We start from the raw sequence: 99,761 nt of genomic DNA, 5'->3' as shown, positions 1-99,761 counted from the left end.
GCTGCGTCAGGCCGTTGTTGCCCTGGCCACTGTAAGGCGATGAAGGGCTAGCACTGTTGTAGTACGGCAGCAGCACCGGGTTTGAATCGACGTCAGCATAGGAGGCTTCGATCAGGTAGTTGATCGACTGACCGGAGGTGGTCGGCGCAGCAAGTGTTAGCGTGGCGGCATCCAGCGCAATGCCTTGCTTCATGATCTGGTGCGTGGTGTCGGCGGACAAACTGGAGAATGCAGTGCCGTCGATATTCTGCAGGCTGTAAATCTCACCCGGCGCGGCATTGACTTGCAGGCTGGCCGGGCTGGTCGGCGTGACGGCAAAGCCGTTGACGACGGTTGCGGTACCCAGCACGGCTGCCGACAACTTGGCCATGCCGATCATGGCGTCCTTGGTCATCTGCAGCAGGGTGGTTTCCGGCAGGATCTGGCCGGGGTAGACGATCTGTCTGTCCATGATGGTCCCAATAAAAAAGGCCCGCCGAAGCGAGCCTGGTTGAGGGTGAATGTGTCAGTTGCTGATGCGGTACCAGACGGTCGTTGCTGCCGGTCTGGTGGCTTCAATCGCCGCGATGATGTCGGCGTCGGAAACCGTTGGTGAAAGCTGGGTGCTCGGCAGCAGTCCGCTGGTGGATGCAAGGCCAAAGGCAAAGGTATTGATGCCAGGCCAGTTGGCCCCGCCATTTGCTGATGGCCGGTACACAGTCACGAAAGCCTGATAGGGCGTCACGACACTGCCCAGCATCGAAACGCCCAAAGCAGCGGTCACCCCAAGACAGCCCACATCGGAAGGCCGAGCCGGTTCTACAATCAACGGCGCGCGCCCGGTCAGGTCGGTCAGCATCCTCTGCATGCCGTACCGGGTGGCGCGCTCACGGAAAATGTTGATCACGATGCGGTTGCGGTAGCTGTCATCGCTCTGGCCGGAGTAGCGCACCAGCCCGTTGCCGAAGAAATCTTGCGCAGCAATGTCCAGCCAGCCGCCAGTAGCGGTTTTTATTCGGGTCTGAGCCTGGGCAAACAGATAGAGCGAGTACAGCCAGGCCAGCGCCTGGGAATACCCCCAAAGCAGCCCGTCCAGCAGAGGCGTACTGTCTGGGAACCAGCCGCGGGGCAGCAGGCTTTTCAGCCTGCTAAACATATCGGTTTGATCACCTGTTGCCATTTACGCCACCGAAATTGTGCCGGGTCGAATGACCTGTTTTTGCGTTGCGGCCAGATCGGCCGTACCGCCATTGAGCGTGACGGCCGTCACGTTGGTGATGGCTGATGTCACCCCGTAGGCAATGCTGATCAGCTTGGAGTAGGACAGCAGCTGGCCCAGCGATAGAGAGGCAATGTAGGACTGGATTGCCGCATTCACATTGGCCACGACTACGCTGTGCGTAACGGTGGAATCCGTGGTGATCACCATGCTGACGTTCGCCGACAGCAGCGCCGGGCCGAACACCCCGTAGCGGCTGCAGAATGGCCGTACCGACTCGATGGCACTTGCTGCGCTAGCTAGGAAAGTGCTGGAAGGGTTGCCGCTGCCATCGTCCACGACGGCATAGAAGTAGCCGTACAGGACGTTTCCGCTGTAGTCCTGATTCTCCACTAACGAGTAGGTGACACCGGTCTGCATGGAGGCCAGGGCATAGCCGATGGCTGCCTTAGTTGCCTTGGACAGCGAGGCGACCCACAGCACAAAGGCTGCGCGAAAGTCCGTGTCGGACTGCTTGTCAGCACCATTGGCAAAGGCCGCGGCGTTGGCCACCGTATCGACAAAGGAAATGCCACCGGTGATCACGGTCACCATGCCGGCCAGCGCATTGCCTGCCGCGCCTGCGATATTGGCCAGTACCGGTACTGTGACGCTGGATACACCGGCCGCGATGACATATCCGCCGAGCGTGGCGCTGTACGCGGCATTCGTTGTATCCAGCGTGACCGTATAGGACTGCGTTCCGTCCGTGGTCGTGACCGTGGAGCCAATTGGGATGACGGCCTGATTGGTCGCCGTGAAGCGCGAGAAAGTGACCTGGCCAGTTGCTTGCACTGCAGAAAGCCGGGTAAAACCGAAATCAGCCATCCAGCTGTCAAGGTCGGTACCGGAGCAGGTGGCTGCCCGCACGGTGACCAGTAGCTGAACGATCAGCTGCTGAATCCACTGTACGACACCGCTATTGGCTTCCACGACCGCCAGCATCAGGCTACCGATGGTCAGGTCCACCAGTCCGGCCGCGCGCGACTGGATGGCGGTGACCTGGTTGCGGACGATGGTGGTGTAATCAAGAATGTTGAGTGCCATGCGTTACCCCGTCACATCAAAGCCAAGCGTTACACTCTGTCCGCTGGGCGCATCGGTATAGGAAATGACCACTGCTGCGCCGCCGTCGATGGCAGAAACGGCAATCTGCGGAGGCGGGTCTTGCGCCACGCACGCCTCCAGCAGCATTTGCCCCTTGATCAGGGCTTGCCATTCGTTCACGTTCAGCAGGTCGCCAACCTTCGCGCCAAGGCCGGCGCCGTAGTCTGGGTGCTGGATGTAGCCGCCGGGATTGGTCAGCAGGCGTCGCAGCACCCGTTGCTTTCCCCGATCTAGGCCGGAAACGGGCAGCAGATCCCCTGTCGGGGAGGCCGTTAGGTCGCTCCCGACATAGTGGTAAAGGTCTTTCATGAGGACTCTCAGTTCGGCGGGTTGGTATTGCTGCCTGTGCCGTTTTCACGGTGGGTATGGCTCTTGCCGCTCTTGCCGGCGGCGATCACATCGGTATCGCCAGTAATCGTGCCGGTGGAATGCATGTCACCGGTCACCTGCATCGCCGCGCCTGTGCCGCCCTGAATGGCCATGCCACCGTTGCCGGCAATCTGCTGGGTCACCTGCAGAGTGTTGTCCATCACGACCGGGCCGACGAAGTGATGCTGAGTGGCTGTGTAAGTGATCGTGGCTGCCGCCGTAACTTCTACCGTGCCATCGTTGTGGAACTTCAGCAGCGAACCCGACTTCTGTATCAGCCAGAACTCGCCGGACGGCGGCCCTGGGCAGCGGTCGGTGTCGTTGTAGAACTGATCACCCCCCAGCCCATTTCCGATCTGGCCAGAATCGAAATCCACTTCAATCTGCGCCCCGATCATCGGCCCGGCAGCCAGCCCCCAGCCATTACCGGCCCAGCATGTCCCCAGCGGAATCCAGCCGGTTTCCTGCCCCTCCGGCATGATCGTGACCTTTACGCTGTAGGTGTCGGGGTCATAGCCGGTGATCAGGCCCTGCCGGGTGCCGGTCATGTTGCCCATGGCACCCTGCGCCCGCGCGGCAAAAGCGTTCAGTAGCTCTTTCATCCGGATACCTGCGTATTGGGGTTGTGGTTCTTGGCGGTGAAGCTCATGCGGTAGCCCTCGTCGACGCTGAGTGAGCGCCGCACCGAGTCGCAGTAGTACAGCTGGTCAAATGGGCTGTTCGTGCCCTCCACCCGGATGATGGTCTGCGGCGTTAGCAGGTTGTCGCCCGGCATGGAGCCGCTGACCTTCATTTCATGCTGGATGATTTGGCGGTAGATCTTTTCCGCCATGTCCATCGCCTGGGCAGGCGTCAGGCCGTTGCGGATGATGCGGTAGGTCTGGGTCTTTGGCGTCGATCCGCCCGGCGTCACGCTTTTGGCGTTCTTCGGGTAGGACGCAATCGTCGGCACCGTCTTCTTGTGCCGGCTGTGCCAGGACAGCACCTGCACGGTGATGCCCTTGGCGATGGTCAGTGCCCGCTCAAACTGCAAGTCATCGGCCACATTGGCCTGCGGGTAGGGCTTGTCGCCGGGGGGAGTCCACTGGATCAGGTACTGATCAGACTGGGCTGGATCTGCTTGTGGCTCAAAATGCAGCTCGTTGCCACTCACATACACCTGCATGCCTTCGAAGCCGGCCAGCGTGGTCAAAATCTCCCATTCCGACTGTTCGCCACTCAGGTGGGTAGAGTCGATCTGGTAGAACTCGCCGAATTTTCCGGTTGTGGCTGTAACAACCGGCGTCAGGCCGTGCCGCTTGGCCAGCATCGAGGCAATCTCACTGCTCGTGTAGTTCTTGAAGCTCTCCCCAGCCGACTTGGCATCGATCAGCCTGCCGGTGAAGTCCCGACCTTCGGCGACAACCTCCATACGGGCTGGGTTGAAGTGCCAGGTATCCACATCGCCCACAATCAGCTGGGCTTTGCTAGTTTGGCCGCTGGCGGTGATTTCGACGTGGATCTCCACCTCGATGCTGGTTTGGTCAGCCCACCACTTCAGCAGGCTGAAGCTGGCTGGCAGCGCAGACACCGCAAAGGTGACGGAAAAGGTGTCTGCTGCGCCGAAACTGTTGTTGTCCACGTCGAACAACACAAACGGCACTTCAGTACCCGCCAAAAGACAACGCCCGACAATTTGCCGGGCGTGTGACGGGAGAATCTGGTTTACGTCCATGGATCAGCTCTTTATCACCGGGATAGTCAGGGTGTGAATGCCGGACAGCTGCGGGTCAGTCAGGCCGTTGGCCGCCGCAATCACCGTCCATTGCGACGGATCGCCGTAATACTCGCTGGCCACCTGGTACAGATTGCCGCCAGACAGGGTTACCGTCTGGACGCCGTTGGCCGTGGTGCCGGAGGTCACGTTCTTGTTCAGCCGGCCCAGCACGTCCTGCAGCTGGTACAGCGCCGGGGTGCGCGTGGCCAGATCTACCTGCGTCAGCACGTTGTTGACGGCCTTCGACACCGGGTTGCCGGGTATCAGGCCGCCCAGGGTCGTGATGGCCGTCGCCGAAGCCTCCAGCTTGCCGATGGTCTGCTGGATCAGCACCTGCGCCGCGATGATGGGCCGGACGATGGTTTGCACGGCATCCACCGTCGCCGTGGCGATATCGGACACCGCCGCCACGGCAGACTGCACGGTGGTCACCGCATCCGTTACCGCCTGCACGTTGATGATGTTGGCCAAGTCCAGCGCTTTACCGATATCGGAATTGATCAGCGCATCCAGTGAAGCAGTCAGTGCGTCAGCGTAGACCGGCGCATCATTCCGCTTCACTACCTCCAGCTTGATGCTGTACGGCCGCTTGTAGGCGAACTCATACACCGGGATGAACTCAGCCAGCACCACGGTGAAGCTGATGTCATCCAGCGTCATCACCACCTGCTGGCCAGCGGCGCGCATGCGTTCCAGCGCCTGGACGCGGGCGGATGTGTTGCTGCCGGTGAAGATGCCGGACCACTGGATGGCGTCCCAGTCTTCGCCCAGCAGGTCGATGGTGCGCTTGCCGCCCACCAGCCGGTGGATGACGGTCTGCTGCCGCGCGCCAAAGGCAATGCGCTCCGGCACCTCAAAGTCCAGAAAGGTGAAGGAGCCCAGCCGCAGGCGCACGGCCGTCGGGTCCAGGCCTTGGGCGAAGCCGGCCAGGGTGTCGAGGAGGCTCATTGACGATCTTTCAGCGGAATAGCGATTTGACGACTTCGGCAGCGGCCAACTTGACCACCTCAAAGGTCAGCGCCAGCCCCTTTTCCTTGGCCACGCGCTGAATGGCGTTCCATGCCGTTTTGCTGCGGATACCATCCAGCAACTCATGGCCTTGCCAGGTCAGCGACTCAATCCGGCAAGTGCGGCCGCCGTTGTTGAGGTATGTCGTGCAGCCACCCGTGGCCAGGCCTGCCTCCACGATCAGTTCGATGTGGTAGTTCACGGCATCGGCTGGCCAGCCTTCAACATCGGCAGTCGAAAGCGGCCCCTCGGACTCCTCTGCGGCCACAAGGATGGCCCGGATCAGATCCCAATCTCTTTTCATGAAAAGTCCTTGGAAAATGGATGACGTTCGCTTATAGGCATATGCTGTTGTCTCTCACAACGAACAGCACCGAAAGGAACGTCATGAAACTGGATAGGGAGTATCAAAAGAAAATTCTGGATTGCTTAGCTAGGGCATTTCCAAATATCCCTTCCCCAATCGAATACGACACCATCCTTGGTGCGGAAAATGATGATGTCTTTGTCGCAAACGCTCTCTATTTGGAGATGCACGGTCTCATTCAACCTGGTGGGATTCGCATATCGCCGGATAGATCGTTCATGATTGACCATGATGCTCTGAAAATTACCCATCGAGGTTTGGACTTCCTTGCCGACGACGGCGGTCTGAGTGCGATTCTCGGGGTAGTCACCATCAAGCTTCACGAAGACACCCTCAAGGAACTGGTGGCGATGAAGATCCAGCAATCAGATCTGCCACCTGCTGATAAGAGCATATGGCTTGATGCTCTGAAGAAGCTGCCTGCCGAAGCCACCAAACACCTTGCAGTGAAACTAATGGATGCGGGGTTGGCTCATGCGCCGGACGCACTTCGGCAGGTAGGTAGCATGCTTGGGCTCCACTGATCAATTTGAATTTGACCCAGCCAGCTGCAGGGGAGAGTGCTACCCAAAACTCCTCCTGCAGCGAGAACCCCTCCAGCAGCAGCCCGTCTTTGTGCCACAGCAGACTGTCCAGATCGATACGAGGACTGTTTTGCATTTTCGTTCCTTACCTGAAAGATAGGCTGGGGGCAGATGGCCCAAGCACAGACATCATGCGGTCAACGGTCGGTGAGCCGGTAGCCGGCGCATTGGCGGCGCGAGCTATCACTTTGACTACGTGGTGCGCCACCTTGTCGTTACCAACATGCACAGGGACTTCTGCGTGCAGAATCACCGGCTGACGAGGTGGAACAGGTACGTGGCCGCGGCCTTCGTTGGAGTAGCTGGCATCGTTGCGATTCCAGTCATCGGCGAAGTGCATTTTCCCGATTTGGTACCCCTTTGGCAGAACGGTGTTCATGCCGCTGATCAGGCTATTAAACAGCCACTGCCACTGATCGAGGAAAAAGCCAACAAACGACTTCATGCCAGACTTTATCCCGCCCCACATCTCTTTGGCCGCGTTGGAAATGTAATCCCATGTGCCTGTAATGTAGGGGCTGATAAATCCCCACACCTCTTTGGCCCTGGCCTTGACAGTATCCCAGTTCCGGTACAAATAGACGCCAATGCCAACAAGCATGAATACCCAGCCGACAACGGGAATTGCTCGCAGGCCAAGCATCAGTAGATTGCCGATGTACGCAACACCCGAAAGCACCGCGCCCGTTACGCCGCCGCCGCCTTTCAGCAGCGTAAACATCAGCCCAAAGCCACGGCCAGCAGCAACAATCATGTTTGCCAATCCGCCCGCCACCAGAAATGTCGATACCCCGGCCAATCCAAGAGCAAATTGCTTCACCCCGTCCTTGTTCTGGTTGATGTAGGTTGCAAACTGCCCAACCAGTGGCGTTACCTTCTCAAGCGCTTTTATTGCCATCGGCAGAATTGAAATGCCAAGGTTTACAAGCAGCCCATTCCACTTGGCTTGAAGGTCAGCAAACTTGCTGTTCGGATCATTCTTATAAACCTCCATGGTTTTATCCGTACCCATGGCATTCTTTGCCAGATTCGAATCGCGCATTAGCTGCAGCACCTGCGTTGACATGATCGAAGCCTGGTTTGATGCGGTCCGGTTCGAGAGAAGGTCGTTTGTAGCCTTGAGGATGCCTGCCTCACTGGTGATTCCTTTTGCAGCCAAAGCCGGCAGGAATGTATTTCTGATCCAAGTTGCTGGGTCGGACTGCAGGAGACTGGAGTCCTTGATGTCGCGCATAACCAGCGACTTCATGGCCTTGCCACCGACAGTAGCGTGAGTCTCCATTGCAAGGTGGCCAAGCCCGAATTCCTGGAGGAGGGCCATTGTCTTCTTCGGAGTGCGGCCCGCTACCAAGTTTTGGTACATCGACATCATCGCTGTACCTGCCTTTGCACCGCCTTGTTCCTGCAGCAGGAGGGACATATTCAAAATGCCCTGGTCGGACAGGCTTCGGAATGAAGTACCGCCCATTTGGGAGAATTGGTCCAGGTCGCGGAACTTAACGAAGCCACCCGACCCAGTGACCATGCGCTGGGCTAGGTCGAGATTTCGCATGAAGGTGGCTTCATCATGTGTACCGCCGCGGCGGTCGATGAATTTCAGCAGCGCCCGAGTAGAGCCCTCATCGATATGGCCGACTTTCCCTTGGAAAATGGCGCTGTTTGCTGCATTCAGAGCGGCAATCTTTGGCGTCAGCTTCTTGGCCAGGTCGAAGTTGCCAAACAGGCCAACTGATTCGGACAGGGACTCCATCAGCTCTTTGGATGACACGCCAAGTACATTGGCGCTGCGGGCAAATGCGTCTGCCTGCTTGTTGATGTTGTCACCCAGATTGATTGTTTTGAATTTGGTGAACGCCAGCTCATAGGCCTTTGCCGCATCAAGAGGGGCCTTGAACATTCCGGCCAGCGCCATGCCGCCGCCAAACATCAAGCCGCCAAGCGCTGCCTGCTTGCCGATGGACTTGAGCTTTTCTTCCAGCCTGGTTGCATCCATATGAGTGGACTGCAGGTTTTTGGAGATGGCCAGCAACCCAGAAGATACGCTATTGACCAGTGATAATTTTATCGCGACGGAGTATGCTTCGGTCATGTTGTTTATCCAATCGTCGTAGCGAGGGCAGGGCGATGAAGCACGGCCGGATTATTGATGCTGAATTCGTGATGATTGACCAGGCTGATCAGCCTGGGCCGACAAGAAAAAAGCCGACCATAGGTCAGCTTTGGTATCTTTTTTGTTATGGATTATTGATGTTGGCTTTTCTTGCTGTTGCGCTTCCATTATTTATTGGAAGTATGTATTTGCTAAGTATATTTTTTAGAACAATTTTTTGAATTAGAGGTGGGTATTTTCATGGCGTTTAATTGTCCTCGCTGCCAAAGCGAAAACACTCAAAAACTATCAATGCTCCATGAGCTTGGGACGTCAATTATTGATACGGCAACAGTTGGTGGTGGTGTTGGTAGTCACGGTTCTCTTGGCGTTGGCGCAGCCAATACTACAGGTACATCACAAACAAAGTTGGCCCAGAAATATGCGCCACCGAAAAAAGAACCGGTTTTGGGTGCATTTTTTGGTTGTGCATTCCTAGGTTTGATTGCAAGTATATTTTTCAGTGGGGTGGCATTTTTAATTGGCGCTGTGCTAGGTGTTTTTGCTGCATATGCTGGCTACAAGAAAAACAAGGAAGAATACCCAGCCAAGTTAAGGCAGTGGCAGTCGCAATTTTTATGCTTGCGTTGTGAAAACCTTTTTGTTCCGCACGAATAAACAAACCCGGCCTTGGCCGGGTTTTCTTGTTATGCGCAAATCGGCCCAAGTTCACCGGCCAGCTTGGCCAGCCCCTTTGCCGTCACCAGTACTTGCTCAACCACCTTCTCGGTTCCGTCTGTCCGCTCCACTGTGGTGATCTTGTGCTGCAGCAATCCTTGCTGGATTTTGTCCTGATAGGCCACCCAAGCTGTGCCGCCAGCCCGGCGATATATCCAGCGGTGCGCAGAGAGCCAGGTGAAAAGCACTTTTGGTTGAACCTGCAGGTTCTTCGCCGCCATCGTGACGTTCATCGTCCCTTCTGCCGCAGTCACGATTCGGTCTACCACCGCTGCTTTCGGGGCCAATTCCGCATTGGCGGCTTCCAGGCTCAGCACCTTTTCAGAGTAGGTGAGAAGAAGGCCGCGCATCATGGCTGGATCTGCCAGAGCAGCCATCGGGTCAATGGCCTTGGCGCGGCGCTCGCACTCAATGAAGTACTGACGGGCTTGCTTGCCTTTCTCGTTGCGTTCCACCATCGCCAGTTCCTTGGCCATGTCGAGGGTGAGGTGGTAATCCTTTCGGTTATGGCCGCCGCCCTTATAAACCGCTCCCCCGTTTTGGGGAGCGGTCACAAAGTCCTGATTTTCAAGGAAACCATACTGTTCGATACGGTCTTTTATCCAGGTGGCAAAATCTTTTCCGACCTCAAGGAAAACGTGAAGCACACGGGCATTGATGGCTTGAACCTGGGAATCGCCGATGGCACGTTGTTCGATCTTGATCAGTTCCATGGTCTTCCCCTTAAGCAGCCAGCTGGGCTGTTGCAAAGTAGGTAATGGTGCGGACGGTGTAGCCGATGAAATCAAGCGTGTCGCGCAGAGCCTGGCGGCACACTGCTACGGCTTCAGCAAAAGTCGGATACACACCCAGGACGATGCTTTCCTGCTGAGCGATGTCATCTTCTTCCGAGTCCATCCATCCCCACTCGGCGAAGACGATGGCTTTGTAACCATTGGTTGAATTTTCAACCTGAGGTTGACTGATTTCTGGTTTTACGCTAGTTTCCATAGCGAATTCTCCTTTGATTACGCGATCGAGGAATTTCTCCGAAGCCCTGACAGTTCCCGCTGCCGGGGCTTCACTCATTTCAGAGGTACTATGCTGCAACAGCTTCATGCTTCTTCTCCTTCAGGCTGCTTTCGATCAGGTGCAAAACTTCATTGTTAAAGCTGCGACGGTTGCTGGATGCTTGGGCCTTGATTGCATCCAGAAGGGTCTCAGGTACGCGCAGGGTTGTTGTGACGATTCGTTCCATTATTTTCTCCATTGCCTTCACTGTGAAGGCTGAATTCACTATAGAGGCACTTGAAATTGCTGTCAACTCTACCGTGAAGGCATGCTAGAATTTTTCTTATGGCACAGCTAAAACCACAAGACGACTACATTAAGACCGCTCTGCGTCTTCCTCGAGACCTGCACGCTCAAATTCAGGCTGCGGCAGCAGTGTCGGGCCGCTCGATGAACGCCGAGATTGTTCATCGCCTTGAGAAGTCATTCGGAGGCACCGGCCGCGTCAAAGAGCGCCGAATCGGTGAGCTTTACGTTGGGTTTCGTGAGTGGTGCAAAAATAATGAAAGAGATCCAACGAGCGCGTATCATGCATTCGCCGCCATCTACAACAAGGATCAGGCGGACGAGACTATGGGCAAAATTGCCGACCTCGACATGATCGCTCCCGAATTCTTGAGCGAACTTCATATGACTTGGGGTATGCAGGTCCCAAACCAACTGCGCGCACAAGGCCTCGACGTCGGCACCAGGCAAGCAGACGACTGGGACAAGTCCAAGATTATTTCCCCGATCGAGGCAATCCAAGAAGCACTTCCACTTGAAGATCCGCAGAGCGCCAGTGCACTGAGACGCGCGACCAGCACCTTGCTTATGCGGCAATTCGAAGCTGCCATCTTCAATGCCATTGCACAGATCAGCGATGAAGAAATTGCAGCTATTAAGCGGGATTCACACCTTTTCGATGCTGAGACCAAAGAGCCAGTCCGCATTCCAAAGCCAACCTTCCCCAAGCCAAAGCGCTGAACTGCACACCAAGCCGCCTCCGGATAGCAATCAGTCCTTGCTTTGCGTGTAGTGTAGCTATACACTTATCACATGATCGTATCGTTCAACCACAAAGGCCTTGAGGCGTTTTTCACCAGTGGTACAAAGAAGGGCATCCGCCCTGACCACGAAAAGAAACTACGCCGGCAGCTTACCCAGCTTGATACCGCTACGTCCCCCGGTGATATGGCGGTTCCGGGGTGGAAGCTTCACTCATTGAGCGGCGATCTGGAAGGCCACTTCGCGATTACTGTCAACGGCAACTGGCGGCTGACTTTCCGCTTTCTTGCCGACGGCAATGTCGAACTGGTCGATTACCAGGACTACCACTAGGAGATCACCATGATGCATAACCCCGCACACCCCGGAGAAGTGCTCCAGGAATGGCTAGAGGGCATCACGATCACCGATGCCGCAGCGGCACTTGGAGTGACCCGGGTAGCGCTATCTCGCATTCTCAATGGCCATGCAGGCATCAGCCCGGAGATGGCTTTGCGTCTGTCAGAAGCGCTTGGAACCAGCCCGGATACCTGGCTGAAAATGCAGATGAATTACGACCTGTGGCAGGCCCTCCAAAAGGGAACGCCCAAGGTGCAGAGAATTCTGCAAGCAGCCTGACCCGAAAGCCGCCTCCGGGCGGCTTTTTGCCACCCTTGGAATCCATTCTGCCAGCGCGACCTGGCCGGACAAAATTGCTCCGCTCAAAACGCAATCTGCTTTCTGTTCCTGCCAAACTGCCGGCTCTCGCTACCACCAGCGGATTGCGTGGATGAAGTACCCAAGCGCCACAAGCGTAATAACTGTCCAGATAGCCCAAAAACGAGCGGTAGGAAGTGTTGCCATCTCTCGTAACTCCATGAGAAGTTTGCTAAAATCGAACAATGTTCTCGTCCTTCCTGCTCAAGGATGTAGAAACAAGAAAGCCCCGACAGCTGGTAACTGTTCGGGGCTTTCGCTTTTGTGGTGTACAAACCGGCTGATACCGAACATGGCATCAGCGTAGTGCTAGTGGGCGAACGGAAACAGGGGGGGATTATGGTGAGTTACCTTGGCCGCCCAGAGAAAACTGCTTTTTGTCTGCATCATCGCCTTGCTACGATGACGCCAATAAATCCACATGGCATGATTGGCCTTTCCCATTCTGGAGCTTTCCATGCGCCTGATCGCACTCGCCATCGTTGCCGCCCTGGTCATTCAGCCAACTTTTGCAAAAACACCACCGAAGCATGACATCACTACACAAGACCAGGTGCAGGACGAGTCCCAACTGGTCGAGCATGGCAGCTACGTGAACAAGGATGGCCGTACAGTGCACAGCCCGGCGCACACCAAGTCAGGTGGTAAACCGGCCGGTGCGACTGCCAAGTGCCGCGATGGCTCATGGAGCTTTAGCAAACATCACCAAGGCACCTGCTCACGTCATGGCGGCGTCGAATCCTGGCAATGAAATAACAAGCTCCGCAGTTGCGGGACGATTGAGCAATCTAGATTATGAACTTCAGCAATCTACTTTCTGAGCTGGCTCCGCTGCGATACCTAGGTGGTTTGTTGTGCCTACTTGTGCCGCTGTGCGCCATTGCTGGTGTCTATGCGATCCGCGCGGCTAGGGAGCAGGGCAAGAATTGCCACGAACAACGCAGGAGTGCGCTTGATGCCTTCGATACGGTCAAGCTCATCGGCGTCGTAATCATTGCAGCTTTGCTCTTCTGGCTGGTTTATCCGGGGTAGGGCACAGGCAACAAAAAGCCGCTCATGAGCGGCTTTTATTGTGGCTGGAACTTGTTAGTTCACAGTAGGCTTATTGGAGATTGGGAAGTGTTCGCGAGCAAGTGTTCTTTTGAAAATAACCTTCCCATTTTTGGGATCAAGCAAGCTTTCACGGTCATCGCTGATCTTGTAGTTGAACGCATTTTGCAATGATGCCGGGAGCTTTTCCATTCCAGGAAAGGTGATATAAAGCATATCACCACTGCGGCTTGCACTGCCCTCGTTAATAAGCGTAGATGATCCTAGCGGGCCGTGCTGTTGGTGGTACACCTTACCTGTCATCGAAATTTCAATAACTGCATCGTAGCCTCGCCCCTTACTGTCGTAGCGATAGCTGCCGGCAACACCCGCAACTGTAAATTGGATGATTGCCCAGCCTACAATAATGATTGCTCCCACCAGACCGATAGTATATGCAATCGAATTCTTAGTTTTCATTTTCAGACTGCTTTCAATCAAATACTGCAAGGTCGCAAGATTTCAAGATGAAGCGCTTGATCACTTCGGCAACCTCCGCGTACTTCCCAGGGACGTCTGCTGCAGTCACAGTGACCACTACAGGATCTTTCCCATCAAATTCAACAACGTACTTACCTGCATCCTTACTGAGAGTCAGGGCAACACCAACTTCAGTTTTCGGGAGAGCGTTTGGTCGCTCTTCCAATGCAGTAACAACCACGAATGACAGGGCGAGGCCTGGGCCTGTTTCAAGTGCTTGTGTCGGTACTTCTGCAGTCAGACCATCCTTCGCTTGGGCAATATAGGTGTAGAGCCGATCCTTGCCATTTGCATCCCGGTAAAAACGATCCGCTAGTTTGAGCGATGCCTCGTATTCAACATGCAGTTGCGCAATTTCCAGTTTCATTTGATACCAAAAATCCCAGCGGCGATCCGAGTACTCTTTAAAGCGGTCACGAATTTCACTGTATTCCATGGCTGGCAATCCAATGTGTTGTGGTGAGAGCATTACTATACCTCTTTGTCATTATCATAACCAAGGCTCGGGTGAATCCGCTCACCACCCACCAGGCCCGACACAGCCGCCTTTCCGATCACCTTCAGGATGAAATCCTTGTTCCGGAACGCTGCCGGCCCCATTACCGGCCGGGGCGGCATCTTGGCCGTGCCAAACTCGTGGTAAACCATCTTCGGGTCTTTTGACCCGATCACCGCTTCAAGCCCATGCACTTCGTGCGTGATGCTTTCCCGCATCTCACCTGACCGTAGCAGCGGCGCATCCACCGGATAGCCGTGAGCGGCCTTGTCCTGCTCGGTCGAGTCGGCCAGCTCCGCCCACTCAGGGAAGGGGCCGACTGCGCTCTGGTAGTGGCCGATCTCCTCCTTGGCAGTCTGTTCGATCTTCCTGGCGCACACTTCAAGACCATGCTGCAGTTCGATGACCTGCTGTGCCGGCAGAGCGGCAAAGTGGAGAGCCAGGTCGCCCAGCGTCTTGAACTCAACCATCTTTGCGCTCCTTGAACTGCATGGCATGCCAGTCGAACTCGTTGCCCTCAAACTCGCTGAAGGTGATCGACATGGCGGTGCGCTCATGCGGCATCAGCGGTCCAACATCAAACACCCGGTCGAATGGAACCCCGTTTCGTACCAGCCAGCAGCGGCTGCGGAAGTCGGGGTTCTGGGCTAGTTTTTTGCGGCGGCCTGCTCAGCGCTTTGCGCTGCCTTGTCGGCTTCTTCCTTCATGGCTTCGAACTTGGCCAGCATGTGCAGGTTGATGGCTGTCATGCCTTCGGTGCCGAGGATTGTCAGCATGCCTTCCAGCTCACGAATGGTGCGGGGCAGGCCGTAGTAATCCTCGTCGATGTATTCGACCATGGCGGCTGGCAGGGCGAAGCCGTTCATGTAGGTGGAGTTGGCGGCCGCGTCGCCACCCACGGCTATGACCAGGCGGCCCTGCTGCAGCGGATCCAGTTGGCGCAGGGTAATCACCCGGCCTTTGCTGTCGGTGACGGTTTCTTTGGCGGGAGCGGCCGGCTTGGCAGCCTCTTGCGGAGTGTCGTGTACTTTCAGAACCATGATGGTGTCCTCTCGTCAGAAGTCGTCAGGTTGGCGTAGCTGGCCGGCGACGAACCCGGCCACGGTGCCCCGCTGCCACGCCGAAGGGGTCAGCCCACTTTCTTGCGGCGGCGGGCAGTGAACTTGAAGGACTGGGTGATGGTTTTTTCGCCCTGCTTGGTACCGGCATTGTCCAGGCGCAATACCACACCTTCATAGCGATACACGGATGTGCTGCCGCCGGTCTCGGTAATAGTCTCGGTGATGGTGATCGTGCCGTTGCTCACCCCGTTGAAGTAGTTGTCTTCCCACTGAGCTTGATAGTTGTCGGCGGTACCATCGGTACGCTCCATGTCCAAGTCGCCTTCCCATCCCTTGGGAGTGAGCAACTCGTCGGTGTTGCCATCCAGCGTGGTGATTTCCTGGTTAGCGAACTTCGGCTTGCTGGAAAACTTGGTGACCTTGGGCAGGCGGAGCGGACCGCTCGCCGTGATGATGTCGATGGCGACATCACGCCCCAGGCTGTAACCCTGATCTGCCATGGCAGTCTCCTAAAATGCAAAGCCCCTCACGGAGAGGGGCTTGCAGGTTCAATTAGCGCGGGGTGGTCGATGCGGTGATGGTCACGGAACCCCCACCTTCGATATTGACGAGGAAGTAGCGGACTTCATTCAGGTACTTCACCTGCACATCCGCCTGCATGTAGCCCAGCGCCACGCGGCTGTCCGGGTTGTTCGTCTTGTCCAGTTGCACGCTGAAGCACGGACCACCGTTCGGGTCGCCGATCATGCCCTGACCTTGCAGGTTGGCAAGGAAAGTCTCGATCGAGCTCTTGGTTTCCCGGCGCAGATCCAGCGTCTGGTTCTGACCAATCACGTAGCCATATGCCGCAGCAATGGTCAGCGAAATGAAGTTGGTCATCCGGGTGTAGGTATCCCGGTTCTGCGTGGGGTTGCTGGAGCAGTTCAGACCGGAGCGGTGGCCAAATTTGGCCCCAGCAGGGATTGGGTTGGTGATGACATCCAGTCGAGCAGTGTTGATTGCTCCAATCTCCGGCTGGCTGTACGGCTGTTCCGCCATCACTCGCTGTGTGCTGACGACCGTGGTCAACTGCTTATTCAGCGGAGAGATGTGTGGCGACAGTGCAGCCAATTCGGCGGCGGAGAAGGTTGCCGGTGCCAACATGCGGTTGATGCCGTTGACCTGGTCATACCAGTACACCCAGTCACCCACCATTACCTTCAGGGCGTAGCCGTCCACGCCAGCAGTGTTCAGCGTGGTGGATACGGTGGCATATGTTGCGCCAGCGGGTCCTTGGGTAACGACATACATGCCTTCCGCCAGGCCGAATGTCAGCATGGCCGGCCACTGGGTGCTATCGGTCAGATCCACTAGATTGACCACCTGTGCACCGCTGCCGCGCAGGGCGTACATGCCCTTGCGGGTGGTGCTGGTGCCATCAGTGCCGACCAGTAGCGCATCAGTAATGGTTGTCGCGCCATCCGTGCCGCCGGTGAGCGAGTACACCGTGCTGACGTTCGGGGTGGTCGTGGAGGTGCCAATCGTGGCAACAACCAATTGCGACGGGCCACGAATGCCAGACAGGCCGTTGTTTACAGCCGACACCATGTTGGTCCACAGCGCAGCGCCGGTACCGGAGATGTTGTCGAACACTTCAGGCGTCAGGCCTGGCATGCTGATGGTCAGCTTGTAGCTGTTCACCGCAGTGCCCGCAGTGACAGCTGCCTGAATGGTGTTACCCAGCGTGCCGGTGTAGAAACCGGTCAAGGTGATACCGGTGACTGTGCCGGCGACATCCTTTACAGCCACACTGGCAGCTACATCAGTGCCATCAGTGATGCGCACAGCGCGGATATTAGCCGCACCCATCTGCAGCGATACGGCCACGGCGGTGGCTAGGTCGTACTTGCGCACTTGCTGACTGCCAATCCGGCGTTGCATGTCGGCCGTGGAGCCGATCAGGAACGGGCTATTAGTCGGGCCCCACGATGCGACACCCACGATGCCGAGGATGTCTGTGGCCACGCCGTTGATCAGGCGGGTTTTCGGTGCGATGACCTGTACATACAGGTCGGGCGCGGTAAGCGCGGCGGTATTCAAACTGCCTGCCTGGTAAACGGGCATGGCGTTCCTCCTGGAATGAAAAAACCCGCCACAGGGGCGGGTTCTATCGTTGAGCGGGTGGCGCTTATTCAGCGGTCGGCGCGATCTTGTTCACGTAGCCGGCGCATTCGCCAGCCAGGATGTCGGCTACAGCCTGGGCATCCTTGATGTGGTCACCGCGCTGATAGTCGGCAAAGGGGTGGATCACCACCAGCTCGACGGCCGGGGCGGCGGGGGCGGACTTGTCTGCCATGGGTTACTCCTGAATGGTTCGAATTGGCTGGCCAGTAGCCTGGCTGGTGATATTGGTGACCGGGGCAATGACTTGCGGCGCGGCTGCCGTTTGCGTGGTGGCAAAATCCACCGTGTAGAACAGGTCGCGACGGTACAGGCGAGATTTTTGCATCTGGTCGCTTTCGAAGCTGTGGCTGTACAGCAGGATGCCGTGCGAGCCATCCGGAAACACAACGTCGCTACTGATCGACAAGGCCACGTCCACCGCGCCAGCAACGGCGGAGCGCATGGCCGGCGTTTGCGCCCAGATGCTGATCTGGAATTGCTTTTCCTGCCTGCGCAGCTCCTGCATGGCAGTGCCTACAGCACCGACCCGCGCCGTCACGCTGTACGCACCCGGGATGGTCAGTGCTGCACCGCTACTGCTGACGGCAGGGAAGTCCGAATAGAGCAGGGCGGCCAGTGCCGTAGCAATGCTTGTCAGCGTGTCGGCGCCCTGCACGGCATAGGCGTAGCCCTTACCATTGACTAGCAGGTATACGTTCTGCGGCGTGGTAACCGTACCCCCCAGCACCACCTGATTGAGCGTCACCGCTGCGGTGATGGTAGGGGAGCCGGGGGCGGTTATCTGCCAGCGCCTGCCAATGTGGCGGCTGGTTTTACGCTCCGTTGGTAGCGAGTACACGCTGACATGGGCAATGCCGGCTGCGAGATCAGTCTCGAGCGCGTTTGGCGCCGGCCAGCCGGGGTAAATCTTGGCCGGAACGCCGGCGGCGCTGGGGTTTCCCGTTCCGCTGGGGTACACAGCCTGTGCCGCGATGGCTGTCAGGACATTCAGGACATCAGAAAGATCAGCCATATCACACCTGCGACTGCATGGCGGTGATCCGCCAGCCCATATCGGTCAATTCGGCGCTGGAAACGGTATAGCGCCGCCCGATGTCATCCGTGATGATGTCGGATGTGCGCAGCACGATACCGGGCCATGCCGGCATCAGGATCGCCCACCATGGCGTCCGGACATCGCCCGGCAGCTTGGCGTCGTTCTGCTCGCCCTTCGTTCCTTGCAGCACGCTGGCCGGCCAGCCGGACATCAGCACCTGCTCGGATGCCACGGTGTCTCCGCCGTACTCCACCTGGCCGACGCTGCTATCCATGCTGACGCGCAGCACGCTGACGGTGCGATTGCACTGGACGCAGTAGATCGGCAGCAGGTCCTGCATGGCTGCAACGAAATACGTCCCCTGACGTCCGACCAAAAAGTCACCCGGCTCAACGTTCGTGCCATCGAAAATACCCAGCCAGGTGGCCTGGCCGTATTTGTTAGGCTGGCTGAAGGTGAAGTTGGTCGTGAAAGAGCAGGGCAGCGATTGCTGTGCGGTCGTGACCAGCGGGCTGTTAGGCGAAGTGGCCCGAAACTGCTGGTAGGAAAAGCCGATCCTCTGCACTGCTTTGCCATAGCCCTTGTAGACCTTAGCGATCAGCTTGCTGCCGTTCATTGCTTACCCCCGCGTCACGCGAATGCCACCGCCCAGCCCAAGACCAGGCCCGGGCGTTGCGCCAATGAACTGGCACATGCGCCGACGCCAGGAATCAAACAGCCGGTCACGGTCGGCCTGTTCAAGAGCGTTGTGAGTCCAGACGGAGGCCTGTGCCGTGTCCAGATTGTCACGAATGCCGATGATGTCCTGTTCCATGTTGTTCAGCGGAGTCAGGTAGGTGTTGATCAGCACCGCTTCTTCACTGGCACTCAGGGTGGTCAGCCGCTGATGAAGCGACATGGTGACCATGCCGAACTGCACATAGACCACATCCTGATCATTCGTGATCGGCATGGTGGTGCCGGCCAAGGCATATCCCATGTAGCGGCGGGTGTCGGCCATTTGTGCGTCGGTCAATGCCATTTTCAGGCCCCTTCGTTGCCGCCTTGGGTGGTGGTGTCGGTTGTGCCATCACCATTGGTGTCGGTAGTCGCCGCCGCAGTCTTTTTGCCCTTGGCTTTCTTGGACGAATCATCCTTGGCCAACTCATCGAACAGCGCATGATCTTCGGTCAGATCGGTTTTGTTGATGACGATGTAACCGAGCGGGTTTTCTGCGGTGACCTCTGCGGCAATCTTTACGGTTTCCAGTTCCATGATGGTCTCCAGACAAGGGGCCGAAGCCCCCTGTGTCGTCGATTAACCCAGCAGCTGGGCGATGTGGTTGGACTTGATGGCTTGGCAGCCCCAAGCCAGACGCACGTGGTAAACCAGTTGCATGAACTGGCGGTACACGGCCACATCGAACACGATGCCACTCACCGGGTCGGTAACCTGGATCACGTCATCGGCCATGTCCATAGCTTGGCCGTCCGGGCCGATCGGCATCTGCGGAGAGCGGGTGATCAGCTGGATGGCGCTGGAGCTGAATGACAGGTTCGGCGTGGCGGCAGCGCCGACGGTGACTGCAGTGGCTGCTGCCGGAATGGCCTGCAGCAAGCCCGGAGCGGCAATGGTTACCGCGCCTGCTGCGGAAATGCCGCCGGTCACAACGTACTTATTGGCATCGCCTGCAAAGGTGATGGTGTTGCCGTTCAGAATGGTGCCAGTACCAGTGATCAGATTGATCGCGGTAGCACCGATGGCGTAGCCAGCAGTATCGGTGGTGTAGCTGGCACCAGTGCCCTTGGCGACCGATTGCACCGCATTAGAGTTGCGGATCATCTGACCTTCCAACTGGCCGATGATGCCGCGACGCAGCAGCTCATCGGTGCCAGATTCATTCACCTTGAACAGCACGTTCTGCTTACCGCGCAGGTTGGCAATGGCGGAGGAGCCCAGCACCAGGTTTAGATCGGTCTGCGGCGCACCGTTGTCATCCAGAATCTTGCGCACCTGGGCGATATCGGACAGATCGCCAGCGGTACCAAAGGGAGCCGTGCCAGGAGTGCCGTAACCGCGGGAAGCGTTCTGGTAGGCAGTGGCGAACAAATCTGCTTCGATCTGGTTCGCCAAGGTGCGGAAAGCCTGGACGAACTGGTTTTTCAGGATGCCTGCATAGGTGCCGGCATTGTTCAGGCCGCGCTGTTCTTCACCGTTCCAACGGATCGGGTAGTGCTTCGACTTGCTGATGGTCATCGACACGTTGCCGATGTTGCTGTCGCCGGTGTTCGGTGCGGTCACGTTCGGGGTGTTATCACCCAATGCGCCCTGAGCGGCAATCGGAATCAGAATTGCTTCGCCCACGGCAGCGCGTTCAGCACTGGAGTTGCGGGCCACGGCTGGGATAAAGCCGATTTGTTCGCGGGACACGATGTCCAGCGATTCATAGATGGTCGGGATCAACCCGGTCAAGGTGTTTGCCATGAGGCATATCTCCAGATAATGGTGATGAGTGAATGAATCCGTGCATCGGGCCATCCAGCCCATTCGCGGCACCCCATCCGGGGTTAGATCCAGAAATGCAGAACCCCACCGATGTGGGGTTCTTTACAGCGAGCAGCCTGTTGTGGCTGCAAAAAATCAGTCAACGAGGGCCAGCTCACCTTTGCTTGCAGCTTGGGCGGTCGAGGCCTGCTCGGTCGGGGACAGGGCATTGAACTGTGCGCGGGTCACAGTGCGCTTGCCGCCTGCGCCGCTTCCACCACCCTGAGCACCGCTACCGGAGGCACCGGAACCCTTCAGGATGTGATCCTTGTGCGGGTAGGCGTCCACCAGCAGTTCCAGCGCTTCATCGAAGCTGGCGAGTTCGCCGGGCGAGGAGCGGCTATACAGCTTGTTGCCAGCGGAGTCCTTGGCAACGATCTTGCCGTCTTCCAGGGAGAAGGCATTGCCGAAGCGTGCCTGTACCAAGTCGGCCGGGATGGCGAACTTCTCGGCGATCAGCTTGGAGCGCGAGAAGGCGCCACCAATACGCTCACCATGCAGTTCGGCTTCCAGCTGACTGGCCTTCTCAACGAAAGGCTGGTACTTGGCTTCGAGCGCCTTGGATACCTCGGCCTTGATCTTGTCGACTTCGCCAGCATCAACCAGCTTCTTGGCGTCCAGATTGGCCACAATGCCCAGGGCCTTGCGGGCAGCGTCGGCATCATCAATGCCCTCGAACAGTTTCAGCCGGCCTTCAGCGCCCTCGGCACGTTCACGGTGTGACTTGGCCTCGCCGTTCAGCCGGGAGATGGTGTTAACAGTGGAAACAGCATCGAACGGCACTTCTTTGCCGTCGTCGTGCACGTATACCGGCTTGCCATCAACGACAACAACGTGGCCTTGGTCATCAAGCTTCAGTTTCATGGTCATCCAACCTATTCAATGGGCTATCCAGCCCAGGGCACCCCATCGCATCCGCGAATTTGGGCAAGAAAAAACCCGCTGGGTGGCGGGTCAGGTAATCAACTCGGATTTGGTGGGCTTGGGCAGGGCGGCTGCCTTCGCTATTTCCTTCGGCACATCCACGTCGGGGCTGAGAATGCCGCGGCGTTTCAGTTCATTCAGCAGGGTTTCCAGCGTCAGAGCGCCACCGGCCTCCATGTTGAACAACAACTCTGCGTGTGCCTCTGCCAGTGTGGCGGCACCAAAATCAGAAAACAGGCTGATGTGGCCGGCATGGGTGATGCCAATCCACTCCGCGGCCACTGCCAGCGCTTGGTCGATGGCGTTTTCCAGATGCTGGGTGATGCGCTGCAGGGCACACATGCCCGGCTCGTTGTCGGCCAGCGTCTGGGCCTCTGTGATGTTGCCCGGCTTGATGACCAGCAACTCCGCACCGATCTGCCGCATCCGGTCTTCCAAATCCAGCAGCGACTTGCGGCCGGCCTCGATAGCGGCACCGCTGTGCTCCACGTAGCGCAGATCGGCATGCTCGGCATCCGAACTCACCAGCGAGCCGGCACCGACCACAATGGCGGTCTGGCCAAGCTGGCGGCCGAACAGCAGCGGCACCCTTGCAACGTGCAGAATGGATTGCTGATCCGACTTGCTCTGCCAGTGCTCAATGTTGGCGTGGGCCAGCTCAAGCATTGGCGGGGTGCTGGTCATGAACCCGGTGCGCTTGCCGTACACCGGCACAAACGGGATGCCGGAGTAGGTGGTGATGCCTTCCTGATGGACGAACCATTCCTCACCATCAGCAGACTGGCGCTTGCGCCATGCCTGCCACGCGCCGGGTGTGTAAACCTTGATCTGCTCGACCAGCTTCTCACCAAACTCGCCGTCTTCCTCGAGGCATTGCTCCAGCAAGCGCAGCTGAGTCAGCTTCCATTCCCCGCCATCAATCTGAGCCTTCCAGCCCAGGATGTTGCCCGGATGAATTTGTACGAAATAGGGACGGATGCCGCGCATCTTCTCGTCGGCCCTGGTGCGCACTCCTTCGGCAACGGGCACATCCACCAGAATGCCGGCCATGCCGTAGGCCATCGCCTCTGCGGCGACATCGGCGGCAAACACGTCCAGATTGCGGCCCTGCAGGTCGATGTTTTCGAACAGTGCCTGTAGCTCGGTCGGCACGTCCTTGTCCACCGTGATCGGCTTTGAGAACGGCTTGGCCGAGAGTACTTCGACGGTGCGCTGGTAAGCCGGAAATAGGGTGGCCGTGGCCAACCTGGCGGCGTAGCTGGGCCCGTCCTCTGCCGGCCACTTGGGCAGGTAGGTTGGCCCGGCCACGCGCATGGCTTTCGTGCCACCCATCAACGCAGCCACGAGCTGCCAGTCATTCTGCATGGCTGCCACGGCTGCCGAAGGCTTGCGTACGGCATCGTTTTTGACTTGCATGCGGTTTCCTGAATGATTTGGCCCTGTAGCGTGGCTACAGGCGCAATGGTGTTTGTGTGGTGGTGCGCTTTACGATTGGCCACAGCCGCACGATGGGGTAGGTGCCAGCATCATTGACGTGGTCGACGCCAGATTTCTTGTCCGGCTCGCCGTTCTTGTCGTATGCCTGCTGCTCCAGCCCCTCGGTGAACTTGGGGCAATTACGGGTGTTGACCTTCATGCGGCGCACGCCATCGCCGTTCAGCAGCATGGCATTAGTGGCCAGCACACGATCCTTCACGGCCGGGTTTGCCCCGGTCACGTGGATAGTGAAACCAGCCTGCTTGAGAATGCTGATGTCCGACTCGGATGCCGACTTGCTGCTGGTGTTCTGGCCGCTAGCATCGGGATAGATCGTGATGGCATGGCCTTTTGCCTTGAACCGCTCACTGATCAGTCGTGCCATATCAGGTGTGTCACGGACATCAGTCAGCTCTGCCACTGCATGCGGGAAACCATCGCGGATCACATAGACCACTGCAGCCATCTTCAGCACGTTGAAGTCCATCCCGATGTGCAGCGCATCGCCGGGGCGGATTTCCTCGTCAGTGTGATTCAGCTTACGGTCAAAGCACACGTAGACCGTGCCGCTCACCAGGTTGCAGAACAGGCCGTTCAGATAGGCCTTGATCAGCTGCGGCGGGTAGCTGGCGAGCAGTGACGGGATGTAGTCCGCCGGTAGGTTCAGCTCATTGTCGTAGGTGGAAGCCTGAATCAGCCCATAGAGCGCTTTCAACTCAGGTTTTTCTGCCACCATTTTTACGAACTGTTCGTAGACGAACTTGAATCCTTCCGGTGTGGTGGTAACATCCACGCCGTTTTTCAGGCCGTCCACCTTGTACCGCATCCGGGCAATGATCTTGCGCCAGGCATGCTTGGCCTTCTCGGTCTTCATCACGTCCAGTTCGTCGCACAGCGCTTTGCCTATCTTGAAGCCGATGATGGTTTCAGGCTTTTCCATGGACCGACAAATGATGGTGCCGCGTGACTTCCTGCCCTCGAAAACGTGAACTTCCTTGTTGGACTCGTTGATTTTTACCGTCAGCCCCCAGTCGAATGCCACTTCCTCAATGGTGGGGTAGAAGATGTCGCGAATCTGGGGGTAGGTGGGGGCGAAGTAACCGGCATTGATCCTGGGGAACTCCCAGAAATGCTGCATCAGGCCGCCGCAGCCTACCCAAGTCTTACCGGAGCCAAACCCAGCCACGTAGCCGCGGAATTTATGGGGTAGGGCAAGGAACTGCGATTGAGGTACGTTAAGGCTGGGCATCGTCGTACCTTCTAGCATCCTTCACTTCGACTACCACCCGGACCGGCGTCGGCGATGCCTCGTCCGGGTTTTCCAACTCTTTGGCGGTCTTGGTTATTTCCAAGCGCTTCAGCTCAACATCAACCTGGTGCATCTCACCGTCACGGGCATTCTTGCCGAGCTTCAGATCGGTATCTGCCTGGATGGCCAGGATCTGAACCCGGCGCAGCTCCAGCGACTCGATACGCCCGGTCAGGCGGTCGATCAGGGTGGCGTAGTCCTTCACCTGGCGCTTTTCTTCGTCGCCTGCGGCCATTGGCCCACCACCAGAGCGCTCGACCGTCTCCACCAGCTCCAGCGTATCGCCGCGCTCTTGCTCAAGCTGCAGGGCGCGCATCAGCCGGATGCGGGTAAGCCGTAGCTCTTCGTCCACGCTGCCCAGCTCAAGGCAGGCTGCGATCTTGCGCTCCTCAGCCGTCAGGAACTGGCTGTACAGGCTGCCGGGCTTGGCGGCGTTCTTGTTGCCGCGCTGGTTCTTCGGCCCTGTGCTTTTACCGCCATGCAAGGCACACCGGCGCTTGCCCGGTAATGCCTCGCGCTGGCACTTCCCGCCTTTGCGGGTTGTCGCCCCGCACTTCGGCATGGTCGTACCTCATTCAAGGGAGTTATTGCACCAGGGCTTTCGCCTCCTCGGCGGTGTATGCTATGTAGATTGCAAGGAGGTTCTATGCTAGGAATTGATGTCAGCGGTGTCGTTGCCGAGATCTATGCAGTCGGGTTGATTCTTCAGATTGCTATCGCGCTTTGCATCATGTCTGTTTGCGTGGCTTACATTCGGTCTGCTTTACAGGGCAACGATTCAGCCAAAATCAAAAAAGACGTAAGAGAGACGCTTTCAACAGCCTGGATAGGTGGCTACCTGTTTGTCGCTGTAGCGATGACGGTAATTCTCCCCCGGCTCATCACACCCTGACCATCTCCGGTACGCGATGGCGGGGCAGCACAACATAATCGTCAGGCTTGCCCGGCTCAAGGTAGGCGAAGCGGATCGTGGTCTGGCTGATCTCAGCCACACGGGCAGCACGTCCGCTAGCCATCAACACATGCTGGTCCTGCTTCAGGTGGCAGGCGTCTAACACAGCCTTGGCGTGTTCGAGGTGCATGGTGATGGCTCCGGACATGAAAAAAGCCCCGCAAATATGCGGAGCTTGATGTTGGGTAATGCTCAAGATGTCGGCGGGCAGGCATAGCTCAACCACCACGACGTCAAGATAGCACACTGTTGTCTTTACTAGTCGCCGCGAAAGAGGCTCGCATATATGCCAGATTAGTCAACGATTTTAGTAATCGTGCCGCCGCTAGCAGTTGTCGTTGCATCACTTTCACTACCAATCGGGTACTCGGTGAAGCTGGATTTGATAGTGATGGCATTGCCACAGTCACAATTAAATTCGACCAAAGCTTCATAATACAGTGCAGCACCCATCTGACGGTCATCTCCCGAAACTTGTTCGTATTCAACTTCTGAACCCTGGACAGTGTGGGGCTCGTGACATTTTTCACATTTTAATTCGATACTTTTCATGACTTCTCCGTTCTTGTGTGATTTAAAATATGTGCGAAATGCACACCTGCAAGTGTGATCCTATTATGTGTATTCTAAAATGAATACGAGAAGTATATTTTTTAGTCATAAAGCTTAACTGGCATCATTTCGTAAGCATTTACAAGTTTCTTCCCAGGCCCTCCTCGCTCCCGAGGTGTGGCTATCACCTTTTCTGCCCGTCGAAGCTTTACAAGCACACTCATGATCTCCGCTGGTTGGTACTCAAAATCTAGTGCAGCTTCGATCTCACAAAGAAACATGGGGCGTGGTGCTACAGCCAACACATCAGCCAATTTTCGGGACAAGCCATTTCCTCTAGGCCGCTTCATGCCACCCTCCGATTGCTATCCAGCCAACTGCGGCCAAAGCGAACTGTTGCCGCACACAGAATTGTGTCGAATGCCCTCGCTGACATGGCCAGCCGGCGCGCCACTTGATCGTCTGCCAGGTGCGGGTAGTGAACGTGTCTTGCACGCAGCACCAGCTTTTCTTGATCAGGGAGCGTATTCACAAGTGCTTCAACACGCTCACCGGTACGCTGGTCGTACTTGAAGCGAAAGCGCTTCTCCTGATCGTCAGAGAAGCAGTACCGGGATGGGTCTCTGACCCAGTTTTTTTCAATCCCCGCGCAGGTTCGACGCCAGTTTCCGGTGTCTACCGCCCAAAGACCCCAGTGTTTCAGTGCTGCTGCAGGTTCCATCATTCCCCCTTGTTGCTCTGTGTTTCTGTCTGGCTGCGAACAGCCCTTGTTGCGCCCGTTCCGGTACCAGCTGCGTGATGGTCACCACCACCCGCGCATCGCCGTCAGGTTCCATGCGTTCGCCAAACAATTTTCTGACCCACTTGTCGTCGTGGAAGACCAGCCCCTTCAGCGAGTCCAGCAGCACCTTGTTGGCGTTATCAAGATCAATACACTGCACGTCATCGTCCCAGCATTCGGGATCTTTCTTTGCCCGGCGCGCCCAGTCCTGGGGGCGGTGCGGGTACAGGGCAATATCAACTGCCACACGGCCGTCGAACGGCTTACGGACGCCGGCGCGGTGGATGATGCCGGCCACCAGTTTCTTGTACGCTTTGGCCTCGGCAGACAGGGTGGTGACCGGGGCTTTGAAGCCCTTGGGCATGTAGGTGCGCCAGTAGCGGTTGGCCGATATCGGGTAGGGCAGCACCAGGGTGATGGACTTCATACTTTGGCCTTTCTCTCGTCGTGCCAGCCCCAGCCTTCCCAACCGATATCCAGCAGCTGGCCGCACGCTTCGCATTCGACAAATCTGTTTTCCACCGGCACACGGAAATCGCCGCTGTCGTCCTCGGCAAGCTCAATGCCCTGATCCTGTGAGTGTTCGCACATCGGGCAAACGAACTCGATGCAACGGGGCAGCAGTCGAGCCGGAATGAAATCAAATTCCCCGCTCATGCCGCCTTCCCTTTCTGATCCAGATCCCATTCCACCCTCACTCGCGCCTTGAGCGCCTCCACGTCCTGGCCACGCTCGGCAGCACGGTGGTATGCCGCCAGCCGCTGCGGTTTGATCGTGCGGGCCAGCATTCGGGCTTCACAGGCCGGGCAGCCCATCTGGTACACGTTGGCGCCACGGTTGGCGCAGCAGTCGCAGCTCATGCCGCCTCCATGGGGTTGGTTTCCTCATCCCGGTACTTGGCCGGCAGGTGCTTCAACATCTCCGGGCCAAGCTTGTAGCCGTGCTTGAACAGCACCTCAGCCGCCATGGTCTGGCAGAAGCTGGCCGCTTTCGGATAAACACCGCGCTCGGTTTCGTCGGCGATGGCCTTCCAGCAATCAAGTTTCAAGCGGCCTTCACCGTGGTTGAATCCCTTCACCGCACCACCCAGTTCAGCCATGCGGCGCTTGGCGGTTTCGCTGTCCATCTTCGGGGCCGGCAAGGCGCGGTCAGGGGCCACGTCAGGGATCGGAGCCATGTTGCTGCGGTTGGCGTCCAGCGCCGCTTTCCAGCGGCCAGCAACGTGTCGGTACTCGCTGGTCAGGATGTCACCGCCCATGGCGACAGCGGCCCAGTACAGCGCAGGGGACGGCCAGCTCTGAGGCAGATGCGCCCGGCGCTTGCCCATCTCTGTGGCGGCACGGTAGTACAGGGCTTCCGCGTCCGGTGCGCTCTCACCGCCACGGCAGGCCTTCAGGAACTTCGGCAGGCTAGGAGGCATGTCGTGTTCACGGCGGCAAACCTTGATGCCAGTAGCGGCCATCAGCGGGGTAATGCCTTCCTCGACGAAGGCTTCCAGCCAGGATGCACGCCAGTTGGCAATGGCGGATTCGCCTTTGAAATTCGCCCGCCACAGGTTCGGGTACATGCCGTCCATCTGGTTGTACAGGTGGTCGATCAGTGCCAGCCCGTCGAGCTGGTTGCGCGGTTCAGTCCACGCGGCTGCATTGGCCATCGATGGCGTCAGACTGTCCATTGCCGGTGCTCCTGCGGTTGCGGTTTACGAATTCGGTGGGGTCAAACTGGGCTTTGCTGCCAGAGGCTTGGCGCTGCTGGTCTTTGCCGCTACCGAACTGGCGGGCAGTGCGCAGCCATTTGCTGAATGCAGCATTCCAGTCGGCGTAGGTGCTGCCCTCGGCGCGGTGGTGGTCCAGGAACTTGGCCAGCTCGGCGTGAACGTCCAGGTTGAGGTTTCCAGCCAGGGCGACGTGGGTTCGTGCTGGCTGCATGTCGGCAGGGGCTGTGGTGCGAGAGCTGTCTTGCGCGGAACTCTCACCTACCGAACGTAGTGAGGTAGGTGTTTCTTCTCTTATCTTATCTAGCGTGACATTGCGTGACTCGGCGTGACATTGGCTGTTTTCGCGGGTCTCTTTTTCACGCTGGCGCTGCTCTCTTTTGCGCTGAGCGGCTGATTTGGTGCCGGTTTCAGGGTTTCCGTCATCCTCACGCTTTACTTGGCGGGATTCCCAGCCAGACAGCTTGGAGCCCTCAAGGACGCGGCCTTGCATAGCGGCAAGAACGGAAGAAATGGCATCCTCTGTCACATCGAGTGCACTCGCCAAATCTTCCGGCGTGACATCGACGTGACCACGCGTGACATTGCGTGACGCATCAACAAGCAGGTGCACATACAGGGAAATGACCAGCGTGATGGGCTGCCCGGAAATGCGGCTGATCGTCCGCCATTTCGGGTCGTTCGGCATGTCATGCCAGAGCCTCAGCCATTGATTGCTCATGCTGTCATCCCTTGGAACTATCAGTCCCAGCGCGTCCCAGAACGTCCTTGGCTTCAATCTCTGCTACGCGGGGGTGCAGGACGCCATAAGCGCTTCGAAGGGCGTGATAGCCCAGGAATTCGGGGGTAGTGAGCCCTTTTGCCGCAGCTTTCGAGGTCAGATCGGCAGCTTCAGGGGCGGGGAGGTGAATATCGAGGCGGACATCCTGTGTTTCGTTGGTCATGCTGCGGCCCTTTTCGTCCCAGCCTGGGCCGGCTCGTCACTGATATTCACCAGCAGGTCGGGAATACTGCCGACAACACCAAGCAGCGCCTGATCGGCGATGCGGGCGAGGGCGGCGGAATCGCTGTCGATACCGAACAGCAGCTTGTACTTCTGCAAGGCGAGATAGGTCGGGTCACGCAGGCGAGATTTAACCTCGTTCCGGAACTCAGCGCGTTTGCGTGCCATATCGAATCCTTTCGAATGGGGTGGGTTAGGCGGCCATCTCACCGGCCTGTTGTTCCAGCTGGCGGATGACTTCAAGGTTTTCGAGTACAACGCCGGCAGGAATGCCACGACGTTTCCAGTTGTTCACGCGCTGAGTCGTGCCTTTTTTGGCAGTGTCCAGGCCGAGTAAGCGTGCAAAAGCTGCGTCGCCGCCGGCGGCCTCGATGATCTGCTCGCTTCGCTTGGGTTCCATTTACACCTCATGTGTACATATCACAGATAGGATTAAACACCATGTTTACACAACATGCAACAGTACGTGAAACAACAGGCTGTTTACTTGGTGTAGTCTCGGTAGCTATGAAATCTGATTACGAACGCCTGCTTGATGCGGCCAGGGAGAAATTTCAGGGTGTGGTTGAAACCCCGTCTGACCTTGGGCGATTGATTGATGAGTCTTCCCAGACGCTGACCAACTGGAAGAGTCGGGGGCTGCCGTCTTCGAAAATTACGAAATTGGCAAAAATCGTTGGCGTCTATCCGGCGTGGCTGGAAGATGGAACCGGCGATAAGTGGCTGCCAGAAAATGCAGCCGGGAAAATTCCAGAGCCGGTCATCCCGGCCGGTGCCTCTGTAGTCGCCTACGACAACCCCGACGAGCTGGACCCTGACCGCTACGTCTGGATCGACCGGTACGACATCAACCTGTCGGCCGGCTGTGGCAACATCCAGTGGGTGGTGAACCAGAAAGACCCGATCTGCTTCCGTGCGGCCTGGTTCAAGTTCAAGGGCCTGCCGCCTGAGGATTGCAAAGCGTTGTATGTGCGAGGCCGCTCAATGGAGCCGGTGCTGCAGGACTACGACACGGTGCTGATCGATACCAGCAAGAAGGACATCGTAGACGGCGACGTGTACGCGGTTTGCCTGGCGGATGAGTTCTACATCAAAGCCGTGCACCGCAAGCCCGGTGCGGTCGTGCTCCGCTCTTACAACAAGGACTTCGAAGACATCGAGGTAGTGGGCGAGCAGATGAATCAGCTGTGCATCATCGGCAAGATGGTCTGGCGGGGCGGGTAAGTCAGCGTTTACATACGCGACGATCTGATTACAAGTCAGGTGATCTACGGCAGGAACCCGCGATGGCGGGTTTTATTGCAAAGACTGCTACCAATGACGTTGGCAAGGAGTGCGAAATGTCCGGAAAAATTCCGAAAATCGTTTGGCTGTATGTGGCTGGATTCTTGGCTGCTTTGATCCTGCTCTACCTGGATCACGAGCAAGACCGGTCAACTCACCTCAGTCCGAACCGCATCGAGCGGGTGCCGTGTTCTAGTTGGTGGTGTGGCGTAACGAAAGCATTGTGATGAGCAGGAAGTTTACGAAAGTTACGTGGATGTGCATAGCCGGGGCTTTGGTGTCCCTGACGCTGCAGTACGTCGATCACGCGCAGGATCAGGCCAGCCACTACCACTCAAGCCGCCTGGTGAGGCTGCTGGCGAAGGTGTTGTAGTGGGTATAGTCGGCAAGATGGTGTGGCGGGGTGGGTGAGTAAGAGTGTTGATTTGGTTTTTTTATTTGCGGCAATAGCATGAAAAAAATGCGATAAAGAATTAAATAGGAATGTACGAATTGAAAGTAAGATTAGATTATCTAGATGCTTTACGAGGTTGGGCGATACTGATAGTAATCGCTTTTCACGTCAGCTTTCCTGCTGGAGGTAATTTTCCACACTTATTAGAAGATGGCGCACGTGGTGTTGAACTTTTTTACATGCTGAGTGCATTCACACTTTTCCGTACAATGACATACAAGCACGGGGCGGAAGAGTGCTGGATTCGAAATTTCTTTATACGTCGAATATTTCGTATTGCGCCAATGTTTTATCTTTCCATTCCTATTTATTTATGCTTGTATTCTAACTGGAATTTAAAAGAACTGTATTCGCATGGTGTGGATTTAAAGCAAATTATTTCCCTTGTTTTGTTCATTAATGGATTTTTTCCACAATACATTAATTCTTTAATGCATGTGGAATGGTCCGTTGCTATTGAGATGATGTTCTATGCTTTAGTACCATTCCTATTTGCTAGAATAAAGAGCACAGAAGCGGCACTCTACCTAGCACTTGGTGGGCTTGCTGTAGGTTTTCAGCTTACTAACTACTTCTCTCAACACCCACTAGTCCATGATCCAAAGGTTTGGAGTGACTTCATGTACATGTGGTTACCTAATCATTTTGGCGCTTTCTCTTTTGGTGTGTTGGCACATTTTCTGTGTGTAAAGCAACTAGACAGAAAATTCTCCACGCCTCTATTTTTGGCAAGTATTTTCTTTATTTTCTCTTTATGGAAAGGTGGGGATATTTATGGAGTACAGCACCACACGCTTTATGTATTCCCGCTACTTTTAATGCTCATCAGCCTGAATGCCAAGTCGAATCCTTTCGTTGTAAATCGATTTACTATCTTTTTGGGAAAAATCAGCTTTAGTTGCTACCTTCTCCATTCTGCTGTTTGGCCAATTATCTATAACTTTATAATAGATCCGCAATGGCCAGCGGCAGTAAAGTTCAGCATCCTCTTCCCCGGAACGCTTGCGGCGACTATGATTATTTCAACATTAACCTATCGAATAGTTGAGTTGAGAGGGGTTGATTTCGGTAATCGACTCATACGTCGACTAAATTCCAACCGGCCACCGGCCTCCTGCCAGTCATCCTAAGCACTAACCCGCTTCGGCGGGTTTTTTCTTGCCCGCCAGCCGCCCAGGCCGCACACTTGACCCCCGCCGGTATCCTTCCCTCGGATAAAAACCAACCAGCCAGCTGAGCCCCGCCACGTGCGGGGCTTTGTCTTTTCTGCAACAAAAATTCTTCATTGGCTGTAAACATATTGTTGCCTTTTTGGTTACACAGCCACGTCTGTTGTGTACACATGTTGTTGACTGTTGTGTAAACGTAGTGTTTAATTAATCCCATCAGCCCAGCACACAGGGCACCGCTCCTTACACAACCCAGCAGCAGTAACGGCACACCGCCCACCGGGACGGCCTGGCAGCAACCAGGCGCGAAGAGGGCGGCATAGCACCGGCACACGAACCAATGCGACCAGCGGCATCAGGCGGGGGAGAGAAACCTTGCAGGGTGAGCGGGAGGCGGCAGGGCCGCAAGAAGCAGAGGCGGGGAGTGGAGTCGGGTGAAGTGGATCTACTGGTGACCACGGCCAGGCGACCGAGCAAAGGAAGCGAACAGGTGGAGTTGAGTCGTAGCCCAAAGAAAGCGCAGGACAGGCAGCTACCGCACACCAATAAGTATTGGCCTGATGGCAAAGGCGGCGTGGTGCATGCAGACGGTCACAAGCCAAGTGACGCTGGACGACGTAACCAGCTGGCTGGCCTTCTCCGGAGGGCCGGCACCAAAGCGGTTTGGGTGGTGTTGAAAACGCCACTTTTAACGACAAAACCTAATAACCACGCGGGTTATAGGTGGGGGGGCAACAGGGCGTTTTGGTGTTTAACGATCACAAGGAGAGCGACATGAAAATCCGCATCGGCCACCCGGCATACACCGGTACTAACGCCATGAAATGGCACGAAAGCTACGCCGCCGCTTTGGCAGACCTCTTGCATCGCGGCATCAAGATGACCGAGGCGCAGCGTGCACTGTCCTTAGCAAAGAAAAACGTCGGCGCTATTGCTACTGCTGACATTGAGTTTCGTGGAACACGCATGTTTGGCTGCGAGGCCATGTTCTGGAACTGAGCACCCTGCCATTCGCAAGAGTGGCAACACATGAGCCAGTCGCAGCTGGTTGATGTGTTTAACGAGGAGGTGGGTATGGGATTGGATATTTCCGCGTACAGCGGACTGCAAAAACTGGACTGTGTTTTTAACAAAGACGGAGACCCGATCGACGCGCAGACTCGCGAGTACATCGACTACGACATGCATGCATATGTAAATCGGGACTTTCCAGGCCGAGCTGATGACCTGGAAGATGGGGCCTATTACACGGCAAAGGACAGCCTCGGATTCAGAGCTGGCGGATATTGCGGCTACAACCATTGGCGAGATCAGTTGGCCGAGCTTTCTGGGTGGGCACAAGGGACGTATACGCAGTATGGCCGGGAATATCCCAGCTTTTCGGCGAGTGCTTGGAAAGCAAGTAGCGGCCCATTTTGGGAGCTGATCAACTTCAGCGACTGCGATGGAACGATTGGCGCTACGGTTTCCGCAAAGCTGCATGCAGACTTTGAAGCCTTTCAAGAGAAGGCGTCACAGCATGCCGATGAAAGATTTGTCGAGATTTACGGCAATTTCAAGGCGGCCTTTGCCCTTGCATCCGAAGGCGGCGCCGTACGGTTTCACTGAGCACCAAGGCGAGCGGCGGCCTCAACAGCTGATGCGTCGGGAATGTGCTGGAAAGTTCGACGATAAGCCACAGCAGCGCTGACACCCCCGGAAAGACGGGGGCCAACACATAAGCGGAGGCGTGGAAGCTGTGCCAAATCATCGGCACTGGAACACGCGGGAAGGGCGGGAACAAGCGCCCATAATGAGGCCGAAAGGCTTGAGGTTCCGGGCAGAGCCACAATTAGCGCGGATGCGCCGTCATCGAGAAGTGCAGTTCTGCCGCAGCCCGTGTCGCGACTGGCCCGCTTATGTGTTGGATGTGGAAACGAGCCTTGGGCCGGTGAAAGCCGGCCACTTTTTCACCCCCAGATTTATACCGGCCGCCTTGTGCGGCTTCTTTTTTGGAGCCGCACAAATGGAAATCGAATACGGACAACTTGAAGGCGAGACATGCAAGCGCATGGGCTGCCAAGGCGTGATTGAAGAGCATCCCCGCGAAAACTGCAGCTGCCACATTTCCCCGCCGTGCCATTACTGCACTACGCCACGGGAATACTGCCCAGATTGCGGGTGGGAGGCAAAGGACGACATGGTGATTAATGACTGTGTGGTCAACGTCAATAAGGAAACGGGAACGTACCGGACGTGGACGCCACGGCCATTGGATGAAACCAAAATTGACTGGCACAGCAAATCACATAGCAGTTGCTCAATGATCAAAGAAGGCTGCTACCCGCTAGGAACGACCATCGAAGAAGTGCGGAAGGTAGTTGACGGTACGTTTGGCGGCAGCTTCGAAAGCTTTGGCGGTGGCAAGTTCAAGTTCATTGCCTACACAGATTAACCGCATCTCCTCAGCAGTCCCTTTGCCCGCGACCCCGCGGGCTTTTTTTATTCCATGGAGGCCAGCAATGGACCTGAAACACCTGATCAAGCAAGCGGCCACCCGCATCGGCGTGGCCATCGCCAATCGCCGTATCGAAGCCGGCTACCGCAAGCAGGCCCGGTTGCTGGCCACTCACCAAGCAGAGATCGCCCGGCTGCAGTCCGAGCAGCAGCGTGAAATGCAGCAGCTGGCCGGCATCATCAGCCGCCGCGAGGCAGCCAAGATCCAGCTGAACTACCGCAGCCAGGTGCTGGAAGACGTGGGCAGGCTGATATGAGCCTGTCCCAGCTATCCGCCGCTGTCATCCAGCTGATGCGGCAGGCCGAACTGGTGCGTGGCTACCAGCGCGGCGAGGTCACGCTGGAGTTTGATGGTTTCGACCTGGTGGTGCGCGGCACCTACACCAAGCCTGAGCGCCCGGCGGCATTCCACCCCGGCCAGCCGGCCGGCTTCGAAGTAACCGAAGTGTTTCTGGCAGACAGCGCGACCGACGCGGCCGAGCTGTTCGACTGTGCCGCGCTCAGCGTGGCCGTGCTGGAGCATCTGAATTCACAGGAGAAAGCAGCATGAACGCACCATTCACCATGAAACCGTCCGTGACGGTACGCGCCAGCTCGCTGGCAGAACTCTTCGACTGCCCGGCGCGCTGGGAGGCCAAGCACCTGCTGCGCATGCGTATGCCGTCGTCTGGCGCCGCCCGCCTGGGCACTGCCATTCACGCCGGTACCGCGCTGTTTGACCAAGCCAAGCTGGATGGCAACCCGCTGACTCCTTCTGAGACCGCAGGCGCGCTGATCGACGCGCTGTATGCCAAGGATGATGAGCAGGGCAATGGCGAAGTGGAGTGGGGCGATACCAAGCCTCAGGACGCTGAAACGATCGGCCTGACCCTGCATTCCCGCTACTGCCACGAAATCGCACCCAAGCAGGATTACGTGGGCGTGGAAGTGCCGTGCGAGGCGCTGGAAATCACCGACCTTGGCCTGGTGCTGACCGGTACCACTGACCGGATCTATCGCAACGTGGATGGCGAATTGGGTATCGCCGACTTGAAGTCTGGCGCCCGCGCCGTGGGCAGTGATGGCATCGCAGTCACCAGCGGCCATGGCCCGCAGATGGGTGTGTATGAGCTGATCGCCGAGTTTGCCGTCGGCCAGGCGCTGACCGCACCGGCCCAGATTATCGGCCTTAACACCGGCAAGACTGCTGCCAGCCAGAAGGTGGGCGTAGGCCTGATTGCCAATGCCCGTGAGGCGCTGATCGGCGACGAAGACAGCCCCGGCCTGCTGCAGCACGCCAGCCACATCATTCATAGCGGCCAGTTCTACGGCAACCCGAAGTCGGTGCTGTGCTCCGCCAAGTATTGCCCGCGTCACTCTACCTGCAAGTTCAAAGGATAAGCACCATGACTGCTGCACAAACTACCAACCTGCAGGCGCTGCGCCAGCCTGCCGCGCAAGCGAGTAACGTCCCGGCCGTGCATGCCGGCTTCTTCGACCTGCAGAGCTTCGAGCTGATGCAGCGTGTATCTAAGGCCTTTGCATCTTCCGACCTGGTGCCCCAGCAGTATCGCGGTGCCGACAAGATCGCCAACTGCATGATCGCCATGGATATGGCCCAGCGCATCGGCGCAAACCCGCTGATGGTGATGCAGAACCTGTACATCGTGCACGGGACGCCCAGCTGGTCCAGCAAGTTCCTGATTGCCACCATCAATGCCTGCGGTCGCTTCTCGTCGCTGCGCTACGAATGGAAGGGCGAGCCGGGCGGCAAGGACTATGGCTGCCGCGCCTGGGCAATTGAGAAGGCCACCGGCGAGCGGCTGGACGGTATCTGGGTCACCTGGGAAATGGTGCAAGCCGAAGGCTGGGCCAGCAAGAACGGCAGCAAGTGGAAAACGATGCCCGACCAGATGTTTGTCTACCGTGCAGCGGCCTTCTGGCAGCGCGCCTATGCGCCGGAACTGGGCATGGGCTTACAGACTGCGGAAGAGGTCGGCGACGTTTTCGACGCTGCCCCGGATGCCAGTGGCAACTACGTCGTCACCAGCGAGGATCTGCGCCAGCAGGGTGCCCCGGCGGAAAAGACCGTGGTCAGCGACGAGCCGCCCTTTGATGTTGACACCACCACCGGTGAAGTCCTGACCCAGCAATCCGTTGCCCAGGGCTTGCGCCAGCAGCGTGAAGCCGAGCCGGTGCAGCAGCACCAGCAGGAAGAGCAGGGCAGCCAGCAGCAATCCGCCATGTTCGGTCTGGACGATGCACTGGAAGCCGTCCGCCGCGGTGCTTTCGATGAAGCCCGCGATATCGCCCGCAGCCTGAGCGAGAAGGACGGCGACATCGTTGAGCAGACCATTGCCAACCAGCAGAAGGCCGGCGCCACCCGCACCCGCCGCCAGCGCGACGTGGAGTAAGCCATGTCCTTGTTCAACTTCCAAGGCAAAGCCGAGATCAAGCACTTCAACGCTCGCAAGGAAGGTCCGGACGAGGACAAAACCCTCGCTCTGGACCTCAAATTGACGGCGAAAACCGGAAGTGCCGCCTTGGTGTTCTTCGATGAGCACCTGGAAGGCTTTCTGTACCTGGACGGTACTGGTGCCGTCCGTAACCAGATGATGGAGCCGCTGAAGTACAAGCACGAGGTACAGGACTGCGAACTGGACATTGCCGGCTGCCGCTTCCGTGGCGTGCGTGTCAGCAAGTTCATGATTGAGCCGCAGGACGGTTACCAGCTCTGGCTGACCTGGCAATGCAGCTTCCAGCCGACCAAGGACGAGTGCGCGATTCTGGCCGAACTGCTGCAAGAAGAAGTGGACGTGATCATTGCTGCCCAGCCGGATCTCTTCGGCGGTGAGCAGGCCACTCCCAGCGTGACCTTCTCGCAAGCGCTGACTGAAGACAGTGGCCAGGATGACCCGCTCTTTCAAGACGCCTGCCAGGCAGTGATGCAGACCGGCCGCGCTTCGATCTCCTCGGTGCAGCGTCACCTGCGCATCGGCTACAACCGCGCAGCCCGGCTGATCGAGGGGATGGAGCAGGTTGGCATCGTCTCTCCCATGCAAAGTAATGGCAGCCGTGAAGTGCTGACCACCCGATAAGGATCGCCACCATGAAACCCAACATCATCGACGTGCTGCTGATTGCAGTGATCGAAGCCGCCCTGACCAAGCTGGAGCAGGAGAACGTCAAGCTGCGCGAGCAGGCTGCCGGCTATGACCGCCTGAAGGCTGAGAACGGCCGCCTCAAGGGCCGCGAGGCCAGCCTGGAGAATCGCATTGCCAGCACCGACGAAAGCGCCCGCAGCTACTGGACCATGTTCCAAAACAGCGAGTCCGAAGTGCGCCATCTTAAAGAGCAGGTGCTGGAGCTGGGCCGCAAGAACATCGCCCTGGCCGCCGAGGCCGAAAGCGCCCAGCAGCTTGAGCAGCAGCTGGCCACCGCCGACCAGCGTATCCGCGAACTGGAAAGCGCGCTGGCCGTTGCCAGCCTGCCGGCCGCCAGTCGCGCCAATGTCATCGCCCTGATTCAGGAGCAAGCAGCATGAAAATCCAATCCATCAAGATCGCCAACTTCGAAGGCCTGCGTACCGCTGACATGCAGCTGCATGCCCCGATCACCATGGTTTCCGGCAAGAACGGTACCGGCAAATCCAGCCTCCGCGATGCGGTGGTGATGGCCCTGTCTGGCCAGCCCACCCGCGTCAGCTTGAAGAAGGACTACGGCCAGCTGGTGGCTGAAGGCTCCAAGGCCGGCCACATCGAGCTGAATCTGGCCGATGGCCGCAAGTCGGTGGTCACCCTTCCGGACGGTGGCGTGGCCATGACCGGCAAGATCATCGAAGACCCGGACAAGGCTCGCGCTGGCCTGCCGTTCGTGCTGACCCCGGCATCCTTTGCCGCAGCACCGGCCGACGGCCGCCGCTCCGCGCTGTACGCGCTGACCGGCTGCGCTGGCGGTACCGATGAAGCGCAGAAGCGCTTGCTAGAGCGCGGTGCCGACCAGGGCAAGATCGACGCCGTGCTGCCGCTGGTGCTCGTTGGCTTTCCCGAGGCTGAGAAGCATGCCAAGCAGCGCGCTACTGAGGCCAAGGGCGCATGGCGCGCGGTGACCGGTGAAACCTACGGCGACAAGAAGGCCGAGGGCTGGAAATCCGGCAAGCCTCCCGTTGACCTGGAAGCTGCCCAGCAGTGCGAGCAGGATCTGGCCGCCTTGGATACCCAGATCGCCCAGGCACAGCAGGACATGGGCACGCTGCGCGCCCGTCATCAGGCCAGCACCGGCCGGGCAGGGCAGATCGCCCAGCTGACCGAGCTGGCAGGGAAGAAGGAGAGCATCGGCAAGAAGCTGGCAGTTGATGAGGCTGACTTGGCCAATGTCCGCGACCGCGTCGCCGAGATCAGCGCCGGCCCGGCCGAGCGCAAGGGGCTGCTGCACGATCTGGCCAAGGCGATGAATGCCCTGGTGGTGGAAGAGCAGCCGCTGGGTACCGACCGCCCCAGCTACCTGACGGCCTGCGATGTGCTGGACCAGTACGAGGCCCAGCATGGTCCGGTGGAAGAAGAGGGCGCGCAGGCCAGTGCCGCTGATATCGCCAGCCTGCCGGAGCTGCAAAAGTCCCTGGCCATGATGGAACGCACCGTTGCCAACGACCAGCGCGACCTGAAGCTTGCCCAAGACGCTGAAGCGCAACTCAAGGTGTTGCAGGAGCAGGATGGTGGCGAGGCCGTCACCGAGGCGCAGCTGTCCGCCGCCAGCGACCGCATCAACACCCTGATGGCCAGCCGCAAGAAGATGGCCACGGATCTGGAAGCGATGCGTGCCAACCAGCGCGTAGCCGCCGAGGCCGACAAGAAGACCAAGGACGCCGGTAAGCACCACGCAGACGTGCAGGGCTGGACCCTGATTGCTGATGCCCTGGCCCCAGACGGTATCCCCGGTGAAATCTTGGCCGACTCCCTGCGCCCGGTGAATGACTTGCTGCACGGCCTTTCCCAAGAAGCTGGCTGGGCCCGCGTCCAGATCAGCCGCGACATGGACATCACCGCCGACGGCCGCGCTTATGGCCTGCTGTCCGAGTCTGAGCAGTGGCGCACTGACACCCTGCTGGCGCTGATGATTGCCCAGCTGTCCGGCCTCAAGCTGGTGGTGCTGGATCGCTTCGACGTGCTGGACCTTGTCGGCCGCTCCCAGCTGCTGGACCTGCTGTGCGACCTGGCCGAGGACGGTGCGCTGGAATCGGCTGTCGTGTGCGGGACCATGAAGAAGGCCATGCCGAGTGACGAGCTCATCGGTTCCTTCTGGATCGAGAACGGGGAGGTGCTGGCTGTGGCCGGCGCTCAAGATGAAAGGATGGCAGCGTAATGGAACTACGTGACGAATTCGCCCTGACCGTGATGAAGGCGCTGGCGGCTGCAATCGCTCCGGTGTCCTACCAGCAAGAGCATGGCGAGATTATCGGGGCAATCTCCTACGGGGTTGCCGACGCCATGATGCGGGCGCGTACACCGAAAGCTGCTGAGGTGCGGATCGGGCTTGAAGAGCTGGATTTGTCGGTACGCACCAGTAACTGCCTGCGGGCCGAGGGGATTTTCTTTGTTGGCGATCTGCTCAAGCTGACTCGCTCTCAGGTGGTCAGGATTCCAGGGCTGGGCAAACGCTCAAGGGATGAGGTTTTCAATGCACTGGCCACGCGAGGCCTTTCGCTGGGGGCGATGCCATGACCGCCCATCTCTACCAAGCCTACGGCGAGGACCATCACATCGTACCGCGCACGGAGCCAGTGACTGATGAGACCCCGCCGGAGCCTGACAACGCAGCACTGAACGAAGCCCACGCAAGTGGGCTTCTCTCTTTTGAAGGGGAGTGATATGGACAAGATGCGCGAGGAGTTTGAACTGGCATTCAGAGAAAGATTTCCGGGTGCCCCGCTTGATCGCCACCCAGCTGATGAAAACCAATATGACGGCGTTGCTGCTGCGTGGACATGGTGGGCATGGCAAGCCGCCCGCTCGGCCCTGGTATGCCAGACCTGCAACGGCCACGGTGTAGTTGGCGGCCATATTGGGCAGACGCCGGAGTCATTCGACTACGTTTCTGAGCCGTGCCCGGATTGCTCGGCCCCGGCTGTGAGTGGGGAGGCGGTGGCTTTAACCGTCGAAAACGCGCCTGTCGGAACAAATGCACCGGCATCAAGGGCGGCCTCGCCTACAGCACTGACAATGTATATGGGCTGCCCATGCAGAAAGACCCAAGCGAAATTACCCACTTGAAACAGGCATATTCGCCGGAAGTGCGTGATTCGGAATTTGGCGGATACGACTACATGGAGGAGGACGAAATTGCCTACTTCCTTGCCGACTCGTGCCCCCACTGCCTGCATGCTCATGAGCTGATCCAGTTGCGCAAGAAAGCGCGACGACGGCTTGGCAATGCAAAGGCGGCAATATCACGCCGCGCCAAGGAACTGCTTGATAAGCACAACACAGCCGCCGACAAGGCGGCTTAGTTTTTGGGAGATGGATATGGACGATACTGTACTGACCCCTGCAGAACTGCAGGAGCTAAGCGGCTACAAGAAAGCCTACCGTATACGTAGCTGGCTGGACTCCAACTGCATCAAATACATTTGCAATGGCCGAGGCTGGCCCTTGGTATCGAAAGCGGTAATGCGCCTGGCTCTGGGCGAAACCACCATGGAAGCACCGCCCAGGGTAGAGCGGTCAATCAATCTGCAAAATCTGAACAAGGCTGCAAGCTCAAGGAGATAGACATGGGGCGCCCGAGAACAAAAAACAGGGACTTGCCACCCCGGATGTACTGGAAAAATGGGGCGTACTTCTACGTAACAAACCAAAACAAATGGATTCGGCTTTCTGCCGATATCGATGAGGCGAAAAGGCGCTGGGTGGAGCTGGAAGCGCCATGCCGGTTGCCTTCTCAGGGGATGTCTGCCGTATTCAATCGGTATGCGGTTGAGGTGCTGCCTAAGAAGGCAAAGAAAACCAGAGAGGAGCAGACGCGGCAAATGAAACTGCTGGAGGCGGCCTTTGCTGATTTTCGGCCTGATGAGGTGAAGCCGGTGCACGTTGCACAGTATCTTGATGCTCGGGCTGACCAGGGCGCCGCAGTGGCGGGGAATCGGGAAAAGTCGCTGCTCAGCCATGTCTTCACAATGGCGATGCGCTGGGGAATTGTTGAGGTCAACCCATGCAAGGGGGTTTCGCGGAACAAAGAGAAGCCGCGAGATCGCTATGTCAGCGACGATGAGTTTGAACGATTCATAGCGTTCTGCCGCGGGCTGAAACACGGGATGTTGGCCGTTCGTAAAGACGGCGTACCAGCACCCACGAAGAACAAAGCCTATCAGGAGCCATTGCTCTCGGGCCAGATCGTGGCCACGGCCATGGAGATTGCCTATCTGGCCGCGCAGCGCCGCCAAGACATCTTGCAGTTGACCATGGACAACATCCACCCAGAAGGACTTCTTGTGTCCCAGCTCAAAGGCAAGGACAGGAAGCCTGTAAAGGTGATGGTGTCGTGGGCACCGCGTCTTGCGGAGGCCATAGGAAGAGCCCAGTCACTATGGCGCCCAAAGAACAGTCGCCATCTGTTTGTCAGTGGGCGCACAGGCAAGCCTTATACAGATAGCGGATTCAATGCGCTGGTGCAGAAAATTCAACGGGCCTGGGAGGGGGCAGGGAATCCACGCTTCCATTTTCATGACCTGCGCGCCAAAGGCACAACCGATCTACTCGACCAGGGCGAGGACGCCAAGAACACAACAGGCCATGCAAATGATGCGATCGTCCATGCCGTGTACGACCGGAGAGCGATCCGAAAAGGGAAGGCCGTAAAGTAAAATGAGCGTGGTAGAACTGTCTAATAAGTCGTTTTAGACAGGGCTGAAAGCCTTGCCCAGCAAGGCCCGTATTTATGCGGAATGCACTTTTATTAGATGCTCTACCTTCGCAGATGCCCGGCAGGCAAAGATTCTGGCGTGATCGACTCCCTATCTTGTAATCAGGGGGTCGCGAGTTCGATTCCTGCCGCCGGCACCATATTCCACGGGCCTTGTAGAAATACAAGGCCCGTTTTGCATTTGCGTTTTTGGCAAAATATTTTAGATAAAATCACCGGCCATGCCGCTTTGCTGCGCGTCCTGTCGTACCAATTCGACTGCGACGCGTACGTTGCGGAAGAGTGCAATGCACCGCTAGGTGGGTCGTTTCGTGCGATACTGCCGCCTCGCTTGCCCCGGCCAGGGCGGCTAGTAGCCTGTCCATGGCTGCGGGCCCGATGCGGCTCGCTCAAGTGAAATTCACCTCGCCCTCATGAATGCGCAACTGACTCAATGATTATCTTAAAGAACGTGGCCTTGCGTCGCGGTAGTAAAGTTTTGCTCGACAACGCCTCGGTTACGCTTAATCCGGGCGAGAAAGTAGGCCTGGTTGGCCGCAATGGCGCGGGCAAGTCCTCCTTGTTTGCAGTGCTCAATGGCAGCCTGCATGAAGATGGCGGCGATGTGTCAATCCCGGCGCAATGGCGCATGGCGCAGGTGGCGCAGGACATGCCGGAGACCGAGCAGAGTGCCACCGACTTCGTAGTCGAGGGCGATACCACCTTGCTGGCGGCGCGGCTGGAAGTGGCCGAGGCCGAGGCGGGCGAAGATTATATGCGCATGGCGCATGCCTATACGGCATTGAATGATGCGGGCGAGCACGACGCGCCGGCGCGCGCGCAGTCGCTGATTCTAGGTCTGGGTTTTAGCGTGGCCGAGCTAAGTCAGCCGGTAAACAGTTTTTCCGGTGGCTGGCGCATGCGCCTGCAACTGGCACGTGCACTGATGTGTCCGTCCGATCTGCTGCTGCTGGACGAGCCGACCAACCACCTGGATCTGGACGCACTGGTCTGGCTGGAAGCGTGGCTGAAAAACTATGGTGGCACCATGGTGGTGATCAGTCATGACCGCGAATTTCTTGATGCAGTCACCAACGTCACCTTGCATGTCGACAACGCCAAGCTGGTGCGCTACGGCGGCAATTACAGCAAGTTTGAAGACATGCGCGCCGAGCAGATGATTCTGCAGCAGGCGGCGCAGGCCAAGCAGCAGGAGAAGATTGCCCATCTGCAAAGCTTCATCACTCGCTTCAAGGCCAAGGCCAGCAAGGCCAAGCAGGCGCAAAGCCGGGTCAAGGCGCTGGAACGGATGGAGAAGATTGCTCCGGTGCTGGCCGAGGCAGATTTCCAGTTTGAATTCAAGGAACCGCAAAGCCTGCCCAATCCCATGCTGACCATGTCGCAGGCCGAGTTTGGCTATCCGGCAGCCGAGGGTGCACCGGAGGGGACGCCGCCCACAGTTATCGTGCGCGGGGTTAATCGCTCGGTACTGGCCGGGCAGCGTATTGGTATTCTGGGGGCAAACGGGCAGGGCAAGTCGACCCTGGTCAAGACCGTGGCCGAGGCCTTGCAGGCAACCGGTGGCGAGATCATTCGCGGCAAGGGGCTGAATATCGGTTACTTCTCGCAGCAGGAGCTGGATGTACTGCGCCCGCAGGATAATCCACTCGAGCACATGTTCCGCCTGGCGCGTGACATTCCGGCGGCCATCCGTCCGCCAGCCAATGATTGCCGCGAGCAGGGGCTGCGTAACTTCCTCGGCACCTTCAACTTCAGCGGAGACATGGTCAAGCAGCAGGTCGGCAGCATGAGCGGCGGCGAAAAGGCGCGGCTGGTGCTGTGCATGATCGTGTGGCAGCGCCCCAATCTGCTGCTGCTGGATGAGCCGACCAACCACCTGGACCTGGCTACCCGTGAGGCCTTGAGCGTGGCGCTGAATGAGTTCGAAGGCTCGGTGATGCTGGTGAGTCACGACCGCGCCTTGCTGCGTGCGGTGTGCGATGAGTTCTGGCTGGTTTCGCGCGGCGGGGTGAAGGATTTCGATGGCGACCTGGACGATTACCAGGTCTACCTGCTGGAAGAGGCGCGTCGTCGGCGCGAAGAAGCAGCCGGCAAGCGCTGATTGGCGACTGCAGTACCGATCAAGGGGTCGCCATGGGCGGCCCTTTGTCATGACTGCTCCCGCTTGGGTGCGGCGGTTTCGCAGACTATTTCCCTTGCCGGTGATGCTAAGTACCTGACACAGCAGGGCGGCGACCTGCTGACCGTCATTGCAGCGGTTCATCAAGCGACAAGGCATGCGTAGACGGGGTGGATGTGCTAGAATCTAGGCTATTTTTGATTCCTGAAAAGATAGCCATTTACCCATGACAGATCAGCTTTTCGCCAAGGAAACGATCCCAATCAGCCTCGAAGAGGAAATGCGCCGCTCCTACCTCGATTACGCCATGAGCGTGATCGTGGGCCGCGCGCTTCCCGATGTGCGTGATGGCCTCAAACCGGTACATCGTCGCGTGCTGTTTGCCATGCACGAACTTTCCAACGACTGGAACCGCGCCTACAAGAAATCGGCGCGTATCGTAGGCGATGTCATCGGTAAATATCACCCGCACGGTGACTCGGCTGTTTACGATACCATCGTGCGCATGGCGCAGGACTTCAGCCTGCGCTACCCGCTGGTGGACGGCCAGGGCAACTTCGGCTCGGTGGATGGCGATAGCGCTGCCGCCATGCGTTATACCGAAATCCGCATGGCGCGCATTGCGCACGAACTGCTGGCCGACATCGACAAGGAAACCGTGGACTTCGGGCCGAACTATGATGGTTCGGAACACGAGCCGCTGATTCTGCCAGCCAAGATCCCCAATCTGCTGATCAATGGTTCCTCCGGCATCGCCGTGGGCATGGCCACCAATATTCCGCCGCACAACCTGACGGAAGTGGTGGATGCCTGTCTGGCGCTGCTGGCCAATCCGGAACTGACCATCGATGATCTGATCGACATCATTCCGGCACCTGATTTCCCCACCGCCGGCATCATCTATGGCACGGCCGGGGTCAAGGAAGGCTACCGCACGGGTCGTGGCCGCGTCATCATGCGCGCCCGTACCCATTTCGAAGACATCGGCAAGGGCGACCGCCAGGCCATCATCGTCGACGAAATTCCTTACCAGGTGAACAAGTCGCGCCTGCTGGAACGCATTGCCGAACTGGTGCGCGACAAGCAGATTGAAGGTATTTCCGATCTGCGCGACGAGTCGGACAAGTCCGGCATGCGCATCGTGATCGAGCTCAAGCGCGGCGAAATGCCGGAAGTGGTGCTCAATCATCTGTTCAAGCTGACCCAGCTGCAGGACAGCTTCGGCATCAATATGGTGGCCCTGGTTGATGGCCAGCCGCGCCTGTTGAACCTGAAGCAGATCATCGACGAATTCCTGCGGCACCGTCGCGAAGTCGTTACCCGCCGCACCATCTTCGAACTGCGCAAAGCGCGTGAACGTGGCCACATCCTGGAAGGCCTGGCCGTGGCGCTGTCCAATGTGGACGACATCATTGCCCTGATCAAGGCTTCGGAAACCCCGCCGGCTGCCAAGATCGCGCTGATGGCGCGCCCATGGCGTTCCGAACTGGTGGAAGAAATGCTGTCGCGCGTGGACCAGAGCAAGGCCCGCCCGGATGGCCTGGACGTCGAGTTCGGTCTGCATGCTGATGGCTACCGCCTGTCCGATGCGCAAGCCCAGGCCATCCTGGAAATGCGTCTGCAACGCCTGACCGGCCTGGAGCAGGACAAGATCGTCGGCGAATACCGCGACATCATGGCCATCATCCTGGATTTGATCGACATCCTGGAACGCCCGGAACGCATCAACCAGATCATTGGCGACGAACTGCTGGCCATCAAGACCCAGTTTGGCGATGGCCGCCGCTCTGAAATCGAGCCGTTTGGTGGCGACATCAATATCGAGGACCTGATCACCCCGCAAGACATGGTGGTGACCATTTCCCATACCGGCTACATCAAGACCCAGCCGATCGACGACTACCGCTCGCAACGCCGTGGCGGTCGTGGCAAGCAGGCTGCAGCCACCAAGGATGACGATTTCATCGACACGCTGTTTGTGGCCAATACCCACGACTACGTGCTGTGCTTCTCCAGCAAGGGGCGTTGCTACTGGATCAAGGTCTACAATCTGCCGCAAGGCGGCCGCAACAGCCGTGGCAAGCCGATGGTGAACGTGCTGCCGCTGGCCGATGGCGAAAAAATCAACGCACTGCTGCCAATCAAGGCCTTTACTGACGCCGAGACCGAGGACGAGATCGAGGACGACGAAGATGCCGCCCTCAAGGCCAAGGGTCCGTTCATCTTCATGTGTACCGCCAACGGTACGGTGAAGAAAACTCCGCTGGAAGCCTTCTCCCGTCCGCGCGCCGCCGGCATTATCGCCGTACGTCTGGACGAGGGTGACAACCTGATCGGCGTGGCACTGACCTCCGGCAACGAGCAGATCATGCTGTTCTCCGACGGTGGCAAGGCTGTGCGTTTCAGCGAAACCAATGTGCGCCCGATGGGCCGTACTGCCGCCGGCGTGCGTGGCATGATGCTGGCCGAAGGTCAGCACGTGATTTCGCTGCTGGTGACCAACTCGGAAGAGCAGCAAGTGCTGACCGCCAGCGATGGCGGTTATGGCAAGCGCACCCGTACCGGCGAGTTCCGTCATACCAGCCGTGGCACCCAGGGCGTGATCGCCATGGACCTGACCGACAAGACCGGCCTCAAGCTGGTGGCGGCCAGCCTGGTGGAAGACAGCGACGACGTAATGCTGATCACTACTGGTGGTGTGCTGATTCGCACCAAGGTGTCGGAAGTACGCGAAACTGGCCGCTCGGCACAAGGCGTACGCCTGATCAACCTGGACGAGGGCGAGAAGCTGATCGGCCTGGAAAAGGTTGCCGAAGGCGAGTCTGACGACGAGGTGGAAGTGGTCGACGGTGACGTGGCTGATGGCGCGGATGCTGCCGCACCGGCAGCTGACGCAGCCAGCGCAGGGGACGCCGAGGCATGACGGCAACGCCTGCCAATGCGCAGGTGCTGGAGACGATGAGCGCGCTCTTCGTCTCCTTGCCGCACTGCGCCACCCTCGGTTTCCAGTATCTGGGCACCGAGGGCCGCAAACCCACCCTTAAAGTGGATTGGCGTGAAGATCTGGTTGGCAATCCGGCCAGCGGCACCATCCACGGCGGGGTGATCACCTCGCTGGTGGATACCACCAGTGCCGTGTCAGTGACGGCCTGCCTGCCAGACTTTGAAACCATCGCCACGCTGGATCTGCGCATCGATTATCTCAAGGCCGCCACGCCAGGCAAGGCCATCTACTGCCGGGCGGAATGTTACCGCCTGGCCAGCCAGATCGCCTTCACCCGCGCGGTGTGCTACCACGACGATCCGGCCGACCCCATTGCCCATGGCGTAGCCACCTTCATGCGTGAATCCAGCCGCGCCTCCATGCTGAAAGAGGGGGCATGATGAGTGAATTCATGCAGCAACTGGCCGCGCTCCGCGATGACAATAATGTTGCCGCCCTGTGCGAGGCCATTCCCTATGCCCGGCTGATGGGCGTGGAAGTGAGCACGGGTGACGATGGCGAACTGCTGTTCCAGTTGCCGTTTTATCCGCGCAATGTCGGCAATACCGCTTTGCCGGCGCTGCACGGCGGACTGATTGGCGGCTTTCTGGAAAATGCCGCACTCTTGCACCTGATCTGGCATCGCGAATCACTGGAAGCCCCCAAGATTGTCGATTTTTCGCTGGATTACCTGCGTTCAGGCCGGCCGCAAACCCTGTTTGCCCGCTGCGAAATCACCAAGCAGGGCAAGCGTGTAGCCCATGTATTGATAGAAGCCTGGCAGGAAGACCGCCGCAAGCCGGTGGCTGTTGCCCGGGCCCATTTCCTGCTCACGCAGTGACACACACCGGCATGGCCTGCCGGGTCATGCCGCAACATTGAAGCAATGACTGAGGACAGACATGGCCAAGGTGTATAACTTTTCTGCCGGACCGGCGGTATTGCCCCACGAAGTACTGGCTCAAGCCCAGAGCGAAATGCTGGACTGGCACGGCTCCGGCATGTCGGTAATGGAAATGAGCCATCGCGGCAAGGAATTCATGGAAATCATCCATGATGCCGAACACGATCTGCGTGAGCTGATGCACGTTCCAGCCGGTTACAAGGTGCTATTCCTGCAGGGTGGCGCCTCCATGCAGTTTTCCATGGTGCCGCTCAATCTGCTGGGTGACAAACAGTCGGTGGACATCGTCAATACCGGCCACTGGTCCAAGCTGGCAGTCAAGGAAGCGCGCCGTTATTGCCATGTCAATGTGGTGGCCAGCAGCGAAGACCGTAATTTTGCCTATGTACCGGCAGAAGACACCTGGCAGCGTGACCCCAATGCCGCTTATCTGCACTACACCTCCAACGAAACCATCGGCGGCCTGCAGTTCCCCTTTGTGCCTGCGGATCAAGGCGTGCCGCTGGTTTGTGACATGTCGTCCGACTTTCTGTCGCGTGAAGTGGATGTCAGCAAGTTCGGCCTGATCTATGCCGGCGCGCAGAAGAATATCGGCCCGTCCGGCCTGGTGGTCTTGCTGGTGCGCGAGGATCTGCTGGGCCGCGCCCGTGCCGACCTGCCCACCATGCTGAATTATCAAACCCACGCCGCTGCCGACTCCATGTACAACACCCCGGCGACCTATCCCATCTATATTGCCGGCCTGGTATTCAAGTGGCTGAAGCAATTGGGCGGGGTCAAGGGCATGGAAAGCCGCAATGCAGAGAAGGCCGGCCTGCTGTATCACGCCATCGAGGCCAGCGAAGGCTTCTACCATACCCATATCGATGCACCGTTCCGTTCGCGCATGAATGTGGTGTTCCGCCTGAAGGACGACGCGCTGGAAGAGAGCTTCCTGATGGAAGCGCGCAAAAACGGCCTGATCCAGCTCAAGGGTCATCGCGTGGTTGGTGGCATGCGTGCTTCCATCTACAACGCCATGCCGATTGAAGGCGTCAAGGCTCTGGCCAACTTCATGCAGGATTTCGCCCGCCAGCACGGCTGAGCGTGATTGTTCTGCTGTGGCGACAGTGTGTGCAAAAACCCGTATTGAACACGGGTTTTTTCTTGTGCGCTGCAGTCTTATGATGGATGACCATAACAATATCGGAAATCATTCCATGGACCGCTCCATTCAACGCTTGCTGCTTGCGGGCGGCCTCATCGTTTCACTGGCCATGGGTATTCGCCATGGCTTCGGTTTCTTCATGCCCCCCATGACTTCAGCCTTTGGCTGGACGCGCGAGAGCTTTGCCTTTGCACTGGGCATGCAGAATCTGGTGTGGGGCCTGGCCCAGCCCTTTGCCGGCGCATTGGCCGACCGCCACGGCCCGGGTAAGGTATTGCTGGGCGGTGGTCTGCTGTATGCCTTGGGCTTGCTGCTGATGACGGTGTCGGCCAGCCCGGTGATATTCTCCCTTTCCGCCGGCGTGCTGTTGGGATTGGCGCTGTCCGGTACCACCTATAGCGTGATATTCGGTGTGCTGGGCCGCACCGTACCGGCTGCCTATCGTTCGCGCGCCATGGGTCTTACCGCCGCCGCAGGGTCTTTTGGCCAGTTCGCCATGGTGCCGATCGAACGCTCGCTGATCGATGGCCTGGGCTGGCTGCCGGCCTTGCTGGTGCTGGGGGCTTGCGCCTTGTTGATGTTGCCGCTGGGACGCTCGCTAACCCGCCAGGCCGCCGCGCTGCCGCAAACTGCACAGCCGCACAGCCATCCACACTTGCTGCAAGGCATGCTGCATACCTTTAGCCGCGCCTGGACCGAGCCAGGTTTCCGCCTGTTGATGGCCGGTTATTTCGTCTGTGGTTTCCAGGTGGTGTTTATCGGCGTGCATCTGCCAGCCTATCTGCGTGACCACGGCATGGGTGGCAATGTCGCCAGCATGGCCTTGGCACTGATCGGCCTGTTCAATATCTTTGGCACCTTCCTGTTTGGCGAAGCCGGCAGCCGCTTTGCCAAGCCGCCCTTGCTGGCCGGCATTTATCTGGCGCGCAGCATTGCCATTGGCCTGTTCCTGCTGCTGCCGCTGTCCGTGCCATCGGTGCTGATTTTCGCTTCTGTGATGGGTTTCCTGTGGCTATCCACCGTGCCGCTGACCAATGGCGTGATTGCCAGCCAGTTTGGCGTACAGCATCTGGGCATGTTGTCCGGCGCGGTGTTTTTCTCGCATCAGGTAGGCAGCTTTCTTGGGGTGTGGCTGGGCGGCAAGCTGTACGACCTGAACGGCAATTACAACATCGTGTGGGGCATTGCCATCGTACTGGGAGTTATGGCTGCGCTCGCCAACCTGCCGATACGCGAGCGCGCTTCCGCCGCCTTTGCCGAACGGGCAGCCACATGAAAAGCGCCGGCTGGCTGCTATTGGCTGCCATCATTCTGCCAGCGCTGCTGGCCATGTATCAGCAGCCACGCTTTGTCCTGTCTTTTGCGGACCTGATTACCGCCTGTTTCTGACCACAAGAGGGAAAACTTATGCTGACAAGCCAGGTACTCACCAGACTGCAAGCCATCTGGGAGCAGGGCGAGCGCCATGACGCCGCCACCAGTGAGCGGGCACAGAAAAACCTGTTCATCACGCCGGATACCGGGCGTTTTCTCTATCAGCTGCTGCGTCATGCCAATCCGCGGCAGGTGCTGGAAATTGGCACATCCAATGGTTATTCCACCCTGTGGCTGGCGCTGGCCTTGCGCGACCGCGCCGGCAGCATCACCAGCCTGGATATTCTGCCCGCCAAACAGCAGCAGGCCGCAGCGCATCTGCAAGACTTTGCCCTGAGCGCCAAGGTGACACTGCGCTGCGAAGATGCCGGCGCTTATTTGTCTGCCCAGACAGACAGTAGCGTAGATATGGTGTTTCTCGATGCCGACCGCAGCTGTTACGCCGCTTACTGGCCGGCTTTATGCCGGGTTTTGCGCCCGGGCGGGCTGATCGTGGTGGACAATGTTTTGTCGCATGCTGCGGAATGTGCCGATTTCATACGACTGGTGCTTGCGACGGAAGGCTATCTCGCGGAAACTTACCAGATCGGAAAAGGCCAGTTTGTCATAGTGAAAGATTGATTACGTGTCAGAAGAACTGCTGAAGCAACACCGCGACGCCATCGACGCCATCGATGTGGAAATTCTCAATCTGCTGAATAGCCGCGCCAATCACGCCCGCGAAATCGGCGAGATCAAAGGTGGCGGCATCATCTACCGCCCGGAGCGCGAAGCGCAAGTCTTGCGCCGCATCCAGCAGCTCAACCCCGGCCCGCTGCCGAATGAAAGCGTGGCGCGATTGTTCCGCGAGGTGATGTCGGAATGCCTGGCCCTGGAAAAGCCGCTGTCCATTGCCTATCTCGGCCCGGAGGGTACGTTTACCCAGTTGGCAGCCACCAAACATTTCGGCCATGCCGCGCATACCGTGGCTTGCGCCTCGGTAGACGAGGCTTTCCGCCTGGTAGAATCGCGCGCGCTGGATTATGTGGTTGCCCCGGTGGAAAACAGCACTGAAGGCGCGGTAGGGCGCACGCTGGATTTGATGGTCAGCAGCCCCTTGCGCATCTGTGGTGAAGTGGTGCTGCGCATTCATCACCATCTGCTACGCAAGCAAGAGGGCGTGGCCGGCATCACCCGCGTCTATGCCCATGCCCAGGCTTTGGCGCAGTGTCACGAATGGCTGAACAAGAACCTGCCGGACAGCGTGGAGCGCGTGTCGGTGGCGAGCAATGCCGAAGCCGCCCGTCTGGCCAGTGAAGATGGTCAGGCCGCAGCCATCGCCGGTCAGGCCGCAGCCGAGCGCTATGGCCTGGTCAAGCTGGCGGAAAACATCGAAGACGAACCCAACAACACCACGCGCTTCCTGGTGCTGGGTCACCAGCAGGTGGGGGCAACCGGTCAGGACAAGACGTCGATTGTGGTGGCCGCCCCCAATCGCCCGGGTGCCGTGCACCAGTTGCTGGCACCGGTTGCGGACAATGGCGTCTCCATGACCAAGTTCGAATCGCGGCCGTCGCGTGCTGGCCTGTGGGACTATGTGTTCTTCATCGACATGGAAGGTCATCACGACGACGCCAATGTCGCTACTGCGCTGGCCGGGTTGGCAGAACGCACTTCCTTCGTCAAGGTATTGGGTTCCTACCCGCAAGCCGTTTTGTAAGTTTATCGTCATGCAATACGCAGCCGGGCTGGAGCACTCCACCCGGCTGCGGCTTTTTGGGAGAGTGTAAGCATGAAGTCTGTTTGTCTGTTTTGTGGCTCCAACAAGGGCCAGCGCCCAGAATACATCACCGCCGCCGCCGATTTTGGCCGCACGCTGGCCGAGCAGGGCATCACCCTGGTCTATGGCGCGGGCAAGGTGGGCTTGATGGGTGTGGCGGCTGATGCAGCGCTAGCCGCTGGCGGCAAGGTGATTGGTGTGATTCCGGAATTTCTCAAGGCCAAGGAAGTGGCCCATCTGGGCCTGACCGAGCTACACGTCACCGACACCATGCACCAGCGCAAGGCGCTGATGGCCGAACTGGCGGATGGCTTTGTCGCACTGCCCGGTGGCTTTGGCACGTTTGACGAACTGTTTGAAATCCTCACCTGGGCGCAGCTCGCCGTGCACGACAAGCCGGTGGGGCTGCTGGATGTGGCCGGCTTTTATCAACCGCTGCTGGCGCTGACCCGGCATGCCGTGGCCGAAGGTTTTGTGCCGGCCAGTAATATGGAATTGTTCAGCCATTCGCCCGACATCCTGACACTACTGGACACCATGCGTAATTATCAGCCGCGCCACACCGCCAAGTGGCTTGATCTGGCCCATACCTGACCCCACCTGTAAGCCATCGTCTTTCATAAAGCCCGCCATGTGCGACAGCCGCAGTAAAACCATTACCTGGCGCATCAAGCGCATCGTGAGCGGCCCGCTGGTGCTGCTGGCAGCACTACTAATCGCCTTCGAGGAATTTGCCTGGGACGAATTGGCGGCGATACTGGCCAGGCTTGGCCGATTGCCGCTATTGCGCCAGATCGAGCGCTGGATTGCCAGCCGCCCACCGGCCATTGCGCTCAGCCTGTTTTTGCTGCCGGTGCTGGGCCTGCTACCGGTAAAACTGATGGCCGTATTGCTGATCGGCCGTGGCCATGCCTTGTTTGGTCTGCTGGTGATTGTGCTGGCCAAGCTGCTGGGCACTGCCGTCGCTGCGCGCCTGTTCGAGCTGACTCGCAATCAGCTGCTGCAGGTGGCCTGGTTTGCGCGTAGCTATCAGGCTTTCCTGCGCCTGAAGGCATATGTCTTTGACCGGTTGGCCGCCTCGCGCTACTGGCAGGCTGCGCAGGCCTTGTTGCGCCAGCTGCGTACACGCCGGCGACCGGTGGTGTGGATGCGGCTGGGCCGTCGCCTGTCACGACAATGGCAGCATTTGCGCAAATAGCCAGCCGTCGGCTATCTGGTGTGATCTGGTAGAATCGCGCAGTCGAACCGTTAGCTCCGTCCGCGTCTGCAGAGGCAGGCTGGACCTTTCCCTAGCAGGAAATCAGCATGATTATTGTGATGAAGCACCACGCCCCGGATGAATATATCCAGGCGGTAGTAGACAAGATTCGCGCCGCCGGATTGAGCGAGCATGTTTCGCGCGGTACCGAGCGCACCATCATCGGTGCGGTGGGGGACGAACGGGTGTTCAGTCCGGATGCTTTCGAGCTGATGCCGGGCGTGGAACGGGCCATGCGAGTGGTAAAGGATTACCGCATCGTTTCGCGTGAAGTACACCCGGCAGACAGCGTGGTGCAAGTGCGCGGCCAGGCCTTTGGCGGCAAGGCCATCCAGATCATCGCCGGACCGGCCGCGGTGGAAACCGCCGAGCAGATGGCCCAGTGCGCTGAGCTGGTCAAAGCCGGAGGTTGCCGCTTGCTGCGTGGTGGCGCCTTCAAACCGCGCACCAGCCCCTATGCGTTTCCCGGAATCGGCGTGGCCGGACTGGAACAATTGCGCCAGGAATCCCGCCGGCATGGCTTGCCCATGGTGAGCGAGCTACTGGACGTGCGCATGCTGGAGACATTCCTGGGGCTGGATGTCGACATGATCGAAATCGGCGCACGCAATATGCAGAATGTCGGTTTGCTCAAAGAGGTAGGGCGGATCAACAAGCCGGTCATTCTCAAGCGCGGCCCATCGGCCACACTTACCGAGTGGCTGATGGCAGCTGAACACATTGCAGCAGGTGGCAACCACAACATTATTTTCTGCGAACGCGGCGTGCGCAGCTTCGAGCCGAGTTATCGCAATATGCTGGATTTGTCATCCATCCCGGTATTGAAGCGGGAAACCCATCTGCCAGTCATCGTCGACCCCAGCCATGCCGGCGGCAAGGCCTGGATGGTGCCGTCCCTGGCCAAGGCCGCCATCGCAGCAGGTGCGGATGGGCTGATGCTGGACATTCACCCGGATCCTGCCAATGCCTGGTGTGATGGCGAACAGGCGCTCAATCCGCAGGACTTCCGGCAACTGCTGGGTGAGCTGGCTGCACTGGCCTTGGCGCTTGGCCGTACACTGGCCTGAGCTGCTGGCAGTCATGCAAAAACCGGCCAGAGGCCGGTTTTTCTATTGCCATGCTGAATTGGGTCAGGTCCAACCTAACAGATAAGGTGCGACCCATGCCCCCAGCAACATGCTGAGCAGAGGCGACAGCAGGGTACTGGTCAGCAGCACCGCCCAGGAGAGCCGATTGTCAGCATTGCGCCGCAGCAGGATGGCAAACAGTCGGTATAGCAGATAGCTGATCACCACGATCACCGGCGGCAGCATCACATAGGCCGCCATGGGGCGCCAGTCCAGCAGCGGTGACAGCAGCAGGGTGCCCAGGCTCAGCGTCAGCTGCGAGCTAAGCAGGGCGCTGATCAGGGGTGGCTCGCCGGGAAAGCTGAGTCCGCGCCGTGACACTTTGGCGGTAGCCAGTAGCCAGATGGCGGCGGAGAAAGCCAGCCAGACATAGCAGTAAATGAAAGGTAGCCAGATCGGCCGCAGCAATGGATAGGGCTCAGCGTGACGGAACAGCGCTGCCAGCATGAAGTAGCCGGCCACGAAAGCGGTAATGGCCACCGGGCTGCGCGCAGCAATCTGCCGCCAGAGAATGTGCAAGTAGTAACTTACCAGCAGGAGAATCAGGATCCAGCCGCCCAACGTTGCTGTCATGCCTGGCCCAGTACACGCAGCAATGCTGCAGAAATGATCTCGCCCATTTGGGCCAGGTAATGGGTATGCATGTCGAAGGTAAAGCGTTGGGCATCATCACTGGCCAGCACCAGCAAGCCAAAAACTGCCCCGCTGGCATCGGTCAGCGGAATCTGGCTGAATGACTGCAGCACCGGCGTGGCGGGGAACCAGCCTAGCACCTCGTCATTGACGTAAGGTCCGCAGTAGGGGGCGGACAGATTGCGCGCCAATGCCTGCACTTCGTGGCGGGCATTGAACAGCGGCGAGGCCTCGGCTGCCGGGTGCCACAGACGCAAGGCCATGCGCTCCAGGGCAAAATCCTGCTGAAAGCAGCTGGCCAGCCCGTCGGCTACCTGCTGCAGGGTAAGGCAGCGTTGCAGCGCCAAGGACAGACGGTGTGCGCTGTGGATGATCTGGTCATTGGCTTCGCCATGGCGGATGAGTTGATGCAGGCGCGCTTCCAGCTGGCGGTTGCGGTCTTTCAGCTCCAGCATCTGGCGGTCGGCCAGCGACACCACTACCCGGTCTTGCTGGGCAGCTGCAGCGCGCAGGCCGAAACGGTCGGCATGGTGCTGCAGAAAGTCCGGATGATTCTCCAGGTAAGCCAATACCTCGTCGCTATGCATCAATCACATCCTTTTCATGGAGGGTAGGTCCGGTCGTTCAGACTTCGATTTCACCCTGGAAAACGGTCATGGCCGGGCCGGTCATGCGTACGGCCTGGCCTTCGCCATGCCATTCGATCTGCAGATCGCCACCGCGGGTATGCACCAGCACCTTGGCATCCAGCAGGCCACGGCGAATGCCGGATACCACCGCAGCGCAGGCACCGGTACCGCAGGCCAGGGTTTCGCCCGCGCCACGTTCAAACACGCGCAAGCGGATTTCATGCCGCGAAACAATCTGCATGAAGCCAGCGTTAACCTTTTCCGGGAAGCGGTGGTGGGTTTCAATCAGGGTGCCCAGTTGCTGTACCGGTGCAGTATCGACACTATCGACCACCTGAACGGCGTGTGGGTTCCCCATCGACACCACACTGATGTCGCAACTGTAGTCGGCGATATCCAGCGGATAGGTGATGGCTTCGCCTTCGGCGACAAAGGGAATGTCTACCGGGCGGAAGCGTGGCACACCCATGTCGACCACCGACTGGTTCTGGCCAAGGTATTCCGGAATGATCACGCCCTTGGCGGTCTCCACCCGGATGGCCTTTTTATTGGTCAGTTTCTGGTCGCAGACGAACTTGGCAAAACAGCGTGCGCCATTGCCGCATTGTTCTACTTCGCTGCCATCGTTATTGAAAATACGGTAACGGAAATCGTTGTTTTCTGCGTGGGGGGATTCCACCAGCAGGAGCTGGTCGAAGCCGATGCCGAAGTGGCGGTTGCCGAGCTGGCGGATTCTGTCGGTATCCAGTGAAACGGTCTGTCTGACGCCGTCTATCACCATAAAATCATTGCCCAGGCCATGCATCTTGCTGAATTTGAGTCGCATCGGAAAAGGTCCGGTCTCAGGGTTGGCCAAATGCCTTCCATCATAACTGATACGCTAAGCCTGTCCAGCTTTCAGGGGTATTGGATTGACACCTTACTAACCAGTAAGTAGAGTTTCCGCATGAAACCTGCCGCCGATGCCAAAAACGATACCAGCAAACGCATTCTCGATATTGCCGAGCAGCTATTGCTGACGCGCGGCTTCAATGCTTTCAGCTACCAGCACATCAGTTCGGAGCTGGGGGTGCGCAATGCCGCCATCCACTATCACTACCCCAAGAAGACCGATCTGGGCGTAGCGCTGATCCAGCGTTATCGCCGCCGTTTCCAGCGCTTTGTCGATGCTCAGCACACGCTGGCCCCGCAGCAGCAACTGGAGCGCTACTTCACGCTGACCGATGCTTATTTCGAGCATGACCAGCAAATCTGCCCTAGTGGCATCCTGACGACCGAATACCAGACCTTGCCACCCGAGATGCAGGCAGAAGCCAATGCCTTCGTCGACGAGATGCGTGACTGGGCGGTACGTATCGCCGAAGCAGGGCGTGCTGATGGCAGCATGCATTATGGCGGCACCCCGCAGGCGATGGGCTTGCTGATGCTGGCCGCCTTGCAGGGCGGCTTGCAACTTGCCCGCACCGATCAAACAGTATTGCCGGCACTGAAGATTCAAATCCGGGCCTTGCTGGGCCTGGCCACTCCACTTCCATGACATAACAAAGAGGGCTAACACGCATGGATTATCAGAAAAACAGCATGAGCCGCATCGCCGACAAGGTGGGGAAACTACCGGTTGGCCTGCGCAGCAGGGTACTTTCCCTGTTGTTTGGCCGCTTGGTGCCATTTCTTGCCACATCCGGACTGCGCTTCGAGCAGGTTGATCACACGAAGCTGACCGTATCTATCCGCAACCAGCGCAAGGTGCAGAACCATATCAAGGGTGTGCACGCTGCAGCCATGGCCTTGCTGGCCGAAACAGCCAGCGGCTTCGTGGTGGGCATGAATGTGCCGGATGACAAGCTGATGCTGCTCAAGTCGATGAAGGTGAATTACACCAAGCGTTCCCAAGGCGATATGCGGGCCGTGGCCACCTTGAGCGATGCACAGATTCGCGACCTGTACCATATTGATAAAGGTGAAACCCTGGTTGAAGTCACGGTAACTGACGAGTCTGGTGAGTCGCCCATCCAGTGCGAGATGGTGTGGGTGTGGATTCCCAAGAAGCGGCCGCAATAAGGAGCAGACGATGCAATGGCAGACCTTTAGCGTCGAACAGCAGGACAAAGTGGCGCTGGTGCGCTTCAACCGCGCCGACAAGGCCAATGCGCTGAATCAGGCCATGTGGCTGGAACTACAGGCGGTGATGGAGTGGGCAGACGCCGAGCCGACCGTGCGTGCGGTGGTGCTGGCCGGGCAGGGCCGGCATTTTTGCTCCGGCATTGATTTGGCCATGCTGATGGGTATCCAGTCGGAGATTGCGGATGACTGCGAAGGACGCAAGCGCGAAAAGCTGCGGCGACTCATCTTGCAGCTGCAGGACACCGTTTCTAGTCTGGAGCATTGTCGCAAACCCGTTGTGGCGGCCATTCATGGTGCCTGTCTGGGTGGTGGGCTGGATATTGCACTGGCGGCTGATTTCCGCTTTGCCGCAGCCGATGCCGTATTTGGCGTGCGCGAAGTGGATATCGGCATGGTGGCCGATGTGGGTACGCTGCAGCGTTTGCCTGGCGTGGTCGGGCAGGGCATGGCACGGGAAATGGCGCTGACCGGACGCGATGTGGGTGCCGAAGAGGCGCTAGCCATCCGTCTGGTGAATAGGCTGCTGCCGGATGCCGACAGCGTACTGGCCGCAGCACTGGAAACCGCACGACTGATGGCGGGCAAGTCGCCGCTGGCAGTGCGTGGCAGCAAGGAAATGCTTAATTACGCGCGTGACCACAGCGTGGCAGACAGCCTGAATCACGTAGCTACCTGGAATGCCGCCATGCTGCTGTCAGAAGACATCCAGCAGGCCGGCATGGCCATGATGACGCGCCAAACCGCAACCTTCCGCGACTGAGCTGGTGCGCTACATGAAAAACGGCAGCTTATGGCTGCCGTTTTTCTTTGGCGATCACGCAAATGCTTATTGCGCTGCGCTGGCTGCTGCTGCGGCCGGCTTGGCCACCGATTCCCACTTGCCGTTCTTGAGCTGATACAGGGAAACCGTACCATTCATGATATTGCCCTTGGGGTCGAAGGCGATTTCACCGGTCACGCCTTGCAGCTTGGTCTTGGCCACTTCCGGCAGGTACTTGGCCGGATCAGCCGAGCCGGCACGCTTCATGGCTTCGATCATCACGCGGGTGGCATCGTAGGTGTACGGTGCGTAAGCCTGGATTTCGGCATTGAAGCGCTTTTTGAACTTGTCGTTGAAAGCAGCAAAGCCCGGCATGTTTTCCTTGGGTGCGCCAGCGCTGGAAGCGTAGCTGCCATCGGCATCCTTGCCACCCAGCTTGCCGAATTCGGCGGTATTCACGCCATCGGCACCCATGAAGTCAGCGGTAATGCCCAGTTTGCGCATCTGCTTCACCATCGGGCCAGCCTGGGCATCCATGCCGCCGTAGAACACCAGATCCGGCTTTTCACCCTTGATGGAGGTGAGAATGGCCATGAAGTCAGTGGCGCTATTGGTGGTGAATTCACGTTTGACGACCTTGCCGCCGGCGGCTTCCACCGATTTGGCGAAGTCATCAGCCAAGCCTTGGCCGTAGGTGGTGCGGTCATCGATGATGGCAATGCGCGCGCGCTTCAGGTCGCCCACCGCAAATTTGGCCAGCGCCTGTCCCTGCTGCTGGTCATTGGCAATGATGCGGAAGGTGTTCTTGAAGCCTTGTTCGGTGAACTTGGGGCTGGTTACCGAACCGGCAATCATCGGAATGCCTGCGTCGGAGTAGATTTTGGAGGCCGGAATCGCTGCGCCAGAAGTCAGGTGACCAATTACACCGGCAACCTTGTTGTCGACAAAGCGCTGCGCCACCTGAGTGGCAGTTTTCGGGTCTGCCTGGTCATCTTCGGACACCACTTCAAACTTTACCGGCTTGCCGTCCAGCTTGAGGTTTTCTGCGCTAGCTTCTTCGGCAGCCAGCTTCACGCCATTGTCGGCATCGCGGCCCCAGTGGGCGAACGGGCCGGTCAGCGGATTGGCAGAGCCGATCTTGACGATGACTGCATCGCTGGCGGCAGCGCCGGCAGATGCGTTTTGTTGCGGAGCGGCTGCGTCTTGCTTGCTGCAGGCAGCCAGTGCCAGCACGGCGGCGGTGATAAGGGTAATACGCGGGAGATACATGGAAATGCCCTGGTCTAATTAGAATTGGATGAGGGTCATTCGCCACGAAAGCTTTTGGCATTTCATGTCAGCACACCCCGGGGGTGGTGGGGTCTGTTGATGGCACGGACTGGATACAATCTACGCCACTGACCCGGACATTTTTGTTGTTCCGCAGCATTTCGTCAACCTTTGTGGCTGATCCAGATCAGTCTGCCGTGAAAATAGCCGCCTCCACTCAATGCCAGACATAAAAAAAGCGCAGCCGAAGCTGCGCTTTTCTGGTGATGCGAGAGGGGATTACTGAGCTGCGCTGGCGGCAGCAGGTGCGCCGCCGACAGTGGATACCACTTCCCACTTGCCGCCCTTGACCTGATACACGGTAACGGCACCATTTTTGATGTCGCCCTTGTCGTCAAAGGTGATCTTGCCGGTTACGCCGGTGTAGTCGGTCTTGCCCACTTCCGGCAGGTATACCTTAGGATCGGTGGACTTGGCACGCTTCATCGAGTCAACCAGTACACGTACGGCATCGTATTCATACGGAGCGTAGATTTGTACTTCGGTGTTGAACTTGGCCTTGAACTTGTCGTTGAAGGCAGCAAAACCCGGCATCTTGTCGCGCGGAACACCGCAGCTGGAGGAGAACTGACCTTCGGAAGCATCACCAGCCAGCTTGATGAATTCCGGAGTTTGCCAGCCATCGCCACCCATCAGCTTGGCCTTGATACCCAGACGGCTCATCTGCTTGGCCAGCGGGCCGGCTTGAGCGTCCATGCCGCCGTAGAAGATGACGTCCGGCTTGGTAGCCTTGATGGAGGTCAGAATGGCATTGAAGTCAGTAGCAGTGTTGGTGGTGAACTCGCGTTTAACCACATCCACGCCCTTGGCCTTGACGGCTTTTTCAAACTCGTCGGCCAGGCCTTGGCCGTAAGCGGTACGGTCGTCGATGATGGCGACCTTCTTGGCTTTCAGGCCGTCAGCGGCGAACTGACCCAGCGCCGTGCCTTGCTGCACGTCGTTAGCGATTACGCGGAAGGTGGTCTTGAAGCCTTGCTTGGTGTAGTCCGGGTTGGTAGCCGACGGGGAAATTTGCGGCAGGCCTGCGTCAGAATAGATCTTGGAAGCCGGGATGGTGGTGCCGGAGTTCAGGTGACCTACCACGCCGACTACGCCAGCATCAACCAGGCGCTGAGCAACCTGGGTGCCGATTTTCGGATCGCCCTGGTCATCTTCGGAAACCAGTTCGAACTTGACTTTCTTGCCGCCGATCTCAACGCCTTCAGCGTTCAGGTCTTCGATGGCCAGCTTGGCGCCAAATTCGTTGTCTTTGCCCAGATGCGAGATCGGGCCGGACATCGGGGATACCTGACCGATCTTCACGGTCACGTCGCCACCAGTGCTAGCCGCAGCAGCGGGAGCGGAGGCGTCGGTAGCGGCCGGTTGCTCTTGTTTGCCGCAAGCAGCCAGGGTCATGGCAGCAGCAGCGATGAGGCTCAGACGAGCATACTTATTCATATTTTATTTCCCCTGATCTTATCTATGTAGACTTGGCGATCTCTGCGGGCAGCCTGATTAAAATTCAGACCTTACCCATTACTGATTCAGGCCATTCTTTTGGAATGGCTACCAGCTGCGCTGATTATGGGGAGCAGTTTGCGCGAGTGTCAACGGGGTTTATTCGGGCGTTTAAAATTTATTTTTTCGAAGGTCAGCTCTTGGCCCCAAGCGACTGCGCGCGCTGCTGGCGCTTGGCGGTATCTTGTTCTATAACTTCCTGCCATCCTTGAAGATTTTTCCCCACAATGCCTGCCAGCGCAGCAATCCATTGCGGGCTGTCATTCAGGCAAGAGATGTAGCGAAATTCGCCGCCACCACTGCTCTGGAAGCTGTGTTTTCCTTCCATGGCGATTTCTTCCAGTGTTTCCAGACAGTCGGAGACAAAGCCAGGGCAAATCACATCCAGACTTTTGGTGCAGGCCTTGCCCAATTGCTCCAGCGTGGCGCTGGTATAGGGCTGCAGCCATTCGGCACGTCCAAAGCGGCTCTGGAAACTCACCACGTATTGTTCCTTGTTCAAGCCCAGTCGTTCGGCCAGCAAGCGCCCGGTCTTCAGGCATTCGCAGTGATAGGGGTCGCCCTTATCCAGTGTGAAACGTGGCACGCCATGAAAGCTCATCAGTAATTTTTCTGCCCGGCCATTCTGCTGCCAGTGCGCCTGCACTTGTTGCGCCAGTGCGTCGATATAGCCTGGATCGTCATGAAAGTGACGTACCGTGCGCAGCTCGGGCATGTTGCGCAGCTTCATCAGTACGCGGAATACATCATCCAGGGCGGTAGCACTGGATGAACCAGCGTATTGCGGATACAGGGGTAGTACCAGCAGCTTGTCCACGCCCTGGGCGCGCATGTTCTGAATGACGCTTTCAACCGATGGCTGGCCGTAGCGCATGGCGTAGTCGACCACAATATTGCGCACACCCTGTTCGCCCAGCAGGCCCTTGAGCAGGCTGGTCTGCTTGCGGGTGTTCACCAACAGCGGCGAGCCGTCCTTGCTCCAGATGCTGGCGTATTTTTCGGCAGATTTTTTCGGCCGCACATTGAGGATGATGCCATTCAGAATCAACCACCAGACGGCTTTGGGAATTTCGATAACCCGGGTGTCGGAGAGGAATTGCTTGAGATATGGGCGCACAGCCTGGCCGGTGGGGGCCGTTGGCGTACCCAGGTTAATCAGCAAAATGCCGGTCTTGGCGGAGGAGTCGTGACTGAAGGGAGGTTCTGGAAGGTATCCGGACATGGGTTTCTCGCTACCGATGCTGGGTTGCGCCACCGGCAGGATAGCCGGTGGCCGAGTTGTCTTGCTGCATGGCTGGCGCTGCCGGTTTAGTCCTCGCGTGCCGGCGCCAATACCGTGCGATTGCCATTGGTTTCCATGGCGGAAACCAGGCCTGCGCTTTCCATTTGTTCGATCAGCCGCGCTGCGCGGTTATAGCCTATGCGCAAATGCCGCTGCACCGAAGAAATGGAAGCCTTGCGGGTTTTGACCACGATGGCAACAGCTTCGTCGTACAAGGGGTCGGATTCGCCGCTGCCATCGACATCGCCGCCACTGGCGGCGGCACCCTCGTCAGCCTCGCTCTGGCCGCTGAGTATGCCTTCAATGTAGTCGGGCTCGCCGGTGGTCTTGAGGAATTCCACCACGTGATGCACTTCGTCATCGGCAACAAAAGCACCGTGTACCCGGTTGGGGTAGCCGGAGCCTGGCGGAAGATAAAGCATGTCACCTTGCCCCAGCAAGGCCTCAGCGCCCATCTGGTCGAGAATAGTGCGACTGTCGATCTTGCTGGACACCTGAAAGGCAATCCGTGTCGGAATATTGGCCTTGATCAGGCCGGTAATCACGTCTACCGACGGGCGCTGGGTCGCCAGGATCAAGTGGATACCGGCGGCACGCGCTTTCTGGGCCAAGCGGGCGATCAGTTCTTCAATTTTCTTGCCGGCCACCATCATCAGGTCGGCCAGTTCGTCGATCACCACCACGATCAGCGGCAGGGAGTCGAGCGGCTCGGGGGTTTCCGGGGTCAGGCTGAAAGGATTGGGGAGTTTCTCGCCGGCCTTGTCGGCATCCTTGATCTTCTGGTTGTAACCGGCCAGGTTGCGCACGCCCAGCTTGGACATCAAGCGGTAGCGCCGTTCCATTTCGCCCACGCACCAGTTAAGCGCGTTGGCGGCCTGTTTCATGTCGGTGACCACGGGAGCCAGCAGGTGCGGAATACCTTCATAGACCGACAATTCCAGCATTTTCGGGTCGACCATGATCAGGCGTACTTCACGTGCCGTGGACTTGTACAGCAGCGACAAAATCATGGCGTTGATAGCCACCGATTTGCCCGAGCCAGTGGTGCCGGCCACCAGTACGTGCGGCATCTTGGCCAGGTCCACCGTAACGGGCTGACCAGCAATGTCCTTGCCGACGGCAATGGCCAGGCGAGAGCTCATGTTCTGGTAGCCATCGGAGCCGATGATTTCCGACAGGCGCACGATCTGCCGCTTCGGATTGGGCAGTTCCAGGCCCATATACGTCTTGCCAGGGATGGTTTCCACTACCCGTACCGATACCAATGACAGTGCGCGCGCCAGATCCTTCATCAGATTGACGATTTGCGCGCCTTTGACACCGACCGCCGGTTCGATCTCGTAGCGAGTGATCACCGGGCCGGGATAGGCAGCGATCACTTTCACATCCACGCCGAAGTCGGCCAGCTTGCGTTCAATCAGGCGCGAGGTGTACTCCACGGTCTCGGCGGACACCGGCTCATGCTGATCCTTGGGTGCCTCCAGCAGGCTCAGGCCGGGCAGCTCGCCACGGTCGGGATCGGCAAACAGCGATTGCTGAACCGGCTTTTGCACCTTGGGCGATAGCGGTACTTCGGCAAAGGTGGCTTCGATGCGTACTGGGGTCTTGTCTTCCTGCTTTTTCTTTTCGGTGCTGACCTTGGCTTCGCGCTGCTGAGCGGTTTCACGACCGATTTCCCGGTCCTTGCGCGCCTGCCAGCCATGCCACAGCTTGAGCGCGCCATCTTCCAGCGTGCCGCCGATTTTCTCCATGATGTCCAGCCAGGACAGGCCTGTGAACAAGGAGAAACCGATGGCTCCCGTTACCGATAACAGCAGGTAAGCACCGGGCAGTCCGAGTCCATGCGACAAGGCTTTGCCCAGCCAGTGTCCCAGCATGCCGCCGGCAGTCAGCGGCAAGTTCAGCTGCTTGCTGGCCAGGACGATGCCCTCCACGCTGGAGCTGGACAGCAACAGCAGGAAAAAACCGCCCATGGCGGCCAGCGTCATCGGATTGAGGCGAAAACCCAGTGTTTCCATACGACGGTAGCCCCAGGCGATGGCCACCAGGCAGAACACCACCAGCCACCAGGCGGACAGGCCGAATACATAGAGCAGCATGTCGGACAGCCAGGCACCGAAAGCGCCGCCGTAGTTGCGCACGGTAGGATCGGAGGAGCTATGTGACCAGGAAGGGTCTTGTGCGGAATAGCTGGCCAGCACCAGCACCAGGTAGACCGCAGCAACGGCCATCAGCAACCACCAGGCTTCGCGCAGCAGGCTGGCAAGCTTGGGGGGCAATGGCGTTTGACTGTTCTTGACGACGGCCTTTCTTTTGAAAAGTCGCATTTTTCTCGTTATGGGCTATGACAGTGGCTGATTATAGCCTGACAAGGCCACTCAGAGTGGCTGGCGTTGTCAGGCGACCGGGCGGTGCTCCGGCTCAGCGTGGATAGAGAGCACCGAGCACCCGCAGTCCGCTGGCGCCGGTAACGTCCGGCAGATTGGCGGACTGCCGCTGACAAAAACACCAGGCCAGCCAGGCGAAGGCGGCGGCTTCTACCTGATGTACCGGCAAACCCAGTTCGGCGGTGCTGCTGATGAGCAGCTCTGGCAGCTGCTGCTGCAGGGCCTGCATTAGCGCGCCATTAAGTGCACCACCGCCACAAACATAGACGCTGCGGGTATCCGGGCAGTGACGGCTAATGGCGTCGGCAATGCTGTGGGCGGTCAGTTGCAACAGGGTCTGCTGCACATCGACCGCTGGAATGTCTGGTTGCCGGACCAGCTGCGCTTCCAGCCAAGCCAGATCGAACAGGTCACGCCCGGTACTTTTGGGCGGTGGCAAGCGGAAAAATGGTTCACTCAGCATCTGCTGCAATAGCGGCGCATGCAGCTGGCCGCTGGCGGCCCAGTCGCCATTGGCATCAAAACCGGCACCGGTGCGACGTTGGCACCAGGCGTCCAGCAGCATATTACCCGGACCGCAATCGAAGCCGATAACAGCTGCACCACTGGCCAGACGGGTCAGATTGCTGATGCCGCCAATATTCAGGATGACGCGATTTTCTGTCTCACTGGCAAAAACATGCTGATGGAAGGCCGGCACCAGCGGTGCACCATGGCCACCGGCTGCCACATCGCGGCTGCGGAAATCACCGATGACGTCGATGCCGGACAGCTCGGCCAGTAGCGCATGATTGCCGATCTGCAGCGTATAGCCTGCATGCGGGGCGTGGCGGATGGTCTGGCCGTGACAGCCTATGGCCGTAATGGCCGAGGGCGGGAGCCGCTGTTCGGCCAGTAGTTGCGCAACCACTTCGGCATATAGCCGGGCCAGCTCATTTCCTAGCCGTGCGGCACGATCCAGTTCGTTTGGCCCGACCGGTTGTAATTGAAGCACCTGCTGGCGGATTTCCAGCGGGAAGGCCAGAAAGCTGTCGGCTTCGACACGAGGACGGCCTTGTGCATCCATGCTCAGCAAAACTGCGTCCACGCCATCAAGGCTGGTGCCGGACATCAGTCCGATATAGCGTTCCGTCATCTGCTTCGGTCTTTCCATCAATCCAGTTGTGCGATCGTTCCCGGCGTGTCGCGCAATAGCGCCAGCTTGTCGGTCAGCTGGCTGCTGAGCTTGGCAAAGGCCTGGCGCTGTCCGGCAGCCAGGCCGGGGGCGGGCAGGGCGGCGGTGGCGGGGTCGACTGCCTGGCCATTGAGTTTCACCTCAAAGTGCAGATGCGGCCCGGTAACGCGCCCGGTGCTGCCAACATAGCCCAGCAGATCGCCGGCCTTGACCGGCTTGCCCGCCTTCACGCCGGGGGCAAAACGCTGCATGTGCGCATACAGCGTGCTCAACTTGGCATTATGTCTCAGGGTGATGACTTTGCCATAGCCATTCTGCGTTTCTGCGGCACTGATCACACCATCGGCCGGCGCAACAATGGGCGTACCCGGTGCGGCGGCATAATCCACCCCCTGATGCATGCGCAAGGAATGCAATACCGGATGATAGCGGGTGCCAAAGCCCGAGCTGATACGGTAATGGGCTACCGGCTGCTGGCTGAAGCCTTTTTTGACCGGTCGCCCAGCTGTATCGTAATAGGCGCCGCTTTCACTATCATGGGCAAAGTAAAAGGCGCGATGCCACTGACCGCCACGACTGATTTCTGCTGCCAGGATATTGCCATTGGCAATGGGGCTGCCGTTGTAGATCAGGCTTTCGAAGACCAGTTGAATGCTGTCGCCGGGCTGCAAGCTGTCCAGTGAGAACTGGTCGGCAAAAATGTCCGCCAGTTGTGCCATCACCTCACGCGGCACACCCGCCGCTTGCAACTCGCGCGCAGCACTGCGGCGGACGGTGATGGAGCGCAGGCTGTCCATGCTCTCGGTTGTCAGCGGGTCGGCGCTGGCCTGCCACTGATCGCCCTGCTTGGCGATGGCTACCAGCACTTTTTCGCCGTTTTCGTCATCATTGAGAAAACGCAGGGCGTACAGCTCACCCTCATCACTGGTTTCTACGGCGAGGGTGGCACCGGTGTTCAGCTTGAGCAGGTCGCGCGACAGCGGGCTGGAATAAAGAAAGCGCCGCGCTTCGCTATCGCGCACGCCCAGCCGGTTCAGTACGCGGGCAATGGTGTCGCCACGATTCACTGTTTCATTGCGCCAGTAGCGCGCCCCATTGCTTGGCGGAGTAAAGGCCGGCAAGGCCAGCTTTTCGGTCACCATGCGCTGGCGCACTTCGGCGGCAGCCGTCTGCGGGTCACCCGGCGCCACGGCAAAGGCGGTGACCATGCCGAACAAGGGCAGGCTGGCAGCCAGCCCCAGCCAGCTCAGGTGGTGATTGATCAGACGACGAGTACAATTTTGCGGGAACTGCAGCAGTTTGCGATAATTCATCTTTTGGTGGACGCCATGCGTGCTTCCGGGAAAATACAAGGTTTGTGAAAAGTGGCATTGCGCCCGACCCACTTGGGTGAGGCTGGTTGTCATAAGTTCCGAAAACCATCCATTCAATGAAGGACTTGGCCTCGCTGCCGAGTGCTGTGCGGACAAGAAACTTGCCCGCCACCTGCCCGTACCTCAATCAATGAAGCTGACACTGCTGATGCCCGGCCTGAGCTGGCTGGATGCCCATGACGGGGCCGAAGTTTGCCGTGGACTGGCGCTGCCTGCCCTGTCCACCCTGCTGGGGCGGGGAAGCCGGCAAACCGTACCAAGCACCTTGAGCCAGCTCTATCAGCAGCCACTTGGCACGCCCGCCGAAAGCATTGCCTGCCAGCTGGCACGCCGTGCCGGACTGGCTGCCGGCCACTGGCTGCTGGCTGATCCGGTGCATGTGCGTATCGACCGTGACCGCGCTTTGCTGGCCGACGTCGGGGTGATGACCCTCGCCCAGCACGAGGCCGATGCACTGCTGCTCAGCCTGAATCAGCACTTTGCCGAGGACGGCCTGCAATTTCATGCGCCACAACCGGGGCGCTGGTTGCTGCAACTGCCGGATGCCAGCCGCGCCACATTTACCCCGCTACCAGACGCCGTGGGTGAAAACGTCAACGAGCATCTGCCTGCCGGCGAGCGTGGCCTGCACTGGAGCCGCCTGCTCAACGAAATGCAGATGCTGCTGTATATCCACCCGCTGAATGATGAACGCGAAGCGCGCGGCGAGTTGCCAGTGAATAGCGTCTGGCTGTGGGGCGATGCCGTCGAGGCAGGACCGGGTAGCGCAGTGGAGCGGCCGGATCTTGTTCTGGCCGATGATGAGCTGCTGCAACTGCAGGCGACGGCAGCCGGGTTGCCCTGTGACGCAGCCCCTTATGCTTGTGATGGCCTGCTGGCAGCTGCTGGCAAGAGTGAACATGTGCTGCTGGTACAAGATGCCTTGCTGGCCGCAGCACAGTACCGCGACGCCTGGGGCTGGCGCGAACAACTGCAGCGCATGGAACAGGACTGGTTTGCTCCCTTGCTGCAGCTATTGAAACAGGGGCAGCTGCAGCAGCTACGCTTGCTGTGCCATGGCCCGGCTGGTTTCGAACTAACCATTTCCCGCCACGCGCTGTGGAAATTCTGGCAGCGGCCACAAGCGCTGGCCGCCGTGTACTGAGAACACTATGTCGCACATTGTTACCCGCAGTGTCTCCGCAGACTCGCATTCCACCCTGGTTGCCCAGGGGCTGAGTCCGCTGATGGCCCGTCTGTATGCCGCCCGTGGCATTGCCGGCTGCGAGGAGCTGGACTACGCCCTCAAGGCCTTGCTGCCTTATCAGCAGATGAAGAACATCCAGGCCATGGCTCAGCGCCTGGCCGATGCCATCTCAAGTGGCCAGCGCATGCTGGTGGTGGCCGATTACGATGCCGATGGCGCAACCGCCTGCTCGGTTGCGGTAAAGGGCTTGTCCATGCTGGGCGGCAAGGTGGACTTTATCGTCCCCAACCGCTTTGAATACGGCTATGGCCTGACGCCGGAAATTGTCGAGCTGGCAGCGCAAAGCCAGCCGGACATCATTATTACCGTGGACAACGGCATTGCCAGCGTGGCCGGGGTAGAGCGGGCACGCGAGCTGGGCATCGAAGTATTGATTACCGACCATCACCTGCCGGGCGACACTTTGCCGCAGGCGCTGATCGTCAACCCCAATCAGCCCGGCTGCGATTTTCCGTCCAAGAATCTGGCCGGGGTGGGGGTGATGTTTTATGTGCTGATGGCCTTGCGTGCCGAGCAACGCCAGCGCGGGGTATATGCCGGCAAGACCGAGCCGAATCTGGGCGAATTGCTGGACTATGTGGCACTGGGCACGGTGGCCGATGTGGTCAGGCTGGATCAGAACAACCGCATCCTGGTGGAGAACGGCCTGCGCCGCATGCGCGCCGGACGCATGGCACCGGGCATTGCTGCACTGTTTCGCATTGCCGGCCGGGCCCACTACAAGGCCAATACCTTTGATTTGGGCTTTACCCTTGGGCCACGGCTGAATGCCGCGGGGCGGCTGGATGATATGAGCCTGGGCATTGCCTGCCTGCTGTCTGGCAATGAAAGCCAAGCCATGACGCTGGCGCAGGAGCTGGACCGGCTCAATCGCGAGCGCCGGGTGATTGAGCACGGCATGCAGGACGAGGCGCTGGCGGTGCTGGCCAGCTTTGATCCGGCTGACCGCTACACGCTCACCCTATACCGCGACGACTGGCATCAAGGGGTGGTCGGCATTGTGGCCTCACGGCTGAAAGAGCGTTTTCATCGACCATCCATCGTATTCGCCCCCGGCGACGAAGGGGAAATCAAGGGCTCCGGCCGCTCCATTCCCGGTTTTCATTTGCGCGATGCGCTGGATCTGGTCTACAAACGCCATCCGGGCCTGATCCTGAAATTCGGTGGCCATGCCATGGCGGCGGGCATGACGCTGGCCGAGGCGCGCTTTGGCGAATTCCAGCAGGCTTTCGAACAGGTGGCACGCGAGCTGCTGGATGAAAACCAGCTGACCCGCACCATCGAGACCGATGGCGGGCTGGATGCGCGTGAATTGCACCTGCCCTTTGCCGAAGAACTGGCAGCCGAAGTATGGGGGCAGGGCTTTCCGGTCCCGTATTTTTACGACCGCTTTGCCGTGATGAGCCAGCGCGTGGTGGGCGACAAGCATCTGAAGTTGCGCATTGCCAAGCAGGGCCAGGAATTCGACGCCATGCTGTTCAATCAGGTGGACTGGTTGCCGGACAATATCAATGCCGTCTATCAGCTGGTGGCCAATGAATGGCAGGGTCGCAAAGAGTTGCAGATCTACCTGCAGCACTGGGCGGCGGCAGAATAAACCGGCATCACTATTGGTAGAGCGGCTGGCCGATGGCCAACTGGTCGTGATCGCGATAGCGGCTGCCCGGGCCCAGCGACCAGGCCCAGCCAGCCAGGCTGCCATCCGGCAAGGTGTAGAGCCGGATAGTGCCACGCCCGATGCCCGCTTGCTGGCTGCCATCCTCGCGGTAGCGTGTATCGCCTTTCCAGTGGGCGCCAGACGAATCGATTACCTCCACCGCCCACTGCAGGGTGCCTTCGATTTGTGGTTTTTGTGACGGGTTCAATGGCTGCGGCATAGCGTTGATGATCATCACATGCCCGGTGTCTTTTTCATTCTGATACTTGGCGGCAAAGATATCGCCAGGCCGCACTTGCGCTATCACCTCGCGCCGGACAAATCCCTCGCCACTGGAAATTGCCTCGAAGTAGTTTTCCGCCTTGGGGTAGCCCTTCCAGTGGCCATGCTGCACGGCTGTCAGTGCCTGGCTATTGACGCGCTCGAACAGGGCGTCGATCAGGCCGCTACAGTCTGTCTTGACTTCCGGCTCAGTAACGCTGCCAAACAATCCAAAGTCACCCTTCCAGCGCACCCAGCCATTGTGCTGATAACTATTGCGCGCCGGACTGACTTCCTCCAGCAGTTGGCGCGCCAGTTGCAGGTGAGGCGGGATGTCATCGGCAACAGCCAATGGCGTATACAGGACAGGCAGAGTCAGCAGCAAAAGCAGGGAACGCATGGCATAAATTGGACAGGGATCATGACAGTGCATTATCACTGCAGGCCAGATCTGCGGCCAGCGGCATATGGCCACCGACCGCCCGGTGCTACAGCACGCCTTGCGCCAGCATGGCATCCGCCACTTTGACAAAACCGGCGATATTGGCACCGCGCACATAGCTGTGGCGACCATCCGGCCCACGACCATGAATCAGGCAAGCCTGATGAATGCCCTGCATGATGGAGTGCAGGCGTGCGTCCACTTCGCCATGGCTCCAATTCAGCCGAGCGGCATTCTGGCTCATTTCCAGGCCAGATGTGGCCACACCGCCCGCATTGCTGGCCTTGCCCGGGGCATACAGTACGTCGGCTTCCTCGAACAGGCGCACCGCCTCCAGTGTGGAAGGCATATTCGCTCCCTCGGCCACGCAGCACACGCCATTGGCAATCAGTTGGCGCGCATCGTTTTCGTGCAGCTCATTCTGGGTAGCGCAGGGCAGCGCTACATCCACCGGCACCCCCCAGGGGCGAATACCCACGTGAAACGGCAGCCCCAACCGGGCCGCATAATCGCTGACGCGGCCATATAAATGGTTTTTCACTTCCATCAGCTCGGCCAGCTTTTCCGGGGTAAAGCCAGCTTCATCAATCACCGTGCCACTGGAGTCGGAAACCGTCAGCACCTTGGCGCCCAGCTCCATGGCTTTGAGCACGGCGTATTGCGCCACATTGCCAGAGCCGGACACGCTGATACGCAAACCCTCCAGCGACAGGCCACGCGTTTGCAGCATTTCCTGTGCGAAATAGACGGTGCCAAACCCGGTGGCTTCCGGCCGCATCAGCGAACCGCCATAACTCAGTCCCTTGCCGGTAAACACGCAGTCGGCGCGATTATTCAGTTTCTTCACCATGCCCGCCATATAACCGATTTCGCGGCCACCGACACCAATATCGCCGGCCGGCACATCGGTATCGGCACCGATATGGCGTTGCAGTTCGCTGGCAAATGCCTGGCAGAAGCGCATCACTTCGCCTGGGCTCTTGCCCTTTGGGTCGAAGTCGGCACCCCCTTTCGCACCACCCATTGGCAGGGTGGTTAGCGCATTTTTCAGGGTTTGCTCAAACACCAGAAACTTCAGTACCGAGAGATTGACCGAGGGGTGAAAACGGATGCCACCCTTGTAAGGCCCAATGGCCATGCTGTGCTGGACACGATAGCCGCGATTGATCTGCACCCGGCCGTGGTCGTCGGTCCAACAGACGCGGAACATTACGATGCGCTCGGGCTCGATCAGCCGCTCCAGCAGGGATTGCTCGGTATAGCGTGGATGCTGCTGCAAAAACGGTTCCAGGCTGGCAATGACCTCGCTTACCGCTTGCAAGTATTCTGGTTGATCTGGATTGACTGCCTGGATGTGCTGCAAAAGTGGCTGAAGACTGGACATGTGAGGACCTTGCGGGCTGAAGGGAATCAAAAAGCAGGGGCGGCTTAGCCGCGTTGCCGGCGCGGAAGGTATTGTGTGCCAAAGCACTGACCTTGTTGGCTGACCGGGTTACAGGTCAGGAAGTTTCCATGGTCATAAATGAATGCGGAAGAAGGGCGCGGGAACGGACGCACAGCTTCCCGGAAAAAAGTCCCCACAGCACAATGCAGCAACACCGCGGGTGAATTGGTACGAAATCAAATTATCCGCTATGCTTGCCGTCAGACTGACAGGCTGCAGGATGAACCGATGATTGAGTTGGCACTGGGTATATTACTGGGCACGGCAAGCGGCCTGCTGCTGGCGCGTTACCAACTACAGCGCCGTCAACAGCTGGAGTTGCAGCAATGGCTGCAGCGCGAAGCCACCTTGCAGGCTCAGTTGCAGGCTGCGCAGGACAATTGCGCACAGTCGGTGCTGCGCGAAGGTAAGCTGCAGCAGGAGCTGGCCAGTCTGCGGCAGCAGTTGAACGAAGCACAGCAACAAACCGCAGCGCACTGGGCCAGCCGGCAGGAGCAAACCAAGCAACTGGAGCAGTTGCGTAGCGAGTGGCAGCAACAGCAGCAACAATTGCGCCAGCATGCCGATGAACTGATGCGACTGGGTGGCCGGGAACAAGAGCTGCAAACCATGCTGCAACAGGAAAAACAGCAATCCGCCGAAAAGCTGGCCTTGCTCAGCGAAGCACGCGAAACGCTCAGCAACCAGTTCAAGTCGCTGGCCAGCGATATTCTCGAAGAAAAATCCAAACGCTTTACCGAGCAGAACCAGCAAAACATCGGCGCCATGCTAGGGCCGCTACACGAGCGCATCCAGGGTTTTGGCAAGCTGGTGCAAGACACCTATGACAAGGATTCCAAAGAACGGCTGACGCTAGAGAACGAACTGCGCCGTCTGCAGGAATTGAATACCAGGTTGAATCACGACGCGGTGGCATTGACCCAGGCCTTGACGGGAGCCAGCAACAAGACCCAGGGCGGCTGGGGCGAAATGGTGCTGGAAAAGGTGCTGGAAACCTCTGGCCTTACTCGTGATCGAGAATACCGGGTACAGGTGTCGGATGTCGTGAAAACGGAAGATGGCCATAAACGCTACCAGCCCGATGTGGTGATCGACCTGCCGGAAGGCAAGCAGCTGGTGGTGGACTCCAAGGTCAGCCTCAATGCCTATGTGCGCTATGTTGCCAGTGATGACGAGTCAGTCCGCGAGCAAGAACTGAAGCTGCATGTGGCGGCCATTCGCCAGCATATTCGCAGCTTGTCGGAAAAACGTTATCAGGATCTGTACCACCTCAATACCGTTGATTTCGTTTTCATGTTCATCCCGGTCGAGCCAGCCTATCTGCTGGCCGTGCAGCATGACATGAGCTTGTTCAACGAGGCTTTCGAGCGGCGCATCATGATTGTTGGCCCCAGCACGCTACTGGCTACCCTGCGTACCGTGGCCAGCATCTGGCGCTATGAATACCAGAACCAGAATGCTCAGGAGATTGCCCGGCAAAGCGGTGCCATGTACGACAAGCTGGCCGGCTTCGTCGGCAATATGGAAAAACTCGGCAAACAGCTGGATAGTACCCGCGACACATTTGGCGATGCCATGAAGCAACTCTCCAGCGGGCGCGGCAACTTGCTGTCCAGTGCAGAAAGGCTGCGCAAGATGGGCATCAAACCCAACAAGCAGCTGCCCGGCCACTTGCTGGGCGATGCAGCCGGGGAGGGCGACGATGACTGAAAAGTCTCAATGGGCGGTCGTCACGCAAACTTCAGGCGCAGCATTTTGTCCCAGACGGGGATGAACAATTCCGTGCAAATGGTAAGATAGCGCCCAGCGAAACATGAAGCAGGGTCGCAGCCTTGCGGCCCGCATTGATAACAGGAGTAACAGTATGGTGTTCTTCAAGATCCCGATGCGCAATTCCAGCGAATGGGAAAAAATGTACGACTTCATCGTGGTGGAAATGAAATCCGCCGACGAACTGGATGACGTGCTGTCCGCCACCCTGTACGACGTGTTCGGTGAATTCGACGACGAACAGCCGGAACACTGGCAGCCGCAACAGCTTACACTGGAACAGGCCTTGGCTTCCGGCTGGCCGATTTTCAGCTATGCCCTGTATCAGCGCGAAAAAGACATCGAGTAAGCCTGACAGGCATGTCTACCCAAGAAAAAGCCCTGATTAATCAGGGCTTTTTTATATCTGCCGATAAATCATGAACTCAAGGGCAGGGGTTGGGCATACGGCTGTGAATGGCTTCCAATTCCAGCACCAGGGCCTCATCCAGTGTCAAATGAATACTATCCAGATTTTCCTGCAATTGGGGCAGGGTGGTTGCACCAATAATGTTACTGGTCACGAAAGGACGGCTATTAACGAAAGCCAGCGCCATCTGGGCCGGGCTCAGGCCGTGGCGTTGTGCCAGATCGACATAAGCCTGCGCAGCCAAAGCCGCGCCTTCGCTGCTATAGCGGGTAAAGCGCTCGAACAATGTCAGGCGTGCCGCAGCAGGCCGCGCACCATTCAGGTATTTGCCGGACAACACACCGAAAGCCAGCGGTGAATAAGCCAGCAGGCCAATATTTTCCCGCCGACTGAACTCGGACAGGCCGATTTCAAATAGTCGATTGAGCAGACTGTAAGGATTCTGAATGCTGACCACGCGTGGCAGATCCAGATTTTCCGAGGCCTTCAGGAACTGTGCCAGTCCCCAGGGCGTTTCATTGGACAGGCCGATGGCGCGAATTTTACCCGCATCGACAAACTCCTTGAGAATGGCCAGCGTTTCCTCGATGGGCGTGCTGCCATCTGGATCATCCTGCCAGGGAAAACCAAGCGTACCAAAGGTATTGGCAGTTCTATCTGGCCAGTGCAGCTGGTAAAGATCCAGATAATCGGTTTGCAGGCGGCGCAGGCTGTCATCCAGCGCCTGAGTCAGGTTCTTGCGATCAAAGTGCGGCTTGCCATCGCGAAAGTGGCTTGGTCGCTTGGGGTCAGTTGCCGGACCAACCGCCTTGCTGGCCAAAACAATACGCTCACGCAGACCGGATTTTTTCAGCCAGCTACCGATATAGCTCTCGGTCAAACCCTGGGTTTCAGGTCGCGGTGGCACCGGATACATTTCGGCAGCATCAATCAGGTTTACGCCATGTTCCAGTGCCAGGTCGATCTGACTGTGCGCTTCGGCTTCGGTATTCTGCTCACCCCAGGTCATGGTGCCCAGAGCGATCACGCTGACCGAGACATCGGTGTCGCCCAACTTGCGGTATTGCATGATGCTTGTCTTTCAATGCGGTGGTTTAAGCTAGCTATGGTAGCGGCCAGCCAGTCGGGTGAGAAGACATATATGACCATTGCAAGCACATGGTTTGTGCTGTGCTCCCTGACTTACATTTGTTCGCATAATATATATTATGTCAAATCAAGCAAAGACTCAGAAAGAACAGGATACGTAGAAATACTATGTCGCCTAGGTGCGACACTTTGCAGCCATTTACGGTCTAAGTTATCCGAACATCATACCAAGCCCCGCCCCGTGTGGGGCTTTGCTTTTTGCAATTGCCATGCTGAAACGACTCAACCCGCGAACCAATTTTGACTGTGACGCAATGGAGCTTGCCAAGCTAATGTTCAGTGCAGACGACAACAAGAGCGCCCGAGACTTGGGCGTAACTGTCGACGAATGGATGCAATGGAAAACAGGTGCAGAGCCGGTGCCCAAGGCGATATGGCTTTGCCTGAAACAGCAAAAGCAGCTAGAGGAACTAAAACCCTTGCAGGGCTTTTCACTCACAGGAAATCGGCTAGATTCCCCCTGGGGACCGATGCTCACAGACGAGATTTTACGACTGCCAGAATATCGCAAAGCTGCCCGACTAGCCGAAAAGCAAGCCGACTTGATCGAAAGACTCATGATGGAACGTGATTTTTATCGTGATAACCTAGACAGGCAAGCCCGATTCGGGCTGATGGTGAATAACATTTTCAAGGGCGATGGATGACGCTTAAGAACTGGGCATTGCTGCTGATAGCCCTTATTTTCCTGACCTATCTAAACTGGACGGGGCGAGCTATCGTCATCAGCGGAACAGTGTTTTTGTCATGGCGGAGCGAGCCGAAATGGGCATGGTGGCCCATTCATTTCTCGACAATTTACATTGGCATCATGGCTGCTAGCTTTATACGAGCCAACTGGTATTAGACGGGGCAGCCTGCCCCGTATTCCCCGGCACCTGCTCGGTGTGAGTACCGTTCCGTGTCGCCGGGTGGTGCCTTCGGCAACCGTCAGGGCAATGCCGGAGGCATTGCAATGCAGTCTGCAAAAAGGAAGCGTGGTGACCACTCGCCATCCTTTACACACGCGCGCGGCCCGGCTCCATTGAATCATCCGATATACCGTAGTCCCCAGTCGATTCTTGCACCAGGTAGACGCAAACCCATCCCGCATCAATCTGTACGTCCGCTTGTTTCATCAGTCCAGGGCGCCACCCCAAAACGCGCACCTTGACCACAACCAGCGGCCAAAGGGGTGGGCTGCAGCAAATGCGCCCTCCCCCGTCTGCAAAAAACCGACGCCGCACGTCGCTGACCTGGCCACACCTTGAAGGGCCGTGGATATGTGGAAAACCCGTCAGCAGGAGCTGGTGACGGGGGTGCACAACCTGATGGACAAGGAGAGAGACAACTTGCCCACAAGTTGCACACGCCCCGCCAACAGCCCCTGCAAGCGCGACGGGTTTACCACATACCCACCGCATCAAGTCGGACCGTCATTTCCTCCTCTATCAATTTTTCTTTCCGGGGGAAAGTGAAAAGCGGTTTGACCGCTGGATGTGGACAAGGTGCGCAGGGGTGACGCCCTGGACTGATTTCACTCGCGGCAGCTTGATGTGGGAAGTGTTTGCACCTGGTGCGGCGAACGCTGGGGGGTATATCTGGATGCAGTCGCCGGGCCGCGCGCGCTTATAACGTGACCCGTGTTTTAGCTTTATTTGTTGTATTAATGCAAAAAATCATAGTTTTCCGATTGGCATGTTTTTTGCATTATTGACAGGTGGATTTTTATTTAAATCAGAATTGATTTCAGCCTGCTGAGGCTTGCCCTGAAAAGGCATCGCGGCAGATAAATCAGGTGCTTTAATAGATATGGGCTTCGATTCCGTGACAGGCTTGGATTCTACTGCACCAGGTGAATCACAGTAGACATACATAGGCCGGGAAAGCTTGGGGTGATCGACAATGACAAGGCACTCGTTAACAGTACGAATTGAATAACCAGCATCAGAAAGCTGTGGTCCAGTCTGCTGCATGATTTCCTGACCATCCCGACTCACAGCAAACAACCAGACTTGCTTGGCCTTGCCAATGATGGAGGCCTTAATAGACAAGCGCATACCGGCAAAGGGGTCAGAATCCATCTGAGAAGGCTTTTCAGCCCTTGCAACGTAATCACCCAACGGAGCGGACGCAGAAGGCTTAGGAACGGGTGGCTGCGGACTGGAAGCGGACATTCCAGCAGTCAGCGGAGGGACAGGCTTTTTAGGCTTTTGTGTGTAATAGCTATATGCAGCACCGGCACACATGAAAAGGAAAATGCCCCAGAAAATCCGAATAGCCCATTTCCACCGCACAAAGCGATTAGACACATCCGACCCCGTAAACTCATCAACAGACCCCACAGACTGAGTGTGGCTCTTGTAGAACTTATAGTAAGCAGGTTTGTACTTTCGCTCACCAATCTCGATTTCTTGCGAACTGGGACGCTTAAGGCCGTCATACACCTTGCGGATATAAGCGTCAGGCTCACCAAAAGCCAATTTCTTGCGGACATAGTAAGTGAACTGCACCATGTCACAAATATCCTTATCCAGCTTGCCGTAACTCTGAGAAATCAGCAGCCAGTCATACCCATAGTGGCCATGCATAGAGGCCAGCTCTTGCAACCACCTGGGCGTATCGCCCCGCTTCATGACGAACTGGCATTCATCCACAACAAACAGCGGACCACGACCCGTACCAGGATCACGCCATTCATGGTGCCAATGCGATTCCAGGCTAAAAGCCTTTACCCGGCCATCATCCCTTATCACGACCAGGAGCTTTGCGTACTCTGCATTGATTGCCGCAAACATGTCCACATTAACCGGTAGATTGGTGACCACCATGCGGCCCGATTCCAAAGCAGCCAGAATATGGTAAACAGTGGCCTCATAAGACTTGCCAGAACGTGGGGCGCCGAGCAACAAGTTAATCATATCAAGACCCCAAGCGAGTAAACGGGATAACCTGCAAAAGCAAACGCACGCCAATGGCACCAATGATTAATGCTATAGCCTGGCCAGCACCAATCACACCAAGCATATTTCTAGTTTCAGCCGGCAGTATGGTTATATATTGAGCAACATTCATTGCGTTAAAATCAAAGCTAATTGTATTCATTATAAAGATTGCCAAATCCAAGACTTGCCCAAATAGCCAAGAGCCTAAGTCAGTACCAAGCAACCACAAGGCAGCAAAGGCAGCAACAAAAAGTGCAATAATGATTGCCGCCATCGAAACAAACTTGGATAGGATTTGAGCAAAAAAGACGCCTAGAAAGCCCATTGATTAACCTCCAAATATAATGGCGCGAGATACAAAGACGGCAGTAAGCATTAAAACGGCTCTTACAAAGTCATATATCCAACAAGGGGTGGGTATTTGCATGGAACCCGTATTGACCCAGTGATTATTTGTGTCAATAGAAAACGATGGGCACGTACCACCAGAAATAGAAGGCACTAGCGTTTGAAGTGATTTAACAAAAGCCGTTTGTTTAAAGGAATCTTGTTTTGAAAGCCAAACACCTTTAAGTCCATCAGGATATTTTTGAATATACAAATCAGGTACTGTCGGCATGCTAGGGTCAGTCCAAGTGGGCGTTTGATCAGGCTTTTCATCTTCTGTTGTTGTTGTTTCCGGTGGAGATGCATTGCCCTTTGAATCTGTATTCTGAGTTGTTGTTGTAGTTACATTTTTATTGTTAATCGTGGTGTCATTAATATTCCAAACTGTCTGAGTTGTTACATTTTTTATTGTTGTAGAGCCATCAGGATTGGTAGTCTTTTCTGAAGTGGTAATGGGTGGGCTTTTGTATGACCCATCAGGACTGGAAAATTTATAAGGATTTGGCGCGTGAGAGTAATCAATGTCATCATGAGTATCTGCAAGGTCTTTTGCAGCGCCAACAGGATCAACCTGCTTAGACAAATCATCAATTTCGGTGTCAGTAACTGGATTTTTAGTAGCTGAAGAAGTTGGAACACCCCACGATGTAAATCTATTTCCATTTGGTTTATATGTAACATCACAAATAAACCAACCGGGACTGCTCTGATGCCCCCCGTTGAATTGCAACGTGGAAATAGGAGCACCAATATAAGTAGAGACTTGCTGCAAGCAAGCCATTACGGGCTGACCCTCTTTATGCCAACCCGGCGCAGTGCAGCCAGCAGTTACTTGACACTTTGCAGAGTCCAGCCATTCCCATCCCTTCTGTATTGCGTAGTTAGCAATAATGCTAGCCGCTATACCATAAAGAAAACCCTTGCCTGCATTTTTTAAAACACCTTTAGCATAACCAGCAAGAGCAGGCTTGGGGATTTCAATAGCCTCAATAACCTTAGGATTTAAAACCCTGCCGGTATTTCCCTCAATTAATTTAACAGTAATTTCCCGCTCAACCCTAACCGCATCAGCAGCAGCGCCAGATACAGAGGCACTATTAACTTTGTACCATGTCGTTGTTGGTTGACCTGAAACGCCTATTTGACTACCAGTAACTGGCAGTGAAGCATTAGGGCCAGTCAAAGGACCACCGGCATAAGAGATGGATGCGGCAAAAGCAATCAATATGCCGACAATGAACCACATTAGATTACGAATATGCCGCATAGCATCACCACTTTGTATTAATGCCGACAATGAGAGCAGAGGCAGAAACAACCCCAGTAAGGAAGTAAACCAACTGCCACAAATCAGGAATTAGAGTATCCATAATAAAAAAGGGAGCCGAAGCCCCCTCCCTCCTTAGCAAGGGGACTGGTTAAGCCTTCTTGATGCCACGCTTAGCCAGATCGATACCCTTGAAGCTGATGGCAATGCCGAGAACGCCAGCAGCAAGAGCACCGCCGACCCATGCAGATACAGAAGTGAAATCGATATTGGGAGCAGTAAATGCCACGGCAGTGGTATCAGCAAAAGCCGGAGCAGCTACAACGGTGGCAACGAGTACGCCAGCGATTTTCTTGAGAGAGAAGGTTTTCATTTCAAAACTCCTTACAGGTTTAAAAGGCACTACGGGGGTTACATCTTTTGAATTCCACTCTTCATGGCGGAAATCATCAGACCAAAACAATAAAACGTGACAGGGGCAATAAAACCCGATTGAAACGCCGTATTCATTACTACGGTTATTGCATCCATGGTGGTGGCCAATGAGTAATAAGCGAGGATTCAAAAGGATCAGAGGAGTCAATTTCGTCCAGGAGCGCTTCCCGATGAGAAATTCTAGAAACCGACTGCTGCTGGTGCGTACAGTTAGTGATACGAGTCCAAGGGCGGCTTGCGCCGCCATGGCCGTCCTCCTCCGTGCGGTGGCCATGGGCGGCTGCACCAAAAAGAGGATGAGAGATTGTCCAGGTGTGAATCCTTGAAATGGCGATGACGCCGAAGGCATCGACACCTTTTGCAGTGGCAGACTCTTCGCCATAGCGATTTGTGACCGGCTCGGAATACAGGGCTGCGGCCAGCTCTTTGCGGGAGGCAAAGGGGCCGCCCTGGAGCATCACGTAGCCGGCCCAGTCGCTGGCTTGCGTCGCGGTAATGATGTCGGCCAGCTCGGAACGCTGCTCAGTGGCATCAAGACGACGAAGCTCACGCCAAACAGTGACCGGCGCACAGCCTATCTGCTGAAACTGACGAATGCCCCACTTTGCCCAGGACTCAACACGGATGGCAGTTTCATGTAGCAGAGCCGGATTATTGGGATTCGATTCATGGTCAAATTCGCCCAGGGCGAGAGAGTCCGCTTTGCGGCCATCCACGTTTTTGCAGATGTATTTGGCGACGTAACCACAGGCCGAGCCATTGAGCAGGTCAATCTTTTTAAAAGTGCAGCGGCGACGCCAGGCACCTCGCTCGGATGGATTGACCTGGAGCGCATAAGAGCGCAGCACTTTACGGATATCACGGCGGTCAGCCTCATTGAAGAACAGCACCATGTGCCAATGCGGGGTACCGTCGTGATGTGGCTCAGCAACACGGAACCCGTACATGCGAATGCCCTTGCGGTGGAGCTTTGCCCTGGCACGTGACCAGACTTTCTGCAGGTGCGCTTGCGCCTCACGCGGGCCAATGCCTGGCTGATAGTTCGGATTAAGCTGGCCGGTTTTGGACAGCCGAGGGTGATAGCTACCGGGGCATGTCACAGTGAAGAAATCACAGGCATGGCCCTGTTGCTTGGCGATGGTTTCGAAGCCGCGAAGGCGAACCATCAGCTCAGCACGACGGATCAAAGGATTGGCCGGTGAAAGTGCAGCGAGATCAGCAAGGCTGTATTCCTGCCCCAACTCATTGATGACGAGCTGATTAGCAAGGACTTGTGCGGAGCGACGCTTGCGCTGGATCGTGCGCTTTACTTGGTCGTCTGAGGCGTATAACCCGGCGCGATTATGCACACGTCCGGCAATAATGGCTCCTCGCTCAGCAAGACGAGAATGAACCGCCCTAATCTGGCGCTTCCAGAATGCCAAGTCACAGGCACGGGCCCAGACTGAATCTGTCGTGTGGGGCTTTTTTGTCCAGTCCGGTAGGTGAAGATGGTAGAGCCCGGCCAACGCTTGTACGTCAGCAAGTGAAGCGCCGGACCGCCGCAACCAACTCGTATGCCGAGATAACGCCTTTGCCTTTGCATCGATATCAGCTTCATCAAGGTAGAGAGAACGAGGCACACCAATAGAACGGATTGCCTCAGTCGTGAACTTGAGCCAGCTATTAGCCGGAGCGCTACGGAGCCATGAAGACACAGTAGCGGGTTTGACCAGGCGCGCATTCCACTCGTCAGCGATGTCGTCAGACAGGGCAGACGGCAGGCCAGCCAGAAACGGCTTGAGATAGGCCTTGTTAGGAACGAGCAGCTGGGCAATAGACATATCAGACCTCTACGAACTCGATAGGGGTCAGGAACGTCAGACCCTTAGGGGTCCGGTAGATAGCAAGCTGTTCAGGTGCATATTCAAAGAAGTCAGCGCCCAATCGCTCCAACTCGACCTTTTCCGATGCAGTGAGATCCATAAATTGGACACGGTGCCAGTCCCAAAACATGGGGCTGTGCGGCATGATTTCCGGGAGATTGGGCGCAGCATTCATGATTAGCCAGCCACCTTGGCTTGAGCTTGAGTAGGCTCTTTAGGGATACGCTGGCTGATGGCCATTGCGGTGGCCTTCATGTACTCCTCAACCGTAACTAGGTGCGCATCCACAGCCAGCGCATCGTAGCGATCACTGAAAATGGAAGTGGGGGACAGCATGTAGAAGCCCGGTTGGTACGGTTTGGCATCGTCAACCAGGCGCAGCTTTACCTCAGTCGGGTAGCGTTTCAGCTGGCCGGATTCCGCATCAAACATGTGGGCGTAAACGACTTGGTTGCGGATTTTCCACGGTTGACCGTTATCACGGGTGCCGGTGCGCTCTTGCACGTCGGCGCGTTCAACTTCGATTACGAGCATGGCTATTTCCTCAGAATGATTCAGGGGCGCAGTGCATCCGACTTGGAGATGAACACCTCTGATGACAAAACCGGTAAGGCTTACAAAACGACCTGGAAGGGTGGACATGAGGCAATGGCCATGACAGCGCCAGCGACCGGAACAGAAACGATTTACTTGCATGTCCGAGCCTCCTCTATAATCAACACATATCAGTGACTACACATAAGCCTGTGTGCACTATAGACACAGTCCTATGTTGCACACAAGCCTATGTAAAAGGAGGGCAGAATGAAGAAATCAATCGACTACCTGAAAGAAGCAAAAGAAAAGCTAGGAGTGGAATCGGATTACGCCCTGGCAAAAGCGCTAAAAACGAACCAACAAAACATAAGCCGGTACATGGCAGGCGGGTCAGTAATGGACGATTACCACTGCCTTGTAGTGGCAAAAGCACTAGGCATTGACCCCATGAGAATCATCGCCGCAGCGCAAGAAGAACGTGAAAAAAGCGAGGAAAAACGGGAGGTTTGGCGGGATTTCAGGCAGGCACGAGAGAAGCAGGGCGGCCAAGCACTCGTGCCGGTGATGGCAATACTAGGCAGCCTGATGCTGATAACGATGACTGCATTGCCTAGCGTAAGCAGTGCAGGTGCATTAGCTAATGATTATATATTATGTCAAATATGCTGTTATTGTGGCTCGTGGCTCGTGGCTCGTGGCTCGTGGCTCGTGGCTCGTGGCTCGTGGCTCGTGCGGTGAGACTGCATCCTGAAGTATGGCTGCGCAGTAATGAACTCGGCGTCAGTTACCTAAAGGCAGGATTGGAATGCATGGTTCGGTGTCTAACAGCTCGAACCGGCATGCACTGTCCTTACTATTGTGATTAGCTCATCCCGGCATGATGCGCTCGTGCATGATGAGTGCCGAGTTGAAGCGCAGAGGCTGCTGTGGAGATATCCGTGCACAAGATTTCAATGGGCCGGACTACACATAGGCAGGCTTGTAAGCTGCGTACGGATGGATGGCACGATCAGTGGCGGCCAGTGAATGGTCCGGGAGCCGACTCGTGCTTATTCGACGCAGGGCTGCACGCCCGATGCGGAGATAGCTTCCACAGCCATGTGTGCCAGCGGGCATGATAATACAAGCCAAGCCACCAGCCACTGCCACGGCGAATGAGTCACCGAGTCTTGGCCTCCGGCGGTAATGGCAATGCAAGCGAACGATGTGGACAGGGCGCTGCTGACCACACCTCCCCTGCGGGGAGCTCCTTGCGATAGTAGGCCGGAAGGTGTGGTGATTGCTGTGAAATGACATACCTGAAGTGAGCAGGCAAGCGGGCAAAAAACTGGTTATAATTCACCATTATCCACATAATGTTGATATTTATTTAAATGTTTTATTGCAAATTAATCGCCATGCAATTGTCGGCTTTCCCAGGCGCTGGAGTGATTGTTTGAGCTTCCCTGCCTTGATTATTGAGCCAGATGATCAGTCGGACGCTACCGGCTCGGCTGGATTGCAGCCTGCGGCAACCCATGGTTGGAACCGTCAGCAAGGTGCCTGCCTGATCGATGCCGATTCCGATGTCGAGGCGGTGCGCACCTGGCTTAAGGAATACCGCAACCGGCCGCGCACGCTGGATTCGTATCGAAAGGAGGCCGAACGCTTTTTGTTGTGGGCGTCCATCAAGCGGGGCAAGAATCTGTCGGATGTCAATCGCGATGATGTACTGGAATATCGCGAATTTCTGCGTAACCCGGATGTCAGCTGGTGCGGACCAACCCGGCCGCGCAGCCATCCAGACTGGAAACCCTTTGCCAAGTGGTCGCCGCACAAGCACGGCTTGTCGGAATCGTCCTGCCTGCAGGCTCAGGTTATTCTGGCCAATCTGTTCCGCTATCTGGTTGAGGCTGGTTATCTGCGCCACAACCCGTTTGCACTCAAGCGTGGGCGCTCACCCGATGCCCGGGCCATCCATGATGAGCGCCTGCTGGAGAAGGAAACCATCGATTTTCTGTTTAACTGGCTGGAGACCCTGCCCGCAGAAACCGAGCGGGAAAAGCGCCATGCGGAGCGGGCCTTGTGGATTATTTCGCTGTACTACTACACCGCTGCGCGCTTGCGCGAAATTCCGGCAGCACGCATGGCAGACATACGGCTGATCCGGGGCAACTGGTGGTTTCGGGTGACGGGCAAAGGTGACAAGGAGGGGCTGGTGCCGGTGCCGGCTGCCCTGCTGGCAGCCTTGCAACGCTATCGCAATTTTCTGGGGCTGACTCCCCTGCCCTCGCCGGCCGAAGCCACGCCGCTGGTTTGCAGCGTATATGGGGAAATGGCTGCAATCAGCGCCGATTCGCTGTACAAAATCATCAAGGCGATCATGAAATCTGCGGCTGATGATGCCAGGGCCTGCGGTCACAGCCAGATTGCTGGCAATCTGGAACACGCCACCACGCACTGGCTGCGGCACAGTTCGGCTTCGCATCAGCTGGAGGCCGGCCTGCCACTGCTGACGGTCAGTCAGAATCTGCGCCATTCACAGATTGAAACCACCCGACGCTACCTGCATACCGAAGATGACGACCGGCACCAGGCTACCGTTAACTGGAGCAAGCCTGGCAAGCGCTCACCCGGCTAGTGCCCCGTTGATAACGCTAGCGGCCTCCTCCGCCATCACCCGTGATGGGTCAAGGGCGGAGGCTTGCGCTACACCCCTTCCACATTGCTTTGCACTTCGCTTTCGCTTAGTACTTCTTGCGCCCACACCACGGCTTCCATATACACGCTACTGACCTGATCAAGGTCGACATCCATTTGCTCGGCCAAGCTGGTGATGCGTTCGCCGTCATCCTGCTCGCAAGCCTGGGCCAGCTGCAGGGGGGCGGCAAACAATCCCTTTTGCTGCAGCAGCGCGTCGGAAATCATGAAAGGCAGATCCAGCGGCTCCAGCGCCTCGGCCAGAGTCAGGTTGAGCAAATCACCCAGCAGGGAAAACATGCCGGTCAGAAACAGATGCTCGGCTTCCAGCTTGTTACCACGGATAATGCCCAATTCTTCCATGAAGTGGGCGCGGATCAGCGACTTTTCCAGCAGTGACAAGGTGGCACCACCATCACTATCCGAGGTGAACAGTAATAACGACAGCCATTTGAATAGGGCGCTGCGCCCCAGCAGCATCAACCCCTCATCGATGGTCTGGATCTTGCGTGACAAGCCATTGATAGGCGAATTGACAAAGCGCAGCAGCTTGAACAGCAATAGCGAATCCAGCTTGAACTGGGCTTCAATCTCCGCCACCGGCGCATTGGCGCGCAACAGGCGCATGATTTCCAGCACCCGTCCCTGGCTCGCGCCTTCTTTCTGGCTGACCCGGTTTTGTGCGACCGACAGATAAGAGCCATGAAACAAGGCAAAGCGATCGCTATTGGGGGAGTGGCGGCATAGTGCCAGCTCTTCGGCGGTATTGATATTGCGGGCCAGCCAGCGCATTTGCGGATAACGCTGTGGCAATTGTTCCAGCAAGGGAAACAGCGCCCGCGTATTGGGTGCGGCGAAATCCAGCACCATGTAATCCACACGCTGATACAGTGCCAGCGCAGCCGGAGCCGTGCCATAGCGCGCCGGCTCCACGGCAAAGCGCAGCCCGGCAGCGCGCAGTGCATCCAGCTGCGGCATTACCGTATCGGCCAGTTGCTCACCATCCAACAGCTCCAGCAAATAAATGGCGCTGGCTGCCGGCAGCTCCTGTTGCAACAAATCATCCAGCGAGGCCAGTGAGACATGAATGAATGCCCGCCGATAAGCCAGCAGGCGGAATATATTCATATTTTTCAGTGTGTTGAATAGCAGCTGATCGAAGCTCCGGCGACTGGCCGCCGGCCGGGCTACCGCGACACTTTCCTTGACCGCGAATTCGTAGGCAACAATGCGCTGCGACTGATCCTGAATGGGCTGGTGCGAAACAAAGCCCAGTGTCTGTGGCAGCTTGAAGGGCGTTGCCTGAGTGGCCCCATCATCAAGCGCAACGGGCTGCACCGGTGGTGGTGCACTATTCGCTACGGACTCTCCCCGACCAAGCAATCCGCCTAATATTTTTTTAAACATGATGTACTCTCTGACAGAAACGACTGCCTGGCTGGGCCTCCGGCCGCTGATTCCAGAGCGCCCACAGCTGGCCGATAAGACAGCTGCGCCATGGCCATGACAGTGTAGTCAGTATTGCGCAAAAGGGAAAATCAGATACTGCGCTTCACTGCGGGGCAGGTAGCCAGCAATCGTCAACAAACACCCCGGCAAAAAACGGGGTCAGCAGCTGCGCGCAGTGATTTTCCAGGTCGACCACCTGGGGGTTGAGCATCCAGCTGTCGACCAGCCCGCAAATCATCGAATGCAGGCAGCCGGAGGCGCAGGCGAGATCGATACCCGGCCTGACCTGCCCTCTTTCCGCCGCCTGACTCAGCATGGCGTGTAGATTGCCCACCTTTTCCATCAGCCAGGAACGATCCAGCAGATAGGAGTTCTGCATTTCGCCGACAAATTCGCAGCGCAAATTGATGATGCCCACCACGCGGGCGACGCGCTGGCTGGTGGTTACCAGCTGCAACACACCACAGCTGTGTTGCCACAAGCGCTGTGCCGGGGTCAGCCCCGGGCGGTGGTCTTCAACTAGCAGCGCCTGCATCATTTCTTCGAACTGAGGAAAGGCCCGTTCGCACATGGCGTTGAACAGGTCGGACTTGTTATCGAAGTGCCAGTAAATGGCGCCACGAGTCAGGCCGGCGTGTGCGGCAATGCCAGCCAGCGTGGTCTTGCTGACACCATGCTCCCAGAACAGCTGCTCCGCAGCATCCAGCAACAGGTGTCGGGTTTTATCTGCTTCTTCTTTGGTCTTGCGTGCCATCGTGTCATCACCGGAATCATGGCCGGGTACATTGCCCGGCCTTTGGAGTATTGCCAGAGGCCGCCATGCCGTAGGCACGGCGGCCTTTGCTTAGCTGCCCTGCTCCGGCGCTTGCCAGCCGCCGCCCAGCACCTTGTACAAGGTCACCAGATTGGATGCCTGCGACAAGCGGGTGCTGATCAGGTTTTGCTGCGCCGAATACAGACTGCGCTGTGCCACCAGCAAGGTGAGGTAGCTATCCACCCCCACCTTGAAACGGGCTTCCGACAGCTGCAGGCTGCGTTGGCTGGACTGCACCAGCGCCTGCTGTGCCCGCAACTGGGTGCCCACCGTGCCACGCACCGCCAGCGCATCGGCCACCTCGCCAAAAGCAGTCTGGATAGCCTTTTCATACTTGGCCAGCGAGATGTCTCGCGCCACTTTGGCTGATTCCAGATTGGCGCTCAGGCTGCCGGCATTGAAGATGGGCAGATTAATCGACGGGCTGAACGACCAAGTACCACTGCCGGCCTTGAACAGATCGGACAGATTGCTGGAGCTGGCGCCAGCACTGGCGGTCAGGCTGATGCTGGGGAAAAACTTCGCCCGCGCCGCACCGATATTGGCATTGGCCGCTTTCAGGTCGTGCTCCGCTGCCAAAATATCCGGACGGCGCTGCAGCAGCTCGGACGGCAGACCAGCCGGCAAGTCGGCAAGCCGGCTTTGGGTTTCCAGTTCGCCACCTTGCAGGATGCCCGGCGGAATACTGCTCCCCACCAGCAAGGTCAGCGCGTTTTCATCCTGCGCTACCTGTCGCTGATAGCTGGCCTGGTCGGCCAGTGCTGACTGCACGGTCGAGTCGGCATCGCTCAGATCCAGCTCGGTTGCTGCGCCCACCTCCAGCTTGCGCCGGGTCAGCTCGTACGAAGCCTGCTGCGACTTGAGTGTGTTCTGCGCCACCTGCAAGTGCTGCCGGTCTGCCAGCAGGGTCAGGTAGGCATTGGCCACTTCCGCCACCAGCGACATCTGCGTACTGCGGCGGGTTTCCTCCAGCGAGAAGTAGTTTTCCAGCGCCTGCTGTTTCAGGCTGGACAAGCGGCCGAACACATCCAGCTCGTAAGCGCTGAAGCCGATGCCGGCGCTATAGCTGTGGCTGAGGTAAGCACTGCCGGTGGAACTGGAGTTGGCAGACACCCGCTGGTTGCTGCCACTGCCACTGGCGCTGACAGACGGGAACAGATCAGCCTTGGTGATTTGATACTGCGCGCGTGCCGCTTCGATATTCAATGCTGCCACACGCAGATCGCGGTTATTCTCCAGCGCCAGTGTGATCAGCTGCCGCATGGCAGGATCGGTAAAAAACTGCTGCCAGGCCAGCTGGTCAGCCGATGTGCTGCCAGCCTTGGCGGCTGGCACCCCCAGATAGGCCGGGCCGCTCGGCCATTGCGCCGCTACCGGCGACGCGGGCTGCTGATATTGCGGGATCAGCGAGCAGCCGGCCAGTGCCGTCGCCAACAGCGACAGGCTGCATAGCTTGATGAATCGGGACATTACAGGCCCTCCTTGCTGATGCCGTGCATATCATCTGCCCGCTTCTTGGGCGGAAAACGGCGACGGATGACCACGAAAAAGACCGGAACCAGGAAAATCGCCAGCACAGTGGCGGAGATCATGCCGCCCATCACCCCGGTACCAATGGCGTTCTGGCTGCCGGAACCGGCGCCATGGCTGATCACCAGCGGCAAAATACCCAGGATGAAGGCCAGTGAAGTCATCAGGATGGGGCGCAGCCGCATGCGTACCGCTTCCATGGTGGCGGCAATCAATTCCTTGCCGTGTTCCTGCTGCTCTTTGGCAAATTCCACAATCAGAATGGCGTTCTTCGAGGCCAGACCGATGGTGGTCAACAGACCCACCTGGAAATACACGTCATTGGACAGGCCACGCACACTGGCAGCCAGCAAGGCCCCGATCACCCCCAGCGGCACTACCATCATCACCGAGAAGGGGATCGACCAGCTTTCATACAAGGCCGCCAGACACAGGAAAACGATGAGCAGCGAAATGGCGTACAGCGCCGGTGCTTGCGAGCCGGACAGGCGCTCTTCGTAAGACAGCCCGGTCCATTCGTAGCCGATGCCTGCAGGCAGCTGCTTGATCATGTTTTCCATCTCGCTCATCGCAGTACCGGTACTGACACCGGCAGCGGGCGAACCCTGGATTTCCACCGACGACTGGCCGTTATAGCGTTCCAGACGCGGCGAGCCAAAGCCCCAGTGCGAGCTGGCAAAGGCCGAGAACGGCACCATGCTGCCGCTGCTGTTGCGGACATACCAGTTGCCCAGGTCTTCCGGCGACATGCGATAAGGTGCATCGCCCTGCAGATAAACCTTCTTGATGCGGCCGCGGTCGATGAAGTCGTTGACATAGCTGGAACCCACTGCCGTACTCAGCGTGCTGTTGATGTCTGCTACCGACACGCCCAAGGCATTGGCCTTTTCATGATCAACATCCAACAGGTATTGCGGGTTGTCGCTCAGACCGTTGGGGCGTACCGCCATCAACAGCGGGTTCTTGGCAGCCATGCCCAGCAACTGGTTACGCGCAGCCATCAGCTTGTCGTGCCCCAAGCCAGCACGGTCCTGCAGTTGCAGGTCGAAACCGGAGGCGTTGCCCAGTTCCATCACCGCTGGCGGGGCAAAGGCAAAGATCATGGCATCGCGGATCTGGCTGAATGCACCCATGGCACGGCCAGCGACCGCTTTCACGGTCAGGTCCGGCCGGTTACGCTGATCCCAGGGCTTGAGCTGGACAAAACCCAGACCCATGTTCTGGCCGCTACCGGCAAAACCGAAGCCGGACACGGTAAACAGCGAATTGACGGCTGGATCCGCCAGGAAATGCTTTTGCACTTGCAGCAAGGCAGCATCGGTACGTTCCTGGGTGGCACCCGGCGGCAATTGCACCTGGGTAAACAGAATGCCCTGGTCTTCTTCCGGCAGGAAGGACGTCGGCAGCCGCATGAACAGCACCGCCATGGCGATGATGATGCCGAGGTAAATCACCATATAGCGCAGCGATTTTTTCAGCATGCGCGCCACGATGCCCTGATAGCGCTCGCTATTGCGATCGAAGGTGCGGTTGAACCAACCGAAGATGCCGGTGTATTCGTGACCGACACCATGGCCTTTCTCCACTGGCTTGAGCAAGGTTGCGCACAAGGCCGGGGTCAACACCAGGGCCACCAGCACCGACAGTGCCATCGACGACACCACGGTAATGGAGAACTGGCGATAGATGACGCCGGTAGAGCCACCAAAGAAGGCCATCGGCACAAACACCGCCGCCAGCACCAGCGCGATACCGATCAGTGCGCCGGTAATCTGGCCCATTGATTTACGAGTGGCTTCACGCGGAGGCAGGCCCTCCTCGCTCATCACCCGTTCGACGTTTTCCACCACCACGATGGCATCATCTACCAGCAGGCCAATGGCCAGCACCAGGCCAAACATGGTCAGGGTGTTGATGGAAAAGCCCGTGGCGGCCATCACGCCAAAAGTACCCAGCAGCACTACCGGTACCGCGATGGTGGGAATCAGCGTGGCGCGGAAGTTTTGCAGGAAGACATACATCACCACAAACACCAGGCCGATAGCTTCCACCAGGGTCTTGACCACTTCCTCGATGGAGATTTTTACAAACGGCGTAGTGTCATACGGATACACCGCCTTCACGCTCTTGGGGAAATAGGCGGACAGCTCGGCTACCTTGTTACGTACCGCCTGGGCGGTATCCAGCGCATTGGCACCACTGGCCAGCTTGATGGCCACACCGGTCGCCGGCTTGCCATTGAACAGGGCCTTGGTGCGATAGGTTTCTGCCCCCAGCTCGATGCGCGCCACATCCTTGAGCAGCACGCGCGAGCCATCGGCATTCACTTTTAGCAGGATTTTGCCGAACTGCTCGGCGCTGGACAGCCGGGTCTGCGCCACGATGGTGGCATTCAGCTGCTGGCCAGGCTTGGCCGGCAGGCCACCCAGCTGGCCGGCCGATACCTGGGCATTCTGTGCCGTGATGGCAGTGGAAACATCGCCGGTAGTCAGTTGGTAGCTGTTGAGCTTGTTGGGGTCCAGCCAGATACGCATCGAATACTGCGAACCAAACAAGGACACTTCACCCACGCCATTGACCCGGCTGAGGGTATCCTGCAGGTTGCTGGCAACATAGTCACCCAGGTCGGTGCCGTTCATGCTGCCGTCTTCCGAGACAAAACCCACCACCATCAGGAAGTTACGCGCCGACTTGGTGACGGTAATGCCCTGCTGCTGCACCACGGTGGGCAAGGCAGCCATGGCAGACTGCAGCTTGTTTTGTACCTGTACCTGTGCGGTATCCGGATTGGTGCCGGCATCGAAGGTCATGGTGATGCTGACCGCACCGGTGTCATCGCTGGTGGAGTTCATATAACGCAGGTGATCAATACCCTGCATTTTCTGCTCGATCACCTGGGTAACGCTGTCTTCCACGGTTTTGGCCGAAGCACCGGGATAAGTCGCGTTGATGGCAATCTGCGGCGGCGCGATGGCCGGGTACTGTGACACCGGCAGGCTGCGAATCGACAGCAGGCCGGCCAGCATGATCACGATGGCGATCACCCAGGCAAAGATCGGCCGGTCAATAAAAAATTTTGACATGAATCTTTTCCCGGTTTACTTGGCGGCAGAGGCGTTGGCAGCGAGCGGCTCCGCCTTGACGACGGTACCGTCCTGCACCTTCATCAGACCTTCCACGACAATGTGCTCACCCCCTTGCAGGCCGCTGTCCACCAGCCACTTATTGCCCACGGTCTGGCTGGTCTTGATGGTGCGCGCGCTAACCTTATTGTCCTGGCCCACCACCATCACCACCGCTTCGCCCTTCTGGTTGCGGCTGACAGCCTGCTGCGGCAGCAACAAGGCATGTTGGCGCACACCCTGCTCCAGCCGCGCACGCACAAACATCCCCGGCAGCAATTCGCCATTCGGATTATCAAAGGCGGCGCGCAGCGTCACCATGCCGGTGCTGGCATCCACCGTGATGTCGGAAAACTGCAGTTCGCCTTCTTTGGCGTATTCACTACCGTCTTCCAGAATCAGTTTGACCTTGGCCTTGCCTGGCTGGCTTTGCAGTGCACCCTTGGCGAAGTCACGGCGCAGATGCAGCAGCTCGGTGCTGGACTGGGTCATGTCGACATAGGCAGTCGCCAGTTGCTGCACTGTGGCCAGTGCGGTGGTCTGGTTGGCGGTCACCAGTGCACCAGCGGTCACGCTGGATTTGCCAATACGGCCGCTAACCGGCGCGGTGATGCGGGTGTAGGCCAGATTGATGCGGGCGGTTTCCACGGAAGCCTTGGCAGTGGCCAGATCTGCGCGCGCCTGCAGCAAGGCCGCATGCGCATCATCATTGTCCTGGCTGCTGATGGCCTTGATTTCCGCCAGCTGTGCATAGCGCCGGGCTTTGAGTTCTGCTGATGTCAGCGTCGCTTCGGCCTTGGCCTGGCTGGCCTGGGCAGTCTGATAGGCGGCCTGGTAGGTGTCAGGATTGATCTGGTACAGCACCTGTCCGGCCTTGACCTCGCTGCCTTCGGTAAACAGGCGCTTCTGAATGATACCCCCGACCTGCGGGCGGATTTCAGCCACGGTAAAGGCAGAAATCCGCGCCGGCAACTCGCGGCTGAGAACAGTACCCTGCGCCTGCAGGGTGATGATGCCGACGCTGACCGGGCCGGCGGCAGGCATGCCGCCGGTTTGCGACTTGCCACAGCTGCTCAGTGCAGCGGACAGCAGCAATGCGGCGACAAGCTTGAGAGCGGGTGAAGCTTGCTTGATGTGCATAAACATTCCAGAGCTTGAAGATGATGAAGAACTGCACTGTGCCGGGTCTGAGCGCCCAGTCGTTCAGTTGGCTTATTTTAAATACATACGCGGCTGTATGCTTGCAAATAAGTAGGTAAATTCTGGTAAAGCATAGGCTGGCGTGCCGTGGATGGCTGGATTTATTGCCCAATACCTCAATTTTTAAACCAAATTACTACTGATTATTAAATCAAAAACTTCACAATAATGACATTACTGCAACAGTACGTAGGTTTACTTAGGTATTTTCACGAGTTATTTACATATTGTCTGGGAAGGCTCTCAGAAATAAGTAAGATAGGACTAACAGATACAGCGAGCAGGCAACAATATGCCAGCCGCCTGAATACTCTGTGACAAGCTGCCGGCAGGCCTTGGGGAAGGCTCCGGCAACAGCGTACGAACACATCGGGGAAGATGCGTGCAAGCGGGAACAGACTGCCAAAGCAGTCAACAAGCCAGACCTTGCTGGCAGCGGGAATGATCCCGCTGCCAGCCGGGCGGCCTATTTCACATAGACATCCTCAAAGCCGAACGACCCGTTCGGATTCATCACAAAGCCCCGCACTTCCTTGCGCATCGGAATATAAATGCGCGAATGTGCCATGGTGATCCAGGGCCGTTCGCGTTTGAAAATATCCTGGGCTTTCAGATAGTAAGCAGTACGCTGCTTGCGGTCGTTGGTCTGGCGGGCTTTCAGCAATAGCTGGTCAAATTCCTGATTACAGAAACGCTGGCCGTTCTTGCTGACACTGCAGGAAAGCGAAGTCCACAGAAAGTCATCCGGATCGCCGGAATCGCTGGTCAGTCCGCTCATATAGACATCATGCTCGCCCTGCCCGGCCCGTTTCAGATACTCACCCCATTCGTAACTCTGGATATTGGCCTTGACGCCTATCCTGGCCCAGTCTTGCTGGATCATCTGCGCCATCAGTTTGCCATTGGGGTTGGTTGGCCGCTGCACCGGCAAGGCCCACAGGTTGATGCTGAAACCATCCGGATAGCCTGCCTTGGCCAGCAACTGGCGCGCCCGCGCCGGATTGTATTCATTGCGGGTTTTACCGTTCCAGCCCCACACCGCTGACGGGAAGGGATTAACCGCCTGCGTGGCACCGCCTTTGGGAAACAGCGCCTTGAACAGGGCATCGCGGTCAATGGCGATATCCAGCGCCACCCGTACATCACGGCTGGCCAGTTGTGGCCGTTTCAGGTTATAGGCCAGGTAGGAAATATTCATGGCACCGGTGCTGTCGACCTTGATGTTGCGGTCGGCTTGCAGACTGTCCAGGTCGGCCTCGCGTACTGCTGCCGCCAGCTGGCATTCATTGTTTTTCAACTTCTGGATGCGCACCTGCGGATCGGTGACGATAGCGAAAATCAGGCTGCGGGTGAGTTGCGGCCGCCCCCAGTAGTCCGGATTGGCCTGCAGGCGCACGGCCGAATCCTTGGCATAGCTCTTGAACTGGTATGGCCCGGTACCGACCGGCTGCTGGTTGATGTCGGCAGCACGGTTTTGTTGCAGCAACCGGTCTGCGTATTCAGCAGACTGCATGCCGGCAAAGCCCATGGCCAGAAAACTCAGAAAGGTGGCATTACGCTCTTTCAGTTGCAGCCGCACCGTATAAGGGTCTATTTTCTGCACACTGGCTAGCGACTGGGCGATGCCGTAATTGGCCGGCCCCAGCAGCTGGGTCTTGAAGGCCATGTTGAAAGCCAGTTCCGGCTTGATCCAGCGCTGCACGGTGAACACCACGTCATCGGCGGAAAAGGGGCGGGTCGGGCTGAAATAATCCGTATGCTGAAACTTCACACCCTTGCGCAGATGAAAGGTATAGCTCAAACCATCTGCCGATATTTCCCACTTACTGGCCAAGGCCGGCACGATGTCCACCCCGCCGCGCTTGAAAGCCACCAGGCCCTGGAAAATCTGCCGCGTCACATTATAAGTGGATGCGCTATCCCATAACGCCGGATCAAAGCCCTCCGGTGCCGTTTCGGCACAGAACACCAGGGGCTTGGCTGCCAGTGCCGGCATGGCTGCGGCGCTTAGGCTTGCCGCTAGTAGCAGCGTGTGCAATTTCATCGAAACCTCCCTTGTGCAGTGGCTGCAGCATTGCCATGCCACCAAAGCCCGCATCATAACCGAAACCACAAAGCAGCCACCCAGCACTGGCGCAAATAATGATGCCACCACCACGGTGCAGGTCATGTGCGGGCAGCTTGTGCCGCCGGTAATTGCTTCACCCTGCCTGCTCGTGGAAGATACGGGGCGAATGCGACTTACATGATGGCCGTGCCTGCGGCATGCCACTTGTTTGCCATCACTTTGTCAGATCAACCGGAATTGCCCTATGTCCACTACCACCATTCAGCTGGAAGACGTACTCAACCACCCGGAATACATCTCAATCCACCAGATGCCCGGCATCCATCTGGATTTGCGCTACGCCGGAGTGGACAACTTCATCGGACACAATCTGTATGGTGATTTTGATGGCGGACTGCTACACCACCAGGCTGCCAGCCAGCTGGCCCGGGCTGTGACAATCCTGCAAGCGGAACGACCGGGCTGGCGCTTGCGGGTGCTGGATGCGCTGCGGCCCGGACGGGTGCAGCGTTTGCTGTGGGACAGGGTGAAAGGTACGCCGCAGCATATTTATGTAGCCGACCCGGCGCGTGGCTCAATCCACAGCTTTGGCATGGCGGTGGATGTGACGCTGGAGGACGAATACGGACAAGAGCAAGACATGGGCACCCGTTTTGATGATTTCACACTGCTGGCGCAGCCTGCACAGGAAAGGCAGATGTTGCAGGCTGGCCTACTCGACTATCAGCAACTAGAGCTGCGTCAGTTGCTGCGTGGCTGTATGCAGCAAGCAGGTTTCCATGGCATTGCCAGTGAATGGTGGCACTTCGAAGCGGCTGATCGTGGCTGGATTCGCGCCAATATGCTGCTGGTGGAATAGTCTCACCCGGTCATGCTTAGCGCGCCAGCGGGGTTGCGCTGACTTGACGCCGGTCGGGAAATCAAGTCTCATCCACCCTGGAATTATTAAAACAATTTAAACAAATATCCGAATCCTGGCGGGCATGGTGCAGATGAGTGAGGCAATGAAAGACAGCGTGACCTATAGCAGTGCCGCTTCGTTTTCACAATTACAGTTGAAACTACAGGCTATTATTCGCCGCAGCGCAGACCCTGCCCTGCGTCAGCTGAGCCTGGGTGCGCTGGAACGGATTTTCGCCATCAAATCGATGTTGTGCATGCCGTTTGACATGGTGTATGCCAGCCAGGCCGCCCGGCTGAGTGAGCAGCTGGGTGAGAGCACTTTTGCTGGTTTCATCCGCAGCGAGGACGGGCTCAACCAGCTGGAACAGGAAATGCGCAAGGTATTTTCTTTTATCGAACGCCAGCATGGTGGTGTGGTATTCCAGCGGCTTAATGGGCTGGCGGCAGCGCTGGCCTGGGACATCATCGAAGCGCTGCTACGCGACTTCATCGAGCTGAGCTGCAACCGCAGCCCGCTACTGGTACTGGATGCGCTGGAACAACTCAAACCGATCCACCGTGACAAGCTATTCCGCAGTGAAGTACTGCAGCGCCATGATTTTGCCGTACAGCACAAGCTGGGCAGCATTCTGCTGGAGGAAAACAATATCCGTGGCGTGGAGCGCCTGCGTTTGTGGCTGAAGCTGCTTTTCCCGCAGGAGCGCATCCTGCTCGCCTATCTGGACGACCCGCTGCTGGACACCCTACAGGCACGGCGCGAGGCCATTCTGCACGACCACAAGACTCAGGATGCCACACTGGTGCTCAGCCGGGACGATGTCAATATTTCGATTATCCGTGCCATCAAGCTCTGTCTGCTGCTGTCGATGGATGTCAGCACGATGCCCTCGCCTGCCGCACAGCCGGCCTCCACCGCACTGGCCCAGCTCTGACTGCGTAAGCAAAAAAAATCCCGGCGCAGGCCGGGATCAAACGTTTAGCGGGGATAGATACGAGGCGGGAACCTCGTATTTGAATTTATATCTATCAAATAACCCCCAGTCAATCAAATATTTGCTTACATATAAAATCAGCCATAAAAAAAGGCAGCCATTGGCTGCCTTTTGTCACTCCGCTGAAAGATCAGGAAGCTTGCTTGTTCATCTTGCGACGTTCGTTCTCTTGCAGGTAACGCTTGCGGATACGAATGGACTTGGGCGTGATTTCTACCAGTTCGTCATCGTCGATGAATTCCACGGCCGATTCCAGAGTCATCTTCATCGGGGTGGTCAGGCGAACGGCTTCGTCAGTACCGGAAGCACGCACGTTGGTCAGCTGCTTGCCCTTGACCGGGTTAACCACCAGGTCGTTGTCGCGGCTGTGAATACCGATGATCATGCCTTCATACAGTTTGTCGCCCGGGGAGACGAACATGCGGCCGCGATCTTCCAGCTTCCACAGTGCATAGGCCACGGCTTCGCCGTTTTCCTGGGAAACCAGCACGCCATTGTGGCGACCC

113 protein-coding genes (1 of these 113 running past the window's edge) are annotated in these 99,761 nt (G+C 57.6%); 49 read left to right on the top strand and 64 right to left on the bottom strand.

The features are described from left to right. The 8 genes from H2Z84_RS19520 to H2Z84_RS19485 all read right to left on the bottom strand — a co-directional run. On the bottom strand, positions 1–451 hold a 451-nt coding region (locus H2Z84_RS19520), incomplete at its 3' end, for a hypothetical protein (protein WP_220272913.1). A 54-nt stretch (positions 452–505) separates the two neighbouring features. Next, positions 506–1,159 (bottom strand): UCP028438 family phage-derived protein, encoded by a 654-nt coding sequence (locus tag H2Z84_RS19515; protein ID WP_181837438.1) that lies wholly within the window; start codon positions 1,157–1,159, stop codon positions 506–508. Then, positions 1,160–2,284, bottom strand: a complete 1,125-nt coding sequence (locus H2Z84_RS19510) for a baseplate J/gp47 family protein (protein ID WP_181837437.1) — start codon at positions 2,282–2,284, stop codon at positions 1,160–1,162. Between the two features lie 3 nt (positions 2,285–2,287). After that, a complete protein-coding gene (locus tag H2Z84_RS19505; protein WP_181837436.1) occupies positions 2,288–2,653 on the bottom strand; it encodes a phage tail protein in 366 nt (121 codons plus the stop codon). An 8-nt stretch (positions 2,654–2,661) separates the two neighbouring features. Further along, positions 2,662–3,315, bottom strand: a complete 654-nt coding sequence (locus tag H2Z84_RS19500; protein WP_181837435.1) for a phage baseplate assembly protein V — start codon at positions 3,313–3,315, stop codon at positions 2,662–2,664. Next, positions 3,312–4,370, bottom strand: a complete 1,059-nt coding sequence (locus H2Z84_RS19495) for a phage late control D family protein (protein ID WP_220272912.1) — start codon at positions 4,368–4,370, stop codon at positions 3,312–3,314. Before H2Z84_RS19495 ends, H2Z84_RS19500 begins: the two co-directional genes overlap by 4 nt. Positions 4,371–4,430: 60 nt before the next feature. Further along, entirely contained in the window at positions 4,431–5,417 is a 987-nt protein-coding gene (locus H2Z84_RS19490) for a hypothetical protein (RefSeq protein WP_181837433.1), read from the bottom strand. A gap of 10 nt (positions 5,418–5,427) precedes the next feature. Beyond that, complete coding sequence (locus tag H2Z84_RS19485; protein ID WP_181837432.1) at positions 5,428–5,781, bottom strand: DUF2513 domain-containing protein; 354 nt, start codon at positions 5,779–5,781, stop codon at positions 5,428–5,430. An 83-nt stretch (positions 5,782–5,864) separates the two neighbouring features. Here H2Z84_RS19485 and H2Z84_RS19480 point away from each other — a divergent pair, with 83 nt between their 5' ends. Beyond that, a complete protein-coding gene (locus tag H2Z84_RS19480) occupies positions 5,865–6,368 on the top strand; it encodes a hypothetical protein (protein ID WP_181837431.1) in 504 nt (167 codons plus the stop codon). Between the two features lie 145 nt (positions 6,369–6,513). Here H2Z84_RS19480 and H2Z84_RS19475 read toward each other — a convergent pair whose 3' ends face one another. Next, positions 6,514–8,517 carry a phage tail tape measure protein gene (locus H2Z84_RS19475; RefSeq protein ID WP_181837430.1) on the bottom strand — a complete coding sequence of 668 codons (2,004 nt, stop codon included), beginning with the start codon at positions 8,515–8,517 and terminating at the stop codon, positions 6,514–6,516. Positions 8,518–8,766: 249 nt separating this feature from the next. Between H2Z84_RS19475 and H2Z84_RS19470 the strand changes: the two genes are divergently transcribed. Continuing rightward, positions 8,767–9,195: a hypothetical protein gene (locus tag H2Z84_RS19470; protein ID WP_181837429.1), complete on the top strand. Its 429-nt coding sequence runs from the start codon at positions 8,767–8,769 to the stop codon at positions 9,193–9,195. A 29-nt stretch (positions 9,196–9,224) separates the two neighbouring features. Here the strand turns inward: H2Z84_RS19470 and H2Z84_RS19465 are convergent, their stop codons facing one another. From H2Z84_RS19465 to H2Z84_RS19455, 3 genes are read right to left on the bottom strand one after another with little or no spacing between them, the layout of a single operon-like run. Next, positions 9,225–9,968, bottom strand: a complete 744-nt coding sequence (locus tag H2Z84_RS19465; protein ID WP_181837428.1) for a phage antirepressor KilAC domain-containing protein — start codon at positions 9,966–9,968, stop codon at positions 9,225–9,227. 10 nt (positions 9,969–9,978) lie between these two features. Then, positions 9,979–10,353: a hypothetical protein gene (locus H2Z84_RS19460; RefSeq protein ID WP_181837427.1), complete on the bottom strand. Its 375-nt coding sequence runs from the start codon at positions 10,351–10,353 to the stop codon at positions 9,979–9,981. Continuing rightward, positions 10,334–10,492: an Arc family DNA-binding protein gene (locus H2Z84_RS19455; RefSeq protein WP_181837426.1), complete on the bottom strand. Its 159-nt coding sequence runs from the start codon at positions 10,490–10,492 to the stop codon at positions 10,334–10,336. Before H2Z84_RS19455 ends, H2Z84_RS19460 begins: the two co-directional genes overlap by 20 nt. A gap of 98 nt (positions 10,493–10,590) precedes the next feature. Between H2Z84_RS19455 and H2Z84_RS19450 the strand changes: the two genes are divergently transcribed. From H2Z84_RS19450 to H2Z84_RS19430, 5 genes are all read left to right on the top strand, one after another. Continuing rightward, positions 10,591–11,271: an Arc family DNA-binding protein gene (locus tag H2Z84_RS19450; RefSeq protein ID WP_181837425.1), complete on the top strand. Its 681-nt coding sequence runs from the start codon at positions 10,591–10,593 to the stop codon at positions 11,269–11,271. Positions 11,272–11,343: 72 nt separating this feature from the next. Next, a complete protein-coding gene (locus H2Z84_RS19445) occupies positions 11,344–11,625 on the top strand; it encodes a type II toxin-antitoxin system RelE/ParE family toxin (protein WP_181837424.1) in 282 nt (93 codons plus the stop codon). Positions 11,626–11,634: 9 nt separating this feature from the next. Beyond that, positions 11,635–11,910: a HigA family addiction module antitoxin gene (locus H2Z84_RS19440; protein WP_439823309.1), complete on the top strand. Its 276-nt coding sequence runs from the start codon at positions 11,635–11,637 to the stop codon at positions 11,908–11,910. Positions 11,911–12,445: 535 nt separating this feature from the next. Beyond that, the gene (locus H2Z84_RS19435) at positions 12,446–12,739 is read left to right on the top strand and encodes a DUF3761 domain-containing protein (protein WP_181837423.1); all 294 of its coding nucleotides are present in this window, start codon (positions 12,446–12,448) and stop codon (positions 12,737–12,739) included. Positions 12,740–12,783: 44 nt separating this feature from the next. Beyond that, positions 12,784–13,020 (top strand): hypothetical protein, encoded by a 237-nt coding sequence (locus tag H2Z84_RS19430; RefSeq protein ID WP_181837422.1) that lies wholly within the window; start codon positions 12,784–12,786, stop codon positions 13,018–13,020. Positions 13,021–13,074: 54 nt separating this feature from the next. On the opposite strand, the gene H2Z84_RS19425 is transcribed toward H2Z84_RS19430, so the two are convergent. The 16 genes from H2Z84_RS19425 to H2Z84_RS19350 form a co-directional block, all read right to left on the bottom strand. Further along, positions 13,075–13,497: a hypothetical protein gene (locus H2Z84_RS19425; protein ID WP_181837421.1), complete on the bottom strand. Its 423-nt coding sequence runs from the start codon at positions 13,495–13,497 to the stop codon at positions 13,075–13,077. 13 nt (positions 13,498–13,510) lie between these two features. Beyond that, positions 13,511–13,993, bottom strand: a complete 483-nt coding sequence (locus H2Z84_RS19420; protein ID WP_181837420.1) for a hypothetical protein — start codon at positions 13,991–13,993, stop codon at positions 13,511–13,513. 35 nt (positions 13,994–14,028) lie between these two features. Next, a complete protein-coding gene (locus tag H2Z84_RS19415) occupies positions 14,029–14,523 on the bottom strand; it encodes a phage virion morphogenesis protein (protein ID WP_181837419.1) in 495 nt (164 codons plus the stop codon). Positions 14,524–14,700: 177 nt separating this feature from the next. Further along, on the bottom strand, positions 14,701–15,093 hold the full coding sequence (locus H2Z84_RS19410) for a hypothetical protein (protein WP_181837418.1): 393 nt from the start codon (positions 15,091–15,093) through the stop codon (positions 14,701–14,703). An 89-nt stretch (positions 15,094–15,182) separates the two neighbouring features. Continuing rightward, positions 15,183–15,614, bottom strand: coding sequence for a hypothetical protein (locus H2Z84_RS19405; RefSeq protein ID WP_181837417.1), 432 nt, complete (start codon positions 15,612–15,614; stop codon positions 15,183–15,185). A 52-nt stretch (positions 15,615–15,666) separates the two neighbouring features. Beyond that, entirely contained in the window at positions 15,667–17,217 is a 1,551-nt protein-coding gene (locus H2Z84_RS19400; RefSeq protein ID WP_181837416.1) for a phage tail protein, read from the bottom strand. Between the two features lie 64 nt (positions 17,218–17,281). Continuing rightward, positions 17,282–17,449: a hypothetical protein gene (locus tag H2Z84_RS19395; RefSeq protein WP_181837415.1), complete on the bottom strand. Its 168-nt coding sequence runs from the start codon at positions 17,447–17,449 to the stop codon at positions 17,282–17,284. Positions 17,450–17,452: 3 nt separating this feature from the next. Continuing rightward, on the bottom strand, positions 17,453–18,289 hold the full coding sequence (locus tag H2Z84_RS19390; protein ID WP_181837414.1) for a hypothetical protein: 837 nt from the start codon (positions 18,287–18,289) through the stop codon (positions 17,453–17,455). Between the two features lies 1 nt (position 18,290). Next, positions 18,291–18,929, bottom strand: a complete 639-nt coding sequence (locus H2Z84_RS19385; protein WP_181837413.1) for a hypothetical protein — start codon at positions 18,927–18,929, stop codon at positions 18,291–18,293. Positions 18,930–18,932: 3 nt separating this feature from the next. After that, positions 18,933–19,334, bottom strand: coding sequence for a hypothetical protein (locus tag H2Z84_RS19380; RefSeq protein ID WP_181834798.1), 402 nt, complete (start codon positions 19,332–19,334; stop codon positions 18,933–18,935). Positions 19,335–19,336: 2 nt separating this feature from the next. Next, complete coding sequence (locus tag H2Z84_RS19375; protein ID WP_181837462.1) at positions 19,337–19,567, bottom strand: hypothetical protein; 231 nt, start codon at positions 19,565–19,567, stop codon at positions 19,337–19,339. Positions 19,568–19,609: 42 nt separating this feature from the next. Then, complete coding sequence (locus tag H2Z84_RS19370) at positions 19,610–20,776, bottom strand: major capsid protein (protein ID WP_181837412.1); 1,167 nt, start codon at positions 20,774–20,776, stop codon at positions 19,610–19,612. Positions 20,777–20,932: 156 nt separating this feature from the next. Further along, positions 20,933–21,700, bottom strand: a complete 768-nt coding sequence (locus H2Z84_RS19365) for a DUF6651 domain-containing protein (RefSeq protein WP_181837411.1) — start codon at positions 21,698–21,700, stop codon at positions 20,933–20,935. Positions 21,701–21,790: 90 nt separating this feature from the next. Further along, on the bottom strand, positions 21,791–23,176 hold the full coding sequence (locus H2Z84_RS19360) for a DUF4055 domain-containing protein (RefSeq protein ID WP_181837410.1): 1,386 nt from the start codon (positions 23,174–23,176) through the stop codon (positions 21,791–21,793). 34 nt (positions 23,177–23,210) lie between these two features. Continuing rightward, on the bottom strand, positions 23,211–24,503 hold the full coding sequence (locus tag H2Z84_RS19355; RefSeq protein WP_258869491.1) for a terminase large subunit domain-containing protein: 1,293 nt from the start codon (positions 24,501–24,503) through the stop codon (positions 23,211–23,213). Further along, the gene (locus H2Z84_RS19350; RefSeq protein WP_181837409.1) at positions 24,472–25,107 is read right to left on the bottom strand and encodes an HGGxSTG domain-containing protein; all 636 of its coding nucleotides are present in this window, start codon (positions 25,105–25,107) and stop codon (positions 24,472–24,474) included. Before H2Z84_RS19350 ends, H2Z84_RS19355 begins: the two co-directional genes overlap by 32 nt. Before the next feature lie 84 nt (positions 25,108–25,191). On the opposite strand from H2Z84_RS19350, the gene H2Z84_RS19345 reads away from it, so the two are divergent. Next, positions 25,192–25,437, top strand: a complete 246-nt coding sequence (locus tag H2Z84_RS19345) for a hypothetical protein (RefSeq protein WP_181837408.1) — start codon at positions 25,192–25,194, stop codon at positions 25,435–25,437. On the opposite strand, the gene H2Z84_RS19340 is transcribed toward H2Z84_RS19345, so the two are convergent. The 10 genes from H2Z84_RS19340 to H2Z84_RS19295 all read right to left on the bottom strand — a co-directional run bounded on the left by H2Z84_RS19340 (position 25,427) and on the right by H2Z84_RS19295 (position 29,947). After that, the gene (locus H2Z84_RS19340; protein WP_181837407.1) at positions 25,427–25,693 is read right to left on the bottom strand and encodes a hypothetical protein; all 267 of its coding nucleotides are present in this window, start codon (positions 25,691–25,693) and stop codon (positions 25,427–25,429) included. The two genes, H2Z84_RS19345 and H2Z84_RS19340, sit on opposite strands and share 11 nt — an antisense overlap. Before the next feature lie 98 nt (positions 25,694–25,791). After that, the gene (locus tag H2Z84_RS19335) at positions 25,792–26,049 is read right to left on the bottom strand and encodes a hypothetical protein (RefSeq protein WP_181837406.1); all 258 of its coding nucleotides are present in this window, start codon (positions 26,047–26,049) and stop codon (positions 25,792–25,794) included. A 638-nt stretch (positions 26,050–26,687) separates the two neighbouring features. Beyond that, positions 26,688–27,257, bottom strand: a complete 570-nt coding sequence (locus H2Z84_RS19330; protein WP_181837405.1) for a RusA family crossover junction endodeoxyribonuclease — start codon at positions 27,255–27,257, stop codon at positions 26,688–26,690. Beyond that, positions 27,254–27,487, bottom strand: coding sequence for a hypothetical protein (locus H2Z84_RS19325; protein WP_181837404.1), 234 nt, complete (start codon positions 27,485–27,487; stop codon positions 27,254–27,256). The genes H2Z84_RS19330 and H2Z84_RS19325 overlap by 4 nt, the downstream gene beginning before the upstream one ends. After that, on the bottom strand, positions 27,484–27,690 hold the full coding sequence (locus H2Z84_RS19320) for a hypothetical protein (protein WP_181837403.1): 207 nt from the start codon (positions 27,688–27,690) through the stop codon (positions 27,484–27,486). Before H2Z84_RS19320 ends, H2Z84_RS19325 begins: the two co-directional genes overlap by 4 nt. Continuing rightward, on the bottom strand, positions 27,687–28,505 hold the full coding sequence (locus H2Z84_RS19315) for a replication protein P (RefSeq protein ID WP_181837402.1): 819 nt from the start codon (positions 28,503–28,505) through the stop codon (positions 27,687–27,689). The genes H2Z84_RS19320 and H2Z84_RS19315 overlap by 4 nt, the downstream gene beginning before the upstream one ends. Then, positions 28,459–29,265: a hypothetical protein gene (locus H2Z84_RS19310; RefSeq protein WP_181837401.1), complete on the bottom strand. Its 807-nt coding sequence runs from the start codon at positions 29,263–29,265 to the stop codon at positions 28,459–28,461. Before H2Z84_RS19310 ends, H2Z84_RS19315 begins: the two co-directional genes overlap by 47 nt. A gap of 4 nt (positions 29,266–29,269) precedes the next feature. Then, entirely contained in the window at positions 29,270–29,488 is a 219-nt protein-coding gene (locus H2Z84_RS19305; RefSeq protein WP_181837400.1) for a hypothetical protein, read from the bottom strand. Next, a complete protein-coding gene (locus H2Z84_RS19300; RefSeq protein ID WP_199106011.1) occupies positions 29,485–29,715 on the bottom strand; it encodes a hypothetical protein in 231 nt (76 codons plus the stop codon). The genes H2Z84_RS19305 and H2Z84_RS19300 overlap by 4 nt, the downstream gene beginning before the upstream one ends. Before the next feature lie 25 nt (positions 29,716–29,740). Then, positions 29,741–29,947, bottom strand: a complete 207-nt coding sequence (locus H2Z84_RS19295; protein ID WP_181837399.1) for a hypothetical protein — start codon at positions 29,945–29,947, stop codon at positions 29,741–29,743. Positions 29,948–29,988: 41 nt separating this feature from the next. Between H2Z84_RS19295 and H2Z84_RS19290 the strand changes: the two genes are divergently transcribed. The 29 genes from H2Z84_RS19290 to aroF all read left to right on the top strand — a co-directional run bounded on the left by H2Z84_RS19290 (position 29,989) and on the right by aroF (position 55,457). After that, positions 29,989–30,771: a S24 family peptidase gene (locus H2Z84_RS19290; RefSeq protein WP_181837398.1), complete on the top strand. Its 783-nt coding sequence runs from the start codon at positions 29,989–29,991 to the stop codon at positions 30,769–30,771. Positions 30,772–30,833: 62 nt separating this feature from the next. After that, on the top strand, positions 30,834–31,058 hold the full coding sequence (locus H2Z84_RS19285; RefSeq protein ID WP_181837397.1) for a hypothetical protein: 225 nt from the start codon (positions 30,834–30,836) through the stop codon (positions 31,056–31,058). Between the two features lie 256 nt (positions 31,059–31,314). Next, positions 31,315–32,415, top strand: a complete 1,101-nt coding sequence (locus tag H2Z84_RS19280; RefSeq protein ID WP_181837396.1) for an acyltransferase family protein — start codon at positions 31,315–31,317, stop codon at positions 32,413–32,415. Between the two features lie 813 nt (positions 32,416–33,228). Further along, positions 33,229–33,453, top strand: a complete 225-nt coding sequence (locus H2Z84_RS19275) for a hypothetical protein (protein ID WP_181837395.1) — start codon at positions 33,229–33,231, stop codon at positions 33,451–33,453. A gap of 30 nt (positions 33,454–33,483) precedes the next feature. Then, entirely contained in the window at positions 33,484–34,062 is a 579-nt protein-coding gene (locus H2Z84_RS19270; protein WP_181837394.1) for a hypothetical protein, read from the top strand. A 397-nt stretch (positions 34,063–34,459) separates the two neighbouring features. Then, positions 34,460–34,888, top strand: coding sequence for a hypothetical protein (locus H2Z84_RS19265; protein ID WP_181837393.1), 429 nt, complete (start codon positions 34,460–34,462; stop codon positions 34,886–34,888). A 67-nt stretch (positions 34,889–34,955) separates the two neighbouring features. Continuing rightward, complete coding sequence (locus H2Z84_RS19260) at positions 34,956–35,207, top strand: hypothetical protein (protein WP_181837392.1); 252 nt, start codon at positions 34,956–34,958, stop codon at positions 35,205–35,207. Further along, positions 35,204–35,500, top strand: a complete 297-nt coding sequence (locus H2Z84_RS19255; RefSeq protein ID WP_181837391.1) for a hypothetical protein — start codon at positions 35,204–35,206, stop codon at positions 35,498–35,500. The genes H2Z84_RS19260 and H2Z84_RS19255 overlap by 4 nt, the downstream gene beginning before the upstream one ends. Then, entirely contained in the window at positions 35,497–36,330 is an 834-nt protein-coding gene (locus H2Z84_RS19250; RefSeq protein WP_258869490.1) for a RecB family exonuclease, read from the top strand. The genes H2Z84_RS19255 and H2Z84_RS19250 overlap by 4 nt, the downstream gene beginning before the upstream one ends. 5 nt (positions 36,331–36,335) lie before the next feature. Then, on the top strand, positions 36,336–37,343 hold the full coding sequence (locus H2Z84_RS19245) for a hypothetical protein (RefSeq protein ID WP_181837390.1): 1,008 nt from the start codon (positions 36,336–36,338) through the stop codon (positions 37,341–37,343). A gap of 3 nt (positions 37,344–37,346) precedes the next feature. Beyond that, positions 37,347–38,027, top strand: a complete 681-nt coding sequence (locus H2Z84_RS21635) for a DNA translocase FtsK (RefSeq protein ID WP_181837389.1) — start codon at positions 37,347–37,349, stop codon at positions 38,025–38,027. 11 nt (positions 38,028–38,038) lie between these two features. Then, positions 38,039–38,473 carry a hypothetical protein gene (locus H2Z84_RS19235; protein ID WP_181837388.1) on the top strand — a complete coding sequence of 145 codons (435 nt, stop codon included), beginning with the start codon at positions 38,039–38,041 and terminating at the stop codon, positions 38,471–38,473. Further along, a complete protein-coding gene (locus H2Z84_RS19230) occupies positions 38,470–40,290 on the top strand; it encodes an AAA family ATPase (RefSeq protein WP_181837387.1) in 1,821 nt (606 codons plus the stop codon). The genes H2Z84_RS19235 and H2Z84_RS19230 overlap by 4 nt, the downstream gene beginning before the upstream one ends. Continuing rightward, on the top strand, positions 40,290–40,649 hold the full coding sequence (locus tag H2Z84_RS19225; RefSeq protein WP_181837386.1) for a DNA-directed RNA polymerase subunit alpha C-terminal domain-containing protein: 360 nt from the start codon (positions 40,290–40,292) through the stop codon (positions 40,647–40,649). Before H2Z84_RS19230 ends, H2Z84_RS19225 begins: the two co-directional genes overlap by 1 nt. A gap of 147 nt (positions 40,650–40,796) precedes the next feature. Beyond that, positions 40,797–41,198, top strand: a complete 402-nt coding sequence (locus H2Z84_RS21630) for a phiTE_015 family protein (protein WP_501039609.1) — start codon at positions 40,797–40,799, stop codon at positions 41,196–41,198. Further along, the gene (locus H2Z84_RS19220) at positions 41,165–41,434 is read left to right on the top strand and encodes a hypothetical protein (protein ID WP_181837385.1); all 270 of its coding nucleotides are present in this window, start codon (positions 41,165–41,167) and stop codon (positions 41,432–41,434) included. Before H2Z84_RS21630 ends, H2Z84_RS19220 begins: the two co-directional genes overlap by 34 nt. Positions 41,435–41,450: 16 nt before the next feature. Further along, positions 41,451–41,696, top strand: a complete 246-nt coding sequence (locus H2Z84_RS19215) for a DUF4224 domain-containing protein (protein WP_181837384.1) — start codon at positions 41,451–41,453, stop codon at positions 41,694–41,696. Positions 41,697–41,698: 2 nt separating this feature from the next. Next, complete coding sequence (locus H2Z84_RS19210; protein WP_181837383.1) at positions 41,699–42,787, top strand: tyrosine-type recombinase/integrase; 1,089 nt, start codon at positions 41,699–41,701, stop codon at positions 42,785–42,787. 492 nt (positions 42,788–43,279) lie between these two features. Further along, positions 43,280–44,947, top strand: coding sequence for an ABC-F family ATP-binding cassette domain-containing protein (locus H2Z84_RS19205; RefSeq protein ID WP_181837382.1), 1,668 nt, complete (start codon positions 43,280–43,282; stop codon positions 44,945–44,947). Between the two features lie 244 nt (positions 44,948–45,191). Beyond that, complete coding sequence (gyrA, locus tag H2Z84_RS19200; RefSeq protein ID WP_181837381.1) at positions 45,192–47,888, top strand: DNA gyrase subunit A; 2,697 nt, start codon at positions 45,192–45,194, stop codon at positions 47,886–47,888. Beyond that, a complete protein-coding gene (locus H2Z84_RS19195) occupies positions 47,885–48,349 on the top strand; it encodes a PaaI family thioesterase (protein ID WP_103523262.1) in 465 nt (154 codons plus the stop codon). The genes gyrA and H2Z84_RS19195 overlap by 4 nt, the downstream gene beginning before the upstream one ends. After that, positions 48,346–48,789 (top strand): PaaI family thioesterase, encoded by a 444-nt coding sequence (locus H2Z84_RS19190; protein ID WP_258869489.1) that lies wholly within the window; start codon positions 48,346–48,348, stop codon positions 48,787–48,789. The genes H2Z84_RS19195 and H2Z84_RS19190 overlap by 4 nt, the downstream gene beginning before the upstream one ends. 61 nt (positions 48,790–48,850) lie before the next feature. Continuing rightward, positions 48,851–49,936 (top strand): 3-phosphoserine/phosphohydroxythreonine transaminase, encoded by a 1,086-nt coding sequence (serC, locus tag H2Z84_RS19185; RefSeq protein ID WP_181837380.1) that lies wholly within the window; start codon positions 48,851–48,853, stop codon positions 49,934–49,936. 115 nt (positions 49,937–50,051) lie between these two features. Further along, positions 50,052–51,275 (top strand): MFS transporter, encoded by a 1,224-nt coding sequence (locus tag H2Z84_RS19180; RefSeq protein ID WP_181837379.1) that lies wholly within the window; start codon positions 50,052–50,054, stop codon positions 51,273–51,275. 131 nt (positions 51,276–51,406) lie between these two features. Beyond that, the gene (locus H2Z84_RS19175) at positions 51,407–51,994 is read left to right on the top strand and encodes an O-methyltransferase (RefSeq protein WP_181837378.1); all 588 of its coding nucleotides are present in this window, start codon (positions 51,407–51,409) and stop codon (positions 51,992–51,994) included. A gap of 4 nt (positions 51,995–51,998) precedes the next feature. Continuing rightward, the gene (gene pheA / locus H2Z84_RS19170; protein WP_181837377.1) at positions 51,999–53,072 is read left to right on the top strand and encodes a prephenate dehydratase; all 1,074 of its coding nucleotides are present in this window, start codon (positions 51,999–52,001) and stop codon (positions 53,070–53,072) included. A 72-nt stretch (positions 53,073–53,144) separates the two neighbouring features. Then, positions 53,145–53,726 carry an LOG family protein gene (locus tag H2Z84_RS19165; protein WP_181837376.1) on the top strand — a complete coding sequence of 194 codons (582 nt, stop codon included), beginning with the start codon at positions 53,145–53,147 and terminating at the stop codon, positions 53,724–53,726. Positions 53,727–53,763: 37 nt separating this feature from the next. After that, a complete protein-coding gene (locus H2Z84_RS19160; protein ID WP_181837375.1) occupies positions 53,764–54,330 on the top strand; it encodes a hypothetical protein in 567 nt (188 codons plus the stop codon). Positions 54,331–54,437: 107 nt separating this feature from the next. After that, on the top strand, positions 54,438–55,457 hold the full coding sequence (gene aroF / locus H2Z84_RS19155; RefSeq protein WP_181837374.1) for a 3-deoxy-7-phosphoheptulonate synthase: 1,020 nt from the start codon (positions 54,438–54,440) through the stop codon (positions 55,455–55,457). 63 nt (positions 55,458–55,520) lie between these two features. Here aroF and H2Z84_RS19150 read toward each other — a convergent pair whose 3' ends face one another. From H2Z84_RS19150 to dapF, 3 genes are read right to left on the bottom strand one after another with little or no spacing between them, the layout of a single operon-like run. Next, complete coding sequence (locus tag H2Z84_RS19150; RefSeq protein ID WP_181837373.1) at positions 55,521–56,090, bottom strand: hypothetical protein; 570 nt, start codon at positions 56,088–56,090, stop codon at positions 55,521–55,523. Then, positions 56,087–56,737, bottom strand: a complete 651-nt coding sequence (locus tag H2Z84_RS19145) for a DUF484 family protein (RefSeq protein WP_181837372.1) — start codon at positions 56,735–56,737, stop codon at positions 56,087–56,089. The genes H2Z84_RS19150 and H2Z84_RS19145 overlap by 4 nt, the downstream gene beginning before the upstream one ends. Before the next feature lie 37 nt (positions 56,738–56,774). Next, positions 56,775–57,605, bottom strand: a complete 831-nt coding sequence (dapF, locus tag H2Z84_RS19140; RefSeq protein WP_181837371.1) for a diaminopimelate epimerase — start codon at positions 57,603–57,605, stop codon at positions 56,775–56,777. Positions 57,606–57,725: 120 nt separating this feature from the next. Between dapF and H2Z84_RS19135 the strand changes: the two genes are divergently transcribed. Genes H2Z84_RS19135 through H2Z84_RS19125 form a run of 3 tightly spaced genes read left to right on the top strand, consistent with a single transcriptional unit; the run spans position 57,726 to position 59,663 of the window. Beyond that, the gene (locus H2Z84_RS19135; RefSeq protein WP_181837370.1) at positions 57,726–58,316 is read left to right on the top strand and encodes a TetR/AcrR family transcriptional regulator; all 591 of its coding nucleotides are present in this window, start codon (positions 57,726–57,728) and stop codon (positions 58,314–58,316) included. A 44-nt stretch (positions 58,317–58,360) separates the two neighbouring features. Next, positions 58,361–58,840 (top strand): DUF4442 domain-containing protein, encoded by a 480-nt coding sequence (locus tag H2Z84_RS19130; RefSeq protein ID WP_258869488.1) that lies wholly within the window; start codon positions 58,361–58,363, stop codon positions 58,838–58,840. Positions 58,841–58,850: 10 nt separating this feature from the next. Beyond that, positions 58,851–59,663 (top strand): crotonase/enoyl-CoA hydratase family protein, encoded by an 813-nt coding sequence (locus H2Z84_RS19125; protein WP_181837368.1) that lies wholly within the window; start codon positions 58,851–58,853, stop codon positions 59,661–59,663. 66 nt (positions 59,664–59,729) lie between these two features. Here the strand turns inward: H2Z84_RS19125 and H2Z84_RS19120 are convergent, their stop codons facing one another. From H2Z84_RS19120 to H2Z84_RS19095, 6 genes are all read right to left on the bottom strand, one after another. Continuing rightward, complete coding sequence (locus H2Z84_RS19120; RefSeq protein ID WP_181837367.1) at positions 59,730–60,932, bottom strand: branched-chain amino acid ABC transporter substrate-binding protein; 1,203 nt, start codon at positions 60,930–60,932, stop codon at positions 59,730–59,732. A 279-nt stretch (positions 60,933–61,211) separates the two neighbouring features. After that, on the bottom strand, positions 61,212–62,429 hold the full coding sequence (locus H2Z84_RS19115) for a branched-chain amino acid ABC transporter substrate-binding protein (protein WP_124641009.1): 1,218 nt from the start codon (positions 62,427–62,429) through the stop codon (positions 61,212–61,214). A 193-nt stretch (positions 62,430–62,622) separates the two neighbouring features. Next, positions 62,623–63,711, bottom strand: a complete 1,089-nt coding sequence (gene hemH, locus H2Z84_RS19110; RefSeq protein WP_181837366.1) for a ferrochelatase — start codon at positions 63,709–63,711, stop codon at positions 62,623–62,625. Positions 63,712–63,797: 86 nt separating this feature from the next. Then, positions 63,798–66,098: a DNA translocase FtsK gene (locus H2Z84_RS19105; protein ID WP_181837365.1), complete on the bottom strand. Its 2,301-nt coding sequence runs from the start codon at positions 66,096–66,098 to the stop codon at positions 63,798–63,800. Positions 66,099–66,192: 94 nt separating this feature from the next. Further along, on the bottom strand, positions 66,193–67,293 hold the full coding sequence (locus tag H2Z84_RS19100) for an anhydro-N-acetylmuramic acid kinase (protein WP_181837364.1): 1,101 nt from the start codon (positions 67,291–67,293) through the stop codon (positions 66,193–66,195). Positions 67,294–67,310: 17 nt separating this feature from the next. Next, a complete protein-coding gene (locus H2Z84_RS19095) occupies positions 67,311–68,645 on the bottom strand; it encodes a M23 family metallopeptidase (RefSeq protein WP_181837363.1) in 1,335 nt (444 codons plus the stop codon). 190 nt (positions 68,646–68,835) lie between these two features. Here H2Z84_RS19095 and H2Z84_RS19090 point away from each other — a divergent pair, with 190 nt between their 5' ends. Together H2Z84_RS19090 and recJ are read left to right on the top strand one after the other, a co-directional pair. Beyond that, positions 68,836–69,849 carry a hypothetical protein gene (locus H2Z84_RS19090; RefSeq protein ID WP_181837362.1) on the top strand — a complete coding sequence of 338 codons (1,014 nt, stop codon included), beginning with the start codon at positions 68,836–68,838 and terminating at the stop codon, positions 69,847–69,849. A gap of 7 nt (positions 69,850–69,856) precedes the next feature. Beyond that, on the top strand, positions 69,857–71,548 hold the full coding sequence (recJ, locus tag H2Z84_RS19085) for a single-stranded-DNA-specific exonuclease RecJ (RefSeq protein ID WP_181837361.1): 1,692 nt from the start codon (positions 69,857–69,859) through the stop codon (positions 71,546–71,548). A 10-nt stretch (positions 71,549–71,558) separates the two neighbouring features. On the opposite strand, the gene H2Z84_RS19080 is transcribed toward recJ, so the two are convergent. Beyond that, entirely contained in the window at positions 71,559–72,269 is a 711-nt protein-coding gene (locus tag H2Z84_RS19080; protein WP_181837360.1) for a hypothetical protein, read from the bottom strand. An 88-nt stretch (positions 72,270–72,357) separates the two neighbouring features. Beyond that, positions 72,358–73,695 carry an NADP-specific glutamate dehydrogenase gene (gene gdhA, locus H2Z84_RS19075; protein ID WP_181837359.1) on the bottom strand — a complete coding sequence of 446 codons (1,338 nt, stop codon included), beginning with the start codon at positions 73,693–73,695 and terminating at the stop codon, positions 72,358–72,360. 288 nt (positions 73,696–73,983) lie between these two features. Between gdhA and H2Z84_RS19070 the strand changes: the two genes are divergently transcribed. After that, a complete protein-coding gene (locus tag H2Z84_RS19070) occupies positions 73,984–75,465 on the top strand; it encodes a DNA recombination protein RmuC (protein ID WP_181837358.1) in 1,482 nt (493 codons plus the stop codon). A 154-nt stretch (positions 75,466–75,619) separates the two neighbouring features. Then, positions 75,620–75,874: a hypothetical protein gene (locus H2Z84_RS19065; RefSeq protein WP_124641025.1), complete on the top strand. Its 255-nt coding sequence runs from the start codon at positions 75,620–75,622 to the stop codon at positions 75,872–75,874. 76 nt (positions 75,875–75,950) lie between these two features. On the opposite strand, the gene H2Z84_RS19060 is transcribed toward H2Z84_RS19065, so the two are convergent. Next, positions 75,951–77,003, bottom strand: a complete 1,053-nt coding sequence (locus tag H2Z84_RS19060; RefSeq protein WP_181837357.1) for an NADP(H)-dependent aldo-keto reductase — start codon at positions 77,001–77,003, stop codon at positions 75,951–75,953. A gap of 289 nt (positions 77,004–77,292) precedes the next feature. Here H2Z84_RS19060 and H2Z84_RS19055 point away from each other — a divergent pair, with 289 nt between their 5' ends. After that, the gene (locus tag H2Z84_RS19055) at positions 77,293–77,730 is read left to right on the top strand and encodes a hypothetical protein (RefSeq protein ID WP_181837356.1); all 438 of its coding nucleotides are present in this window, start codon (positions 77,293–77,295) and stop codon (positions 77,728–77,730) included. Between the two features lie 1,011 nt (positions 77,731–78,741). Here H2Z84_RS19055 and H2Z84_RS19050 read toward each other — a convergent pair. The 7 genes from H2Z84_RS19050 to H2Z84_RS19020 form a co-directional block, all read right to left on the bottom strand. Next, positions 78,742–79,983 carry a zonular occludens toxin domain-containing protein gene (locus H2Z84_RS19050; protein ID WP_181837355.1) on the bottom strand — a complete coding sequence of 414 codons (1,242 nt, stop codon included), beginning with the start codon at positions 79,981–79,983 and terminating at the stop codon, positions 78,742–78,744. A 1-nt stretch (position 79,984) separates the two neighbouring features. Then, complete coding sequence (locus tag H2Z84_RS19045; RefSeq protein ID WP_181837354.1) at positions 79,985–80,332, bottom strand: DUF2523 family protein; 348 nt, start codon at positions 80,330–80,332, stop codon at positions 79,985–79,987. 3 nt (positions 80,333–80,335) lie between these two features. Beyond that, the gene (locus H2Z84_RS19040) at positions 80,336–81,640 is read right to left on the bottom strand and encodes a hypothetical protein (RefSeq protein ID WP_181837353.1); all 1,305 of its coding nucleotides are present in this window, start codon (positions 81,638–81,640) and stop codon (positions 80,336–80,338) included. Between the two features lie 172 nt (positions 81,641–81,812). Beyond that, positions 81,813–82,034, bottom strand: coding sequence for a hypothetical protein (locus tag H2Z84_RS19035; protein WP_181837461.1), 222 nt, complete (start codon positions 82,032–82,034; stop codon positions 81,813–81,815). A 145-nt stretch (positions 82,035–82,179) separates the two neighbouring features. Beyond that, entirely contained in the window at positions 82,180–83,919 is a 1,740-nt protein-coding gene (locus tag H2Z84_RS19030) for a replication endonuclease (RefSeq protein WP_181837352.1), read from the bottom strand. Position 83,920: 1 nt separating this feature from the next. Further along, a complete protein-coding gene (locus tag H2Z84_RS19025) occupies positions 83,921–84,136 on the bottom strand; it encodes a hypothetical protein (protein WP_181837351.1) in 216 nt (71 codons plus the stop codon). A gap of 2 nt (positions 84,137–84,138) precedes the next feature. Then, positions 84,139–84,495 carry a single-stranded DNA-binding protein gene (locus tag H2Z84_RS19020; protein WP_181837350.1) on the bottom strand — a complete coding sequence of 119 codons (357 nt, stop codon included), beginning with the start codon at positions 84,493–84,495 and terminating at the stop codon, positions 84,139–84,141. A gap of 270 nt (positions 84,496–84,765) precedes the next feature. On the opposite strand from H2Z84_RS19020, the gene H2Z84_RS19015 reads away from it, so the two are divergent. After that, positions 84,766–85,236 carry a hypothetical protein gene (locus H2Z84_RS19015; protein ID WP_181837349.1) on the top strand — a complete coding sequence of 157 codons (471 nt, stop codon included), beginning with the start codon at positions 84,766–84,768 and terminating at the stop codon, positions 85,234–85,236. Positions 85,237–85,933: 697 nt separating this feature from the next. Further along, positions 85,934–87,118 (top strand): tyrosine-type recombinase/integrase, encoded by a 1,185-nt coding sequence (locus H2Z84_RS19010; RefSeq protein ID WP_258869487.1) that lies wholly within the window; start codon positions 85,934–85,936, stop codon positions 87,116–87,118. A gap of 68 nt (positions 87,119–87,186) precedes the next feature. On the opposite strand, the gene H2Z84_RS19005 is transcribed toward H2Z84_RS19010, so the two are convergent. From H2Z84_RS19005 to H2Z84_RS18980, 6 genes are all read right to left on the bottom strand, one after another. Further along, positions 87,187–88,515 (bottom strand): EAL and HDOD domain-containing protein, encoded by a 1,329-nt coding sequence (locus tag H2Z84_RS19005; RefSeq protein WP_309545502.1) that lies wholly within the window; start codon positions 88,513–88,515, stop codon positions 87,187–87,189. A gap of 214 nt (positions 88,516–88,729) precedes the next feature. After that, on the bottom strand, positions 88,730–89,380 hold the full coding sequence (locus H2Z84_RS19000) for a TetR family transcriptional regulator (protein WP_181837347.1): 651 nt from the start codon (positions 89,378–89,380) through the stop codon (positions 88,730–88,732). Positions 89,381–89,470: 90 nt separating this feature from the next. After that, positions 89,471–90,910: an AdeC/AdeK/OprM family multidrug efflux complex outer membrane factor gene (adeC, locus tag H2Z84_RS18995; RefSeq protein ID WP_181837346.1), complete on the bottom strand. Its 1,440-nt coding sequence runs from the start codon at positions 90,908–90,910 to the stop codon at positions 89,471–89,473. Continuing rightward, entirely contained in the window at positions 90,910–94,053 is a 3,144-nt protein-coding gene (locus H2Z84_RS18990) for an efflux RND transporter permease subunit (RefSeq protein WP_181837345.1), read from the bottom strand. Before H2Z84_RS18990 ends, adeC begins: the two co-directional genes overlap by 1 nt. Before the next feature lie 15 nt (positions 94,054–94,068). Further along, positions 94,069–95,232, bottom strand: a complete 1,164-nt coding sequence (locus H2Z84_RS18985) for an efflux RND transporter periplasmic adaptor subunit (protein WP_181837344.1) — start codon at positions 95,230–95,232, stop codon at positions 94,069–94,071. 526 nt (positions 95,233–95,758) lie between these two features. Further along, positions 95,759–97,336, bottom strand: a complete 1,578-nt coding sequence (locus tag H2Z84_RS18980) for an ABC transporter substrate-binding protein (protein ID WP_181837343.1) — start codon at positions 97,334–97,336, stop codon at positions 95,759–95,761. A gap of 268 nt (positions 97,337–97,604) precedes the next feature. Here H2Z84_RS18980 and H2Z84_RS18975 point away from each other — a divergent pair, with 268 nt between their 5' ends. Both H2Z84_RS18975 and H2Z84_RS18970 read left to right on the top strand, forming a co-directional pair. Then, the gene (locus H2Z84_RS18975; protein ID WP_181837342.1) at positions 97,605–98,219 is read left to right on the top strand and encodes a M15 family metallopeptidase; all 615 of its coding nucleotides are present in this window, start codon (positions 97,605–97,607) and stop codon (positions 98,217–98,219) included. Positions 98,220–98,364: 145 nt separating this feature from the next. Then, a complete protein-coding gene (locus H2Z84_RS18970; RefSeq protein ID WP_181837341.1) occupies positions 98,365–99,195 on the top strand; it encodes a hypothetical protein in 831 nt (276 codons plus the stop codon). A gap of 190 nt (positions 99,196–99,385) precedes the next feature. Here H2Z84_RS18970 and typA read toward each other — a convergent pair whose 3' ends face one another. Further along, positions 99,386–99,761 carry the 3' portion of a translational GTPase TypA gene (typA, locus tag H2Z84_RS18965; RefSeq protein ID WP_103523230.1) on the bottom strand. It continues 1,439 nt past the right edge of the window, so the window shows 376 of its 1,815 coding nt (coding positions 1,440–1,815); the start codon falls outside the window, past its right edge — the gene reads right to left on this strand; its stop codon occupies positions 99,386–99,388.

The sequence above is a fragment of the Aquitalea aquatica genome (assembly GCF_013911085.1).
GTDB classification, from domain to species: domain Bacteria; phylum Pseudomonadota; class Gammaproteobacteria; order Burkholderiales; family Chromobacteriaceae; genus Aquitalea; species Aquitalea aquatica.
This window is presented reverse-complemented; position numbering and strand designations above follow the sequence as displayed.

Coding starts and splice junctions, on each gene's coding strand:
- H2Z84_RS19455 (WP_181837426.1), bottom strand. CDS start 10,492: ATGGAACGAATCGTCACAACAACCCTGCGCGTACCTGAGACCCTTCTG.
- H2Z84_RS19135 (WP_181837370.1), top strand. CDS start 57,726: ATGAAACCTGCCGCCGATGCCAAAAACGATACCAGCAAACGCATTCTC.
- H2Z84_RS19460 (WP_181837427.1), bottom strand. CDS start 10,353: ATGAAGCTGTTGCAGCATAGTACCTCTGAAATGAGTGAAGCCCCGGCA.
- H2Z84_RS19480 (WP_181837431.1), top strand. CDS start 5,865: ATGAAACTGGATAGGGAGTATCAAAAGAAAATTCTGGATTGCTTAGCT.
- H2Z84_RS19410 (WP_181837418.1), bottom strand. CDS start 15,093: ATGGTTCTGAAAGTACACGACACTCCGCAAGAGGCTGCCAAGCCGGCC.
- H2Z84_RS19000 (WP_181837347.1), bottom strand. CDS start 89,380: ATGGCACGCAAGACCAAAGAAGAAGCAGATAAAACCCGACACCTGTTG.
- H2Z84_RS18980 (WP_181837343.1), bottom strand. CDS start 97,336: ATGAAATTGCACACGCTGCTACTAGCGGCAAGCCTAAGCGCCGCAGCC.
- H2Z84_RS19420 (WP_181837420.1), bottom strand. CDS start 13,993: ATGGAATACAGTGAAATTCGTGACCGCTTTAAAGAGTACTCGGATCGC.
- H2Z84_RS19450 (WP_181837425.1), top strand. CDS start 10,591: ATGGCACAGCTAAAACCACAAGACGACTACATTAAGACCGCTCTGCGT.
- H2Z84_RS19350 (WP_181837409.1), bottom strand. CDS start 25,107: ATGCCGAAGTGCGGGGCGACAACCCGCAAAGGCGGGAAGTGCCAGCGC.
- H2Z84_RS19145 (WP_181837372.1), bottom strand. CDS start 56,737: ATGCATAGCGACGAGGTATTGGCTTACCTGGAGAATCATCCGGACTTT.
- H2Z84_RS19230 (WP_181837387.1), top strand. CDS start 38,470: ATGAAAATCCAATCCATCAAGATCGCCAACTTCGAAGGCCTGCGTACC.
- H2Z84_RS19485 (WP_181837432.1), bottom strand. CDS start 5,781: ATGAAAAGAGATTGGGATCTGATCCGGGCCATCCTTGTGGCCGCAGAG.
- H2Z84_RS19080 (WP_181837360.1), bottom strand. CDS start 72,269: ATGCGTTCCCTGCTTTTGCTGCTGACTCTGCCTGTCCTGTATACGCCA.
- H2Z84_RS19355 (WP_258869491.1), bottom strand. CDS start 24,503: ATGCTAGAAGGTACGACGATGCCCAGCCTTAACGTACCTCAATCGCAG.
- H2Z84_RS19125 (WP_181837368.1), top strand. CDS start 58,851: ATGCAATGGCAGACCTTTAGCGTCGAACAGCAGGACAAAGTGGCGCTG.
- H2Z84_RS19025 (WP_181837351.1), bottom strand. CDS start 84,136: ATGAATGCTGCGCCCAATCTCCCGGAAATCATGCCGCACAGCCCCATG.
- H2Z84_RS19115 (WP_124641009.1), bottom strand. CDS start 62,429: ATGAATAAGTATGCTCGTCTGAGCCTCATCGCTGCTGCTGCCATGACC.
- H2Z84_RS19305 (WP_181837400.1), bottom strand. CDS start 29,488: ATGACCAACGAAACACAGGATGTCCGCCTCGATATTCACCTCCCCGCC.
- H2Z84_RS19465 (WP_181837428.1), bottom strand. CDS start 9,968: ATGGAACTGATCAAGATCGAACAACGTGCCATCGGCGATTCCCAGGTT.
- H2Z84_RS19190 (WP_258869489.1), top strand. CDS start 48,346: ATGATGAGTGAATTCATGCAGCAACTGGCCGCGCTCCGCGATGACAAT.
- H2Z84_RS19345 (WP_181837408.1), top strand. CDS start 25,192: ATGCTAGGAATTGATGTCAGCGGTGTCGTTGCCGAGATCTATGCAGTC.
- H2Z84_RS19395 (WP_181837415.1), bottom strand. CDS start 17,449: ATGGCAGACAAGTCCGCCCCCGCCGCCCCGGCCGTCGAGCTGGTGGTG.
- H2Z84_RS19280 (WP_181837396.1), top strand. CDS start 31,315: ATGTACGAATTGAAAGTAAGATTAGATTATCTAGATGCTTTACGAGGT.
- H2Z84_RS19390 (WP_181837414.1), bottom strand. CDS start 18,289: ATGGCTGATCTTTCTGATGTCCTGAATGTCCTGACAGCCATCGCGGCA.
- H2Z84_RS19445 (WP_181837424.1), top strand. CDS start 11,344: ATGATCGTATCGTTCAACCACAAAGGCCTTGAGGCGTTTTTCACCAGT.
- H2Z84_RS19040 (WP_181837353.1), bottom strand. CDS start 81,640: ATGTGGTTCATTGTCGGCATATTGATTGCTTTTGCCGCATCCATCTCT.
- H2Z84_RS19505 (WP_181837436.1), bottom strand. CDS start 2,653: ATGAAAGACCTTTACCACTATGTCGGGAGCGACCTAACGGCCTCCCCG.
- H2Z84_RS19210 (WP_181837383.1), top strand. CDS start 41,699: ATGGGGCGCCCGAGAACAAAAAACAGGGACTTGCCACCCCGGATGTAC.
- H2Z84_RS18975 (WP_181837342.1), top strand. CDS start 97,605: ATGTCCACTACCACCATTCAGCTGGAAGACGTACTCAACCACCCGGAA.
- recJ (WP_181837361.1), top strand. CDS start 69,857: ATGTCGCACATTGTTACCCGCAGTGTCTCCGCAGACTCGCATTCCACC.
- H2Z84_RS19515 (WP_181837438.1), bottom strand. CDS start 1,159: ATGGCAACAGGTGATCAAACCGATATGTTTAGCAGGCTGAAAAGCCTG.
- H2Z84_RS19160 (WP_181837375.1), top strand. CDS start 53,764: ATGTGCGACAGCCGCAGTAAAACCATTACCTGGCGCATCAAGCGCATC.
- H2Z84_RS19415 (WP_181837419.1), bottom strand. CDS start 14,523: ATGGTTGAGTTCAAGACGCTGGGCGACCTGGCTCTCCACTTTGCCGCT.
- H2Z84_RS19220 (WP_181837385.1), top strand. CDS start 41,165: ATGCAGAAAGACCCAAGCGAAATTACCCACTTGAAACAGGCATATTCG.
- dapF (WP_181837371.1), bottom strand. CDS start 57,605: ATGCGACTCAAATTCAGCAAGATGCATGGCCTGGGCAATGATTTTATG.
- H2Z84_RS19055 (WP_181837356.1), top strand. CDS start 77,293: ATGCTGAAACGACTCAACCCGCGAACCAATTTTGACTGTGACGCAATG.
- H2Z84_RS19020 (WP_181837350.1), bottom strand. CDS start 84,495: ATGCTCGTAATCGAAGTTGAACGCGCCGACGTGCAAGAGCGCACCGGC.
- H2Z84_RS19095 (WP_181837363.1), bottom strand. CDS start 68,645: ATGAATTATCGCAAACTGCTGCAGTTCCCGCAAAATTGTACTCGTCGT.
- H2Z84_RS19310 (WP_181837401.1), bottom strand. CDS start 29,265: ATGAGCAATCAATGGCTGAGGCTCTGGCATGACATGCCGAACGACCCG.
- H2Z84_RS19325 (WP_181837404.1), bottom strand. CDS start 27,487: ATGAGCGGGGAATTTGATTTCATTCCGGCTCGACTGCTGCCCCGTTGC.
- H2Z84_RS19120 (WP_181837367.1), bottom strand. CDS start 60,932: ATGTATCTCCCGCGTATTACCCTTATCACCGCCGCCGTGCTGGCACTG.
- H2Z84_RS19255 (WP_181837391.1), top strand. CDS start 35,204: ATGAGCCTGTCCCAGCTATCCGCCGCTGTCATCCAGCTGATGCGGCAG.
- H2Z84_RS19475 (WP_181837430.1), bottom strand. CDS start 8,517: ATGACCGAAGCATACTCCGTCGCGATAAAATTATCACTGGTCAATAGC.
- H2Z84_RS19375 (WP_181837462.1), bottom strand. CDS start 19,567: ATGGAACTGGAAACCGTAAAGATTGCCGCAGAGGTCACCGCAGAAAAC.
- H2Z84_RS19235 (WP_181837388.1), top strand. CDS start 38,039: ATGAAACCCAACATCATCGACGTGCTGCTGATTGCAGTGATCGAAGCC.
- adeC (WP_181837346.1), bottom strand. CDS start 90,910: ATGTCCCGATTCATCAAGCTATGCAGCCTGTCGCTGTTGGCGACGGCA.
- H2Z84_RS18985 (WP_181837344.1), bottom strand. CDS start 95,232: ATGCACATCAAGCAAGCTTCACCCGCTCTCAAGCTTGTCGCCGCATTG.
- H2Z84_RS19205 (WP_181837382.1), top strand. CDS start 43,280: ATGATTATCTTAAAGAACGTGGCCTTGCGTCGCGGTAGTAAAGTTTTG.
- H2Z84_RS19175 (WP_181837378.1), top strand. CDS start 51,407: ATGCTGACAAGCCAGGTACTCACCAGACTGCAAGCCATCTGGGAGCAG.
- H2Z84_RS19285 (WP_181837397.1), top strand. CDS start 30,834: ATGGCGGGTTTTATTGCAAAGACTGCTACCAATGACGTTGGCAAGGAG.
- H2Z84_RS19360 (WP_181837410.1), bottom strand. CDS start 23,176: ATGCAAGTCAAAAACGATGCCGTACGCAAGCCTTCGGCAGCCGTGGCA.
- H2Z84_RS19330 (WP_181837405.1), bottom strand. CDS start 27,257: ATGAAGTCCATCACCCTGGTGCTGCCCTACCCGATATCGGCCAACCGC.
- H2Z84_RS19060 (WP_181837357.1), bottom strand. CDS start 77,003: ATGCAATACCGCAAGTTGGGCGACACCGATGTCTCGGTCAGCGTGATC.
- H2Z84_RS19245 (WP_181837390.1), top strand. CDS start 36,336: ATGACTGCTGCACAAACTACCAACCTGCAGGCGCTGCGCCAGCCTGCC.
- H2Z84_RS19215 (WP_181837384.1), top strand. CDS start 41,451: ATGGACGATACTGTACTGACCCCTGCAGAACTGCAGGAGCTAAGCGGC.
- H2Z84_RS19270 (WP_181837394.1), top strand. CDS start 33,484: ATGAGCCAGTCGCAGCTGGTTGATGTGTTTAACGAGGAGGTGGGTATG.
- H2Z84_RS19105 (WP_181837365.1), bottom strand. CDS start 66,098: ATGCGACTTTTCAAAAGAAAGGCCGTCGTCAAGAACAGTCAAACGCCA.
- H2Z84_RS19335 (WP_181837406.1), bottom strand. CDS start 26,049: ATGAAAAGTATCGAATTAAAATGTGAAAAATGTCACGAGCCCCACACT.
- H2Z84_RS19050 (WP_181837355.1), bottom strand. CDS start 79,983: ATGATTAACTTGTTGCTCGGCGCCCCACGTTCTGGCAAGTCTTATGAG.
- H2Z84_RS19035 (WP_181837461.1), bottom strand. CDS start 82,034: ATGAAAACCTTCTCTCTCAAGAAAATCGCTGGCGTACTCGTTGCCACC.
- H2Z84_RS19385 (WP_181837413.1), bottom strand. CDS start 18,929: ATGAACGGCAGCAAGCTGATCGCTAAGGTCTACAAGGGCTATGGCAAA.
- H2Z84_RS19150 (WP_181837373.1), bottom strand. CDS start 56,090: ATGACAGCAACGTTGGGCGGCTGGATCCTGATTCTCCTGCTGGTAAGT.
- H2Z84_RS19260 (WP_181837392.1), top strand. CDS start 34,956: ATGGACCTGAAACACCTGATCAAGCAAGCGGCCACCCGCATCGGCGTG.
- H2Z84_RS19300 (WP_199106011.1), bottom strand. CDS start 29,715: ATGGCACGCAAACGCGCTGAGTTCCGGAACGAGGTTAAATCTCGCCTG.
- gyrA (WP_181837381.1), top strand. CDS start 45,192: ATGACAGATCAGCTTTTCGCCAAGGAAACGATCCCAATCAGCCTCGAA.
- H2Z84_RS19425 (WP_181837421.1), bottom strand. CDS start 13,497: ATGAAAACTAAGAATTCGATTGCATATACTATCGGTCTGGTGGGAGCA.
- gdhA (WP_181837359.1), bottom strand. CDS start 73,695: ATGTCCAGTCTTCAGCCACTTTTGCAGCACATCCAGGCAGTCAATCCA.
- H2Z84_RS19165 (WP_181837376.1), top strand. CDS start 53,145: ATGAAGTCTGTTTGTCTGTTTTGTGGCTCCAACAAGGGCCAGCGCCCA.
- H2Z84_RS21630 (WP_501039609.1), top strand. CDS start 40,797: ATGGACAAGATGCGCGAGGAGTTTGAACTGGCATTCAGAGAAAGATTT.
- aroF (WP_181837374.1), top strand. CDS start 54,438: ATGATTATTGTGATGAAGCACCACGCCCCGGATGAATATATCCAGGCG.
- H2Z84_RS21635 (WP_181837389.1), top strand. CDS start 37,347: ATGTCCTTGTTCAACTTCCAAGGCAAAGCCGAGATCAAGCACTTCAAC.
- H2Z84_RS19070 (WP_181837358.1), top strand. CDS start 73,984: ATGATTGAGTTGGCACTGGGTATATTACTGGGCACGGCAAGCGGCCTG.
- H2Z84_RS19030 (WP_181837352.1), bottom strand. CDS start 83,919: ATGTCTATTGCCCAGCTGCTCGTTCCTAACAAGGCCTATCTCAAGCCG.
- H2Z84_RS19370 (WP_181837412.1), bottom strand. CDS start 20,776: ATGGCAAACACCTTGACCGGGTTGATCCCGACCATCTATGAATCGCTG.
- H2Z84_RS19315 (WP_181837402.1), bottom strand. CDS start 28,505: ATGGACAGTCTGACGCCATCGATGGCCAATGCAGCCGCGTGGACTGAA.
- H2Z84_RS19265 (WP_181837393.1), top strand. CDS start 34,460: ATGGAAATCGAATACGGACAACTTGAAGGCGAGACATGCAAGCGCATG.
- H2Z84_RS18970 (WP_181837341.1), top strand. CDS start 98,365: ATGAAAGACAGCGTGACCTATAGCAGTGCCGCTTCGTTTTCACAATTA.
- H2Z84_RS19365 (WP_181837411.1), bottom strand. CDS start 21,700: ATGAAACTGAAGCTTGATGACCAAGGCCACGTTGTTGTCGTTGATGGC.
- H2Z84_RS19100 (WP_181837364.1), bottom strand. CDS start 67,293: ATGACGGAACGCTATATCGGACTGATGTCCGGCACCAGCCTTGATGGC.
- H2Z84_RS19295 (WP_181837399.1), bottom strand. CDS start 29,947: ATGGAACCCAAGCGAAGCGAGCAGATCATCGAGGCCGCCGGCGGCGAC.
- H2Z84_RS19045 (WP_181837354.1), bottom strand. CDS start 80,332: ATGGGCTTTCTAGGCGTCTTTTTTGCTCAAATCCTATCCAAGTTTGTT.
- H2Z84_RS19510 (WP_181837437.1), bottom strand. CDS start 2,284: ATGGCACTCAACATTCTTGATTACACCACCATCGTCCGCAACCAGGTC.
- H2Z84_RS19250 (WP_258869490.1), top strand. CDS start 35,497: ATGAACGCACCATTCACCATGAAACCGTCCGTGACGGTACGCGCCAGC.
- H2Z84_RS19015 (WP_181837349.1), top strand. CDS start 84,766: ATGAAGAAATCAATCGACTACCTGAAAGAAGCAAAAGAAAAGCTAGGA.
- H2Z84_RS19435 (WP_181837423.1), top strand. CDS start 12,446: ATGCGCCTGATCGCACTCGCCATCGTTGCCGCCCTGGTCATTCAGCCA.
- H2Z84_RS19405 (WP_181837417.1), bottom strand. CDS start 15,614: ATGGCAGATCAGGGTTACAGCCTGGGGCGTGATGTCGCCATCGACATC.
- hemH (WP_181837366.1), bottom strand. CDS start 63,711: ATGTCCGGATACCTTCCAGAACCTCCCTTCAGTCACGACTCCTCCGCC.
- H2Z84_RS19090 (WP_181837362.1), top strand. CDS start 68,836: ATGAAGCTGACACTGCTGATGCCCGGCCTGAGCTGGCTGGATGCCCAT.
- H2Z84_RS19430 (WP_181837422.1), top strand. CDS start 12,784: ATGAACTTCAGCAATCTACTTTCTGAGCTGGCTCCGCTGCGATACCTA.
- H2Z84_RS19320 (WP_181837403.1), bottom strand. CDS start 27,690: ATGAGCTGCGACTGCTGCGCCAACCGTGGCGCCAACGTGTACCAGATG.
- H2Z84_RS19500 (WP_181837435.1), bottom strand. CDS start 3,315: ATGAAAGAGCTACTGAACGCTTTTGCCGCGCGGGCGCAGGGTGCCATG.
- H2Z84_RS19130 (WP_258869488.1), top strand. CDS start 58,361: ATGAGCCGCATCGCCGACAAGGTGGGGAAACTACCGGTTGGCCTGCGC.
- H2Z84_RS19195 (WP_103523262.1), top strand. CDS start 47,885: ATGACGGCAACGCCTGCCAATGCGCAGGTGCTGGAGACGATGAGCGCG.
- H2Z84_RS19490 (WP_181837433.1), bottom strand. CDS start 5,417: ATGAGCCTCCTCGACACCCTGGCCGGCTTCGCCCAAGGCCTGGACCCG.
- H2Z84_RS18990 (WP_181837345.1), bottom strand. CDS start 94,053: ATGTCAAAATTTTTTATTGACCGGCCGATCTTTGCCTGGGTGATCGCC.
- H2Z84_RS19065 (WP_124641025.1), top strand. CDS start 75,620: ATGGTGTTCTTCAAGATCCCGATGCGCAATTCCAGCGAATGGGAAAAA.
- H2Z84_RS19180 (WP_181837379.1), top strand. CDS start 50,052: ATGGACCGCTCCATTCAACGCTTGCTGCTTGCGGGCGGCCTCATCGTT.
- serC (WP_181837380.1), top strand. CDS start 48,851: ATGGCCAAGGTGTATAACTTTTCTGCCGGACCGGCGGTATTGCCCCAC.
- H2Z84_RS19400 (WP_181837416.1), bottom strand. CDS start 17,217: ATGCCCGTTTACCAGGCAGGCAGTTTGAATACCGCCGCGCTTACCGCG.
- H2Z84_RS19290 (WP_181837398.1), top strand. CDS start 29,989: ATGTTTACACAACATGCAACAGTACGTGAAACAACAGGCTGTTTACTT.
- H2Z84_RS19275 (WP_181837395.1), top strand. CDS start 33,229: ATGAAAATCCGCATCGGCCACCCGGCATACACCGGTACTAACGCCATG.
- H2Z84_RS19225 (WP_181837386.1), top strand. CDS start 40,290: ATGGAACTACGTGACGAATTCGCCCTGACCGTGATGAAGGCGCTGGCG.
- H2Z84_RS19380 (WP_181834798.1), bottom strand. CDS start 19,334: ATGGCATTGACCGACGCACAAATGGCCGACACCCGCCGCTACATGGGA.
- H2Z84_RS19440 (WP_439823309.1), top strand. CDS start 11,635: ATGATGCATAACCCCGCACACCCCGGAGAAGTGCTCCAGGAATGGCTA.